Raw genomic sequence first — 115,343 nt, forward strand, 5'->3', positions numbered from 1 at the left:
TTGACCCAGACGTCTTCGCTGAAGTGATAGGCGACGAACAGGTTCAGCGCGCCCATGAAGGCGAAGAAGCCGCCCCAGGCCCAGGTGAGCTTGCGCCACACGGGATCGGGCATCTCGATCTGCTTGCCCATCATCAGGCGCAGGCCGTTCTTGCCGGCGAATTCGCTGATCAGCAGGCCGGCGCCCATCACCCAGTACAGCACGGTGGGCTTCCACATGATGAAGTGCTTGTCGTGCAGCAGAAGCGTGGCGCCGCCCAGGACCACGATCAGCCCGAGGCTGATCCATTGCATGGTGTCCACCTTGCGGTGCTTGAACCAGGTCCATGCCACCATCACCACCGTGGCGGCGATGGCCACGCCGGTGGCGAGGAACATGTCGCGCGTCAGCCAGTAGGCACCGAAGAACAGCAGGACGGGAAGGAGATCGGTAAAAAATTTCATGCGGGTGATTATGGGGGCTGGCGCGGCCAGATTCAAGCCGCGCCGGGCCTCTCAGAGGGATTAACGGTTAGTTTGTTTGACGACGCTGAGCGCGCTCGCCACCAGTCCGCCGACGTCGGCGACGTTGCTCGGCATGATGATGGTATTGTTTTCCTTGGCCAATTTGCTGAAGGCGTCGATGTATTGCTCGGCCACTTTCAGGTTGACGGCCTCGATGCCGCCCTCGGTGCGGACCGCGCCGGCGATGCGGTTGATCGCGTCGGCTGTTGCGTCGGCCACCAGCCGGATGGCTTCGGCCTCGCCCATCGCCTGGTTGATCGCCGCCTGCTTGTTGCCCTCGGAGTTGTTGATGGTGGCCTGCATCTCGCCCTGGGATTTCTGGATCGCCGCTTCGCGCGCGCCGGTGGCCAGGTTGATCTGCTCCACCTTCACGCCTTCGGACTGGGCGATGCGGGCGCGTTTTTCCCGCTCGGCGGTGATTTGCGCCTGCATCGCGTGCAGGATGTCTTGCGGCGGCACCAGGTCCTTGATCTCGTAGCGCAGCACCTTGACGCCCCAGTTGATCGCGGCTTCGTCCAGCGAGGCCACCACGGTGCGGTTGATGTCGTCGCGCTCTTCGAAAGTTTTGTCCAGCTCCAGCTTGCCGATCACCGAGCGCAGCGTGGTCTGCGACAGCTGGGTGATGGCGACAATGAAGTTGCTGGTGCCGTAAGAGGCCAGCTTGGCGTCGGTCACCTGGAAGTAGAGGATGCCGTCCACCTTCAGCTGGGTGTTGTCGCGGGTGATGCAGATCTGGCTGGGCACATCCAGCGGGATCTCCTTCAGGCTGTGCTTGTAGGCGATGCGGTCGATGAAGGGCGTGATGATGTTCAGGCCCGGAGTCAGGGTGGCGTGGTAGCGCCCCAGGCGCTCGACGATGTAGGCGTGCTGCTGTGGCACCACCGCCAGCGATTTGAAAATGAAGATGACAACGGCCACGAACAGGATCAGGACGATTTCCATGGATTTTCTCTTTATTGCGGTTGTTGTGACGAGATCTTGAACTGATTGCCTTCGCGGCCGGAGATGTAACCGGTGCCGCCGGCGCTAAGCCTGCTGTCCAGCAATACGGCGTCCCATTCGGCGCCGCGGTAGTGGATGCGGGCATGGCCCGGGGTGGTCAGCGCGCGGATTTCCACCTGCTGGCCCCAGTCGGGATCGTCCTGCGGCGGGGGAGGGGGCATCAGGCTGCGTCTGCGGCGATAGATCAGCAGCAGGCCGACGGCGCCGCTGACGCTGGCGATCAGCCATTGCCACGGCTCCGGCGCGCCCAGCCAGGCGGCAAGGCCGCCGCAGGCCAGGGCCAGCGCCACCATCAGCAGGTAGAAGGTGCCCGACACGAATTCGGCGATCAGCGCGACCAGCGCGCAGCCGAACCAGAAGGTGAGTTGCGACATGAAATCCTCAGGGGGCGATCATCACGGTTATTGTCCGGCCATTTCTTGCGAATGACAACGGGGTCGCCAGCGAGGCCGGCGGCGCGGACAAGGCTCAGACGTGGTCGCGGTCCGGCAGAAAATGGGACAGATGGATGGCGTCCTCGCTGTCCAGCCAGCATTTCCTGACATAAAGCCACAGGCCGGCGACGATCAGCGGTACAAGCAGGAGCAGGGCGGTCATGGCCGTTCCCTCCGGATGGGTTCCCGCTTTCAGTTTAGACCGCGAATGCGTTGCCGGCGGTGCCGGATTGCGACCTCCGGGTTTACAATGCCCGCCCGTTTCAGACAGCAGGATGCGTTGAATGTTCCAGTTGCAAGAAAAGGCCCAGGCCGAGGTGGAAATCCGCAAGAGCCGCTTCATCGGCATCGTGCTGCCGGTGGCCAGCCGCGACGAGGCGATGCGCGAGCTGGCGGTCATTCGCGCGCGCTGGCCGGACGCCCGCCATTACTGCGCGGTGCTGCTTTGCTCCGGCGATTCGATGCTGGACGACGACGGCGAGCCGTCGGGCACCGCGGCCAAGCCGATGTATAACGTATTGCGGCATAAGGACATCGCCAATGTGTTGGCGGTGGTGGTGCGTTACTTCGGCGGCATCAAACTGGGTGCGGGCGGCCTGGTCAGAGCCTACACTCAAGCTGTCAATGCCGCGCTGGCCGAGGCCGTCTTGACGCCGCTGAGCCGAACCTGCCTGCGGCGGCTGGGAGTGGACTTCTCCGGCGAGGCCCGTCTGCGGCACGCATGCCAGGAGGCGGGGCTGGCGGTGGTGGATCAGCACTACGCCGACAGGGTCTGGCTCACGGTGGAGCTGCCCGAGGCGGAGGTGGACGCGCGGCTGGCCGAGTTGGCCGACCGCATGGCCGGCGCGCTGGAGGTGGCGGCGCCGGACGGCTGAGAATGCAACGAACGGGAGGCGCAGATGACGCAGCAAAAACAGTACCGCCTGGTGACGCGCAGCGATTTCGACGGACTGGTGTGCGCGGTATTGCTCAACGAACTCAAGCTGATCCGCGAGGTGATGTTCGCCCACCCCAAGGACATGCAGGACGGCAAGGTGGAGATCACCGGCGACGACATCACCACCAACCTGCCATACGTCGCCAAGGCGCATCTGGTGTTCGACCACCATCTGTCGGAGACGCTGCGCAACGCCACCGACGTCGACAACTACGTGATCGATCCGCGCGCGCCGTCGGCGGCGCGGGTGGTGTACAACCATTACGGCGGCAAGAAGGCGTTTCCCGGCATCAGCGACGAGATGATGGCGGCGGTGGACAAGGCGGATTCCGCCCAGTTCACCATCGACGAAATACTCGACCCCAAGGATTGGGTGCTGCTCAACTACCTGATGGACGCCCGCACCGGCCTTGGCCGCTTCCGCGAGTTCAAGGTCAGCAATTTCCAGCTGATGATGGATCTGATCGGCTACTGCCGCAATCACGGCATCGATGAAATCCTGCAGCTGTCCGACGTGCAGGAACGGGTGGCGCTGTACCGCCAGTACGAGACGCTGGCCAAGGAGCAGATCCGCCGCTGTTCGCGCGTGCATGGCAATGTGGTGGTGCTGAACCTGCTGCACGAGGAAACCATCTACCCGACCAATCGCTTCATGATTTACGCGCTATTCCCCGACTGCAACATCTCCATCCACCAAATGTGGGGGCTGAACAAGCAGAACACCGTGTTCGCGGTAGGCAAGTCCATCGTCAATCGCACTTCGCGCACCAATATCGGCGCGCTGATGCTGCAGTATGGCGGCGGCGGCCATGAGGCCGCCGGCACCTGCCAGGTGGGGCACGATCAGTCCGAGGACGTGCTGGACGAATTGATCGCCCGCATCCGCGGCCACGGTTAGGACGACGAGCGGCTGGCGAAAGGCCGCCGGCCGCGATTACAAGGCGCGCAGCAGCGTCAGCGCCTGATGCAGGTCGCCGCAGACGGCCAGTGCCTGCGCGCGCTGCGTTTCCGACGGCGCGATCAGGTCTGGCACCAGGATCACCCTGGAGCCGGCGGTGACGCCGGCCTGCATGCCGTACGGCGAATCCTCCAGCACGATGCAGCGCTCAGGCGCTGCGCCCAGCAGCGCGGCGGCGGCCAGATAGATGTCCGGCTCCGGCTTGGTGCGCGCTACCTCGTCTCCGGCGATGGTGTGCCGGAAGTAGCGGGCCAGTCCGCTGCGCGCCAGCTTGACGTCGGCGACCGCGCGGCGGGTGGAGGTGGCCACCGCGCGCGGAATGCCTTGGCTTTCCGCCCAGTCCAGCAGCTCCACGATGCCGGGTTTGAGCGGAATCGCTTCGTGCTCCAGCATGCGGCGGTAGCCGGCGCGGCTGGTCTGCTGCAACTGCGCGGCCAACTCCTCGCTTGCCAGGTATTCCGCGATGTAGCGGGTGCAGCGGGCTTCGGACAAGCCCACCATCCCCATCAGCATCGCGTCGTCTATCTGTATGCCCAACTCGGCGCCCGCGCGGCGGGTGGCCGCGCAGGACAGCGTCTCGGTATCCAGCATCAGGCCGTCCATGTCGAACAGCAGGGCGTCGAAACTACGGTTCATTCCCTCTCCTTTCTACCCGAAACTATCGGTTTCCCCGGCTGCCGGCAAGGGCGATGACTCTGGTATAGTGGTCTCCGTCAAGCGCAAGGCGAAGGAGGAGAGGGTGAGGTCGGTACTGATAGCGAATCCCAAGGGCGGCAGCGGCAAGTCGACGCTGGCCACCAATCTGGCGGCCTATTACGCAGCCAGTGGCAAGAAGGTGATGTTGGGGGATGTCGACCGCCAGCAGACCTCCTTGCACTGGCTGGCCCGGCGCGATCATGCGCTGCCCGGCATCTCCGGCTGGGAAGTGGCCGCCAACGAACCCAAGCGCCCGCCGCGCGGCACCGAGGTGGTGGTGCTGGATAGTCCGGCCAGCTTGCACGGCAAGAAGCTGAGCTCGCTGCTTTCACAGGTGGGGCACGTGATCGTGCCGATCCAGCCGTCGCCATTCGACGCGTGGGCCAGCGAAGCCTTTTTTGAGCAGATGCTGGAGGAAAAATCCATTCGCAAGAACAAGGCCTATATGGCGGTGGTGGGCATGCGGGTGGATCCGCGCACCCGTTCCGCGCGCGAGCTGGAGCAATTCCTGGCGCGGCACGACGTGCCGGTGCTCAGCTGGCTGCGCGACACCCAGCTTTACGTGCAGGCGGCTTCGGCGGGGATGTCCTTGTTCGATTTGCCGGCCTCTCGGACTGAGAGGGACCGAGAAGCCTGGCTGCCGATACTGCGTTGGCTGGGGGATGATCCGGCAGCCTGGTGCGACAAATAACGAAAATTTTTATGTGTAGACTCTTGACGTCGAGATTCAATGCGCGTAGCTTTGTTTCGTAACTGCGTGCGAGCCGAAGACAGGCGTCGCAGGGGTAGCTGCAAATGGGAGCCTATACGGCTCCCGTCTTTGTTTGGGGCCCCTGTTTTTTTCATCCAAACCTGTTTTTGTGGGAGCACACGCATGATCAAGACCGAACTCAACTACGGCGACGTATACCTGGTGCCGAAGAAAACCGTGGTGGACAGCCGCAAGGAGTGCGACACCTCCGTGCAGTTCGGCCCGCGCCGTTTCGCGATGCCGGTCTATCCGTCCAATATGAAGTCGGTGGTTTCGGCCGAGACTTGCGAGCTGTTCGCCCGCGAAGGCTGGTTCTACACGCTGCACCGCTTCAACGTCGACGCGGTGGCCTTTACCCGCTACATGCAGGAGCAGGGTCTGTTCGCATCGATCAGCGTCGGCGTCAACGACGACACCTACGAGCAACTGGACGCGCTGAAGGCGGCCGGCCTCGAGCCGGAATACATGACGCTGGACGTCGCCAACGCCTGGTGCGTGAAGGCGGAGCGCATGATCAAGCACATCAAGCAGCACTTCCCGAATACCTTCCTGATCGGCGGCAACGTCGCCACCGCCGAGGCGGCGCGCGACCTCGAAGCCTGGGGCTGCGACGCGATCAAGGCCGGCATCGCCGGCGGCCGCGTCTGCATCACCAAGAACAAGACCGGCTTCCATCGTCCGATGATCTCCACCGTGCGCGATTGCGTGGCCGCTGTGAAGATCCCGGTGATCGCCGACGGCGGCATCGTCGAGCATGGCGACATCGCCAAGGCGCTGGTTTGCGGCGCGGCGATGGTGATGGCCGGCTCGCTGTTCGCCGGCTACGACGAATCGGCCGGCGACATCGTCGAGATCGCCGGCAAGCACTACAAGGAATACTTCGGCAGCGCCTCGCAGTTCAACAAGGGCGCCTACGTCAACGTCGAGGGCAAGAAGATCCTGGTCGAGTACAAGGGCAGCATGGGCAAGCTGCTGCGCGAACTGCAGGAAGACCTGCAGTCTTCGGTCAGCTACGCCGGCGGCGCGACGCTGTCGGCGCTGCGCGATGTGGAGATGATCCAGGTTTACCGCTGAGCGGACATGGCCTGAAACGATAAACGGCCGCGGGCTTGCGCTTCGCGGCCGTTTTCATGTCCGCGCCTATTTGGCGCCGGCAAGCTCCGGCGCGGCCGCCTCGGCCTTGCTGCGGCATTGCAGCCAGATCGCGCACTCCAGCTGCATCGCGGTCTCGCCGCGCTGGTTGCGGGTGGTCCAGCTCACTTTGACCACGCCGAAGCCGGGCTGGCTGCTGGAGCGGCGCTTGTCCAGCACTTCCACTTCCACTTGCAGCGTGTCGCCGGGGCGGCTCGGCTGCGGCCAGCGCATCTTGTCGATCTGCATGCCGATCAGGCCATTGGCGGCGCGGCCCAGTTCGGACTCCGCCACCAGCCGCATCGACAAGCTGCTGGTGTGCCAGCCGCTGGCGGCCAGGCCATTGAAAAAGGTCTGGCGGGCGGCTTCCGGATCGGTATGGAAGGGCTGCGGATCGAACTGGCGCGCGAAGGAGATGATTTCTTCTTCGCTCAGCGTATGGCTGTCGCTGAGAAAGCGCTGGCCGGTCTGAAGGTCTTCGAAGTAGAGCATGATTCAACTTACGTTAACGTAATATCAGACTTGCAGCATAGCGTCGGCGTCGAAATTGGTCAAAGCATCATTCTCAATCCAGCGCGGCGGCAATCGCCGCCGCCAGCCCCGCCGGGTTGTCCCATGCCATCGAGTGGCCGGCGTCCGCGACGACGCGGACCGCGATGCGGCGCCGCGGCAGCCATTCCGTATCCGGATCGGGAAGCGAGCGCGCGCCGAAGATCGCGCAGCGCGGCATAGGGAGCGCCAGCAACTGGTCGCGCCAGCTGACGGGTCGGCCTTTGACCAGCTCCGTCGCCGCCCGGTGCGCGGCCAGCGGCGAGGCGACAGCCATGCTGCCGGCCCAGGCGGGATTGTCGCCGCGGCAGGCGGCGATGATGTCGGCGTGCCCGCGTTCGACATAATCCCGCTCATCCCAGGCGGCCAGCGCGCGGCTGAAGCTGCCGCCGCCGCTGTCCAGATTGGGCTCGGCGACGACCAGTCGCCGCACGCGGTTTGGCAGCAGCGTGGCCAGCTCAATCGCGACGCTGCCGCCCATGCTGTGGCCAAATAGATCGAATCCAGCCAGGTCCAGCCGCGTTATCCACTCGCATAGCGCTTGAGCCTGGGCATGGGTGTCGTATGAGAAGTCGGCGGGCTTGTCGCTGAAACCGAAACCCGGCAGGTCGACCAGCAGCGCGCGCCGGCCGGCGAGGGCGGGTTCGGCCAGCAGGCGGGGATAGTCGAACGAAGACGCGCAGCCCAGGCCATGCAGCATGACCAATGGCGTTCCGTTGCCGGGCAGATCGTGGTAGCGCAGCACGGCGGCCGGCCGCGCGAGTGTGAGGCATTGCATGATGATTCCCGAATTTTGATGGCCGCGCCGTGGCGGCCGGGGCGGTCAGACCCGCAGCGCGGCGATCAGCGCCGCTTCCAGCGCCAGCGAGGTCTTGTCGTCCTTCAGCGCGGCGCCGGAGATCTGGAATGAGTCTTCGGCGCGGCCGCCCAGCGTCATGATTTTGGCGGACCGCACATTGAGCCGGTAATCGGCCAGCACCTTGGCGATGCGGGCGAGCAGGCCGGGGCGGTCGCCGGCGACGATGGACAGGATGAAGTCGTTGTCCCGGTCGTCCGGGCGGATCGATACCTGCGGCGTGATCGGGAAATGCTTCAAATGGCGGCTGATCCGGCCTTGCGGCGGCAACTGCAAGGGCTGGTCCGTTGCCAGCGCCGCCGCCAGTTCGAATTCGATGAAGTTGATCATGTCGCGGTAGTCGCCGTCGTGGTGTTCGGGGACGAAGACGTGGAAGGTGTCCAGCGCGTAGCCGTGGCGGGTGGTGTAGACCTTGGCGTCGGCGATGCTGTAGTTGGTGCGGCCGAAGAAGGCGCAGGCGCGGGCGAACAGCTCGGGCTTGTCGGGCGAGTAGATCAGCACCTGCAGGCCTTCGTGGTCGTCGGCCAGCCGCGCGCGCACCTGCGGCAGGTCGGGCGACAGCTGGCGGTTGAGCACGCGGGCGTGCCAGGCGATTTCCTTGGCCTCGTGGCGCAGGAAGTAGACGGTGTCGAGCTGCGCCCACAGGCCGGCCTCGGCGCCGTCCGGTATCGCGTGCAGCCGCAGCTGGGCGCGGGCCTGGTTTTTGCGCGCTTCCAGCTCCGAGGCAAGATCGATTTCGCCACCGCGCGACAGCACGCGCAGCGTCGCGTGGTATAGGTCTTCCAGCAGCTTGGCCTTCCAGGTGTTCCACACCTTGGGGCTGGTGCCGCGGATGTCGGCCACGGTCAGCAGGTAGAGCGCGGCCAGGCGGCGCGGCGTGCGCGCCAGGTCGGCGAAGCGCTGCACCGTTTCCGGGTCGTAGATGTCCTGCTTCTGCGCGATGCTGGACATGGTCAGGTGCTGGCCCACCAGCCAGGCGACCAGTTCGCAGTCTTCCGGCGGCAGGCCGTGGTCGCGGCAGAAGGCCTCGGCGTCGGCGATGCCCAGCTGGGAGTGGTCGCCGCCCCGGCCCTTGGCGATGTCGTGGAACAGGCCTGCCAGATACAGGACCTCTGGCCGCTCGAAATCGTTGATCAGCCGCGACAGGAACGGGTATTCGTGGTTGTAGGCGCTGATGGCGAAGCGGCGCAGATTGCGCACCACCATCAGGATGTGCTCGTCCACGGTGTAGACGTGGAATAGGTCGTGCTGCATCTGGCCGACGATCTGGCCGAAATTGGGCAGGTACTGGCCGAGGGTGCCGTACAGGTTCATCCGTCGCAACGTGCGGGTGAGGCCGGCCGGCTCGCGGAAGATCTGCATGAAGGTGGCGCGGTTGCGCGGATCCTGGCGGAAGCGGTCGTTGATCTGGCTGCGGCCGTGCCACAGCGCGCGCAGCATGCGCGGGGCGAAGCCGGACAGCTCGGGGTGGCGCTGCAGCGTCAGGAAGGCTTCGAGTATCGCATGCGGGTGTTTGTCGAAGACATTGACCTCGCGGATGCCCAGCATGCCGTTGACGGCGTGGAAGTATTCGCTGATGTGCTGAGTGACGCGGGGCACCTGGCTGTAGATGCGGCCGCGCAGATTGGGCAGCAGGATGCCGTTGAGCTGGTTCACTGTCTTGGCGGCGCGGAAGTAAAGCTGCATCAGTTGCTCGCTGGCGCGCTTGGCCGGGGTGTCGGATAGGCCCCACGCTTGCGCCACCTGTTGCTGCAGGTCGAAGATCAGCCGGTCTTCGCGGCGGCGGGCCAGCAGGTGCAGGTCGATGCGCAGTTTCTGCAGCTGCTCCTCGCTGTGCTTGATCAGCCGCGCCTCGGCCAGGGTCAGGATGCCGCGCCGGACCAGCGAATCCCAGTTGTCGCCCAGTCCCGCCGCCTTGCTGATCCACAAGATGGTGTGCAGATCGCGCAGGCCGCCCGGGCTTTCCTTCAGATTGGGCTCCAGATTGTTGCTGACGCCGAAATGGCGGGTGTGGCGCTGCTGCTGCTCCAGCGTCTTGCCTTCGAAGAAGGCCAGCGGGTCGCGCTGCGCTTCCAGCCGCGTCATCAGCTTGCGCCAAGGCTCGGCCGGACCGGCCACCAGCCGGTTTTCCAGCAGATTGGTCTCGATGGTGATGTCGCCGGCGGCTTCGCGCAGGCATTCGTCCGTCGTGCGTACGCTGTGGCCGATTTCCAGGCCGATATCCCACATCAGGCCGATGAAATGGCTGACCTTGTCGTTGGTTTCGGCGGATGGCTGGTCGGGAAGCAGGATCAGGATGTCGACGTCGGAGCCGGGGAACAGCTGGCCGCGGCCGTAGCCGCCCACCGCGGCCAGGGTGGCCAGTCCGTCCAGGCCCTGCTCGCGCCATAGCTCGGCCAGCGCCTGGTCCACCGCCTGGCTGTAATGGCGCAGGAAGGCCGGCGCGTCGCGGTCGGCGCGGTAGGCGTCCGCCAGTTGTTGTCGCTTGTCGGCCAGCGTCTGCCGCCAGCGCTGCAGGGGAGTGGCCGCAAGCGTCATGTCAGCGCCTTTCCTGTTTCGCGATGATGCCGATGCCGCCCAGGAAGAAGATCAGCGTGGGCAAGGTGGCGGACAGGATGGAGTTCCAGTCGTACAGCAAGCCCAAGTGGCCGAACAGGCGGTTCACGAAGTGGAAGGTCACGCCCAGGCAGATGCCAGCGAACAGCTTGATGCCCAACTGGCCGTGGCGGCGCTGTTGCGGCGTGAAGGCCAGCGCCACCAGCGCCATCGAAATGCAGGCCAGCGGGTAGAACAGTTTGCTCCACAGCGCGATCTCGTAGCGCTGGGTCTGCTGCTTGTTCTTCTTCAGGTGCTCGATATAGGTGAGCAGGTTGTGCGCCGACATTTGTTCCGGCACCACCAGCAGCACCGACAGGATTTCCGGCTCGATGATGGATTTCCATTTCAGCGCCGGGTAGGCGTTGCTGATGGTGTGATCGGCGGCCAGCACGGTTTCCTTGACGTTTTCCAGCTGCCAGCTGCGGTCCTGCTTGGAGAAGGTGCCGCGCTCGGCGATCCGGGTGCGCTCCAGCTTGAAGTCCTGATCGTAGGTGTAGATGCGGATGCCCAGCAGGGTGTTGTCCGGCAGCATTTCATGCACGTTGATGAAATTCTGGTTGTCTTTCACCCAGGTGCCGGAGCGGAACTCTTTGGCGACGATGGAGTGGGTGGCGGTCAGCTTGGTGCGCTCGGCCTCCTGCATCGCCCACGGCGAAACGAATTCGCCCAGCAAGATGGTGAGCACAGCGAAGCCCAGGCCGAATTTCAGCAGCGTGGCGGCGATCTGGCCCAGCGTGACGCCGGAGGTGCGGATCACCGTGTATTCGCTGGAGCTAGCCAGCTGGGTCATCGCCACCATGCCGCCGATCAGCACGGCCAGCGGCATCAGTTCGTAAGCGTGGCCGGGGACCAGCAGCGCCACATAGGTGGCCATCACGCTGGCGGTATAGGTGCCGGTGCCTAGGGCGGGCACTTCGCCCAGCAGATCGAAAAAGCCGTACAGGCCCAGCAGCGCCAGCAAGGTGAACAGCGTGGACTGGGTCAGGGTGCTGATGATGTAGCGGTGTATGAGTTTCATCGACGTGGTGGCTTAGCTTTTCTTGCTGAACATCAGGCGCAAAGAATGCGAGAACGGCGCCTGCGGACGGTCGCGGTGTTTTAGCAGCAGCAGCGCTGCCAGCAGCAGCAGCGCGTGCACCAGCGCCACCGCCCATACGCCCACCTTGTCCTGGCCCACCCAGTTTCGGGTCAGGGTCAGGCCGTTCTGGTAGACGAAGAAGGCCAGCAGCGCGAACAGCAGATTGTAGGTATGGCCGCTGCGCGGATTGTAATAGGACAAGGGAAGCGCCAGCAGCGCCAGTAGGACGCAGCTGATCGGCATGGAAAGGCGCCAGGCCAGCTCCGCGCGGTATTCGGGGTTGCCGCTGCCCGCGAGCAGGACGCTGGTGGGGATGGACTGGCGGTTGCTGGCCGGTCCAGTCGAGGCCTGGCTGTCGCCCAGGCTGGCCGTGTAACGCTTGAAATCGCCTATCTGGTAATCGGCCTGGCCAGGCTCGCCCACGTAGCGTTTGCCGTCCTCCAGCACCAGCACGCGCTCGCCGTCCGGTTTGATCGAGATATAGCCGCGCTTGGCGAAAATGGAGCTCACTTTGCCGTCGGTCATATCCTGCATGAAGATATTGGTGGCGGCGCTGTGCAAGCCGGAATAGTTTTCAATGAAATACACTTTGCTGGACGAGGCGGATTCTTTGAACACGCCCGGCGATATTGCGGAGATTTCTTCGCGGCGTTTGATGATTTCCGCGTAATCCTGGCTGCGCTGGTCCGCCCAGGGGCCGACGAACAGCGTCACGCCGGCGATCAGCACCGCCAACGGAATGGTGAAGCGCATGATGGGCCAGACCCAGTCGCGCAGCGACAGGCCGGAAGACAGCCAGACCACCATTTCGTGGTCGCGCCAGGTGCGGGTAAGCACGACCAGCACGCTGACGAACACGGTCAGGATCATCAGAACCGGGAAAAATCCCAATGTCCAGAAACCGATCAGCGCGGTGACCGCCTCGTTCGCGATCTGTCCCTCCGCCGCCCGCCCCAGCAGATTGATCGCTTGGGTGGAAACGATGATGGCGAGGAGCACGACGAATACGCCCAGCGCGGTTAAAGTCAATTCCCGTGTCAGGCTTTTTTGAAAAACCATTTATTCAGTGCCTTTTTGACTTTTTGTGAAAAGCATTGTGATAATTCGATGAGACAATTCTGAATCGCCAATTCCGGCAAATTTGGACTAATACAACAATCCTGCGTTCACCGGCGGCCGAGCCGTCCGTCTTCCCGAGCTTAGACGGCCGTCATGAGGTGGCGCAACGACACTCGTTCTACAGCGGAGTACCTATGGAATTTAACATAAAAAGCGGCAGCCCGGAGAAGCAGCGCGTCGCCTGCGTGATGGTCGGCGTTTATGAATCGCGCAAGCTCACCTTTGCCGCTGATCTGCTCGATCGCATCTCCAACGGCTTCATCAGCGACGTGATCCGCCACGGCGATATGGAGGGGAAACTTGGCAGCACGCTGGTGCTGCATTCGGTGCCGCACACGCTGTGCGACCGGGTGATGCTGGTCGGCCTGGGCAAGGAGCGGGAGTTCCGCGCCAAGGAGTATCGCGAGGCCGTCCGCGCCTCGGTCAAGGCGCTGACCCAGACCTCAGCCAGCGAGGCCGTCAGCTACCTGTCTGAATTGACCGTCAAGAAGCATGACGTGGAGTGGATGATCGAACAGGCCACCGTGGTGACCCTGGACGCGCTGTACCGCTTCGACCGCTTCAAGAGCAAGCAGGATGAATCCGCGCGCGAACCGCGCAAGCTGACGCTGGCTGTGCCGCGCCGCAGCGACCTGGCCGACGGCGAAAAGGGCCTGCAACGCGGCCTGGCCATCGGCAACGGCATGAGGCTGGCCAAAGACCTGGGCAATCTGCCGGGCAATGTCTGCACGCCGAGCTACCTGGCCGACGAGGGACGCAAAGTCGCCGATGCTTTCGGCGGCGAGGCCGAGATTCTGGGGCCGAAGGAAATCGCCGAGCTGGGCATGCATTCCTTCCTGTCCGTGGCCAAGGGCAGCAGCGAAGAAGCGCGCCTGATCGTGCTGAAGCACCAAGGCGCCAAGGACAAGAGCGACAAGCCCATCGTGCTGGTGGGCAAGGGCATCACCTTCGATTCCGGCGGCATTTCGCTGAAGCCGGGCGAGGGCATGGACGAGATGAAGTACGACATGTGCGGCGCAGCCACCGTGCTGGGCGCGTTCCGCGCCGCGGTGGAGATGAACCTGCCGTTGAACATCGTCGCCATCGTGCCCACCTGCGAGAACATGCCGGCAGGCAATGCGGTCAAGCCGGGCGACATCGTCACCTCGATGTCCGGCCAGACCATCGAAGTGCTGAACACCGATGCCGAAGGCCGGTTGATCCTGTGCGATGCGCTGACCTATGCCGAACGATTCAATCCGGCCACGGTGGTGGACGTCGCCACGTTGACCGGCGCTTGCGTGATCGCGCTGGGCCATATCGCCACCGCCTTGTACAGCAACCAGGATAGCCTGGCGCGCGAGCTGCTCGCCGCCGGCGAAGAAGTGGCCGACCGCGCCTGGCACATGCCGCTGTGGGACGAATACCAGGAGCAGCTGAAGAGCCCGTTCGCCGACATGGCCAATATCGGCGGCCGTCCGGGCGGCAGCATCACCGCGGCCTGCTTCCTGTCCCGTTTCGCCAAGGCTTACGACTGGGCGCATCTGGACATCGCCGGCACCGCCTGGAAGGGCGGCAAGGACAAGGGCGCCACCGCGCGTCCGGTGCCGCTGCTGGTGCAGTTCCTGCAAGACCGCGCCGACATCGCGCTGGGCAACGTGGTGCGCCGCGGCCGCCCGCGCCGCGAGGCGCCCGAAGTGGCAGACGATGAGCAAGATTGATTTCTACACCAATGTCGCCGATCCGCAGGCTTTCGCCTGCAGATTGGCGGATACCGTGCAGCGCAAGAAGGAACGGTTGCTGATCTGGCTGGACAGCGAACGCAGCGTCGAAGTGTTCAGCAACCGCTTGTGGAGTTTCGGCGATACCCGCTTCGTGCCGCATTGCCGGCTGGGCGAGCCGGGCGCGGCGGAGACGCCGGTCTGGCTCGCGGCCAGCCTGCCGGATGACTTGACCCACCCGGTATTGTTGAATCTGGGGCCGCAATTGCCCTATGAATTCGGCAGGTTTGAGCGCATTCTTGAAATAGTGGGGCGCGACCCGGAGTCGCTGGCCACTGCCCGCGAGCGTTTCCGTGTCTACCGTGAGCATGGTTGCGCGATCGAACATCACGACATGAGTCAAACGCCATGACCGAGTCGCCGAAAGCCGACGAGCCCGACTGGAGCGGCCTCAACCTGCCGGTCCTGACTGAAGTGGTGGATGAACAGACGGTGCCGACACTGGCCGAGGAGGCGTCCGCGGAGGCGCAGGCGGACGTGCCCGAGTTCGATTTCTCTTCCGAGCTAGATTTGCTGGCGGCCGAGTTGGACGAGGGCGAACCTCAGCTGGAAATTCCCGAACTGACGCTGGACGAATTGTTGGAGGCGCCCAAGCCGGAAGCCGAGTCGGCCGGCGGCCTGGATTTCAGCGGTTTGCCGTCGCTGGAGCTGGCGGACGCCGACATCGCGGCTGATGGCGAGGAGCTGGGCTTCGTGCTGGAGCCCAAGGCCGAGGCGCACGCCCCGGAGGCGGATGGACTGGCCGAGTTGATGGCCAGGGCTGATCCGCAGCCGTCCGGCGAGGAACCATCCGAACCGCATTCGGCGGCGCCGGCAGAAGATGCCGCGGAGGCGGTCGTTGCGGGCGAGATGGGTTGGGGCGATGTGGTGGCCGCGGCCGGCGAGCTTCCCGCCGACGCGCGCCAGGCCGCAGCCGAGAGCGCGCCGGCGATGCCAGAGCTGGAGCCTGAGGGCGCGATTGAGGCGCCGCCTGTCGCGGCGGAACTCCTTCCCGAACTGTCGGTTCCGAATGCGGCGGACAGCCACGAAGCGCTGTCCGCGCAGGAGGCCTCTCCAGCCAGCGCGATGGAGACGGCCCAGGCGGCGGATGAGCCGCCGCCATTCACTTCCATTTCCATCGACAGCCTGCCCAGCGGCGTGCTGGGTGGCGGCGCAGGCCGCGAGCCGCCGCCGTCCAGCGGGCTGGAGTGGCTGTCAGAGCTGCCGTCCCAGCAGCAGGCCGAGCCGCCCAAGCCGACGATCAAGGACATGATCGCCGAGGCGGAGCGCGTGCTGGCGGAGGAGCGGGCCAAACAACAGGCCGCCAATCGAGAAGTGGCCGAAGCGTTCGGCTTGCCGCAGCGGGAGGAGCCATCCACCGCCGCGGCGCAGCCCATCGAGGCCTTGGCGGTTGCGCCGGAAGCCCCGCATGCGGCGGAGGCGGACGACGCTTTGCCCGGAGCAGGCCTTGAGGCTGAGATGGTCCAGCCCACGGCTGACATCGAGCAGGCACAGGAAACCGCAGAGGCGGATGCCGTCGCTTACGAGGCAGAACCTGGCTTGGAGAGCGACGCGCCGGAATCATTTGTGGACGCGCCGGTTGAGCCGTTGGCCGCGATGCCGATGGAGCAGCACCAGGCGCTTGCGCAGAGCGTGACGGAGCCGGTTGCCGCCGCTGAGGAGGATGTGGCGCAGGCAATGCCGGAGACGCAAGCGCTCACTGTGCCGGATGAGTCGTCGGAAGCTGCGGAGGCCGAGCCGGCGCTTGATCCGGATATGCCGGTGGAGGCATTTGACGCGGTTGTCCCGCAGTTGGTGGAAGAGCCACAGCCTGTCGCCGGTGCGGAGCCGTCGGTCGATTCTGGGCTGGAGCCTGCGTCCGAGCCGATTGGGCTTGTTGCCGATGCGCTTGCAGAGGAGGCTGAGCTTGAGGCTTTGCCCGTGCTTGTCGAGCAGGAGGTTGAGCGGGAGCCTACGCCGTTCATTGAGGCCGAGCCGCCGGAGGCAGGCGCGTTTGAGCTGGTAGAGGGCGACGTTGCGCAGGCCGAGAGCCTGGAGCCATCGCCGGAGGTCGAACAGGCGTTCGTCGAGGGCGAGCCGACTGATGCCGAATTTTCGCCGGCAGAGGCGGAGCCGTTTGGCGAGACCGATCTGGCGTCGTCCCAGGATGGCGCGCAGCCGGATGTCGTGATCCCGTCGGAGCCGGCGGCATTGGCCGAGTCGACGGTTCTGGAGCCGGCGGCGGTTGTCGAGCCGGGATTTGCTGAAGAGGCTTCCACTGATGCGATGCTTCCGCACGCAGAGATGGAGGCGTCTGATGAGTCCGTTCCGCAGCCTTCCTCTTCGGATGGCGCGCAGTCGGATGAAACGGCCGCATCGGAGCCGGCAGCAATGACCGAGCCGGCAGAGCTCGCGGAGCTGGCTTCGGACGCTGATCCGGCACATGCCGAGGCGATGGATGGTTTCGCGGAGCCTGCCGAGGCGGCTCACTCCCAGGCCGAGCCGGCCCTGGACGCGGATCTTGCGGCGCTGGAGGCCATTCCGCTGGAAGCGGTCTTGCCAGAGCCCGTCCCGACGCCGCAGGCTGTGGATGCACACGCAGAAAATGTCCAGGCGGAGCCCGCGGCAGAGGAGCATGGCGACGCGGTATCCACCTTGTACGAGGCGGTGCCGCAGCCCGCGCCGTTGGAAGACGAGGACATGCCGGCCTTGTCCGGCCTGTTGGGCCGGAGCCTGGCCGCGCCTGCGCCGGAGGATGCACCTGCGCCGCCGCAGGAGATGGCGCTGGATGCGCCCGTTTCGGTGGTCAAGGTGGCCGCGATGTCGTCCGCCGCCGGGGCAGGGCGGCAAGGGCCGCCGGCGACGGTGCTGGACGAGCAGGCCTTGTTCAACTCCCTGTACGAACGCATGCTGCCGCGGATGAAAGTGGAGCTGTCGCTATGGTTGCAGGACGCGATCGAGGTGCAGGCCAAGCAAATGTTGTCCGGGATGATGCATCAATTGAAAGAGGATTATGAAATGCTGTTCGGCGATGCGCTGAAAGAAAGTTTGCGGCAGGCGCTGAGCGATGGCGACGGCGTGCGCAGAATAGGGGAGGACGGGCATGAGTGACCGTTTGTCCTCCATCGTCACCCGCACCGGCGACGACGGCTCCACCGGCCTGGGCGACGGCAGCCGCGTAGCTAAGGACAGCGCCCGCATCCAGGCGCTTGGGGATGTCGACGAGCTCAACTCAGTGATCGGCGTGTTGCTGGCGGAGTCTCCTCCGCAGCCGATGGCGGAGTGGCTGGCGGAAATCCAGCATGATCTATTCGATCTCGGTTCGGAACTCGCCGTTCCCGGTTATAGCGCCATATCCGACGGCCATGTGCAGGCGCTGGAGGCGTTGGTGTCTTTCATGAACGAGGAACTGGGGCCGCTGAAGGAGTTCATTCTTCCCGGCGGCTTGCGCAGCGCCGCGCTGGCGCACCAGGCGCGTTCCGTTTGCCGCAGGGCCGAGCGCGCCGTGGTGGCGCTGGCCCGCGAGGAAGAACTGTCCCAGGCCTTGCGCCGTTATCTGAACCGCTTGTCGGATTTTCTGTTCGTGCTTGCGCGCTACCTGAATCGGGAACAGGGCGTGCCTGACGTGCTGTGGCGGGCGGGAAGGACGCGCTAAGCGTCATGGCGGAAAGAAGGGCGGCGAAAGCCGCCCTTTTTCATTTCGCTGCGGGCTGTCTGTCTTGCGGATGGAGCAGGAGTTCTGATCACAGACGGAATTTGGCCACCGAGTCCTTGAGCTGGTGGGCCAGCGCGGACAGCGCCTCGACATTGCCGTTCACTTCGGATACCGAGGCTTGGGACGCGTCCACCATCTGGGAGATGGACGCCACGTTGGTGGCGACGCTATGCCCGGCCTCAGCCTGCTCCGTGGCCACCTTTGCCATTGTGCGGATCTGGTCCAGCGTGTGCTCGGCGCCCTGGTTGATCTCGCGCAGCGCTTGGGCAGCCTCTTTCGCGCGCTCCACGCCGCGGGCCACCAGCGGTCTCACCTCGCTCATGCTGTCCGCCACGGAGCCGGTATCCTCCTGGATCCGCTTCACCATGCCGGTGATTCTTTCCGTGGCCTGAGCACTGCGCTCGGCCAGTTTGCGCACTTCGTCCGCCACTACGGCGAAACCGCGCCCAGTCTCTCCGGCTCTTGCCGCCTCTATCGCCGCGTTCAAGGCCAGCAGATTGGTCTGGTCGGCGATCTCCTTGATCTCGCCGGCGATGCCGTCTATCTCGCGGGAGCGGTCGGTCAGGCCGCCGATCAGCGAAGACGCGCTGGCGATCTGCCCCGATACCAGCTGGATTTCGTCCGCAGCCAGCATCGCCAGCTTCTCGCCTTCGCCGGCCAGCCGGCAGGAACGCAGCGAATCGCTCTCCGTTTCTCCCGCGCAGGCACTCACTTGGTTGCTGCAGGCCGCCATGGATTCGATCTCGCGGGAGGTGCCTTGCGTGGCCAGCAGCGATCGGTGCGCCGCGTCGTTGATGCGCTCCACCTGGCCGCTCAGGCCGCCCACCGCGCGCTCCAGGTCCGTCGCGCCGCGCTGCAGGCTCTGTATCATGCCGCGCAGGCTGGCCTGCATGGTGGAAATGGCCTCCATCAGGCTGCCCCGGCCTTCGCTCTTCACGCTCAAGGTCAAATCGCCCGCCGCGATGTCCAGCGCCGTGCGCGAAGCGTCGTAGGGCTCCCCGCCTATCACGGCGTAGATCGAACGGGCCGCCAGCCAGGCCATCGCGATCACCGTCGCCAGCACCGCCGCGCCGATCAACAGCAGCCGCATCGCCAGCCGGCTGAACACCTCGTCGACATCATCCAGAAACACCCCGGTGCCTATGGTCCAGTTCCAGTCGTGGATACGCATCACCGCGTTGAGTTTGGGCAGCGGCACATCTCCATTGGGGCGGCGGGTGCGTATCTGCACGAAGCCGAAATCAGCGTCGCGCAGCGCGTCCTGATAAGCCTGGACCAGGGTGCGCCCATCAGGCAGCTTTTCCCCGGGATCGGCCTTGCCCAGTTTGCGCTTGTCCGGGTGAACCAGCACCAGACTGTTGCCGTCGCGGGCGAAAACATAAGTGCCCTTGTCGCGCAGGCTGCTCATCGCCTCAATCGCCCGCCGCTGCGCTTCCGGCCGGGACAGCTTGCCGGATTGCTCCAGTTTCTGGAAATGTGAGACCTGCTCGGCGGCCAAGGTCAGCAGGGTATGTATTTGCGAGCGGCGATCATCAAGCAGGGACTCATGCAGGCTGTGTAGGGCAACGCCGGCTAAGACAATGAGGCCTAAGCCAGCGTTCAACACCAGAATGCCCAGGCGGGTGGAAAGCTTCATGGCAATCACTCCTGATCCAGCACATCCTTTCGTTACGCGGGTTCGACAGCGCCCGGTTTCTGGCCGCCTTCCGCACTCATGCTAATATAGGCAAATACCGCCATGATTCCGATCAACGGTTTCCCTCCAACGAATCCGATAACAAAATGAACCTGATCAAGCTGATAAGCCCGTTCATCGCCATCGGCCTGGCCATCGCCAGCCCATTGAGCCACGCAGAGCCGGAAGACCAGCCGCTGCCTGGCGACTTCCAGCCCGCTCCCGCAGCCAAACCGCTGCATCAGCCCCGCGCCAAAGCCGCGCCAGCCCACACGTCCAAGCCTGCCGCTCATGCGCAGCGCAAAGCCAAGGCGCCGCATGCCAAATCCGGCAAGACTCATGTTAAAAAACATGCGGTCAAACCGAACCACGCAAAATCCAAGCATGCCGCCAAGAACAAGCGCGCCCACGCAGGCGGCAAGCATCTGAAAAAAGGGCCCGCCAAGCATCACGCTCAAAAGAAAGCCCACAAGCCCGCCAAAGCGCATAAGCATAAGGCCCATAAAAACAAGAAGGCAGTTGCCAAACCGCACCATAAGCACAAGAAAAAGCGCTAAGCCTCTTGCCAAGAAATAAACAGCCGGGCATAATGCGTCTCTCTTCGCCGGTGTAGCTCAGTTGGTAGAGCACCTGACTTGTAATCAGGGGGTCGCGAGTTCGATTCCTGCCGCCGGCACCATATTCCAAGGGCCTTGTAGCGATACAAGGCCCTTATCATTTGCTCCGCAAAAACCGGCGTGCTCCGCAATTGCTTGGTCGTTTTGGCCTTGTCTCCTTTTTATTCCGAATATACGTCTTGGTCATTGTGACGGAACTGTGCCGTAAGTGCCGCTATGCCTGTTTGGCATTGCCAGAATCGTCTGTCTTATCTGTGCCGGTTTGGACTCGTAGCTTGCGGAATTGGGGGCCCTTGATCGCCTCTGCAATATCAGGACTACTTTTCGCTGCGCTTCCCCCGCCCCTGAGTCGCCATCCTTTTTCGGCCTTGTGTTTTGCTATCCTGCTGAGACGTGCCGCCAATTTTCCAGCTACTGCGATCCGTAATTTCTTTGAGGTATTGGGCTGCCTGATCTCAACGGGTCTGTCTTGCTTCCGAGGATGGCCGTGCTGTCGAGCAAGTCTCTTTGTCTGCTGATTGTCGTCCTGAATTTGACGAGCTGCGCGAACACAATCCCGCTGTTGAGGCCGTAAATGCATCATTGCCAGTCAACCTGGCCAAGCAATGTCAGCGTTGGAGCCGGTAACGGTGAAGCTGGGATGCCATGGGAAAAGGATATATTACTTTGGTGTTTCAATGTGGGGAATGTGGCGTAGATAGAGAAAGCCCCGCATCAGCGGGGCTTTTATTGATTTTCGGCTAGCATTCGATGTAATTAAATTTTTTCCAGAGCGGCAGGTAAGGCTTCTTTTCCCATCTCTAAACTGTAATGGCCTTGAGGGTTTATCTAGAATCGAGAGTTTGAATCAAAACCTTTTCAAGCCGAAGCATGGTATTTGTTGATTGGCATGTTTCCCAATTTACGATTGCGGCCTGCCGCCGCAGCACGATCTCACTGGCCCAGCAACTGCCAAACACCATCGGTTTCATTGATGAAAGTGGTGGCAGTTTCCAGAGTGCGAGTCTGGTAGTTGGACGCGCTTGAAGCGATATGCACTTCTACGCGGCCGCTCGGGGTGTTGGCGGTCTTGATGAAGGCCAAGTCATTGTTGGTCAGCAGCTGCCAAGTGCCGTCGTTTTCATTGGCGAAGGTGGTGGCGGTTTCCAGCGTGCGGGTCTGATAGTTGGAGGCGCGCGAGGCGATGTGCACTTCTACGTTGCCGCTCGGCGTATTGGCGGTTTTGATGAACGCCAGGTCTCCATTCGCCAACAGCTGCCAGGTGCCGTCGTTTTCATTGGCGAAGGTGGTGGCGATTTCCAGCGTGCGGGTTTGATAGTTTGAGGCGCGCGAGGCGATGTGCACTTCTACGCGGCCGCTCGGGGTGTTGGCGGTTTTGATGAAGCCCAGATCGCCGTTCGCCAGCAGTTGCCAGGTGCCATCGGTTTCGTTGTAGAAGGTGGTGGCAGTTTCCAAAATGCGGGTCTGGTAGCCGGAGGCAAGCGAGGCGATATGCACTTCCACACGGTTGTTCGGGGTGTTGGCGGTTTTGATGAAGCCCAGATCGCCATTCGCCAGCAGTTGCCAGGTGCCATCGATTTCGTTGTAGAAGGTGGTGGCAGTTTCCAGAATGCGGGTCTGGTAATTGGAAGCGCCTGAGGCCAGATGAACTTCAACGTGCGCGCTCGGGGTATTCTCGGTTTTGATAAACGATAGGATGCTGGAGCTATCTAGGCGTTTCAACCCATGTTTGGTATCGGCTCCTGCGGATCCTGCGATAAGCAGCGCACAAATCAGCAGAAAAAAACGAGCATATTTCGCAACCATTTAATATCTCCTTAAGCAAAACATTCATGATTAATGCAATAGGTATCAACATTCATGCATTCGCTTGCACGTTCCTGCTTTGATTCGATTTTCTCAGGCGGAAATCAGGTTGATTATCATCTTTGCAAGAACATAATTACATTAGCATATTAAAGACAATAAACCATGAATTATTTATTCTTTCGATACTTTGATTGTCATGAGAACTCATTGCCAACACGGAAATATAAAACTTGCTTAATTGGCCATAGTTATATTGGCATGAATTTAATTCTGATATTAAATGGTTTAATTTTAATTATTGGTGCATGGGCTGTGTTTGATGGCGATAAGGCTTTCTATAAAATCTATCGACAGGTTGCGGGTAAGCCAGCTTGCGTAAAGCATAACGCGTATTTTGTCGAGATAGCCGGAATGCCATCACGTATACCAATCTGTGATCTGCCGGCAACGGTGAGCGTTCTGAGCAGTCCACTGCACGATTGGTGGCTGTTTTAATCTAAGGGGGAGCGGTTTTGACTTTTGTGCGTGCTTTTAAGTGTTTGATTTAATTTGAATTCGGCATACTTTAATAATGCCTTAGCTTTTACAAAACGATTTGCTTTATACAAAGCTTATTTGAAGGAGGCGTACCGCAGGGTCAGGGGTTTTGCTAGCGAGTTTAAGCAGTTACTTGAGCCGCGGGAGTAGGTACCCGCTGTAGTGAGGCACGCAAGATAAAACCGCACAGCGAGCTGTGCGGTTTGTTTTTGGCAAGACGCTGGGGGGCGGCGCTATTGTTTCTGTTTGGCGTTGCCGGCCGCGCGCGCGGCTTTCACCGCCAGGAAGCGCGAGAAGGCGTCGATGCGGGAGGCGTTGCTGCCATCCTGGATGCCGGCGTCGCTCATCATGGCGTAGTAGGCGCCGGGTTGGAACAGCGCGGTGAACAGGTAGCCGCTGCGCAGGTAGTTGGTGTCCTTGCTGTTGCCGGCGCCGGTGGTGCCGTTGAGGCGACCGGCGTAGTGGCGGTCGCCCAGGCGCATCACGTCGAGAACGGTGTTGGCGATGGGCGCCAGCTGCGCGGCTTGCAGGCCGTAGCGTCCGCTTAGATACAGTCGGTACAGGCCGGCGGTATCCAGGCTGCCATGGCTGTTGTCTTCGCCGGAGGTGTCGGGCATGGTGTAGCCCCAATCGTAGGCGGGGCGGCCGGCCTTGTCGGTGTAGCGGGTGAGGCCGGACTGGAGGAACCAGTCCAGATTGGCTTGCAGGATCTGGTCGTAGCGTTTGACGCGGGCCGGGTCGTCTTTCAGCAGTTCATGCGCCTGGGCCAGGTTGAGAAAACCGTAGCCGAACATCATCTGCTGGTTCCACGGCACGGGCAGACCGGCCTTGTATGGCGCGTTGGCGGCGAAGTACATGCGGTTGCCGTCGGTCAACTTGATCAGCGATTTCAGGATGTGCTGGTCAACCGTCTTGTCGGCTTGGCTCAGATAGGTCTTGGCGCGCAGCAGATAGGTGGCGCCGAAATGGAAGGGGTCGCCGCCGGCCACTTTCTGGTTGTATACCGCAGTGGTTTTCAGGATTTGGCGGGCACAGCTGGCCAAGTGGCCTACCGGGTCGCCTTGCTCGCCGCCGGTCTGAATCGGGCTGAGGTCCGGCTTGTTCGGCCATACCGGGTCGATGCGGCCGGTCCAGATCACTCGCTGGCCAGTAGGGGCCGGCAGGATATCGTTGCGTTCCGACAGCAGCGCGTCGCAGAAGGACACCATCTTGTCCAGCAGGGGCTGGCTCGGGGCGATGTCGTAAACCAGGGCCATGGCTTTCAGGTTTTCGCCGCTGCGGCCTTGCGCCCATTCGTTGTCGACATTGGACGCGCCGGGTTGCAAGCCCTGAGCAAAATCGACGAAGGACTGGATTTCATTGCGGGTGACCGGGCCGTCCAGGCTGTCCACGGTCATGGCGGCCGCCTGCGCGTTCGCGCAGGCAAGGGGCAAGGTCAATATCAAGGCAAGGCTCAGCGGGGTTTTCTGTTTCACGATTGACTCTTTTATCCGGGAGTAGACAAGGCGAGGAGCATTTTGCAATGCTTTTCTCGAGCAAATATTCTATTTGAATTTCTGGTGGGCCGGGAAGTGGGCTGCGCGTGGTTTTATTTGCATGAGTTGAAGGGGCGGGGGATGTTGACCTTTGCCGCCAAGCATCTATTTGTGGGCGAAGTAAGTGAATCATCCGCGCTGCCGAGGCGCGCGGATGACTCGCCGCCTGGTTCAGATCAATGCTTCTTGCCCTTGCTGGCGGCACTGCCGGCGCGCAGGGATTTGATCGTCAGGAAATTGGCGTAGACGCCCGGCGCGCCAGAGGAGCCGCCGTCCTGGATGCCGGCGTCGCTCATCATCGTGTAGTAGGCATCCGGGCGGGACAGGGCGGCGAGCATGAAGCCGGTGCGCAGGTAGTTGGTTTCGCCGCCGTGCTTGCTGGTGTTGTCGCTGCTGCCATCCACCCGGCCGGCGTAGTGGCGGTCGCCCAGACGCATCACGTCGGCGACCGTGTCGCCGAACGGCTCCATCTGCTTGGCGGCGAGGCCGTAACGGCCGCTCAGGAACAGGCGGTAGAAGCCGTACACGTCCATGCTGCCGTGATTGCAGTCCTCGCCGCCGGTGGCCGGCATGGCATAGGCCCAGTTGTAGGCCGCTTTGCCGGCCTTGTCTGTATAGCGGGTGAGGCCAGACTGGAAAAACCAGTCGAGATTGGTTTTGACGATGGCGTCGTAGCGTTGGACGCGGGCCGGGTCGTCTTTCAGCAGTTCATGGGCCTGGGCCAGGTTCATGAAGCCGTAGTCGAACATCATCTGCTGATTCCAAGGCACCGGCTTGCCGCCTTGGTACGGTGAGTTGTCGGCGAAATACATGCGGCCGTCCTTCAGCGTCAGCAGCGATTTCAGGATGTGCTGGTCCACGGTCTTGTCGGCTTCGGCGAGGTAGGTCTTGGCGCGTTGCAGATAGGTGGCGCCGAAGCGGTAGCGGTCGCCGCCCGCTACGTTTTGCTTGTACAGCGCCGGGGTCTTGAGGATCGCGCGGGCGCAGCTGGCCAGATGGCCCACAGGATCGCCTTGTTCGCCGCCGGTCTGTATCGGATATGTATCGGGCGTGTTGGGCCATACCGGGTCGATGCGGCCGGTCCAGATCTTCCGTTGTCCGGCGGGGGCGGGCAGCATGTCGTTGCGCTGCGACAGCAGGGTGTCGCAGTAGTCGGTCATCTTGTCCAGGATTTCTTTGCGGGGGGCGATATCGTAAACCTGGGACAGCGCCTTCATGGCTTTGCCATCGTCGCCCTGGCTCCATTCTTCGCCGGATCCGGAGATGATCGGCTGCATGCCTTGAGCGAAACCGACGAAAGACTGGATCTCGTTGCCGGTGACGGGGCCATCCAGGCTATCCACCGTCATGGGGGCGGCTTGCGCGCCGGCGCATGCGGCGCCGAGGCAAAGCGCCAAGGTCAGTTCACGAGTGTATTTTACTTTCATATGGCATTCCGTCTTGGCGAATAAGAGACCTCCCGCATGGATTTGAGCGGGAGGCAGTTAGCAAAACGGAACGATGGCCAGACGGGTTTACTGGATAAGGGAGTTAAATAAAATTTAATATTCCGCCAGAAAACCTACGTGGCATTGTTGCAAATCAGCTCGCGCCCATGGGCGATCAGATGATGGGCGATGGAGATCGGCGAGGGCAGCGTCGGTAGCGCGTCGATGTCAAACCAGCCGGCGTCCTCGATTTCCCCTTCCTGCGGGCGGATATCCCCGCCGTCGTATTCGGCGGTGAAGGCCAGCATCAGCGAGTGCGGGAAAGGCCAGGACTGGGAGAAGGCGTAGCGCAGGTTTTTCACCTTGATGCCCACTTCCTCCAAGGTTTCGCGGTGCACGCACTCTTCCAGCGTTTCGCCGGGTTCGACGAAGCCGGCCAGCGCGCTGTACATGCCGGGCGTGAAATGCGGGCTGCGGGCCAGCAGCAGTTCGCGGCCGCGGCGGACCAGCACCATCATGGCGGGGGAGATGCGGGGGTAGTACACCTGGCCGCAACTGGGGCAATGCCGGCCCAGTTGGTCGCTGTTTACCGCCAGCGGCGTGGCGCAATGGCCGCAGAAGCGGTGGCTGTGAAAGAACTGGCGCAGTTGGGCGGCGCGGGCGGCCGCCTGAACCTGGGCCGCGGGCATGGCCATCAGCGCCGGCCGCAGAGGCAGCCATTCTCCCGCTTGCGGCGGCGCTTCGCCGACCAGGTCCGCCATGAACAGATTGCTGCCTTCGTGGATGCCGAGAAAGCGCTGGCCAGTCAGCGCGCAGCCGGCAGGCGGATGCGCCGGCAGCTGCTGGTTCTGCAGCCAGAGCAGGCCGCCGTTGAATACGCACCAGCGCGCGGGCAGTTCCGGCGCCGGCTGTTGCGGGAGTTCGAAAGGCATAAAGGGCGATCCGATTGGAATCGCTCAGTTTACGCCGACTCCCGGCTCGGCGTACATCCAGTGCTCGCTCTGGCGCCGCACCACTTCGCTCAGCGAGCCGCTCTGCTCGAACACCTGGCGCAGCCAGCGGCTGTCGCTATGGCATTTCAGCGCCCGCTGGCGCAGTGCCGCCAATTGGTGCTGGCTGCCCAGCGCCTCTGCGTGCGGTTCCAGCGCGCGCAGCGTGTCCAGCAGGTCTTCCTGCAGTCCCAGCTGGTTCTTGGAGCGGGCATCCACCATCACGCCGTCGAAACCGAAGCGGCAGGCCTGGAAGCGGTTGTAGCTGTAGGTGAGGTAGGGCTCGGAGCAGATGTCGTTCCATTCCTCCTCGAAGCAGCGCCGCGCCAGCATCTGGGCGTAGGCGGCCAGCAGCACCGGAGTCTCGATGGAAAGCGGGGTGTCGCAGATGCGGATTTCCACGGTGCCGTATTCCGGCTTGGGCCGGATGTCCCAATAGAAGTCCTTCATGCTGGCGACGATGCCCAGCGCCTCCATCCGTTCGAAGTAGTCGTTGAACGCGCTCCAGCTATCCACCACCGGCATGCAGCCGGACAGCGGGAAGGCGTTGACGCTGGTCAGCCGCGACGTTTGGAACGAGGTGTCCACGCCCTGATAGAACGGCGACGACGCCGACAACGCGATGAAGTGCGGGATATAGCGGGCCAGGTAGTGGGTGAGCCGCACCGCGACGTCGCCGTCCGGACAGCCGATGTGGATGTGCTGGCCGTAGACGGTGAACTGCTTGGCCAGGTAGCCGTACAGCTCGGACACCAGGTGGTAGCGCTCCTTGGGGTAGATGCGCTGGTCTTCCCAGTGCTGGAACGGATGGGCGCCGCCGCCGGCCAGGCCCAGATTGAGCTTGTGGGCGCTGTCCACCAGCAGCTTGCGGATGGCGAGCAGCTCTTCCAGCATCGCGTTGACGTCGCTATGGACGGCGGTGCCGATTTCTATCATGCCCTGAGTGATCTCGGGCTTGATGTCGAAGCCGTGCGGCTTGCGGTTGATCTGCAGCAGCAGATCGTCGGAGCCGCGGGTGAGATTGTAGTCGCGGCGGTTCAGTATCATCAGCTCCAGCTCCACGCCCAGGGTGAGCGGCTGGCTTTGGTTGAATTCAAGCATGGCTGGCTCCTGTGGTTTCGCCGGCCAGGCGCAAGGCCAGCCGGGTGAGGACGGGGGCGACGATCTCGTTGATCAGCAGCGCGGCCATCAGCGCCGCGCTGAAGCTGGTGGCGGCTTCGCCCAGCGACACGATGCCCAGGCCCAGCAACAGCGCGGAGCCGCTGTTCATCGGGCTGAGCGCCAGCCCCAGCCAGGCGCCCTGTTTGCGGGAAAGGCCGTTGCCGCGCGCGGCCAGCCACCACACCAGCATGCCGATGCCGCTGCGCAGGATCAGGCACAGCAGCGCCAGCTGCCAGTGCGAGGCCAGCGCCTGAGGCGACAGGTGGGCGCCGGCGGAGACGAAGAAGGCGACGGTGAAGACATGGCTCAGCGACAGGATGCCGGGCTCGCTGACGGTGTAGCCGTGGCGCAGCGTGCGGGTGCTCATGCCGGCGACCAACAGCGCCAGCAAGGCCAGCAGCTGCAGCATGTCGGCGGCGCCGACCAGCAGCGCGATCAGGCCGAACAGCAGCACGCGCTGGGCCTCGCGCTGGTGGCCGCCCAGCCAGCGGTTGAGCTGGGTGGTGACCAGGCCGGCGACCAGGCCCAGCGCCACCGAGCCCAGGATCAGCCAGCCCGGCATCAGGATGCCGTCCTCCACGCTGTGGTCGGCGGAAAGATGGGTGTAGGACAGCGCCAGCGCGAAGCCGGCCATCGCCAGCAGGCTGGACAGCGCGGTGGCGGTCAGCAGCCGTTCGCTGACCTGGCCGTCGGCGCGCGATTCGCGCACGATCTCCAGCACCACGATGGGCGAGGTGGCCATGCCCAGCGCCGCCAGCATCAGGCTGGCCGGCGCGCCGAAGCCGTTGCCGTTCAGCAGCGCGAACAGCGCGCCGAACACCAGCAGGCAGTAGAGCAGCGTGGTGGCGAGCAGGGTTTTCTCCACCCGCAGCCAGCGCAGGTCCACGCGGCGGCCGGCTTCGAACAGCGCGATGCCCAACGCCAGTTGCACGAACAGCGAAGCTTCGTTCAGCAATTGCTGATTGAGCAGGTTGAGATTGTAGGGGCCGATGATGAGGCCGGTGACGATGTAGCCGGTGATGGCGGGCAGGCGCGCCACGCGCACCGCGATCTGGCCGCCTATCACGCCCAGCGCCAGCAGAATGCCGAACGCTGCCAGCGGGTTCAGCATCAGATTGTGCCAGAGAGGGAGGGTCATTATGGTTTCTCCTGTATTGCGGGGCGGGGCATTGAATTGCTCCTTCCCCGCCCTAAGGTATCAATGACTGACGCGATTCCGAGCCAAGAGTTCATGCTATTAGACTGGATGCGCCGCCTGGGCGGCAAACGGATACCGGCCGCCTTGCTGTCGCGGTTGCGGGACGAGGCGGGCGGCATGCCGCTGCTGGTCGGTTTGTCGACCGAAGAAACAGACCGTCTGGTCAGGCTGGCCGGCGAACTGCTGCTGGCCAAGACCATCACCGGCCTGGAAGACATGGAAGTGGACGATGCCATGCGCTGCCGGCTGGCCCTGCAACTGGCGTTGCCGGGCATGAACCTGGGCATGCGCGCCTATGAAAACTGGCGCGAGGCGATACTGTACCCGGCCCCGTTCGTGGCGCGCAACCGCTGGCAGGATGGGATAGGGCTCACCCACGAGGGCGAGCAGGTGCTGATCGGCCAGGCCCACTACCAGGGACCGCTGGTGTTTTCCTGGCCGGACGTCAACGAATCGCCGCTGCTGGACGGCTGGAATGTGGTGATCCACGAGACGGCGCACCAGTTCGACATGCTGGACGGCCCGGCCAACGGCGCGCCGCCCCTGCACAAGGGCATGGATCGCGCCGTCTGGAGCCGGGCCTGGAACCAGGCCTACCGGCAGTTCTGCCGCGAGGTGGACCACGGGGTGGAGGGTTGGCTGGACCCGTATGCCAGCGAAAATCCGGCGGAATTCTTCGCCGTGCTCAGCGAGGCCTTCTTCGAGATCCCGCATCTGGCGCGGCGGGATTATCCCGAGCTGTACCGGCTGCTGAGCCAGTTCTATCGCCAGGACCCGGCGGCCAGGCTGCCGCCGGTGGACGAGACCAGCGTGATGCCGGTTCAGCCTTCCTGAGCCAGCGCCGCCGAGCCGGTCTTCCTGCCGGCGAACAGCAGGTAGCAGCCCACCAGCAGGCCGATCAGGCATTGCAGCATCAGGTAGTAGGCCGGCGCCAGCGCGTCGTATTTCAGCCAGATGGACAGCAGGATGGGCGTCAGGCCGCCGGCGAAGGCGTAGGCGACGTTATACGAGAAGGACAGGCCGGAGAAGCGCACTTGCGGCGGGAAGGCGCGCACCATCACCAGCGGCACCGCGCCGACGATGCCCACGCTGAAGCCCAGCAGCGGATACAGCGTGTACAGCTGGCCGGCGTGCACCGCCATCGACGAGTAGAACGCGTAGCTGCTGGCCGCCAGCAGCAGGCTGCCGCCGATGAAGGTGGGGCCGCTGCCCAGGCGGTCGCTGGACACGCCGGCCACCAGGCAGCCCAGTGTCAGCGCGACGATGGCCAGGCTGTTGGCGCGCAGCGTGTCCACCGCCGGCAGGCCGAACTGCTTTTGCAGATAGGCCGGCGCCATCAGGATGGCGACGACGATGGAGATGGCCAGAAACCAGGTGACGAACATCGACAACGCGACGGCGGCCTTGTGCTTCTTCAGCACGGTTTTCAGCGGCAGCTCCTCGGACAGGGCCTTGCGCGCCTGCATCTCAGCGAACACCGGCGTCTCGTGCAGCCATTGGCGCAGCTGCATCGCCACCAGGCCGAACACGCCTCCCACCAGGAAGGGCACGCGCCACGCCCAGTCGGCGATCTGCTGCGGGCTGAAGGCCAGATTGATCGCGGTGGCGATCAGTGAGCCCAGCAGGATGCCTATGGTCAGGCCGGAGGTGATCACGCTGCAGGCGAAGCCGGTGTGGCGGGCCGGCGCATGCTCGGCGACGAACACCCAGGCGCCCGGCACCTCGCCGCCTATCGCCGCGCCCTGCAGGATGCGCATCGCCAGCAGCAGCAGCGGAGCAGCCATGCCGATTTCGTGATAGGTGGGCAGCATGCCCATGGCCAGCGTCGGCAGCGCCATCAGCACGATGCTCAGCGTGAACATGCGCTTGCGGCCCATCAGGTCGCCGAAATGCGCCATCACGATGCCGCCCAGCGGGCGCGCCAGATAGCCGGCGGCGAAGATGCCGAAGGTTTGCAGCTGGCTCAGCCAGTCCGGCATGGACGGCGGGAAGAACAGCTTGCCCAGCACCACCGCGAAAAACACGAAGATGATGAAGTCGTAGAACTCCAGCGCGCCGCCCAGCGCGGCCAGGAACAGCGTCTTGCAGTCCTGTCGGTTCAATGGGCGGTGCGATGCGAGGGAGCGGGTGTCCATGCGGCGATTTCCTTTGCCTTGGTATGGTTATGTATCGACCGTATGGTTGTGGAATGTAAGGTCGTGCCGAGCAGATTAAATGACGGCGGCGATGTCTGACAATAAGACTCGTTCGCGGCGCATGCCCGTTTCGATGGCGGCGCTGGGCATGAATCGTCGCGCATCGAAATCATGGCGGCAGTCGATGCTGCCAGGCATGGCGAATTATCCTGCGGCGATCACGCGGCGGTTTGCGGATTTAATCCGCATCGCCCTTGGCCAGCGGAAAGGTTTTTGAGCCGACGGCATCCTGTTTTGTGACTTCGGCATGGCGCATCAGCCTGGATGGCTGCAGGATGGGGCGGGCCGCCGCGTATAGCCGGTCCGGATCGGGGCCGTACAGGTACAAAAAGCCGTCATTGCCGTCCAGGTGCAGTTCGGTTTCGCCTAGTTCGCCGGCCTTGGCGCGTTTGATCGCGCTGGCCAGCTTATGCTCCAGCGCGCGGATTCTGGCGAGGTCTTGCGGGTAATAATCGAAACGAACCGTGATGGCCGGTTCCGGCAGATTCCGAGCCGGCGGAACGGCCGCGGCGCTGGTGGAAAGGGCGAGAAACAGGGAGGCGAGAAGCCCTCTGTTGCCGATATCGCTCACGCTCGGCTCCTGGGAGAAAGATGGAGCGCAATGATACGGGCTGGCTGAGCCAATGTCGCGGGACGGCGGCGAGGTTTTCTCATTTCACCGCTCCGTCCATCCCCCGCATGAAGTAACGCTGGCACAGCGCGAACACCGCCAGCACCGGCAGGATGGTCAGCACCGCGCCGGCGGCCACCATCCGGGTGGAGGTGGCGAACGCGCCCTTCAGATAGAGCACGCCGACCGACAGCGGGTACAGATCCGGCGTCTTCAGCACCACGCTGGGCCAGACGTAGACGTTCCACGACCACACCAGGGTGAAGATGCCCAAGGTGGCGAGGTAGGGCAGGGACAGCGGCAGACAGATGCGTCGGAATACCTGCCAGTCGCTGGCGCCGTCCATTCGCGCGGCGTCGACGATCTCGTCCGGAATCTCCTCGAACGCGTGCTTCATCAGGTAGATGCCGAAAGCGCCGGCGATGGACGGCAGCACCACGCCCAGCCGGCTGTCGTCCAGGCCCAGCCGGCTGATGGTGACGTAGTTGCTGATGAAGTTGATCTCGCTGGGCAAGAGCAGGGTGGCGATGATGGCGTAGAACACCGCCTGACGGCCGCGGAAGCGCAGCTTGGCCAGCGGAAACGCCGCCAGCGCCGACACCGCCAGCGTGCCCAGCGTGGTCAGGCCGGAAATCCATAGCGAATTCCAGAAAAAGCGCCCCAGCGGGATGGCGTCCCACACCGCGGCGAAGTGCCGCCAGCCGGCGTCTTTCGGCCACAGCGGCGGCGGGAAGTCGAACACCTGCTCGCCGTCGCCGACGGCGATGCCCAGCGTCCACAGAAAGGGATAGACGCAGGCGAAGGAGAGGGCGAGCAGCAGCAGGTAGTCGGGCAGGCGGCGCAGCAGCTTGCGCGGCGCGGCGCGGTTCAGGGCGATGGCGGTCATGTCGTCCTCAGCGGTGATCGGCGCGGATCAGCTTGAAATTCAGCCAGGCCAGCAGCAGGCAGACCAGGGTCAGCACCAGTCCGGCGGCGCTGCCGCGGCCGAAATCCAGCTGGTTGAAGCCTTGATGGAAGGCGTAGTAGAGCGCGGTGTAGGTGGAGTTCATCGGCGCGCCGCGGGTCATCACCAGCACCTCCTCGAAAGCCTTGATCGCGTCCAGCGTGGAGATCAGGCTGCAGAACAGGATGGTGGGCTTGAGCATGGGCAGGGTGATGCGCCAGAAGCGCTGCGAGGCATTGGCGCCGTCCAGCCGCGCGGCCTCCTGCATCTCAGCTGGAATCGCCTGCAGGCCGGCGAGATACAGCACCATGTAATAGCCGATGCCGCGCCAGAAGGTGACGAACATCACCGAATACAGCGCCAGGTCCTCATCGCTGAGAAAGCCTACATCGTGTTCCTGCTTTACCCATCCCAGCCAGTGCAGCGCGCCGTTGAGCACGCCGTAATCGGCGTACATCCAGTTCCACATGATGCCCACCACCGACACCGTGGTGATCACCGGCAGGTAGAAGGCGGCGCGGAACCATTTGATGCCGGGCAGCGCCCGGTTCACCAGCACCGCCAGCGCGATGCCGGCCAACTGGATGGCCGGCACCACCAGCAGGTAGCGTAGCGAGTTGCCCAGCGCCTGGATGAACACCGGGTCGTCCAGCAGGTAGCGGAAGTTGTCCAGGCCCACCCACTGCGGCGGCGAGACCAGGTCGTAGCGGGTGAAGGCGACATAGCTGCCGAACAGCAGCGGCCAGAAGGTGAACACGCCCATCAGCAACAGGGCGGGAGACAGGAACAGCCAGGCATTGCGGGTGGAGGTCGGCGTCATGCTCGCGGTCCGGCTTGGCCTTCGAAAGAAAAAGCGCCCCTGCCGGAAGACGCGGCGAGGGGCTGAGGAGGGAAGCGGTTTATTTCAGCTGGCGGTTCCAGAAGGCGGCGGCGTCGTCCAGCGCCTTCTGCGCGTCTTTCTTGCCGGTGACCGCGGCTTCCACGTTGTCGACCAGATTCTTTTTCAGATCGCCGACATTAGGCACGCCGGTCAGCACCAGGGTGCGGATGTTGAGCGCCACCTTGGCGCCCTCGATGCGAGAGCTTTCTACCGCGCCGCCGGCGGCCGAGGTCTTGATGAAATAACTGTCGGCCAGCGCCTGCCGGGTGGATGGGAAGGTGGCGCCGGTCACTTTGGCGAAGGCCAGCTGCTGGGCGTCGCCAGTCAGAAACCTGGCGAACTTGACCGCCTCCTGCTGGGTGCGCGCCGGCAGGCCCTTGGATACCGACCAGCTGAACAGATAGCCGCCTTGGGCGATCTTGGTCGGCCCCAGCGGCGCCGGCTGCACCACGGTGGCGGCGTAGATGTTGCGGGCGTCGCTCTGGGTGCGCTGGGCCGAGGTCGGCGCGGTTTCCATCATCGCCAGCCGGCCGCTGTTGTACAGCTTGATGCTGGCCTGGTAGTTGTCGTCGGCGAACAGACTATCCCTGGCCAGCGCGCCGGCCTTGTAGGCGTCGGCCAGCTTGCGGATCAGCGCGACGTGGGCGGGGCTGTTGAACACGGCTTTGCCGTTCTGGATCAGCGGCAGACCCTGGCCCAGCATGATGCCGTCTATCTGGCCCAGCTGGGGCAGCAGGCCGGGCACGCCGGTCTTGGCCTTGATGATCTTGGCCAGGCGCAGTTCGTCGTCCAGGCTGGCGATCGGCCGCTTCGGGTCCAGGCCGGCTTTCTTGAACAGCTCGCCGTTGATCACCAGCACATTGATGTTGTTGTACCACGGCAGGCCGTACAGCTTTCCTCCGAAGCTGAGATCGGCCAGCGCGTTGGGCAGATAGGCGGCCTTGTCCGTGCCCAGCGCCGCGTTCAGAGGAATCAGCGTGCCTTTTTGCGCGTATTTGAACAGGCGCGGCACGTCGTGGTTGACCAGCGCCGGCGGCCGGCCGGCGGCGATGGCGGCGTTGAGCTTGGTTTCGAAGTTGTCGTTGAACACGTCCACCCACTGCACTTCTACGTCGGGATGCTGCGCCTCGTAGGTTTTCTTGACGCTGGCGAAGTAGCCGTCGAAGGTGGGCTTCAGCGAGTCGGTCCAGAATTCCAGCCGGACTTTTTCGGCATGGGCGGACAGGCTGCAGGCCAGCAGCGCGAACGCGGCCAGGGCGGGGCGGAACGGTTTCATCGTCTTCTCCTTATTGTTGCGGGTTCGAGCGTTGCAGCAGCAGCAAGGCGCCTTGGGCGGAATCGCCGCGCGGCGCGACGAGGCGCTGGCGGAAACCCGGCGGCAACCAGTCGCGCAGCGCCTGGCCCAGTCCGCCGCATAGCGCCACCGGCAGTTCGTCCCGCGGGTCCAGCGCGCGGGCGATCGCCCAGGCATCCTCGCCGGCCTGGCGCAGCAGCGCGTCGGCTTCAGGGTCGACGCGGGCGGCGCTCAGCGCCAGCGGCGCCAGCCGGGCGAACTGGGATGGCGTGGCGCGGCCGTTCCAGTTCATCATCGCTTGCCAGTCGCCGCCGACGAATTCCAGCACCGCGCGCGTCAGCGGGCTGTGGCTGCGGCGGCCGTCCAGCGCCATCTGGGTGAGCTGGGCGGCGCGCTGGCCCAGCCAGGCTCCGCTGGCTTCGTCGCCGCTGGGATAGCCCCAGCCGCCCACCTCGCGGTGGCTGCCGTCGGAATACAGCGCTTCGCCTATGCTGCCGGTGCCCAGCGCGACGATGATGCCGGGCTGGCCGCCGTGCGCTCCCAGCAGGGTGGTGTAGCCGTCGGTGGCCAGGCGGAGCTCGGCGAAATCGGGCGCCAGGGACTTGAAATCGCTCGCCCACTGTTTGTTGTGAACGCCTGACAGGCCCAGGCCCAGCGCGCACTCATGGACGGGCGGCACGGGAAGGCCGGCCTGCTCGAAAGCGTCGTTCAGCGTGGCGCGCACGGCTTGCCAAGCCTTGCCGATGCCCAATGACAGCGCCGAAGCGCCGCCTTCCGACTGGGCCAGCGGGGAGCCGTCGGCCGCGTTCAGGCGGATGCGGGTGCCGGTGCCGCCGCCATCCACGCCTATCAGGTATCGGATGCTTGGATTCATCGCTTGCCGGGCTTGCGGCCCGCCTCGTTCGAATGATGACATTTGAATTTTCACCAGTAAAGCATTCGAATTTTATTTCGTCAACTTGATTTATTTAAGTGCCATTCAATGACAATGGCTTGTTTGGCCGGTGCGCCGCCGTCATACTTCCGTTTTATGAAGAAAACATCATCAGCCGCCGAGCCGCGCACGGTGTCGGGCACCAATCTCGAATACGCCCGCTCGCATAATCGACGCGCGGTGCTGGAAACCGTGCGTCTGAACGGCCAATTGACCCGGGCGGATCTGGCCCGGCTGACCGCGCTGACGCCGCAGACGGTGTCCAATATCGCCGCCGAGCTGCTGAACGCCGGCATGTTGCTGGCGGGCCAGCCTTTGCGCGAGGGCGCGCGCGGACAGCCCGCCATTCCTCTTACCCTCAATCCTGACGGCGCCTACGCGGTGGGGATGCAACTGGATCACCAGATGCTGGTGGCCTTGGCGCTGGATTTGTCGGGCCGGGTGCGGGCCAGGCTGGAGGCGCCGGTGAGTCGCCCGTCGCCGGATGAAGCGCTGCCGTTGATCTCGGATCTGCTGCAGCGGCTGAGACGGGAGTCCGGCCTGGACTGGGGGAGATTGCTGGGCTTGGGCCTGGTGATGCCGGGGCCGTTCGGCGTGGAGGGGATGACCTCGGTGGGGCCGACGACGCTGCCGGGATGGGAGGGCGTGGACGCGGCGGCGCTGGAGCGGGCATTGGGCCTGCCGGTGCTGCTGGAAAAGGACGCCACCGCGGCGGCGATAGGCGAGCGGCTGTACGGCATGGCCAGCGAGCTGCGCAATTTCGTTTACCTGTTCATCGGCGCCGGCCTGGGCGCCGGCCTGTTCCTGGATGGCCGTCTGTACACCGGCGGCCGGCGCAACGCCGGCGAAGTGGGGCACATGATGGTGGTGCCGGCCGGCCGGCCTTGCGATTGCGGCAACCTCGGCTGTCTGGAGCGCTACGTATCGCTGCAGGCGCTGTACGAGGAACTGGGCATCGCCGGCGGACCGCTCGCCACGCCGGAGCATCTGGCCGCGCGGGGGATAGACGCCGCCGGAGAGCGCTGGCTGGACGCCGCGGCCGGGCCGCTGCGGCAGGCGATCAATATCCTGGAATCCATGCTGGACATCGACGCGGTGGTACTGGGCGGATTGCTGCCGCCAGTCTGGCAGGAGGCCCTGATGGCGCGGCTGCATCCGTTACCGCTGTCGGTGCGCAGCAGCAGCGGAGAGCGCGTGCGGCAGGGCAGCGCCGGCCGCGACGTGGTGGCGCTGGGGGCGGCGGCCTTGCTGGTGTTCGACGAATTCAATCCGCAATACGAGGTTTTGCTGAAGGGCGGGCGGCGCTGAGCGCGCGGAATCAGACTGGAGGGCGACGATGGCGATGCGGTTTCTGTTCAATCATCTGGGTTTCGAGCGAAAGGCGGCCAAGCCGATATTGCTGCAGGCGGAGGCCGGCGCGGCGGTCGATGGCGCGGCGGTGCTGGATGCCGCCGGCAAGGTGGTGATGCGCGCGCCGTTGCGGGCGCAGGGAGGCGTGAGCAGCTGGGGCGACGATCACTATTGGCGCGCGGATCTCGACGAATTGACCAAGCCCGGGCGCTACCAGCTGTGGCTGGAAGGCAGCGCGCCGCCCTTGGTGTCGGCGCCGTTCGAGGTGGCGGACAGCCTGTACGGGCCGGCGCTGTTGTCGGATCTGGTGTTCTATTTCAAGTCGCAGCGCTGCAGCGGCCTGTACGATCAGGCCGACCGCGCGGTGCCGGAAGAGGGCGGTGACGCGCGGCGCGACGCGCATGGGGGGTGGTTCGACGCCTCCGGCGATTGCTCCAAGTACCTGAGCCACTTGTCCTACGCCAATTATCTGAACCCCCAGCAGACGCCGCTGCTGGTCTGGAGCCTGATCCAGGCGCGGCAAGCCTTGCCGCAGCAGGGCAAGTGGTTCGACGAGCGCCTGGTTGACGAGGCGCTGCATGGCGCCGATTTCCTGCTGCGGATGCAGCATGAATCGGGCTTCTTTTACCAGACCCTGTTCGATGGCTGGAGCAAGGACGAGGGCCGACGCAGCCTGTGCGCCTATTCCACGCAGCAGGGCGTGCGATCTTCGGCTTTCCAGGCGGGCTGGCGCCAGGGTGGCGGCATGGCGGTGGCGGCGCTGGCTGCGGCGTCGACGCTGCCGCGCGACGGCGAGAGCGATCGGGCCGAATATCTGGCGGCTGCGCGGCAGGGTTTCGCTCATCTGCGGGAGCATGGCCGCGATTATCTGCCGGACGGCGAGGAAAACCTGATCGACGACTACTGCGCGCTGCTGGCCGCCTGCGAACTGTACGCGGCCTGCGGCGACAGCGATTACGCCGACGCGGCGGCGGAGCGCGCGGCCCGTTTGCTGGCCCGGCAGCACGGCGACGGCTGGTTCTGGCTGGACGGCCGGCAAAGCCGCAGTTTCTGTCACGCGTCCGATGCAGGCCTGCCCTATATGGCGCTGGCGCGCTACCTGGAAATCTTGCCGGACGGCCCTTGCGCAGAAGCCGTGGAGCGGGGATGGAAGCTAGGGCTGCGAGGCGAGTTGGCCCGCAGCGCGGGGAGCAACCCTTTCGGTTATCCGCGGCAATGGGTGAGGCAGGCGGGCGAGATCGAAGGCGCGCGTTTTTTCATGCCGCAGCGCAACGCCAGCGGCTATTGGTGGCAGGGCGAGAACGCGCGGCTGGGCTCGCTGGCCGCAGCCGCCTGGCGCGGCGCGGCGCGTTGGCCGGAATTGGCTGATGGTCTCGGCGCTTACGCCCAGGCCGCAGTGGACTGGGTATTGGGCCGCAATCCATTCGACGTTTGCATGTGGCAGGGGCGTGGGCGAAACAATCCGCGCTACGAGCCGGGCTATTACAACGCGCCCGGCGGGGTTTGCAACGGCGTCACCGCCGAGCCGGGAAGGGGCGACGGCGTCGCCTTCCTGCTGCCGGAGCAGACTGACATCAGTCAGTCATGGCGCTGGAGCGAGCAATGGCTGCCGCATGGCGCTTGGTTGATGCTGGCATTGGCGCAGCGACAGGCATGGCTGCGATGATTGGGAAGTTGCTCAGGAATTGGGGAAACAGCTTTGTAATGACATTGATATTGTCAATATTGAAATAAATACCTTTGACATTTTATTTGTCATGATTGACCATGCTGTGCATTCCTGTTTCACAGGAATGCTTACAAAAATTTTGAAGGTAACAATGACAATGCTTAAAACCGTGATGAGAAAAGGCGCCGTGATCGCCGCCGCCATCAGCGCGCTTGGCGCGTTGAGCGCGTCCGCCCATGCCGAACAGCCGGGATTTTGTGATACCAACTATGCGATTGTGGGAGAGGGTTTCGATTTTCGCGGCACCAATGCCAACATTAACTACATCGCAGCTCAAACTCCCAATGTTCTGACGATCGCGGGGAATGTGAATGGCTACCGGGTAACCAAGACCATCAATCTGGTTGGATTTACCGCTAGTGGCTCCTGGGGGGATTTCAATGGCGCGCAGTGGTCCGGCAGGGGCGTGACCAGCATCGAATTCAAGGATAAGGCGCTGATCATCAGCGGCGAAGTTCAGCACGGTTACAACTACGCCACTCCCGCGTCCGGCCGCATTGTTTTCAGCGGCGACATTTCCTTCACGGCTGGAGGCCAGGGCGTGTCTCCGATGTCCAAGATCAATCAACTGATCCCGTTTCCAAGCAGCATGTGGGGCACCAGCGGCAAGGGCATCTTCATGGGGGCGACGCAATATAACAGCCAAGGCCTGCCCAACGGCGGCTGGGATCAGGCGCATACCATCCTGCAATGCGGCGTGTCCAACGCTTCCAAGCCGTAATGGCATGAGCTGGACGGCGCGGAAAATGAAAAACGGCGGGAATCCCCGCCGTTTTTTTATTTCAAAGCCCGGTTACTGCGCGTTGGTGCGCGGACCGCGGTTGCCTTGATAGCCGCCTTCGCGGCGCTGGCCTTGGTAACCGCCTTCGCGGCGATTGCCCTGATAGCCGCCGCGGCTGCCGCCGCCATTGCCGCGACGATCGCCGTAACCACCCGGCTTGCCGTTGCGACGCGGGCCGCCCTTGGACGGGCGACGGGTCGGCTCCATGCCTTCGATCACGCCTTCGGCGATGGAACGCTTCAGGTATTGCTCGATGCGGCGCACTTTGTGCGACTCTTTCGCTTCCGCCAGGGTGATGGCAGTGCCGTCGCGGCCGGCGCGGCCGGTACGGCCGATGCGGTGCACGTAGTCTTCAGCTTGCTTCGGCAGGTCGAAGTTCACCACGTGGGTGATGGTCGGCACGTCGATGCCGCGGGCGGCCACGTCGGTGGCAACCAACACCTTGATGCGACCGCGACGCAGGTCGTTCAGGGTGCGATTGCGCCAGCTTTGCGGCATGTCGCCGTGCAGGCAGGCGGCGGAGTAGCCCTGATCGGACAGCTTGTCGGCCAGCTCTTCGGTATACGCCTTGGTGGCGGAGAAGATAACGCACTGGTCGAAGCCGGATTCCTTCAGGATGTGATCCAGCAGGCGATGCTTGTGGTTCAGGTCATCCGCGTACAGCAGGTGCTCGTCGATGGTGCCGCCCGAGGTTTCGGTGCGGGCGATCTCGATGCGCTGCGGATCGCGGGTCATCTTTTCAGCCATGCGGCCGACGATGCCGTCCAGCGTGGCGGAGAACAGCACGGTCTGGCGCGATTCCGGCGTAGCCTTGACGATGGCTTCGATGTCGTCGATGAAACCCATGTCCAGCATGCGGTCGGCTTCGTCCAGCACCAGCATTTCCAGGCGGGAGAAGTCGATGCGGCCAGAGCGCATGTGGTCCATCAGACGGCCCGGAGTGGCCACGATCAGATCGATCGGGCGGGACAGGGCGCGAATCTGGAAGCCGAAGGAGGAGCCGCCCACCAGGCAGGCGGTCTTCATCCAGCGCAGGTCCTTGCCGTATTCCAGCGCGTTCTTCTCAACTTGCTGAGCCAGTTCGCGAGTCGGGGTCAATACCAGCACGCGCGGGCCCTGGCCCTTGCCGGTGGAGCGCTCGGACAGCTTGGTCAGCGCCGGCAGCAGGAAGGCTGCGGTCTTGCCGCTGCCGGTTTGAGCGGATACCAGCAGGTCGCGGCCAGCGATGGCGGCCGGAACGGCTTCAGCTTGAACCGAGGTCGGGGAGGTGTAGCCAGCAGCTTCCAGAGCGCGCAGGATGGTCGGGGCGATGCCCAGATCGGAAAAATTCATGTATGTCCTTTCAGGCCGGATGATGCCGGCGTCACTTATAGCCAGATTTCGTGGCGGTTATACGGCGCCTTTGGGCCGCAACTCATCGGCACTAACCTGGCAAGCGGCGAACAGCGGTCCAGTCGAAAGCGACATTATTGCTTGGACGAAGCCTGGTAAAGGGTCAGGGACGATGAAAACACACTCGGGCAGAGGCGTGGTGTGGGTTTGCCCGGTGAAATTACAAGAGGCCGGACTGTACATTAATTACAGCCGCAAGGCAACAGTTTTTTGAAAAATGGCCGGATAAGTATTTGATTGTTTGTGTCTTGATTTGGACTATCCGCAAAAATAGCCAGTGGTCGATCCGCGCGGGCGGCAGCTGGGCTGGCGAAGCCATCGCTGCTCGCTACACTGCACTATAAGACAGCAAGCTGGGGCGGGCGGATGCGGATGGGGCGGAAGTTGGCTGTGTGGCTGTCGCGGCGGGCGGCCGGGGCGGGCGCCGCGCCGGTGTATGCGCTGGCGGTGCTGGCGTGCGCGCTGCCGGCGCTGTTCCTGCCTTGGTGGCTAGGCCGGGCGGGCTTTGATCCGCCGGACTGGCGCGGATGGACGCTCGGCGCGGAAGTGGGGATTCTGGCCGTGCTGGCCGGGGCGATGTTTGCCGGCTGGCTGCTGCGCGGCGCGGGCGTGCGCAGCGCCAGCGACTGGGAAATACTGGAAGGCATACGCAATCGGGAATTCTTCGTCCATTACCAGCCTATCGTCACCGCCGCGGGCGGAGACTGCGTCGGCGCGGAAGTGCTGGCGCGATGGCGTCATCCGATGCAGGGCAATGTGCGGGCGGATCTGTTCATCCAGGAGGCGACGGAGGCGGGTTTGATCGTGCCGCTGACCCGCTACCTGCTTAAGCGGGCGGCTAGCGAGTTGCGCCAGGTGGCCTTGCCGCCGGGCTTCATCGTCGGCGTCAACATCGCCGGCGAGCATCTGGCTATGCCGGAGCTGGCCGACGATTGCCGGGAAATGCTGGAGATGCTGCGGGCCAAGCAGGCGGCGTTGGTGCTGGAAATTTCAGAGCAGACGCCATTGAGCGAGGCGTCCGGCGCGCAGGACGTGATCCGAAGGCTCAAGCGGGAGGGCGTGAAGCTGGCCCTGGACGACTTTGGCTCCGGTTATGCCGACAAGGACTATCTGCGGCGCTGGGATTTTGATTATCTGAAGGTGGAAAAAGGCTTCGCCTCCGCATTGGGGCAGGACACGCTGCGCGGCAATGTGCTGGACGGACTGTTGCCGTCGGCCCGCCAGTTGGGCGTGAGCGTGATCGTCAAGGGCGTGGAGACCGCGGGCCAGCAGAATTATCTGAATGCGAGTGGATTCGAGTTGTTGCAGGGGTTTTATTTCGGCAAGCCGATGGCGCTGAACCACTTCCGGCAGTGGCTGTACTCCGGAGTGATTCAGGACCGGTCGCCGATGCGGCGAAAGGGCGGCGGCCGTTAGAGGCCAGGAGCGGGTTTGGGGGATGGGTTGGGGCATGGGGCCGCGTTTGCTACAATGCGGCCCTTTTTATTTCGAAGGAAGCAGTGGCATGGAATACGCCGTGCAACGCTACGCCGCCACCCGGCCCTGGGCCAAGCGAGTGGGGCAGCTGTATGCCCAGACGGTCCAGGCCGCCGAGGCGCGGGCGCAGATGAAGGATGTGATCAAGCGCGAGTTGGAGCGCGCGGCGCAAGTGTTCGAGATTCCGCAGGCCACCATTGTCTGCGAATTGGCGTTGGCCGAGGCCTGGGGCCACTTCGCTCGCCACGGGCGCGTGGTGTCCCATCTGGATGGCGCGCTGGCGGCCGCCTTGGCCAGCACCCGGCAGCCGTCGAACCTGCCCGATACGCTGAATCTGCCCGCCGCAGCCTTCTTCCTGCATGTGCCGGGCGAGGGCGGGGCCTTCATCGCGCATCAGCCGGAACGCCGCGCCCTGCTGCTGACGATGGTGCGGATGGGTTTCGCGCCGGATGGAGTCAACTGGCTGCAGGCGGCGGACCAGGTGGAGTTGGCGCGGGTGGAGTACCCGGGCGAGCTGGCGCCGCAGCTGGAAGGTGTAGCCGCCGATTGGCAGGGGCTGCTGTCCGCCGTATTGAACGGCCTGGCGATGATGACCCAGCCCAAGCTGGAGCTGGCCAAGGGCTGGGAGGCTTCCGCGCCGGCGGAGTGGGTGGCGGAAGCCGCGCATCCCTCGTGCGTCAAGACCCGGCAGAAGGCGCGCAGCCAGCTGTTGAAGTCCGGCTTCGGCGAGGTGACTTTCTGCCGGGTGCCGGAACTGGCCGATGGCGCCGAATACACGAGCCAGGGTTACTGGCGCCGCCAGTCTTTCGGCGCGGACAAGGCGCATTCGCGCCTGGTATGGGTGGCGCCGCGCTGAGCTTGGCGAGCAGGCCTTGCCCGGCGGCGTGGAAGCGCTTGCCGAGGAGATGAAACGCCCGGTTGAGCCGGGCGTTTTTTTTTGGGGCGCCGATTACGCGGGTGTCAGTACTCGTTGAGCAAGGTGCGGATCAGCTCGCGCATCTTTTCCATGTCGAAAGGCTTCTGGCAGCAGGCGGCGATGCCGGCGTCTTCCAGATCGCTCTGGCCGATATTGTCGCTGTCGCTGGTGATCATCATCACCGGGGCGTCCGGCTGGAGGCCGCTGCTGCGGACGTGGCGGGCGAAGTCCAGCCCGTCCATGCCCGGCATGTGGTAATCGGTGATGATGAGCTTGAACGGCTCCTGTTCCAGATACGGTATGGCCGCCTCGCTGCTGGCCGCCTCGCAGAAATGCTCGAAGCCCAGCTTTTCCAGCACCTGCCGGATGTGATGGCGCGAAGTGCTGCTGTCGTCGACGATGAGCACGTTCATCAGCGCCATGTCGGAATCGATTTCGGCGCCCAGGCTGGGGCAGTTGAGAAAACTCATCACCGATTGCATCGCCAGGTCGAATTCCTCCGGCGTGAACGGCTTGGGCAGAATGGCCAGGCTGCCGGCCTGGCGTATCGTTTCCAGTCTTTCCGGGTTGGTTTCGCTGGAGATCAGGATGAAGGGCACATCGTACAGATCATCGCTTTCCCGCAGCTCCCTGACCAGCTCCGCGCCCGTGATGTCAGGCAGGTGGTAGGCGCTGATGATCAGGTTCGGCCGCCTTTGCCGGGCCTGCTCTATCAGCTCGCGGCCGGAAGGGTGGACTTCTATCTGGGCGGCGCCCATCGCTTCCAGCGCCTTGGTGATGATTTGCGCCTGCACCTGGGAGGGCTCGGCCAATGAGATCAGCAGTTGTTCCAAAGCCAGCATCGCTCTGCTCCGACATTCTACTTATTTACATTATTGTCGGTTTGGCACGATTTGGATGGGCCGGCAAGCAAAATCCTCAAATGGCTTGATGAGGATGGGCCTGGTTCGGGGCGGCAAGTTTTGCCGCCGCTCGCGCCGCGTCCGGCCGGCAAACTTGCCGCTTGCGGCCGAATCAGCGTGAAAACTTGGCTTTGCGCGGCTTTCAAGCGCTGGCACACTTCGTGCTTTAGCGTAGGCCAGCGAGGAGATTGCCCAATGCTAGACAAGATTGCCCACTATTTCGATTTTCAGCAGCGCGCGCTGAATTTGCAGTCCTATCGCGCAGAAGTGATAGGCAGCAACATCGCGAACGCTGAAACGCCGTATTACAAGGCGGTGGATTTCGATTTCAAGTCCGCGCTGCAAGCGCAGGTGGACAAGCAGGGGCAACTGAAGCTGGCCCAGACCGACGCGCGCCACATCGCCAACCAGACCGGCGACGGTTCCGGCACGCCGCTGCAGTATCGCAGCGCGGTGCAGCCCAGCCTGGACGGCAACACGGTGGACATGGACGTGGAGCGCGGCGCTTTCGCCGACAACGCCTTGCAGTATCAGACCACGCTGGCTTTCCTCAACAAGAAGATCAGCGGGCTGAGCTCGGCGATCCAGGGCAGCGGCACGGGAGGCTGATAAATGTCATTGTCCAATCTCTTCAATATTTCGGGTTCGGCGCTGTCGGCGCAGTCGATGCGGCTCAACGTGGTGGCCAGCAACCTGGCCAATGCGGAAAGCGCCACCAGTTCGACCGGCCAGCCTTACAAGGGGCGCCACGTGGTGTTCACCGCGATTCCGGTGGACAACGCCCAGCCGCAGGTGGCCGGCGTGCGCGTGACGTCGGTGGTGGAAGACCAATCGCCGCCGAGGCTGAAGTATGAACCGGGCAATCCGCTGGCCGACGAGCGCGGCTACGTGACCATGCCCAACGTCAACGTGGTGGAGGAGATGGCGGACATGATCGCCGCCTCTCGCGCCTACCAGAACAACGTTGAAATGATGAACACCGCCAAGACGCTGCTGCAGAAGACGCTGCAGCTCGGCCAGTAAACCAGGTAAAGGGTGACGCCATGACTACCGCAGCGACCAACAGCACCACCGGCAACGCGTTCAATTTCAATTCGCTGAACAGCCAGACCACGCCTGGCGCCAGCAGCGTCCAGACGGCCAATGGCTCGAGCGGCAGCGGCAGCGGCTCTTTGTCCGCCACCAGCGCGCAAAGCCTGCAGAACAATTTCCTGACCCTGCTGACCGCGCAGCTGAACGCGCAGGATCCGCTGAATCCGATGGACAACAGCCAGCTGACCAGCCAGATGGCCCAGATCAGCCAGGTAGCGGGTCTGCAGACCCTGAACCAGACCATGCAGCAGATGGTATCCGCGCAGAGCGCCACCCAGTCGCTGATGGCCTCCAGCATGATAGGCAAGAACGTGATGGTGGCCGGCAACACCCTGACCGCGCCGGCCGCCGGCCAGACAACTCAGGCGGGCGTGCTGCTGAACGGACCCGCCGCTTCGGTGCAGGTCAATGTGCTGGATCAGAACGGCAATCTGGTGGATACGGTGCCGCTGCAAAACCCGGGCACGGGGCTGACAACCTTCAGCTGGGATGGCAAAGACGCCAACAACAACCAGCTGCCGGCCGGCGGCACCTATACCTTCCAGGTCAAGGTGGCGCAGTCCAGCTCGTCCGGCAACACCACCGCCACGGCCTACAACACCCAGCAGGTCCAGGCGGTGTCCTGGGCCAACGGCACGCCGATGCTGGTGCTGCCGGGCAACAACCTGGTGCCGTTGTCCAATGTCGCGCAGATGTCCTGAAGCACGTTGCCGAATAAAGCTTGATGAGGAGTAGTTGAGATGGGCTTTCAACAAGGTCTGAGTGGTCTGAACGCGGCGTCCGTGCAGCTGGACACCATAGGCAACAACGTGGCCAACGCCAATACCGTCGGTTTCAAGAGCTCGCGCACCGAGTTTGCCGATCTCTACGGCAACAGCCTGTACGGCATCACCGCCACCACACCTGGCATCGGTACCCAGGTGCAGGCGGTGACGCAGAACATGGGCAACGGTAACCTGGACTCCACCGGCCGCAGCCTGGACCTGGCGATCAATAATGCCGGCTTCTTCATCATGGGCTTGCCCAACGGCACGCAGGCTTATACCCGCAACGGCCAGTTCCAGGTCAATAACCAAGGTTACTTGGTCAACTCGGCCGGCAATTTTGTCCAGGGTTGGACGGCGAATTCGAGCGGGAATGTTTCCCAAGGGCCGGTCGGCAATCTGCAACTGACGACCACGTCTATCGCGCCGCACGCCACGAGCAAGCTGAGCATGCCGGTGCAGTTGAACTCCAATCAAAAAACGCCCACCGGCTCGCCCTTGAACAATCCGGCGGACCCCACGTCGTATAACTGGCCGAATACCGTGCAGGTATTCGACAGCCTGGGCAATCCGCACCAGATGGTGTTCTATTACTCGCTGACATCGTCCGCCGCCACCGGCAACACCTGGACGGTCAATGCCTATGTAGACGGCAAGCCGACGACTACGACCGGCGGCGGCGCAAGCTTCTCCCTGAATTTCGACACCAGCGGCAACCTGACCCCTTCCCCCTTCACGCCGGTGCCGCTCACGTTCACCACCACCCCGGTGAATGGCTCGGCGATCCCGCAGACCGTGACCGTCGATTTCAGCAATTCCGTGCAGAACAACCAGCAGTTCGGCACCTTGTCGCCGCAAATCCAGGACGGCACCTCGCCGGGCACGTTGCAGAGCGTGAATATTTCCGCCAACGGGCTGATTCAGGCCAGCTTCTCCAATAGCCAGACCAAGACCATCGGCCAGGTGGCGCTGTCGACCTTCGTCAATCCGCAGGGCTTGCAGGATATCGGCGGCAATATGTGGGCCCAGACCGGCAATTCCGGTTCGCCGACGATCAATAATCCTGGCGCGGGTAACGCCGGCACGCTGTCGTCCGGCCAGGTGGAGGATTCCAACGTCAACCTGACCAACGAACTGGTGAACATGATCACCGCGCAGCGCTACTACCAGGCCAACGCGCAAACGATCAAGACGCAGGACACGCTGATCCAAACCTTGTTGAACATCTAAGCGGCGGATTGAAGCATGGATAGAGTGCTGTACCTCGCGATGACCGGCGCCAAGCACGAAGCTTGGCAGCAGGCGACCACCGCGAACAATCTGGCCAACGTCAACACCAACGCTTTCAAGGCAGATCTGGCGGCGTACCGGGCGCTTCCGGTGATCGGCGACGGCACGCCGACCCGGACGTATGTCGTCGACAACACCATCGGCTTCGACGCCAGCCAGGGCGCTTTGCAGCATACCGGGAACCCATCGGATTTCGCGCTCGGCTCGCCGGGCTTCTTCGCGGTGCAGGGCGCGGACGGGCAGGAATCGTACACCCGCGACGGCGGTTACGTGCTGGACGCCAATGGCCTGATGCATACCCGCACCGGGCTGGTCATCATGGGCGACGGCGGTCCGATCACGGTGCCTGCTGGCACCCAGGTCCAACTGGGCCAGGACGGTTCCGTGATGGCGGCGCCGCTGACCGGCGCCAACCGCGCGCCGCAGCTGGTGGGGCAGATCAAGATGGTCAATCCCGGCCCCAAGGATGTGTACAAGGGCGAGGACGGCCTGTTCCACGTCAATGGCGGCGGCACGCTGCCGGCCAGCGCCGACGTCAAGTTGGTGCCGGAGTCGCTGGAGTCGTCCAACGTCAATTCGGTGGAGGCGCTGGTGCAGATGATCTCACATGGCCGCCAGTACGAACTCAATATCAAAATGATGCAAACCTCGCAGCAGAACGACCAGCAGGCTGCGCAGTTGCTGTCCTCGAGCTGATGCCGGGGCGGAAGAAAGAACAAGGTAAAACGCCATGATGCGCGCACTGTATATCGCCAAGACCGGCATGGATGCCAGCCAGTTTCAGCTGGACGTGGTGTCCAACAACTTGGCCAACGTCAACACCATAGGCTTCAAGCGCAGTCGCGGCGTATTCGAGGAACTGTACTATCAGACCCTGCGCCAGCCGGGCGGACAACTCGCCAACGGCAGCACCTTGCCCTCGGGCCTGCAGATCGGCACCGGCGCCGCCGCCGTCGCCACCGCCCGCATCCACGCCCAGGGCATTCCGACGCAAACCACGCAGCCGCTGGACATGCAGATCGACGGCGATGGCTTCTTCCGCGTCCAGCTGCCCAACGGCACCACCGCGTATACCCGCGACGGCGAATTCCAGCGCAACGCCAATGGCGATGTGGTGACCGCTATGGGTTACCCGATGAACCCGAATATCAATATTCCGGCCAATGCGACGCAAATCACCGTGTCGACTGCCGGCGTGGTGCAGTACACGCTGCCCGGCGCCACCGCGCCGCAGACGGCGGGCACCATTCTGCTGACCACCTTCATCAATCCCCAGGGTCTGGAAAGCACGGGCGGCAACCTGTATCTGCAAACCGCGGCGTCCGGCGATCCGCAGGATGGCGACGCGCAGACCGACAACCGGGGTTCGATCCGGTCCGGTTTTCTGGAGATGTCCAACGTCAACGTGACCGAGGAACTGGTCAATATGATCACCGCCCAGCGCTCGTTCGAGATGAATTCGCGCGCGGTGACCACTGCCGACCAGATGCTGCAAAAACTGAGCAATATGTAACGATGGGCCGAGCGCGGCCGGCATGACGGGAGTAGGGCGATGAAAACCAATCTGGCGATTTTGCTGTCCGCGGCGGCGTTGCTGACGGGATGCGTGGTGCAGGAGCCGCCGCTGGTGCAGGGTCCGACTACGGCCAAGCCGCAGCCGCGGGCGATGGGCCTGCCGGCCAACGGCGCCATCTTCCAGGCGGCCAGCTATCGGCCGATGTTCCAGGATTCGATGCCGGTGCAGGTGGGCGATACGCTGCAGATCACGATCCAGGAGAATTCCTCCACGTCGCAATCCGAGCAGACCACCGACACCCGCACTTCCGGCTTGACCTCGAACATCACAGCGGGGGTGAAGATTCCCTTCCTGCCCAGCGGATTGGCCAGCGGCTTGGGCGGCACTAACTTCAACAGCTCGGGCACCGCCAACAATACCGGCAAGGGCAATAATCAGGTCGCCACCACCTTCGTCAGCTCCATCACCGTGACGGTGATCGACATGCTGGCCAATGGCAATCTGGTGGTCAGCGGCGAGAAGCAGGTGCGCATCAACAGCGATACCGAGTCCATCCGCCTGTCCGGCGTGGTCAACCCGCGCGATGTCGCCCCGGATCGCACTGTCTCGTCGCTGAAGGTGGCGGACGCGCGCATCGAGCAGCAAACCAAGGGCAACAACCGGCTGTACAACGAGCCGGGTTGGTTGTCCAAGATTTTCATGTCGCTGTTGCCGATTTGAGCGCGGCGAGGGATGGGATGATGAAGAAATGGATCGTGCTGGCCAGCCTGTTGCTGGCCTCGCTGCCGGCCTTGTCGGCGCAGCGCTTGAAGGATATCGCCAATATCGGCGGCGTGCGCCCCAACCAGCTGATCGGCTATGGCCTGGTGGTGGGCCTGGATGGCAGCGGCGACAAGGTGACCTCCTCGCCGTTCACCGGCCAGGCGATGACCAATATGCTGAACCAGCTGGGCGTTCAAGTCCCGCCGGGCACCAAGATCGACCCCAAGAACGTGGCCGCGGTGACGCTGACCGCCACCTTGCCGCCGTTCGCCAAGCGCGGCCAGGCGATCGACATCACGGCGTCGTCCATCGGCGACGCCAAGAGCTTGCGCGGCGGCACGCTGCTGCTGTCTCCGCTCAAGGGCGCGGATGGCCAGATCTACGCGATGGCCCAGGGCAATGTCGTGGTGGGCGGCGCCGGCGCGTCGGCCGGCGGCAGCTCCACGCAGATCAACCAGTTGAGCGTGGGCCGGATTCCAGGCGGCGCCACGGTGGAGCGGGAAGTGCAGACCGCGCTGGGAGACGGCGAATTCATCCATCTTGAGCTGCAGGAGGCGGACTTCACCACCGCCAACCGCGCGGTGCAGGCCATCAACAAAGTGTTCGGCTCCGATACCGCCCGCGCGGTGGATGGCCGGCTGATCGAGGTAAGGGCGCCGTTCGACAGCAATCAACGCGTGCAATTCCTGTCGCGGATGGAAAATATTGCCGTCGATCCGGCAGATCTTTCCCCGCTGGTCATCATCAATGCCCGCACCGGCTCCATCGTGATGAACCAGGCGGTGACGTTGAGCTCCTGCGCGGTGTCGCACGGCAATCTGTCCGTCACTGTCAACAACACGCCGCAGGTGAGTCAGCCCAACCCCTTGTCCGGCGGCAAGACCGTCGTCACCAACCAGGCTGAAATCACCATCAACAGCACCAGCGGCAAGGTGGTGGGCCTGAAGGGCGGCGCCAATCTGTCGCAGGTGGTGAATGCGCTCAATGCCTTGGGCGCTACGCCGCAGGATCTGATTTCCATCTTGCAGGCAATGAAATCGGCGGGTTCGCTGAAGGCCGATTTGCAGATCATCTAAGTTTCGCGCTGCCATGGCACGATTGTTGCTTTTTATGCGGCGAGGAGTGATCGATGACCGCTAAATTCCAGTCTGTCCTGCCGCAGGACGCGCTCAGCCACCAATTGGCGGCGGATCCGAGCCATCTGCGCAGCCTGCGCGCCAAGGCCGCTTCGGACCCCAAGGCCGCCGCGCGGGAGACTGCCGCTCAGTTTGAGTCGCTGCTGATGGGCAATATGTTGAAGGCCATGCGCGAAACCAAGTTCGACGATTCGGACGAGTCCAACAGCATGGACACCTTTCGCGGCTTGGCCGACCAGCAAATGATCCAGGCAATGAGCGCCAATGGCGGCCTGGGGCTGGGGGACATGATCTACCGCCAGATCGCCAAGCAGTCCGGTTTCAGCCCGGATGAGGACAAGACCGCGCTGGTGCATCGCCAGGCAGGCCCCGCGTTGATGGTCCAGCCAGCCGGGCAGCGCATGTTGCAGGCTTACCGGAGCGCGCAGTCCGAGGCAGACGGCGCGGTGGCCAGCTTGGCGCAGCAGCCTGCTCAGCAAGCAGGCGGCGGCAAGAGTTTCGTCAGCGGCTTGTTGCCGCATGCCCGCGGGGCGGCGCAGCAGTTGGGCGTGGCGCCCGAGTGCGTGGTGGCGCATGCGGCGCTGGAGAGCGGTTGGGGCAAGCGCACGATACGCAACGGCGATGGTTCGGACAGCCACAACCTGTTCGGCATCAAGGCCGGTTCCGACTGGCAGGGCAAGACCACCACCGTCATGACTACCGAGTACGTGGGCGGCGCGCCGCAGAAGCGGATGGAAACCTTCCGCTCCTACGGCTCTTATGCCGAGGCGTTTTCCGATTACGCCAGCGTGCTCAAGGGTTCTTCGCGTTACAAGAACGTGTTGAACCAAGGGCAAAACATGTATGGATTTGCCCAGGGGCTGCAGGCGGGCGGCTACGCCACCGATCCGCGCTATGCGCGCAAGTTGGTGGATGTGGCAGCCAGTCTGGCGCAACAAGTCGCCAAAACTTGATCAAGTTTTGGCGCAAACAGCCGATAAGGACGGCAGGATAGGGGATAATCATGGCAATCGTCGGAGCGGACATATTCAGTATCGGCCTGAGCGGCCTAAACGTCGCTCAGAACGCGTTGTCGGTGACGAGCAACAACATCGCCAATGCCGCCACGCCGGGCTACAACGTCGAGTATCTGACTCAGGCCAACCGCCAGCCTCAGAACGCGGGTTTCGGTTATCTGGGGCAGGGCGTCGACGCCACCAATGTGCTGCGCACCTATAGCCAGTACCTATCCACGCAGGCACAGAACGCGCAGTCCAACAGCAGCTTTTATTCCTCCCAGCTGCAGCAGCTGAACCAGATCAACAACACCATCGCCAATTCGACGCAGAGTCCGAATCCGGCCATACAGTCGTTCTTCGGCGCGCTGCAGACGCTGTCGCAGCAGCCGGCGTCGCTGCCGATTCGCCAGAACGTGTTGAGCATGGCGCAGGCGCTGGCTACATCGATAACTTCGATGAACACCCAGCTGGTGCAGATGCAGCAGGGCATCAACAGCCAGATCGACACCACGGTGCAGAACATTAACGCCCTGGGGCAGCAAATTGCCGATTTGAACCAGAAAATCGGCGCCGCCACCGGCGGCAATCCATCCGCCCCCCAGGCGCAACCGAATGCGCTGCTGGATGCGCGCGATCAGGCGGTGTTGCAGTTGAACAATATGGTGGGCGCCACAGTATCTGTCGCCAGCGACGGTTCCTACACGGTCAGCATCGGCAGCGGCCAAACCCTTGTGATCGGCGGAACGGTCAATCAGCTGACCACGCAGGCCGATCCCAACAACAATACCAATCGCCAGGTCGGCTTTGTCAATCCGTCCGGCGGCTCGCCCATCATCCTGCCCAATAGCGTTCTGGGCAGCGGCCAGTTGGGCGGCTTGCTCAATTTCCGCGATGGGACGCTTTTGCAGACCCAGAACCAGTTGGGCACGCTGGCGATTAATTTCTCGGCGGCGATGAATTATCAGAACTCGCTGGGTCTGGATTACAACGCGCAAAAAGGCGGGCCGATTTTCCAGGACTTGTCGTCCTATGCGGCCAATCCTCAGTATGCGGCGGGGCAGTTCCAGGTTGTGATGGGCGACCCAAAGGCACTGGCGACCACCTCCAATATGGTGCCGACGGGTACGACTGGCGGCACCAGCGGCGTGACGATGACTGGTGCGTGGTCCTCGCTGCCCGGCACCTATGCGGGCGCCATCAATGGCTCGCCCCCTACCTTGCCGTTTCCGACCAGCGCGACCCACCCGTCCAGCGGCATGACCAGCATGACGATCACGGCGTCAGCAACGTCGCCGGTGACCATGACCGCCAATATTGTCGGTACCAATGGCGGCGGTCCCTACAATGTGGTGGCCATCACCGGTCAACCCAACAGCTACAAACTGCAAACGACGGCGGTGCCGCCTGTCGATGTCGGCGTCGGCTTCCAGTTGTCCGGCACGCCGGATCTTGGCCAAAGCTTTACCGTGGGGCCGGCTACGGTGGGCGCGCCCAATTTGAAGGCATCCGGCGACAACAGCAATCTGCTGCAACTGACGGCTCAGCAGAACATCAATCTGGTGAACAATCAGTCCTATCAGGTTTATTACAGCTCCATGGTGGCCTCTGCCGGCAACCAGGGTTACGCGGTTGGGCAGATGAATGCCGCCGCGCAGAAAACCTTGGAACAGGCTACCACCAACAACTCGAACTACTCCGGCGTGACTTTGGATCAGGAAGCCGCTAATCTGATCAAATACCAGCAATCCTATCAGGCTTGCAGCAAGGTGATCCAGATTGCGCAAAGCACCTTTTCCAGCATTCTGAACATCATGTCCTGAAGCTATTATTTGAAGGAGAGCGGCGATGCGCATCAGCTCGGCAACGCTATATCAATCTGGCGTGAACAATATGTCGAACCTGCAGGCTCAGCTGGTTCAGGTGAACACGCAGATCGACTACCAGAAGCGCGTGGTCACCCCGTCGGACGACCCGGTCGCCGCCGCGCGCATCGAGCTGCTGAACACTTCCAGCGGCCAGAATACGCAATATAAAGCCAATACCCAGGCGGTGCAGAGCTGGTTGTCGTATTCCGATACCTCGCTGAAAAGCGCGATCGACCTGATGAATTCGCTGAAAGGCCAGGCGATCTATGCCGGCGACGGCGCCTTGTCCACCACGCAGCTGCAGGCGATTCAGAAGACGGTGAAGGAAGGCTTGTCTGAGCTGGTGGGCTACGGCAACGCGACCGACGGCAACGGCAGCTATCTATTCAGCGGCAATCAAATCAATACGCCGCCTTTTGCGCTGGATTTATCGAACAATCCGCCGACCATCGCCTACAACGGCGACGATGGCCAGCGCAGCGTGCAGGTCAGCGCCTCGCGGATCATGACGATTTCCGATCCGGGCAATACTGTATTCGGTTCATTGGCGAGCGGCGGCAGTCCCACCGCTGCTTTCGATTCGGTGATCAATCTGTACAATCTGCTGGGTCAGAATCCCAAGCCGGCCAATTTCTCGACGCAGATAAATAGCATCATCAATCAGATGAGCGATGCGACCCAGCAGATGAATATTGGCTTGGCGTCGGTGGGCGCGCGCGAGCAGGAAAACTCGAATCTGCAGAGCATGAGCGACAACCTGAACCTGCAGTACAACACCGGCATCAGCTCCTTGCAGGACCTGGATATGGCCCAGGCGATTTCCCAGTTCACCCAGACTCAGACTTCGCTGCAATACACGCAGAAGACCTATGCCCAGGTCGCGCAGTTGTCCTTGTTCAATTACATTTCCAGCTGATCCATCTCTTGAAAGAAAACGGGCCGCGTCGCGGCCCGTTTTCTTTTGCGCATTCCGGCGCGCTCAGCCCAAGCTGGCGGGCTCCACCACGATGCCGGCGCGCAGCCCAGGCTTCACCGAGGGGTTGGGGAACAGGATGCGCTCCTCGCCGCCGCTGGCCACGTAGCGGACATCGCCGTCCTCGGCGATCAGCATGCCGTCCGGCAGCACGGTGAAATTCTCGACGTCATCCGCAAGGTGCAGGCGAAAAGCCTCGCTGACTTTGATCAGATCGTATTTGGCGCGGAACAGGGGCAGTGCCGCCGCTTGCGCGTTGTTGTTGGCTGGTTCGGCGGACAACAGCGCGCGCAGCGCGCGGTCTATGCCGGAGAAGCGCGACAGATCGTTCTGGCCGAACGGACGCGCTTTGCCAAGTTCCAAGGTGAAGGCGTCGGCCTCGCAGCGGCGGCTGGTATGGTAGCTGAAGGTGTTGGCGGGCTGGCTGTGCAGCAGCACGGCCTCGATTCCGCATTGCCCCATCCAGGCCAGCTGCTCGCGATTGTGTGCGCGCTCGTGCAGGAAAGGGTAGATCGCGAACTTCTCGAACGCCGAGCCGCGGATGGCGGTATGGAGATCGTAATGCAGGCGGCGTCCGCGCGCCGGCGCGAAGAAGGCTTCGGCCAGCTTTTCCAGCTCCGCGGCGCGGCTCGCCTCAGGCAATCCGGCTTGCTTGGCATGGGCGCCGTTGAACAGGCGGTTCATGTCGTAGTTGCCGTAGCGGACGCCCTGCCGGATGGCGTCCAGGTTGGCGAACATCACCAGTAGGCGGCAGTTCAGCGCCAGCCGGCCTTCGGCGATGTCGCGCAGGATGCCGTCCACCACTTCGATGGGCGCGGTCTCGTTGCCGTGCACGCCGCAGGACAGCAATACCGAGTCGGCCTCGACGGCGCCGCCATTCAGCTCCACGCAGCCCGGCGCCAGCCAACGCGCGGCCAGGCCGTCGGCCAGCGGCCATTCGACGGGGGAGGTGGGGGCGGAAAGCGCGTGCTGCAGGAAGGATGGCGTGTGCGTCATGGCGTGGCGGTTCGCTTGGCGATGGATGATGTCTGATTGTAATCGCGGCTGCTTATCCGGTCATGTCGCGACGCGGCAGCAGGCGGCTGCGAGTGTTGCGGATCTGGTTAAAAAGCTTGTCGTTTGCGAAAAAACTGGCATGCTTGAGGAAGGGGCGGGAAGTGTCCGATGTCATGGCTGGGCCGGGCTCGCGCGCGCAATCCTTTGTTTTGCTTGCCTTGATTTTTCCGGCTGGCGGATGCTGTTTGGGAGCGGGGGCGGAGATCGATTCGGACGAATGCGAACGAGTACATTTTTTTACTTGTCAATCAGCGAGATGTTGTTACAATCCGCGCTCGTTTGCGCTATGCAACAACTGACAATTCATTCTGTTTCGCTCCGACATCCCAGGCCCACATAAAAGCTGTAGAGCCCGAAAGCCGTGCACTAAGGAGCGGGGTTATCCATCATAAGTTCTGAGAGGAAAACTCATGGCTTGGTCTGTGGCTGATAGCCGGAGCCTGTACGGCATCCGGCATTGGGGGGCTGGTTATTTCGATGTGGGCGACAACGGCAATATCGTCGTGCGTCCCAATGTGCGCCAGCGCAAGGAAATCGATCTGTATCGCCTGGTGAGCGATCTGGGCGGCAAAGGCCTGGATCTGCCCCTTCTGGTCCGTTTTCCGGACATTCTGCAGGATCGCGTGACCCGTCTGTGCGGCGCCTTCGACAAGGCCATCGCCGAGCAGGGCTACGGCAACCGTTATACCGCCATCTATCCGATCAAGGTCAACCAGCAGGAGGCGGTGGTCAAGAGCATCATCGCCACTCAGGATGTGTCCATCGGTCTGGAAGCCGGCTCCAAGCCGGAATTGATGGCGGTTCTGGCTTTGGCGCCCAAGGGTTGCACCATCGTCTGCAACGGCTACAAGGACCGCGAATTCATCCGCCTCGCGCTGATCGGCGAGCGTCTGGGCCACCAGGTGTTCATCGTGATCGAGAAGGAATCCGAAGTCGATCTGGTGATCGAGGAATCCCGCAAGCTGGAAGTGCGCCCGAATATCGGCCTGCGCGTGCGCTTGTCGTCGCTGGCGTCCAGCAAGTGGTCCGATACCGGCGGCGAGAAGGGCAAGTTCGGCCTGTCCGCCGGCCAGCTGATCTCGGCCACCGACAAGCTGATCGAGGCCGGCTTGGGCGACTGCGTGCGCCTGATGCACTTCCACATGGGCTCGCAGATCGCCAATATCGCCGATTACCGCCTGGGTTTCCGCGAAGCGATCCGCTATTTCGCCGAATTGCGCGCGCTGGGCCTGCCGGTCGACCACGTTGATGTCGGCGGCGGCCTGGGCGTCGATTACGACGGCACCCACTCGCGCAATGACAGTTCGATCAACTACGACATGGACGAATACGCCCATGTGATCGTGTCCATGCTGTCCGAATTCTGCGGCGAGAACGGCATTCCGCATCCGCGCATCCTGTCCGAATCCGGCCGCGCGATGACCGCCCACCACGCGGTGCTGCTGATGAACGTGACCGACGTCGAGCGTCTGCCCGATACGGTGGCGCCGATCGAGAACGCGGAAGAGCTGTCGCTGCCGCTGCGCAAGCTGGTGGAACTGGCCAACCTCAACGACGAGGAACTGGTCACCGAGATCTATTACCGCGCCAGCCACTGCGTGTCCGAAGTGAGCGAGATGTACGCCGAAGGCCGCCTGTCGCTGAAGGAGAAGGCGCTCGCCGAAGACCTGCACGCTACGCTGTGCCGCCGTCTGCACAACCAGCTGCAGGCCAGCCAGCGCTCGCAGCGCCAGGTGTACGATGAACTGACCGATCGCCTGGCCGACAAGTACTTCTGCAACTTCTCGGTATTCCAGAGCCTGCCGGATACCTGGGCCATCGACCAGGTGCTGCCCATCATGCCGGTGCATCGCCTGGCCGAGCAGCCGACCCGCCGCGCGGTGCTGCAGGATCTGACTTGCGACTCCGACGGCAAGCTGAAGCAGTACGTCGACCAGCAGAGCATCGAGTCCAGCATGTCGGTGCATGAGGTGAAGCAGGGCGACGAGTACTTGATCGCGGTGTTCCTGGTGGGTGCCTATCAGGAAATCCTGGGCGACATGCACAATCTGTTCGGCGATACCGACTCGGTCAACGTCTACGTCCGCGAAGGCGGCGAGCTGGAGGTTTCCGGCATCGAGGAGCATGACACCATCGAAGACATGCTGCGCTACGTGCACCTGTCGCCGGAGGACTTGATCAACCGCTACGAGGCCAAGACCCGCGAGTGCGATCTGAACCCGGAAGAGCGCAGCCTGTATTTCGCCGAGTTCTGCCGCGGCCTGAAGCAGTCGTCGTATCTGGCTGTCTGACTTTCGTCCTCGCCAGCATGAAAAAACCGGGCCTTGAGTCCGGTTTTTTCATATGGTTTTTATCGCGATAGTATGCTGTTCGCTTGGATGGCCCGGCGTGTTTGCCTATACCGGAACCACTTGCCTTGATGCCGAGTCCGGACGCTCCTGGGACGGCGGGGCAGGTAACCGATACAGGGAGTCGCCATGATGATTCGATTCAAGCAGCACGTTCTGCCGCTGGCGGTTTCGCTCGCGTTGGCCTTGGGCATCGCCTCTTGCGGGGGAGGCGGTTCTTCCTCCAGCTCTTCTTCATCCGGATCGCAGGCCTCGCTTGCCGGCACCGCCGCCAGCGGCGCGCCGTTCGCCGGCGCGACCATTACTGTGGTGGATGCCAACGGCAATACCGTCGGCACTGTCACAGCCGGCAGCGACGGCAGTTACACCATCAGCTACACGCCAGCCAATTTCACGCCGCCTTTCGTGATCACCGCCGTCGATCCCAGCGGGCAGATCAGCACCATGGTGTCGGTGCTGGCATCTCAGCCTGCCGCCGGCGGCAGCGCGGTAGCCAATGTGACGACGCTGACCACCGCTCAGGTGGCCTTGTTGACCAGCGATGGCAATCCTCTGGATGTAGTCAAGGGCAGCTCGACTTACCGCGCTGGAAATCTGAGCGCAATCACCGCCGGCAGTCTGCAAACAGCCGCGTCGCAATTGGCCCAGTCGCTGGGAAGCATCCTGCAAGGGGCCTCGGTTTCCAGCAGCGGCTTCGATCCTGTCGGCGGCAAGTTCGCCGCCAATGGCAGCGGCCTGGACGCAGTGCTGGATGCGGTGGTGTTGATATCCGGCGATGTCGGCGGCAATGGCGGCAGCAGCGCCGGCATGCAATTGGCTAGCAAATCCAACCCGGGCGTCGGCTTTCCTCTTAACAGCAATGCCGGTAGCGGCACGCCGCCCACGCTGTCCCCGCCGCCAGCCGGCATCTTCAGCGGCAGCGGCAGCCTGCCGGCTTTGCAGACATCGCTGCAGAATTGCATCAACAGCGGCAGCGCCGGCTCCAGCGCGTGCAGCGGCATGTTGGACGCCAGTTACCTGGATAGCGGCTATACCAGCCTGACCACAGAATTCCCGGATCTGGGCACGGCCTTGTCGCAAGGCAGCGCGGTGAAAGTGGCGCCTCCGCAGGTGCTGATGCTGTACAACCTGTCGTCCGGCAACAGCATCCAGGCTACGGTTAGCGGTTCGGGAAGCGGTATCAGCTATAGCAGCAATCTGCAATTCAGCGGCTCGCCCACGTATGCCCTGGTGAGGCTTCCCTTCCTGCTCAGCGACGGCACGCCCAGCGCGATATCGACGGTGGCGAAGAAGGGGAGCGGCGGCTGGGTGCTGTACGGCAACCAGAATCGCTACTCCGCTTTTGTCGAAACGCAGCTGAACCGCCGTTCCTTCGCGGATGCGACAGTGCCGGGAACCAGCACCGCCGAGGTGAATTTCTACGAAAGCGGCGTGGCTACCGTATTCAATCCAGCAGGGCCCAACGCTTCCAGCGTAAACAGCGTGCGGGTGCAAGGCCCAGGTTTGCCAAGCGCCGGCCTGTGGCTGGTGAAGTCCAGCGTCGCCGGGACGTCTAGCTTCCTGGCGATCGCCGGCACCCAGCCTGGCAGCGCGCCGACCAGCGCGGCCACTACAGGAAGCGATACGGCTCTGTTCCGCTGGTCCTGGATTCAGCAGAGCGGCTCCACTGCGCCCAATATACCAAGCAAGCCATACTATGCCGCCACGCCGTTCACTACGCCGTCCGCGCTGAATGCCGCCGTGCCGCCGTTCTCGGCGTATCTGTTCACTGTTTACGACGGAAGCGGCGCCATGCTGGGCTCATGCTCGGCAGTGAATCTGACGCCGGTGGTGCTGGCGGCGTCGGGGGGGAGGGTTCAGTGGAACAGTTTGGCGGCCAGCGTGATCAGCGGCTTCCTGACGCCTGGAGGGAGTTTGGCTGGGATGCAGAGCAGTGTGCCGGTCAGCTGGACCATCAATCCTCAGGCTTATCCGGTGGAGAATGTCGCGGCGCTAAGCGCCAACACCTCGGTGAATCCCAATGTCGGCGTGGATGGAACAGCTGTGGTGACGGGAGGTCCCAAGACCAGTGGCGTCACGGTGCCGGCACCGTCGGGATTCCAGTTTCAGGCCTTGACCGCCTCGGGCAGTAGCCGCCAAGTGCAGCTGAGAACCCACCAGCCGGATGGGCTGCGACTGTTCGATCAGACTATCTACCGCAATTGATCGACTCGGCCGGTGGTTTGCCGCCGGCGTGGTTGGATGTCGGGCGCTTCGGGGGAAGCGCCTTTTATTTTTCCTGCTCGCCGGCGGGCACGAAATAGAGGCTGGGGCCGTCGATGCCGGGCAAGTCCAGCGTGCGGTCGTAGACCAGGCCCAGTTTCTCCAATACCCGGATCGAGCCCTGATTATGCGGCGCGGTGATGCCCACCACGTAGTGGATATCCAGTCGTGCGCGTCCGTGCTCCAGGCAGGCGGCGCCCGCTTCGCTGGCGTAGCCGCGGCCCCAGTGGCGCGCCAGGAAGGCGTAGCCGATGTCGGGGTGGGGCAGGCTGTCGCGTTTGACCAGGCCGCAGATGCCAATCGGCTCGCCGCCGTCGCGCAGCGCCACCACCAGCAGGCCGTGGCCATGCTGGCGGTAGCTGGACTGCGGGCCTTTCTCGATGTAGTTGCGCGCGTCGGCCAGATCATGCACATCCTTGTCGCCGATATTGGCGAGAAAGGCAGGTTCGTTGACCAGCTCCAGGATGAAGGGGGCGTCGCTTTCCTGCAGCGGGCGCAGCAGCAGGCGCGGCGTTTCTATGTCTAGTGAGTGCACGGAATGAAGCTCTGGTGTGGGTGGGACAGGTTACAGTGTGCCAGCGGGCAGGGGCTTAGCCAATAAAAAAAGCCGCGGTTTTTGCCGCGGCTTTTCGGGTTGGAGCAGGGGTCAGCACTCGACGATGTTGACCGGCACTTCGATTACGTTGATCGCCAGGCCGCCGCGCGCGGTTTCCTTGTACTTGGTGCTCATGTCCATGCCGGTGTCGCGCATGGTCTTGATCACGCGGTCCAGCGACACGAAGTGCTGGCCGTCGCCGCGCAGCGCCATCCGCACCGCGTTGATGGCCTTCACCGAAGCCATCGCGTTGCGTTCGATGCAGGGCACCTGAACCAGGCCGCCCACCGGATCGCAGGTCAGGCCCAGATTGTGCTCCATGCCGATCTCGGCGGCGTTTTCAACTTGTTCCGGCGTGCCGCCCATCACTTCGCACAGCGCGCCGGCGGCCATCGAGCAAGCAGAACCCACTTCGCCCTGGCAGCCGACTTCGGCGCCGGAGATGGACGCGTTGAGCTTGAACAGGATGCCGATGGCGCCGGCGGTCAGCAGGAAGCGGACGATGCCGTCGTCGCTGGCGCCCGGCACGAAGCGGGAGTAGTAGTGCATTACCGCCGGGATGATGCCGGCCGCGCCATTGGTGGGGGCGGTGACCACGCGGCCGCCGGCGGCGTTTTCTTCGTTGACGGCCAGCGCGTACAGGTTGACCCAGTCCATCACTGTCAGCGGGTCGCGCATCGCGGCTTCCGGCGAGGCCAGCAGCTTGCGGTGCATGTCGGCGGCGCGGCGCTTTACCTTCATGCCGCCCGGTAGGATGCCTTCGCGCTCGCAGCCGCGCTTCACGCAGGCTTGCATCACGCTCCAGATGTTGAGCAGGCCGGCGCGCACTTCTTCCTCGCTGCGCCAGGACAGCTCGTTCTCCAGCATGATCTGGCTGATGCTCTTGCCGTGGCGCTGGCATAGCGCCAAGAGCTCGGCCGCGCTCTTGAACGGGTGCTTCAGCTCGGTGACGCCCGGCGGGACGAAGCCGGCGTCGATCGCCGCCTCATCCACCACGAAGCCGCCGCCCACCGAGTAGTAGGCGCGCTTGGACAGGCTTTCGCCGGCCGCGTCGAAGGCTTCGAAGATCATGCCGTTGGGGTGGTAGGGCAGGGTTTTCTTCTTGTGCAGGATCAGGTGCTCGCCTTCGACGAAATCGATCTCGCGCTTGCCCAGCAGCTTCAGTTTGCGCTGTTCGCGGATGGCGGCCAGCATGCCGTCCACGGCATCAGTGTCGATCAGGTCAGGCTGTTCGCCCTGCAGGCCCAGCAGCACGGCCACATCGGTGCCGTGGCCCTTGCCGGTGGCGCCCAGCGAGCCGAACATCTCGGCGCTGACGCGGACGGTGGCGTCCAGCTGGCCGTCCTTTTCCAGGCGGCTGATGAATTGGCGGGCGGCGCGCATCGGGCCCACGGTGTGGGAGCTGGATGGGCCGATGCCGATTTTGAACAGGTCGAAAACACTGATTGCCATGGTAATGCTTCTCTAAGGGAAATTCCCGGCTCGGGCCAGGTTGTTGTCGGGCGCCGCGAGGCGTCTCTTAGTTTGTATTGTAATGGTTGCCGGGCGAAGGTGCGCGGGCGGCGGATGATCGCGCCGCAGGCGAGCGGTCCGGCTGGCTCGTCGGCAGATTACCGCAGAGCGCAATCCCGCACCACCCTGTCGAGAATATGGTCTTATTTGGAATATGTCGTTGTTTTTTTAGGGAATGCGAGGGGGCTATGGGTGTGGCGCGAAGAGCGTCGTGGAACTGCAGTCAGAATGGTTGTCGTATTTTTGCCTATTGAATTTGAATGTCATTTTTGAAATTAAAATTCCACATTTTTTCATTTTTTGAAATTTATAATTTTTGAATTGCTAAATCTAGGGATTATCAATCCACTGCAGATTGATTACGTGTTTTTACGTAATTCGATTGTGTAAACAAATTGTTAACATTTAAGGTGAAATTTTAAACAAATTTAAACATTTACTCTAAATTATTCCCGCGATGAACTTTGCCTCCAAAGCCGCCCGCCTGGGCGGCTTGCTCTTTCCCGCATGGGTTTGCGCCGCCACCGTGCCGGACGCGGTGCTGCAACAGAACGACCAACAACTCCGCCACCAGCAGCAACAGCTGGAACAGCGCCGCCAGGAACTGCAGCAGCGCCCGGATGTGTTCTCCCCGTTGCCGGCTGCATCACCGCAGACGATTGTTCCCGCTCCTGATGCCCAACGCTGCTTTGCTCTGACGCGGGTGGCGCTGGAGGGCGCGCCGGCAGGCTGGCTGGCCTGGTTGCAGCCGCTGGCTGACGCGGGCTTGGCCGGCTGTGTCGATCTGGCGCGGATCAACAGCCTGGCGGCGGCGCTGACCAACGAAATGGTGGCGCGCGGCTTTGTCACCAGCCGGGTGTATCTGCCGGAACAGAACCTGCGCGGCGGCCAACTGCGGCTGGCGGTGGTGCCGGGCCGCATCCACGCGATCCGGCTGAAGGCGGGGGGCGGAGACATCGGCCTGCGCAGCGCTTTTCCGACCGGGCCGGGCGAACTCCTCAACGTGCGCGACCTGGAGCAGGGTCTGGAGCAGCTGGGCCGGGTGCCGGGCCAGCAGGCGACGATGGAACTGACGCCGGCCGACGCGCCGGGCGAGAGCGACGTGGTGGTGGATAGAAGCGGCGGCCGCTTGCTGTCCGGCCTGCTGTCGCTGGACGACTCCGGCCAGGATGCCACCGGCCGGCTGCAAAGCACCGGCAGTCTGACGCTGGGCGGCGCTACCGGCCTCAACGACGCGCTGTCGCTGTCCTGGAGCCAGGACGCCGAGCATCTGGCGCATCCGCTGAGCCAGTCGGCGTCGCTATCCTGGCTGCTGCCGCTGGGCAACTGGACCGGCTTCGTCAGCTACAGCGGTTTCGCCTACCACCAGACGGTGCAGGGGGTGAACCAGAGTTTCACCTCCAGTGGCCATAGCCGCAACACGCTGCTGTCGTTGTCGCGGCTATTGCGGCGCAATCAGAGCGGCAAGACCGAGTTGAAGTTGAGCCTGACGCGCAAGGCGTCGCGCAGCTTCGTCGAGGACGCCGAGGTGGCGCAGCAGCGGCGCGATCTGACCATCGCCGGGCTGGAGCTTAGCCATCGCCAGTACCTGGGCGAGGCGGTGCTGGACGCGTCCTTCGGCTATCAGCGCGGCATCGGCGCCTGGGGCGCGCAGCCGGATGCGCTGGCGGCGCAGGGCGGCCCGACGGCCCGCTACGAGCTGTACCAGGGCCGGCTGGCGCTGCAGCTGCCGCTGCGCATTGCGTCGCAGACGCTGCGCTGGAGCAGCGAGTTGCGCGGCCAGTACAGCCCGGACCTGCTTATGTCCAGCGAGCAGTTCGCCATCGGCGGCCGCGGCAGCGTGCGCGGCTTCAATACCAGCACGCTGGTGGGGCAGAGCGGCTATTACCTGCGCAACGAGCTGAGCTGGCCGCTGCCGCCGGCAGGTCCGCTGGTGCTGGAGCCCTATCTGGGGCTGGACGCCGGCCAGATCGCCCGCCCGGCCTATGACATCGGTCCGGACCGCAGCCTGTCTGGCTGGGCCGCCGGCCTGCGCATGAGCCTGAGCGGCCGTCTGTCCGCCGAACTCACCCACGAACGCGCGCTGCACCAGCCGCAGGGCTGGGATCGTCCCGCCATCACCCATTTCTCGATCACTGCGCAGTGGTGAACCCGCTGCCCCGACCCGTCTTGTTGAGCTGACATCATGAACAAACACCTTTATCGGATCATCTTCAACCAATCCCGCGGCCAACTGATGGTGGTGCAGGAAGACGCCAGCGGACAGGGCAAGGGCAACGGCGCGGAAGGCATCGCCGCCACGCTGGAGGCGGCGTGCCGGGCGTTTTCGCTGCGGCTGAGCGTGCTGCTGATCGGCCTGGGGTTGGGCAGCAGCGCCTTGGCGGCCGATATCGTCGCCGATCCGCATGCCGTGGCCGACAAGCAGCCGGGCGTGATCCAGTCGGCCAACGGCCTGCCGGTGGTGCAGATCGCCGCGCCCACCGCCGCTGGGGTGTCACATAACCAGTACCAGCAATTCAATGTCGGCCCGGGCGGCGCGCTGCTCAACAACAGCGCCACCATCGTCAACACGCAATTGGCCGGCTACATCAGCGGCAACGCCAATCTGAAGAATGGCAGCGCCCGCATCATTCTCAATGAAGTGACGCAACCGAACCCGTCGCAGCTGCGCGGCTACCTGGAAGTGGCCGGCCAGCGCGCGCAGGTGGTGATCGCCAACCCCTGGGGCATCAGCTGCAGCGGCTGCGGCTTCATCAATACCCCGCAAATCACGCTGACCACTGGCGTGCCGCAGTTGAACGCGCAGGGCGCGCTGACCGGCTACCAGGTGGCCGGCGGCCGCGTCAGCATCGACGGCGCCGGCCTCAACGCGGCCAACGTGGATAGCTTCGCCATCATCAGCCGGGCGGTGTCGATCAACGCCAACCTATACGCGCAGAAGCTGGATCTGGTGCTGGGCCGCAACCAGGTGGACGCCGCCACGCTGGCGGCCCAGCCGCTGGCCGGCAGCGCGGCGGACGCCCCGGCCTTCGCGCTGGATGTGGCGCAGCTGGGGGGCATGTACGCCAACGCCATCAAGCTGGTGGGCACCGAGAAGGGCGTCGGCGTCAACCAGCTGGGCACCATGGCGGCCCAGGCCGGAGATCTGCAGCTGACCAGCGCCGGCGACCTGATCCTGCGCGGCCAGACTCACAGCCAGCAGAACCTGATCCTGCGCGCCGACGGCCAATTGCGGCACGACGGCGTCACCCGCGCCGAAGGCAATCTCCAGGCCGATATCGCCGGCCAGACCACGCTGCATCAGACGCTCAGCGCCGGCGGCGACCTGACGTTGAACGCCGGCTCGATGCAGGGTGACGGCGCGCTGGCAGCCGGGGCCCAGGCCGACGGCAAGCTGACCGACCACGGCCGGCTGGCGGTGACCAGCGCCGGCATGCTGCAGCACAGCGGCCAGCTGCTGGCCGGCGGCGATGTCAGCCTGCAAGCCGGCGCTGCCGATCTGTCCGGCGCCGTCGTCAGCGCCAGCCACGGCGCGTTGGACATCCGCGCCACTGGCGACGTGAACGCGCAACAGGCCCGGCTGAGCGCCGCCGGCGCTGCCAAACTCACCATCGATGGTCAGTTCGACAACCGTAGCGGCCAGCTCGCAGCCGCCCAGGTGGACCTGCAGCTGGGCGCGCTGGACAACCGCCAGGGCAAGATCGTGCAGACCGGGCAAGCTGACTCGGCCTGGCGCATCAGCGGCCAGACCGACAACCGCCAGGGCCTGCTCGCCAGCGCCGGCCACGACCTGAAGCTGCAAAGCGGCAATCTAGACAACCGCGGCGGGCAGATCAGCCATGCCGGCGCCGGCGCGTTGCGCCTGAGCGCCGACGCGCTCGACAACCGCGAACAAGGCCGCATCGCCAGCGACGGCCGGTTGGATGCGCAGGCGGCGCAACTGGACAACCGCCAGGGGCGGCTGGCCGGCGTCCAGTCGGCATCCGTCGACGCGCGCCAGCAACTGAATAACGACGGCGGCGTGCTGGGCAGCGACGGCAAGCTAGATCTGAGCGCCGGCGCGCTCGACAACGGCGGCGGCTTGATCCAGTCCGGCAAAGATCTACAGTTGAGCGCATCGAGCCTGACCAACGCCTACAAGGGCCAGATTCTGGCGTTGGGCAAGGACGCGGCCAGTGCCGTCGATGTAGAGGGCGAGCTGCGCAACCAGGGCAAACTGGCCGGCAACGCCGACCTGACCGTCAACGCGGCGACGATAGACAACGCCAAGGGCACCTTGCAAGCCGCCAGCCATCTGGAACTGTCGAAACAATCCAGCTTGATCAATGATGGCGGCCATATCGCCGGCCAGAGCTTGACGCTGAAGGCCGACTCGCTTAGCAACCAGGCTGGCGAGATCTACGCCCAGCAGCAGCTGACGAGCCAATTGAAGACCCTCGACAATACCAAGGGCAGTGTCATTGGCGGCCAGGGCGTCGACCTCACTGTCAACACCCTATTGCACAACGACGGCGTACTGGGCAGCGACGGCCAGGTCAAACTCACGACTGGCAAATTGGAGAACGCCGCCGGCACCATCCAGTCTGGCAAGGATTTGCAATTGACTGCCGCGTCTCTGACCAACGCCGACAAGGGCCAGATCCTGGCGTTGGGCAAGAACATTACCAGCCAGGTCGACGTCAGCGGCGAGTTGAGCAACCAAGGCAAACTGGCCGGCAACGCCGACCTGACCGTCAACGCGGCGACGATAGACAACGCCAAGGGCACGCTGCAAGCCGCCAGTCATCTGGAGCTGAGCAAGCAAACCAGCCTGACCAATGACGGTGGCCATATCGCTGGCCAGAGCCTGAAACTGAATGCCGACTCGCTGAGCAACCAGGCCGGCGAGATCTATGCCCAGCAGCAGCTGATGAGCCAACTGAAGGCCCTCGACAATACCAAGGGCAGTGTCATTGGCGGCCAGGGCGTCGATCTCACCGCCAGCACCCTGTTGCATAACGACGGCGTGGTGGGCAGTGATGGCCAGGTCAAACTGACGGCTGGCAAGCTGGAGAACGCCGCCGGCACCATTCAGTCCGGCAAGGACTTGCAGCTTAGCGCGTCGAGTCTGACCAACGCCGATAAGGGCCAGATTCTGGCGTTGGGCAAGGATGTGGCGAGCACGGTGGATGTCAGCGGCGAACTGCACAACCAGGGCAAGGTAGCCGGCAACGCTGATCTGACCGTCAACGCGACGACGATAGACAACGCCAAGGGCACGCTGCAGGCGGCCAGCCATCTGGAACTGTCCAAACAAAGCAGTCTGACTAACGACGGCGGCCATATCGCTAGCCAGAGTTTGAAGCTGAACACCGACACCCTCAGCAACCAGGCCGGTGAGATCTACGCCCAGCAGCAACTCAGCAGCCAACTGAAGACGCTGAACAATAGCCAAGGCAGCCTGATCGGCGGCCAGGGCGTCGATCTCACCGTCAGTACCTTGCTGCACAACGACGGCGTGGTGGGTAGCGATAGCCAAGTGAAGCTGACTGCCGGCAAGCTGGAGAACGCCGCCGGCATCATCCAATCCGGCAAGGATTTGCAACTGATCGCATCGTCGCTGACCAATGCTGACAAAGGCCAGATTCTGGCGCTAGGCAAGGACGCTGCCAGCACCATCGATGTCAGCGGCGAACTGCATAACCAGGGCAAGCTGGCCGGCAATGCCGACCTGACCGTCAACGCGGCGACGATAGACAATGCCAAGGGCACGCTGCAAGCGGCCAGCCATCTCGACCTGTCGAAACAATCCAGCTTAATCAACGATGACGGCCATATCGCTGCCCAGAGCCTGAAACTGAATGCCGACTCGTTCAGCAATAAGGGTGGTGAACTATATGCCCAAGGCCAACTGAGCAGCCAACTGAAGACCCTAGACAACAGCCAGGGCAGCCTGATCGGTGGCCAGAGCGTCGATCTTACCGTCAGTAGCCTACTGCATAACGACGGCGTGATCGGCAGCGACGGCCAAGTGAAGCTGAGCGCCGGTACGCTGGAGAATGCGTCCGGCACCATCCAGTCCGGCAAGGACCTGCTACTGACTGCCGCCTCCCTGACCAACGCCGACAAAGGCCAGATCCTGGCGCTGGGCAAGGATGCGGCGAGCCGGGTGGATGTCAGCGGCGAGCTGCACAACCAGGGCAAGCTGGCCGGCAACGCTGATCTGACCGTCAACGCGGCGACGATAGACAACGCCAAGGGCACCTTGCAGGCGGCTAGCCATCTGGAGCTGAGCAAGCAAAGCAGCTTGACCAACGATGGCGGCCATATCGCTGGCCAGAGCTTGAAACTGAATGCCGATAGCCTGAGCAACCAGGCGGGTGAGATCTATGCCCAGCAACAGCTGACGAGCCAACTGAAGACCCTCGACAATACCAAGGGCAGCCTGATCGGTGGCCAAGGTGTAGACCTCACCGCCAGCACTCTGTTGCATAACGACGGCGTTGTCGGCAGCGATGGCCAGGTCAAGCTCAACGCCGGCGCGTTGGAGAACGCCGCCGGCACCATTCAGTCCGGCAAAGACTTGCAGCTCACGGCTAACAGCCTTACCAATGCCGACAAGGGTCAGATCCTGGCCCTAGGCAAAGACGCGGCGAGCAAGGTGGATGTCAGCGGCGAGCTGCACAATCAGGGCAAGCTGGCCGGCAACGCCGACCTGACTGTCAACGCAGCCAGCATCGATAACAGCAAGGGTACGCTGCAAGCGGCTGCAGGTTTGAGTCTGACGAAGCAAACCAGCCTGACCAACGATGGCGGCCATATCGTCGGCCAACGCTTGAAGCTGAACGCCGACTCGCTAAGCAACCAGGCCGGCGAAATCTACGCCCAGCAGCAACTCACCAGCCAACTGAAGACCCTCGACAACAGCAATGGCAGCTTGATTGGCGGCCAGGGCGTTGATCTTACCGCCAGCACTCTGTTGCACAACGACGGCGTGGTCGGCAGCGACGGCCAGGTCAAGCTCAACGCCGGCGCGTTGGAAAACGCCGCCGGCACCATCCAGTCCGGCAAGGACCTGCAGCTCACGGCTAACAGCCTGACCAACGCTGACAAGGGCCAGATCCTGGCGTTGGGCAAAGACGAGGCGAGCACTGTTGATGTCAGTGGCGAGTTGCATAACCAAGGCAAGCTGGCCGGCAACGCCGACCTGACTGTCAACGCAGCCAGCATTGACAACGCCAAGGGCACCTTGCAAGCGGCCAGCCACCTGGAGCTGAGCAAGCAAAGCACGCTCACCAACGATGGCGGCCACATCGCCGCCCAAGGTCTGAACTTGAAGACCGACACCCTCAGCAACCAGTCCGGGGACATCCGCCAGATTGGCGCCGGCGAGGCCAAGCTGAAGATCGGCCAGGCCTTCCACAACCAGCAGGGCCAGTTGTTGAGCAACGGTGGCTTGACGCTGGATGCCGGCCAGCTCGACAACCGCCAGGGCACGCTGGGCAGCCAGGGCGCGCAGGCACTGACCGTGCGGCAAGACCTGAACAATCAGGGCGGCACGCTGGCCAGCGGCCAGACGCTGGCGTTGACCTTGCAGGGCGCGTTGGACAACCAGAAGGGCACAGTGCAGGGCGACAGCCTGCAACTGAATGCCGCCAGCCTGGACAACCGCGGCGGCGGCATCAAGACGCTGGGCGTCGGCGACAGCCGGATCCAGCTGGATGGCAAGCTGGACAACTCTACCGCGGGCACGCTGGCCGCCAACGGCAATCTGACGCTGACCGCCAATCAGCTGGACAACAGCGGCAGCGTGCTGCAAAGCGCCGCCAAGCTGGATGTCCAACTGAAGCAGGACGCGCAAAACGGCGGCGGCACGTTGCAGGCGGGCCAGCTGAAACTCAGTGCCGCCAGCCTGGGAAACCAGCATGGCCAGATCGGCCAGGCTGGAGAGGGGCAGGCTACGCTGGCCATCAGCGGCCAGATCGACAACAGCAAGCAGGGCAAGATCACCTCCGGCGGCCAACTGCAAGTGACCGCAGGCGACCTCAACAACAACCAGGGCGTGCTGAGCAGCCAGGGCGACCTGACCCTGCGCGGCAGCTCGTTGAACAATCAGCAGGGCACGCTGGGCAGCAACGGCTCGCTGACGCTGAACGCCGGCAGCCTGGACAACAGCGGCGGCCTGCTGCAAGCCGGCCAGACGCTGCAATTGGACAGCGGCAGCCTGCGCAACGCCGGCGGCAAGGTGCTGGCGCTGGGCGTTGGCGACAGCCGGCTGACCGTGACCGGCCAACTGGCTAACGGCGGCCAGATCGCCGGCAACGGCAACTGGCAGCTGAAAGCGCAGGGTCTGGACAACGGCGGCGGCAGCATTTACGGCCAGCGCAACCTCGCCATCGACACCGTGTCGCTGGCCAACGCCGGCAGTCTGCTGGCCGGACAAGACCTGTCGCTGAAGCTGCAGGGCGACTTCGTCAACGCCGCCGGCACCCAGCTGCAAGCCAACCGCAACCTCAGCGTCAGCGCCAGCGGCAACCTGGTCAACAACGGCCAGCTGCAAAGCAGCGGCAACCTCAGCCTGACGGGCGTCAACTGGACCAACAACGGCAGCGTCAACATCGGCGGCACGCTGAGCACCCAGCTCAGCCAGAGCCTGGTCAATGCCGGCAGCCTGGGCGCGGGCGCGCTGGACATTCATGCCGCCAGCCTCAGCAATGCCGCCTCCATCACTGCTGGCGACATTTCCATCCAGGCAGGCAGCCTGGATAACAGCGGCGGCAAGGCGCTGCTGGCCTCGGCCGGGGGCATGGCGCTGAATATCGGCGGCACTTTGAATAACCATGATGGCGCCTGGTTATACAGCCAGGGCGATATGCGGATCGGCCAAGCTGGCGCGGCGGTGGGGCAGGTGGTGAATCACATCGCGACTTTGCAGTCGGATGGGAATATGTTTATTGAGGCGGGGAGGGTGAGTAATGAGTCGAATCAGGTAAGTGTTCAGCAAGTGGCAAGTCAAACTGTTGAGACTAAGCCATTGCAAAAATTCTTTGATTATTGGTGTGAGCATCCTGCAACTTATGGGTGTGGAGGGTTGTATCAAAATATATGGCGTACCGTTGGGACAACCTATATCACAAGCAAGACGGTTGCCGATATTGCTAGCACATCAGCTACATCAGCGAAAATGCTGGTGGGAGGTGATTTAAATGTAATTTCGAGTGATTTTTTAAATAAGTATAGTAATGTATCAGTTGGTCAGCGGCTAAATCTTAGTTCTGGGTTGGCGATTAATAATGTTGGACAGAATTTATATAGTTCAACTGTGGTTGAGACCAGAAATCATTATGATGACCCTAAGAATGGGTCTGATAATTACTCAGTTCAAAACCTGTCGCCTATTCAAATTGGAAGCTTGGATGCTACAGTTAGCGCAGGTAAAAGTTTAAGCCTGCAAGCCCCCGCCATCGTCAATGGCAAGGACGCGGTACGGGTGAATGTGTCCACGGTGGCCAGCAATGTCGTCAATAACCAGTCGGCGGTAAGTCAGACCCAAGGGCAGGCGGTCAACGGCGCCGGCCAGCAGTCCGCGGTGACGGGCCTGGCCTTGCAGGGCAGTGTCGGTCAGGCGCAAGGCGCGCAACTGAACGGCGCTCTATCCAGCGTGGCGGGACAAGCTTTGGGTGGGACGGCGACGCAGGGCGAGGTGGGCAAGACCTTGCAGGGCGCGGTGGGCCAGGCGGAGGGCGCGCAGTTGAGTGGCGCGCTGTCCGGCGCGGATGGCCAGCGCTTGAAGAACGGTACGGTCGATGCCGCCGCGGGCGGTCAGTTGGCCAAGGCCTATCCGCCGGCGCCGGCCAACCAGCAGGTGACCTTATCCGCCGGCGGCGCCAAGGCCGGCAACCCGGTGGAGAAGGGCTACGCCGTGCCGGATAACGGCCTGTTCCACGCCAAGCCGGCGCCGCAGCAGCCGTATCTGGTGGAAACCAATCCGCAGTTCACCCAGTACAACAACTTCGTCTCGTCCGATTATCTGCTCAAGCAGCTGAATTACGACCCGAGCAAGGTGGAGAAGCGTCTGGGCGACGGCTTCTACGAACAGCAGCTAGTCACCCGCGCCGTCACCGACATGACTGGCAAGCGCTTCCTGTCCGGCTACGGCAGCGCGATGCAGCAATACCAGCAGTTGATGAGCAACGGCGCGCAGTACGCCAAGCAGTTCCAGCTGACGCCGGGCATGGCGCTGACGGCCGACCAAATGGCCAAGCTGACGTCCGACATGGTGTGGCTGGTGAAGCAGAATGTGGGCGGCCAGGACGTGCTGGTGCCCATGGTCTATCTGGCCAATGCCGATCAAAAGTCTCTGCGCGGACAAGGCGCGGTATTGGCCGGCAACAGCATGAGCCTGTTGGCCAGCGGCGATCTGGTCAACACCGGCACGCTGAAGTCCGACACCACGCTGCTGGCGCAGGCCAACAATATCCGCATCGAAGGCGGCAAGGTGCAGGCCGGCGGCGACTTGGGCCTGCTCGCCGCGCAGAACCTGACCATTACCGACGACAGCCAGCACAGCCAGGCCGGCAGCAGCGTCAAGGCCGGCGGCGACTTGCAGCTGCAGGCGGGCAATGATCTGAAACTGCAGGCGGCGACCATCGACGCGGCCGGCAACGCCAGCCTGCAGGCAGGGCATGATCTGGACATCGCCAGCCGTGAAACCCGTTACGACCTGGGCGGCGGCAACCGCTACAGCAGCTATCAATACCAGCAGGCGGACCACGTCGGCAGCCAGCTCAATATCGGCGGCAGCCTGGCGCTTGCCGCCGGCAACGACCTGACCCTGTCCGGCAGCGCTGCCAAAGCAGGCGGCAGCGTGCTGGCCAGCGCCGGCGGTAGCCTGACCATGGCGTCCACGCTGGACAGCAAGCACGGCGCGGGCAGTTGGTGGGGTGGCGGCTACGATACGCTGAGCCAAACCCATAACGCCTCGTTGCTGCAAGGCGGCGGCGATGTATTGTTGAAAGCCGGCGGCGACCTGAGCCTGATCGGCTCCTCCGCGCAATCCACCGGCGGTGGCCTGACGGCCCTGGCCGGCAAGCAGCTGACCGTGCAGAGCGAGGTCAATACCCAGCACGACATCGGCTACAGTTGGGGCAACAGCCACAATTGGCAAACCGACAGCCTGACCGTGGCCGGCCTGGCCGGCAAGGGCGACTTGCAACTGCGCGCCGGCGGCGACGCGCTGCTGAACGGCGCCAGCCTGGCCAGCGGCGGCAAGTTGGTCCTATCCGCAGGCAATGATATCCGGCTGGGAGCGGTGGCGACGGAAAGCCGCAACGACAATACCTGGGGCGAGACCATCCGCAACAACTACGACCTCACCCAGCACGGCACCGCCGCGCATGGCGAAGGCGGATTGATCCTGCAGGCGGGGCGCGACATCTCCACCCAAGCCGCCAGCCTGACCAGCAACGGCCAAGAAGCGCTGGTGGCCGGGCGCGACGTCACGCTCGGCAGCGCCGAGGAGCGGCACAGCGACTACAGCAAGACCGTGCACCACTCCAGCGGCTGGTTCAGCAGCAGCACCACCACCGACATCGTCGCCCACGACAGCACGCACGAAGCCGGCAGCACGGTATCGGCCGACACGCTGATCCTCAAAGGCCAGCGCGATATCAATATCCACGCCAGTCAGGTGGCGGGCAGCGGCGACGTGACGCTGGACGCCGGCCGCAACCTCAATATCACTTCCGGCACCGATACCAGCCGCCTGTTCCAGTACCACAAAGAGGAGACCTCCGGCCTGTTCTCCGGCGGCGGCCTGGGTTTCACCATCGGCAGCAAGGAGTTGACGCAGCAGATGGACGGCGCGGGCACCACTCAGAGCCAGAACCGCAGCCTGGTGGGCAGCATAGGCGGCAACCTGAACATCAAGACCGGCGACACCCTCACCTTGCAGGGCAGCGATGTCACCGCCGGCGGCAATCTGCTGCTGGACGCCAAGAAGCAGAACCTGGACGTGGCGGTGGACACCTGGCACAGCGTGCAAAAGACCGTCAGCAAGTCCAGCGGCCTGACGCTGCAGCTCACCAGCCCGCTGATCAACGGCTTGCAGGCGATGGAGTCCGCCACCGAAACCGCGCTCAAGAGCAAGGACGACCGCGTCAAGGCGCTGTCCACCGCCACCGCCGCGCTGGCCGGCTACAACAGCTACACCGCCTACCAGCAAGCGATGAGCGACGCCGGCCAGAAGACCAAGGGCGGCATCAAACTGAGCCTGATGATTGGCGGGAGCCGCAGCGAAAGCACGACCGTTAGCGACAGCCATAACGAAAGCGGCAGCCTGCTCAAGGCCAGCGGCAATGTGATGGATCTGGCGCATGGCGCGGGCAAGGACAGCACCATCACCGCCAAGGGCGCGCAGTTTATCGCCGGCAAAGACCTCACCCTGCAGGCCGAAGGCGACATCACCCTGTTGGCGGCCAAGAGCGCCAGCAGCGAGCACACCACCAGCAGCGCCAGCAGTGGCGGGGTGGGTGTCATGATCGGCTTCGAGAAAGACAAGCCCAAAGGCGGCATCACCGCCAATGTCAGCCTCAGCCGCGGCCACGTGGATGGCAACAGCAGCCAGTACCAGCTGAGCGAACTGAATGCCGGCGGCAAGCTGAACCTGCAGTCCGGCGGCAACTTCACGTTGCAGGGTATCGCCAGCGGCCAGCAGGTGATGGGCGATATCGCCGGCGACCTCAAGATCGATAGCCTGCAGGACAGCAACACCTACCACAGCCTGAATCAATCGATCAGCGCCGAAGGCACTTATAACGGCAGCTTCAGCGGCTCGGTCAGCCTCAGCCAGCAAAAAATGGACGCTGACTATGCCAGCGTGCAGCGCCAGTCAGGCATCCAGGCCGGAGACGGCGGCTTTCAGTTGACGGTGAAGGGCACCACTGCCTTGAACGGAGCGGCAATCGCCAGCACCGACAAGGCGGCGCGGGACGGCAAGAACAGCCTGCAAACCGGCGCGTTGGTGCTGAAGGACATCGACAACCATGCCGATTTCACCGCCAGCAGCGTCAGCATCAGTGTCGGTACCGACGGCGTAGGGGGAGGCTTGCCGATGCAGGCCTCCGACCACGACAACAGCACCACCCGCGCCGGCATCAGCGCCGGCAGCCTGACCATCACCGACAATGCGCTACAACAGGCCCAAACCGGCCAAACGGCCACTCATGCCGCGTCCTCGGCCAACCGCGATGTCAGCACCGGTCGAGACGGCAGCGGCAAGCTGGCCAACAACTTCAACGCCAGCGAAGTGCAGGGCCTGTTCGACGCCGCCAACGCGCTGAACCAGCAGGTGGGGACATTCATCTCCAACAAGATGGAAGCAGCCAAGGCGGCGAAAGAGGAGTTGAAACAGGCAGAAGATCGCGGCATGTCGAAGGATAGCGACGAGTACCATAAGCTTCAGCAGGCTGCTATCGATACCGAGGCCGATGCCGCCAAGTGGGCTCCCGGTAGTAAAAATGGCCAAGTGACGACAGCTATTCTGGCCGGCATCACCGGCAATCTGGCCAATGGGTTATCCGGCATGGCGCAGAATGCGGGCTTGGCATACTTGCAGGGAATGGGCGCGCAGGAGGTAAAAGCTTATTTGCAGGGCCTCAGCAACCATGGCATGCCGGAAGGACAAACGGAAGCCTTGCGCACGGTGATGCAGGCGGCAGTAGGCTGCGCTGGGGCTGCGGCAAGCGGACAAAACTGCGGAGCGGGAGCTGCTGGCGGAGCGTCAGCTGTGGCTCTGAACAATGCCTTGAATGTGCTGCAGCATCTCAAGCCAGAAGACATGAATGCCGAGCAGAAGGCGGACCGAGAGAACTTGGTCAATGCGTTGGTGACCGGTGCGGCGGTGGGAACGGGAGGCGCTTCGACAGCCGCGGCGACGGTGAATGCTGCAAAGACTGAGATGGAACACAACTCTTTACTTCTGGGCTTGGGCGAGGGATTCCAAGTTTTGGAGGCCGGTTCTGCTCTCAATGCGAGGCTGCCGGGTAAAAACACCACTAAAATAGACACTGAATTGGATGGTAAGCCAAGCTCGGCAGAGAAGATTGATAAATGGCTTAAAGATACTTGGGATGGTGCGGTTGAGGCGAAAAATAAGCCTGGGGAGTTTGCTGATTGGGTTTTGGAAGGTTTTGGTATAACAAAGCCATTGGATCCAAATATTTACAAAGATCCTCCGGTACAAGGAGCTGAGCCTGGTGATAAGACTAAAGGGAGGTCAACTTTGTGGGAAAAGCCTGGTGGGATTGATGAGGCTAATAAAGATTTTGATCATTTACAACCAAGTAATGTGCGAGTCCTCCCAAATGGGATGAGGGTAGGTACATTGGGGGATGGTAGAACTGTGATTGTTCGAGAGAAGAGCTCTGACGGGCGACCTACGCTAGAGATTCAGCAAGGAAAAAGCAAAGAAAAGGTGAGGTATGGCCATGATTAAATGCTCGAGATTGATTGATGGGGTTTTTTCGTTGGATATGCTCGTTGATAGAGGGGGAGTTCTGCAGCTTCATCTTTGTAGGCGGGAGGAGCGAGTTTTAATCTCTTTCAACTCTTATCTAAGTTATAGAAAAAGTGATGAGGGAGATGTTTTGAAAACTTTAGAAGAGATTGATTCTGTAAGTAAGTTGGGTGGGATGCTGTATGAGGTTGAGAATTCAGATTATCTTCAATGGTTTTTAGATCAGTCATATGGGATTAGAAGTGATGCGAAGCAGTATCTGGTTTTAACATCCAATGATGTAGTTGAGGTAATCTGTTTGGAAAATCCAGATGTAGAGTTTATGAGTGAATTACCCTAGTCCTCCTAGTCGGTTTGGTCGCGTAACGATTAGACCGGAGAGTATGGTTTACGCCCGGTTGTAGCTCATAAGGCCACTGCGGATCAGGACATTTTCAGGGTCGTGGTGGAAGATGCGGCAGGTAAGCTGGAGGTGTTGAGGACGACGGCTGAGCACCCATTCTGGATCAAGGATTGGGGATGGAGGAAGGCGGCGTTGCTTCAGCCTGGTATGCCCTTGTTGGGCACGATGGATGGTTTGCTGACGGTAGTGAGTCAGCAACCAGAAGATGTACGAGAAACAGTCTTCAACATTCAGGTAGCAGAATTCCAGATCTATCATGTGGGCGAGTTTGGGGTTGGGGTGCATAATGAAAATTGCTGCCCAAAGAATGATGCCGCTAGTGTTGCGGGGGCCAATCCGTACTTGGATAGATCCCTTGATAGTCTTAATAAGTCAAAGCAGTCATATGAGAAGCTAATCAAAGAACATCAAGAAAAATTGGATGAATTTAAGAGGGATCCAATGAAGTTTGATGATGGCCGTCTGGCTAATGCAACGCATGAGGTAAGGCAAAAAATGATAGAGGGACGAATTGGTGCATTGGAAAAGCAAATGAAAAAACAAAGAATTGGGCTGGAGAAGGTTAATGAAGCTATTCAGAGAGTGAAAGGTGGTACTCCATGATCTTGAAAGAAAGTGATCTTGTTGCAGCCATGATGGCGATGGTAGGTTTTTTGCAGCAAGAAATTAAAGAAGAGGTGTCGATTGAGTTGGATCTTTATCGATTTATATCTGATGATGAATGGACGGATTTTGAATCTGACCCGAGTTATATGGTTGGTTCAATAAAGGATGACTGGGATAGTTTGTTGCGTAGTGTTGAATCGGGAAATATTACTTTCGTCGATTTGGAGAGACTATCTAATGTTCTGAAAGCGATTGGGGCTCTTGGGTTGAAATGAAATTAGGGCCGTAGGTTGGGCTAAGCTTGCGAAGCCCAACGTTTACCGAGAAAAGTACGATGATCTCCATGTGTGGAATCTGCTCGTCCTCGGTAAACGTTGGGCTTCATTTCATTCAGCCCAATCTATGGCTCTATTTCAATGAACAAGCCTGATAACAGGACTACAAGTTTGCCTTATCTAGTCTTTTCAGCGCTTCTCTAGCTTCCATGTTTGCAAAAAGTAAGAATCCTTATCATTTCTTGCTACGTCCTGCATCAATCTCCTGCCTGATTTTCCTGCATATGGGCTTTATTTCTGTTCTATATGTTTCTCTATGAAAAAGTAGAAAACGCTCGGCTGCCAAATAGTTTTCGTAATTGAAAATGGATCTCAATTGTACTCATTCGGTATGAGCTCGGGCCTCTGAAAACCAGGCTCTCACGCGCATGCGTTCCGGACTGCCGCGCCCATTTAGCAACAACTGAGACAGGAAGCGCCGCCCATGAAGAAAAATCTCCCCGTGGACAGCATTGAATTGTTTTTGCTGCCCCATCGTCCCATCGTCACCAAGACAGATCTGAAAGGCCAGATCACCTATGCCAACCGCGCCTTCATCGACATCAGCGGCTTCAGCGAAGAGGAGCTGATCGGCCAGTCGCACAATGTCGTGCGCCACCCGGATATGCCCGAGGAGGCGTTTGCCGATCTTTGGGACACCATCAAGTCTGGCCGCCCGTGGAAAGGGTTGGTCAAGAATCGCAGCAAGCAGGGGCATTTCTACTGGGTGGAGGCCTATGTCACCCCGATTTGCGAGAATGGTCGCTCTGTGGGCTATATGTCGGTGCGCAGCGCGCCATCCAAAGCGCAAACGGCGGAGGCCGAACAACTCTATGCCCGCATCAGGGAGCGGCGGCAGGCTTTCCCGCAAACGCGCCATGCCACCCCCGTGGCGCTGAGCTGGGCCATGCTGTACGCGCAGCTGCCAGCCGCGGCGCTGGCGCTGGCCGCCGCCCTGATGCCCGGCGGCGCCGGGCAGCTAACCTTGCTCATGCTGCTTGCCGTCTGGGCGCCGCTGGCCGGTTATCTGGTCGGCCGCTGGCAGGCGCATCCGATAGAAACCGCCCGCAAGGCCCTGATGCGACTGGCGGAAGGCAATTTCAGCAGCCCGATTTCTCCTCTGGGGCTGCGCGAGCCGCGCGCGGTGCTTGAGGAAATGGAAACCTTGCGCATCCATCTGCGCGCCATCCTGGCTGATGTGGTGGCGGGCGCGGAGGATATCAGCGAGGCGGCCAGCGCCACCCATACCGAAGCCGAGTCGCTGAATTCTCGCGGCGAGCATACCCAGGAAGGCATCGTCCGGGTGGCCGCCGCGCTGGAGCAGTTGTCGGTGGCGGTCAACGAAATCTCCCAGGCAACCCGCACCGGCGCTGAATTCGCGGGCCAGGCCACCGAACTGGCCACCCAGGGGGAAACGCAAATGAGCGGAACCCGGCAAGCCGCTCAAGCGGTAGTCAACGAAGTGTCCGGCACGCGCGATACCATCATCAAGCTGGAGCAGTCCGTCGAATCGATCAATACCGTTACCGGCGTGATCAAGGAAATCGCCAATCAGACCAATCTGCTGGCGCTCAACGCCGCCATTGAAGCTGCGCGGGCGGGGGAGCAAGGGCGGGGATTCGCGGTGGTGGCGGATGAGGTGCGCAAGCTGGCCGAGCGGACCGCCGGCAACACGCTGGAAATCGAGCAATCGATAGCCTTCCTGCGCGAGCGTTCGTCGGAGGCGCTGGCGGATGTCAAGGCGGCGGTGGACAAGGTGCATACGGCGGAAGCGACGATACAGGTGGCGGCGCAAGGACTGGAGGCGATACGCACCGCCAATGAGAAAGTGTCGGAGTCTTCCGCCAACGTGGCCAATATGCTGCGGCAGCAGTCGTCGGCCTCTACTGAGGTCGCGCAGAACATGGAAACCATGAGCCGCCTGACCGAGCAGAATGGCTTCAGCATTTCCAATACCTTGCAAGTCGCCCATAAATTGCACATGACCGCCAGCGACTTGCGCCGGCTGGTCAGCCAATTTGAAAAACACATGTGAAGCGCCGGGGGCTGGCCGCCATGCGTGGCGGCTTCGCCGCGCGGCTTATCGCGTCGTTGGCGGGATAGGGCCGCAGACGTCAAGCGGCTCTTGCGTAGTCGGTCCGGTAAGGTTGGCGTGCTTCCAGCCCTGTGGCAGCGAAGAAGGCCGGCCGTCCGCTACTGGAACGGGAAGCTCAGCCGCAGATTGAAGGAATCGCCGCCGACATCGCTGGTTGTGTGGAAGCCGTGGTTGTAGATCGCCATCAGCTTCACTTTGCCAAGCTGATAGCCAAGCAGCGGGCCGATGCCGTAGTTGCTGGCGCGGCAGCCGCCGGTCTGCGCGCAGGCCGCGGCGCCGCTGCCGGAGTCGTCGCTCAGCTGGTTTTCCTGGTAGCCGCCCATGCCTATCGTCCATTTGCCTATGGTTTTGGCGACGGTGTAGTCGATGGCCAGCTGTTGACCGGACTTGTACTGGGTGTCCGGGTTGCGGAAATTGTAGGCGTAGGTGGCGTCCATGCTCAGGTTCCAGCCATTGTGCAGCCAGCTCAGCGCCAAACCGGGCTGCAGCGTCCAGAAACCGTTGGCGGCGCCGAGATAGGTGCCGCTCGGCAGCCGGCGCGGCGATGAGCTGCCGGTGGGCAGGTAGACCGCCAGGCTGGCCTTGAGGTGAAGGTTGTTGGGCAAGGCCCAGGACAGCTGTCCTGGAACCAGGATGGTGTTGAAGGTGCCCCAGCGGCCATTGGGGGGCAGGCCATCGCCGCTAAGCGTGGTGTAGTCGATCGGCTGGGCGATGGCCACGGCGTAGTCGGCGCCAAACACCTTGAGTCCGGTCGACCACAGCACTTCCGGCAATTCGATCAGCGCTCTGACCCGCAGGCCGGTCTTGTCGCCGTTGTGGTCGTATTTGTCCACCCAGGTCCAGTAGTTGTTCAGCACGCCATAGACGCCTTTCGGCGGCAGCACGCCCGCGGCCAGGCCTTCATTGACGCCGCGCAGATGAGGATCCCACAGTTCTTGCCCATTGGCGCTGAAATGCGGCAATAGGCAGGCGATGGCGACAGATGCGGTCTGCACGATCATTTTTGATGGTTTCATCCTGAAAGTGTCCCTGTTCGGTTTCGCTTTGTGGTTGGCGGCATGCTGGGAAACTGTATGCAGGCCTGGCGTTAGGCAAACTGAGTATAGGCCGCGTATTCCAAAGAAGTGGCGCCTGCTCGACGATCATGATCATCGATTGATGGCGGAGGAGGCATGCATGGATCGGATGCTCCCCGATATGAGCTTGAGAGCGGATTTGCCGGCGTGGGCGGTTCGGAAAATGTCGGCAAAAGGAATATCATGTGCCGGAATGCGAATGCGCATGAAAAACGCTGTAGTAGGAAACCCGGCCCGCGCAGGGAGCGGTTGGATGAGTAAACCATTAATGAGGGAAGCAGGGATGGAGCAGCCGTTGAAGGCTTATCAGGTTGGCGGCAACGATATCGTCGCCGCCGGTTCTGTGGAAGAGGCTTTGGCCGTGCTGGAGGAACTGGCAGGCGAGACCGATCTGACTATCGGGGATGTCGCTCCGATTGCGGAGGATGAACTGGATATTCCGGTGGAGGACGAGGAGGGCACCGCCTGTCCCACCATCCGCCAGATGCTGGCCGAGTTGAGCGAGCCGGCCTATCTTTTCGGCTGGGATTGAGGACGAGTGTCGCTCTCATGCGCCGCCTGGCTCATGCCGGGCTGGGGGCGGATGAGGGCAGAAGTGCCAATAGGGAAGGCGCTTGCCGCCGGAGGCTCCGGCGTTCTTTCATTCTCGGCAAGCGCTGGATCTCATTTCATTCGGCCCAGTCCGCTATCCCGATAGGATTGGGCGGCAAGCCAAAACGCCGCCTCGCCTCAAAACCACTGTCCCAGATTCCGCCAGAAATCGTCCGGCACCCACAGCAGAGCGGCGGTGGTGAGGACGTAGCGCAGGAATTTGCCGATCGCCATGTAGCACACGCTGGGCCAGAACGGGATGCGCAGCCAGCCGGCCAGGGTGCACAGCGGGTCGCCGATGCCCGGCAGCCAGGACAGCAGCAGCATCGGCGCGCCGCGCCTGCGCATCCAGCGGAAGTAGCGCGGGTTCAGCGCCGGTTTGCCGCTGCGCGGCGGGCGCCCTGCCGATTCTGCATGCGGGTGCGCGTGCGCGCGGTGGCTGCGGCGCAGGCGGTAACGCAGCAGCGCCACCTTGGCGCCGTAACCCATCCACCAGTCGATCATGCCGCCCAGGGTATTGCCCAGCGTGGCGACGGCGATCACCTGCCAGAACATGTCCGGCCTGAGCTTGATGTAGGCGAACACGGCGGGTTCGGAGCCTAGCGGCAGCAGCGTGGCGGATATCAGGCTGATCATGAAAATGGCCGACAGGCCCACTTTGGGCAGGGCCAGGGTTCCGAGCAGCCAGTCAAGCAGTCCTTCCATGGGGGCGGGTTCGTTCTTGTGGGTGGCTGTCGATGATAGCATCGCCTGGTCGAGGTTTCGTCGCCCGTCGCTTGGCAACCGCGGCGGCGGCCCGGATGTCCGGCGCGCATCGGGCCTTTCGTCGTGAAAGTTAGGTCAGGAATTTAGGCCAGTTTGCAGCGCCGGATGGCGCGGGCATGCTGGCCTTTTCCATTTGCTATGGTTAAACGGCGTGCGATCAGGCGTCCGACACGCATAAAGATGCTTGGCATGGCGAATCGAGGACTGGACGCCTGGTCTTTTCGAAACCTGAAGGGGAGAGACGATGAAATCGTATGGCGCGGAGTTTCTGGGCACTTTCTGGCTGGTGCTGGGCGGCTGCGGCAGCGCGGTGCTGGCGGCGGGGTTTCCCAATCTGGGCATCGGCTTCGCCGGCGTGGCGCTGGCTTTCGGCCTGACAGTGGTGACGATGGCTTACGCGATCGGCCACATTTCCGGCTGCCACCTGAATCCGGCGGTATCCATCGGCTTGTGGGCCGGCGGGCGCTTTCCCGCCGGGCAGCTGGGCCCATACATCGTGGCGCAGGTGCTGGGAGCCATCGCCGCGGGCGCGGTGCTGTACGTGATCGCCAGCGGCGGAGCCGGCTTCGACGTGGCCAAGGGCTTTGCTTCCAATGGCTACGCCGAGCATTCGCCGGGCGGCTATTCGCTGTTGGCGGCCCTGGTGTGCGAGGTGGTGATGACCATGTTCTTCCTGTTGGTGATCATGGGCGCCACCGACAAGCGCGCGCCTGCCGGTTTCGCGCCGTTGGCGATAGGCCTGGCGCTGACCCTGATCCACCTGATCAGCATCCCGGTCACCAATACCTCGGTCAATCCGGCGCGCAGCACCGGCGTGGCCTTGTTCGTCGGCGGCTGGGCGGTGCAGCAGCTGTGGCTGTTCTGGCTGGCGCCCATCATCGGCGCGGTGCTGGGCGCGAAGGTGTACCGCTTGATCGCCGGCGAGCCCGAGTAAGCTCCGCTTCTGTTGGCGCATGGAAAAAAAAGCCGCGGCGTTTGCCGCGGCTTTTTCTTGTCCGCCCATGCGTCAATCGGCAAGGGTCGCCTGGCGCGTTTTCAGCTGTGGCAGGATATCGGCCACGATCTCGCAGCTGCGCAGCCGGTCGGAAAAGTCGTGGCAGTCGACCGACAGCATGATCTCGTCGACGCCGGTCTCATCCAACAGCTTTTGCAGCCCGGTCCTCACCGTTTCCGGCCCGCCGAACACCGCCGCGCCCAGCCATTCGCTGCGAACGGAGAATTCCTCGCGCGGGCTCCACAGGCCGTCCATGCTGTCTACCGGCGGCGGCAGCGGGCGGCGGTCGCCGCGGATCAGATTGAGGAATTTCTGGTACGGCGTGGTGGCCAGCCGCTGGGCTTTTTCGTCGCTGTCCGCGGCCAGCACCGGGATGCAGGCCATCGCGTACGGTTGGCTCAGCGTGGCGGAAGGCTGGAACAGATGGCGGTACAACTGCAGCGCCTCATGCAGTTGGGCCGGGGCGAAGTGGGCGGCGAAAGCGAAAGGCAGGCCCAGTTGCGCGGCCAACTGGGCGCCGTACAGGCTGGAGCCCAGCAGCCATACCGGCACGTTGGTGCCCGTTCCGGGAATGGCGCGCACGGCTTGGCCCGGCTGTTCCGGCCCCAGGTAGCCGCGCAGCTCCGCCACTTGCTGCGGGAAGTCGTCGCCGGCGCCCAGCCGGTCGCGGCGCAGCGCGCGGGCGGTGAGCGGGTCGGTGCCGGGCGCGCGGCCCAGGCCCAGGTCGATGCGGCCGGGAAACAGCGTGGCCAGCGTGCCGAACTGCTCGGCCACCACCAGCGGCGCGTGATTGGGCAGCATGATGCCGCCGGAGCCGACCCGCATGCGCTGGGTGTGGGCGGCGATGTGGCCTATCATCACCGCGGTGGCGGAACTGGCCACGCCGGCCATATTGTGGTGTTCGGCCACCCAGAAGCGGGTATAGCCCAGTTGCTCTACATGGCGGGCCAAGGCCGCGCTATTACGCAGGGCCTGGGCGGCGTCGCCGCCGGCGACGATGGGCGCCAGCTCCAGCATGGAGAGGCGGGGAGAAGCGGAGGATGTCATTCAATTCAGCCTGTGTTGGCGCGCGCGGACAGCGCCGGCGCGGGATGAAGCCAGTATACGGAGCGGCGCCGTTCGTCAGAAGTAGGCACTTTCAGGTGGGATAGTTGCCTTCCGGTGCGTATGGTATGAAAGAGCTGTCTTGAATTATCCGGGCCCGGCCATATTTGAGAACCATTCCTGTTTGAGAGAGCAAGCACCATGACGAATCGCAGCAATCTGGACATTGTCCGCGCCACTTACGAAGGCAAATCCGAAGACAATGGCCGCAACCTGCTGGCGGCGCTGGCGCCGGACGCGGAATGGACCGAGGCGGCGGGCTTTCCGTACGCCGGCACCTATGTCGGCCCGCAGGCCATCGTGGAAAACGTGTTCCAGCGGTTGGGCGGCGAGTGGGACGGCTACCGCGCGGCGGTGGACCATTACTATGTGGACGGCGACAACGTGGTCGCCCAGGGCTTTTACCACGGCACCTATCGCGCCACCGGCAAGAGCTTCACCGCGTCCTTCGCCCATGTCTACACGCTGAAGGGCGGCAAGATCGTCAAGTTCGAGCAGATTGTCGACAGCGCCAAGGTGTGGGAGGCGATGCGTCCCTGATCGCTTCAAGCGATGAAAAACGGCCAGCTCCGAAGGGAGGCTGGCCGTTTTGTTTTGTCCAGTCGGGTCAGGCCGGCTGCAACTGCTCGCCGACGCCGGCGCGCAGCAGGCGTTTGACTATCATCTTCAACACCACGCCGTACATGGGCAGGAAGAACAGCATGCAGATCAGCACCTTGAAGCTGTAGTCCACCAGGGCGATCTCCACCCAGTTGGCGGCCATGAACGGGTCGCTGCTCTTGTAGAAGGCGATGAAGAAGAACGACAGGGTATCGCTGATATTGCCGAAGAACATCGCGGCGGCCGGGGCCACCCACCAGGCTTTGAGCTGGCGCAGCCGGTTGAACACCTGCACGTCCAGGATCTGGCCCAGCGCGTAGGCGGCGAAGCTGGCCGCGGCAATGCGGGCGACGAACAGGTTGAAATGCTCCAGCGCCTGGAAGCCTTGCCACGCGCCTTGATAGAACAGCGTGGACACCAGATAGGAGATCGCCAGCGCCGGCACCATCGACGCCAGAATGATGCGCCGGGCCAGCGGCGCGCCGAAAATGCGCACGGTCAAATCGGTGGCCAGGAAGATGAACGGGAAGGTGAACGCGCCCCAGGTGGTGTGGAAGCCAAAGATGGTGATCGGCAGCTGCACCAGATAGTTGCTGGAGGCGATGATGGCGATATGGAACAGCGACAGCTGAACCAGCGCGGACAGGCGTTGCCGGTCGGTGAAGGCAAACATTGATGCATCCTTTTTGCTGAATGGGGTGAGGGAACCCAGTGAATACCCGCCGGTGGCCCATGGCCCGGCGACAGAGGGGCGTGATGATACCGCTTTTTGTCTATACATGAAAATATTTCTGCAAAATCAAAGCCATTGTTAGCTTATATCTGAATGGCGGCATGCAGAATGACTTGTTGTTTGTTGGACAAAGAAAGCTATAAATATTCTAAGTAAATTCTCGTATTCGAACTCGCGCGCCGGGCCTGCAAGGAGTTGGACATGACCATTACCAAAAGACTGCTGTTGACCACCATACTGGCGCTGCTGGCGATGCTGGCTCTGGGCGTGCAGGGCTTGTGGAAACAGCAGCAGGCCAATGAGCGCTTCGACTACATGGAAGGCAACACTTTTCCCAGCATCCATACCCTGGACGACGCCAAGGAGGCGCTGGCGGACGTGAGGCTGACGCTGGCGCGCAGCGTGGCGCTGTCCGACCCCGCGGCCAAGAAGGCCGAGTTCGCCGCGTTGGCGGAGTTGGACAAGCGCTTCGACGCGGCGCTGGATAAATACGAGAAAGAGCTGATCTCCAACGATGCCGATCGCAAGCTGCTGCAGGTAGACCGCGACGACATGAAGCTCTACCGCCAGCAGCGCGACAGGTATTTGCAGCTGGTCCAGGACAATAACGTGGCGGCGGCGGACAAGCTGATGACCGGCGACATGTCCAACGAGGCCAAGGCGCTGAACCAGGCGCTGATCGATCATATCGAGTTCAATTACAAGCTGGCCGAGCAGCTGAGCAAGGACAACGCCGCGGCCTATCTGGCCGCCTGGTGGCAGTCGACGATTCTGGTGGCGCTGGCGGTGCTGGTGTGCGGCTGGCTCAGCGGCCACCTGTTTCTCAATATCCGCAGCAGCCTGGAGCAGATGCTGGACACCATGCAATCGGTGCGCACCTCGCTGGATTTCCGCCTGCGCGCGCCGGTGAAGCGGATGGACGAGATCGGCAAGATAGGCAATTCGTTCAACGAGCTGATGGGCCGCCTGCAGCAAAGCTTCCTGGAAATCCGCCGCAGCGTGGAGGACATGGAAGGCTCCATCATCCATATGGTGAATTCGTCCGGCGATATCGCGTCCAGCTCAGTGCAGCAGAGCGAATCGGCCTCGGCGATGGCCGCCGCGGTGGAACAGGTGACGGTCAGCATCAACCATGTGGCCGACCGCGCCCGGGAGGCCAATCATCAGGCGAGGGAGGCGGGCGAGATCGCCGATCACGGCAGCCGGGTGATGCTGGGCACGGTGGACGGCATCAGCGCGGTGGCGGAGTCGGTGGGCGAGGCGTCGGGTCGCATCGGCAAGCTGCGCGAGGACAGCGTCACCATCGCCACTGTGTTGGGCGTGATCAAGGACATCGCAGACCAGACCAATCTGCTGGCGCTGAACGCCGCGATCGAAGCGGCGCGGGCCGGCGAAATGGGGCGCGGTTTCGCCGTGGTGGCGGACGAGGTGCGCAAGCTGGCCGAGCGCACCGCCAGTTCCACCACTGAAATCTCCGCGGTGATAGACAAGATGCAGCAAGGCACCCAGGCCGCGGTGACGGGCATGCAGCAAGTGGTGGAGCGGGTGAATGAAGAGGCGGAGAAGGCGCGCGGCGCCGGGGATACCATCCAGCAGATCAAGACCAACTCCTCGCACAGCATGCTGCTGATCGGCGAGATTTCCGACAGCATCGTCGAGCAAGGCAGCGCCAGCAACACCATCGCCCAGAAGGTGGAGCAGATCGCGCAGATGGCGGAAGCCAATTCCAAGGCGTCGTCGGATTCGGCCGATTCCGCGCGCGAACTGCGCGAGCAGGCCGGCAATATCCAGCGCACGGTGGCGCAGTACAAAGTGTGAACCGAACAATGACAGGGATCGGGGAAGATCCGACAGGGCCGCAAGGCCCTGTTTTTTTGGGGCGGACGTTTTTGCAGGAAAAGCGATAAGCAAGCCAGGATTAATTGCTTAGCCGGTCGCGGCGCGCTTGTTAGATTGGAACGGTATTTCCAACTCGTACCAAATGGACAAGCCATGGCGAAACCGCGCGCATTTCTCAAACTGATCCTTTCCGCCACATTGGCCGTTTCGGGCGTCGCCGCGGCGGCGGACGCCGTCACCGTCGGCTACCAGACCGGCATCGACCCCACCAAGGTGCCGCAGGCCGACGGCGCTTACGAGAAGGCCACCGGCAGCCGGATCAACTGGCGCAAGTTCGACAGCGGCGCCGACCTGATCGCGGCGGTGGCGTCCGGAGACGTGGCCATCGGCAATATCGGCTCCAGCCCGTTGGCGGCCGCCGCCAGCCGCGGCCTGCCGATCGAAACTTTCCTGGTGGCCGACGAGATCGGCTCGGCCGAGGCGCTGGTGGCGCGCAAGGGCAGCGGCATCGCCAAGCCGCAGGACCTGATCGGCAAGAAAGTGGCGGTGCCTTTCGTCTCCACCACCCATTACAGCCTGCTGGCCGCGTTGCGCCATTGGGGCGTGGACCCGGCCAAGGTGAAGATTCTCAATCTGCGTCCCGGCGAGATCGCCGCCGCCTGGCAGCGCGGCGACATCGACGCCGCCTATGTCTGGGACCCGGCGCTAGGCAAGATCAAGCCGGGTGGCGCGGTGCTGACCAGCTCGGCGGAGGTGGCCAAATGGGGCGCGCCCACCTACGACATCTGGGTGGTGCGCAAGGACTTCGCCGCCGCCCATCCCGAGTTCGTCTCGCGCTTCGCCAAGGTGTCGCTGGACGCCATCGGCGCTTATCTGGCCGATCCGCAGGCCTTCATCGCCAACACATCCAATATCGCCAAGATCAGCCGGCTGACCGGCGCCGCCGCGCCGGACGTGGTGGCCGGGTTGAAGGGCAACCGTTTCCTCGGCCGCGACGATCAGGTGGCGCTGCTGCAGTCGCCGTTCGTGGCCGCGGTGGGCAAGACCGCCGCTTTCCTGAAGGCGCAGGGCAAGGTGGAGTCGCTGCAGCCGGACTACGGCCCCTATGTGACCAACCGCTTCGTCAAGACGGCGAGGTGAGCATGGCGGCGCTGATCGCAGACAGGGTGTCGGTTCGCTATCCCGGCCAGGCGCAGCCGGCGCTGGACGGAGTGTCGCTGAGCGTGGGGCCGGGCGAGCTGGCGGTGGCGCTGGGGCCGTCGGGCTGCGGCAAGACCACCTTGCTCAATCTGTTCGCCGGCTTCCAGTTTCCCGATTCAGGCAGCGTGCGCTTCGGCGGCGCGCCGGTGGCGGGGCCTGGCGCGGATCGGGCGGTGGTGTTCCAGCAGCACGCGCTGCTGCCGTGGCTGAGCGCGCTGGACAACGTCGCCTTCGGTCTGCGCCTGCGCGGCGCGCTGCGCGCCGAGCGCCGCGAATTGGCCCAGAAGGCGCTGGAGCAGGTGGACCTGGCCGAAGCCGGCGCCCGCTATCCCTGGCAGTTGTCCGGTGGGCAGAAGCAACGTGTCGGCATCGCCCGCGCCTTGGCCGGCCGCGCCGGGGCTTTGCTGATGGACGAACCCTTCGGCGCGCTGGACGCCTTCACCCGCGAGCAGATGCAGGAGCTGCTGCTCAAGGTATGGGCGGAGTCCGGCAGCAGCGTGTTTCTGATCACCCACGACATCGAAGAGGCGCTGTTCCTCGCCACCGAGCTGGTGTTGATGTCGCCGGGGCCGGGCCGCATCGTCAAGACGTTGCGCCCGCCGTTCAGCCGCCGCTGGCGCGCCGGCGACAGCGCGCGGGCGATCAAGTCCGATCCGGAATTCATCGCCTTGAGAGAACAACTGCTGGCCGACGTATTCGCCCAGCGCCGACAGGAGGCATGGGCATGAGCGGCATCGAAACTACCGCGGAACAGGAGTTGTTGTCGGTTTCCTCCCGCATCGAGGGCGGCCGGAGGCCGGGACGCGAGCCGTCCCGGCTGTGGCTAGGCGCGGCCAGCCTGGCGCTGCTGCTCGGCGGCTGGTGGCTGCTGGCGCATAGCGGCTGGGTGCCGGCGTTGTTCCTGCCCGCGCCGGAAGCGGTATTGAACAAGTTGTTTGTCGTCGCCGGCCAGGGTTTCATGGACGCCACGCTGTGGCAGCACCTTGAAGCCAGCCTGCAGCGCATCGCGCTGGCCTTGGCCGCCGCGGTGGCGGTGGGCGTGCCGCTGGGCGCGTTGATGGGGCGCAGCTCGCTGGCACAGGGCTTGCTTGATCCTATGTTGGAGGCATATCGTCCAGTGCCGCCGCTCGCTTACCTGCCATTGATCGTGATCTGGTTCGGCATAGGCGAGCTGTCCAAGGTGCTGCTGATTTTCCTGGCCATCCTGGCGCCGGTGGTCATCGCCACCCGCCACGGCGTGGCCCAGGTCAGCCGCAACCGGTTGCGCGCGGCGCAGAGCCTGGGCGCCAGCCGCTCGCAGCTATTGTGGCTGGTGGTGTTGCCCGAGGCGCTGCCGCAGATACTGACCGGCATCCGCATCGGTTTGGGCGCCGGCTGGTCCACGCTGGTGGCGGCGGAGCTGGTGGCGGCCACGCGCGGGCTGGGCTTCATGGTGCAGTCTGCGGCGCAGTTTCTGGTCACCGACGTGGTGGTGCTCGGCATCCTGGTGATCGCCGCGGTGGCCTTCGCGCTGGAGCTGGGTCTGCGCGCGCTGCAGCGCCGGTTGGCGCCTTGGCACGGACAAGACGACTGATAGACAACGATAATAAGGAGAAGACTCTGATGAGTTTGCAATTGACCCGCCTGAGCCCGGCGCTGGGCGCGGTGGTAGAGGGGATAGACCTGGCGCGGCCGTTGGACGACGAGCAGCGCCGGGCATTGAACGAGGCGCTGCTGCGCCACCAGGTGCTGTTCTTCCGCGGCCAGGACATCACGCCGCTGCAGCAGCGCAATTTCGCGGTGCGCTTCGGCGATCTGCACACCCACCCGATTTACCCGCAACACCCGGACGCGCGCGAGATCGTGGTGCTGGACACCGATGTGGTGGACCTGCAGGACAATGCGATCTGGCATACCGACGTCACCTTCATCGAAACCCCGCCGCTGGGCGCGGTGCTGGCGGCGCGGCAGCTGCCGGAGCTGGGCGGCGACACGCTATGGGCCAGCGGCATCGCCGCCTACGAGGCGTTGTCGGCCAGCCTGAAGGCCAGGCTGGAAGGCTTGAGCGCGGTGCATGATTTCGCCAAATCCTTCCCGCTCACGCGCTATGGCCTGACCGACGACGACCGCCGCCGTTGGGACGAGACGCGGCGCAAGCATCCGCCCATCAGCCATCCGCTGGTGCGCATCCACCCGGAAAGCGGCCGTCGGGCGCTGTTCGTCAGCGAGGGCTTCACCGTCGCCGTCAACGACCTGCCGGAAGCCGAAGGGCAGGCCTTGCTGCAGTTCCTGTTCGCCCACCAGTCGCGACCGGAGTTTTCGATACGCTGGCGTTGGCAGCCGGGCGACGTGGCGTTCTGGGACAACCGCTGCACCATCCATTACGCGGTGGACGACTACCGGCCGGCGCGGCGAGTGATGCACCGGGCGACGATACTGGGAGACCGGCCGTACTAGTTCGGCGGCGCTGAGTCTTGCAGGCAGCAAAAAGGCCATCCTCCGGGATGGCCTTTTCATTTGAATGACGGCGGAGCGGATCAGCCGATCAAGCGCATTTTGAACTGCTTGCCCTTGATCTTGCATTGCGACAGCTTGGCCAGCGCGTCTTCGGCGATGGCGCGGTCCAGCGCGACGAAGCTGGCGAATTCGAAGATATTGATCTTGCCGATCTGGCTGCCCTGGAAGCCGGCGTCGCCGGTCAGCGCGCCCAAGAGGTCGCCCGGGCGCAGTTTTTCGCGTTTGCCGCCGGCGATTTCCAGCGTCACCATCGGCGGCAGCAGCGGGCCGCCGGGGGCCGGGGTCAGTTCTTCCACGTCGGCCCAGGTCAGGTCGGCCTGCTGGTAGTTTTCGATCTGCACCAGGCGCTTGGCCTCGCTGTCGGTTGCCAGGGTCAGCGCCAGGCCGTGCTGCTCGCCGCGGCCGGTGCGGCCGATGCGGTGGATGTGCACTTCCGGATCATGGGTGACGTCGACGTTGATCACCACGTCCAGTTCCTTGATGTCCAGGCCGCGAGCCGCCACGTCGGTGGCCACCAGCACGGTGGCGCTCTTGTTGGCGAAGCGCAGCAGGATCTGGTCGCGCTCGCGCTGTTCCAGGTCGCCGTGCAGGGTCAATGCGTTGAAGCCCTGTTCCTGCAGCTCGCGCACCAGTTCCTTGCAGCGCTCGCGGGTGTTGCAGAAGGCCAGCGCCGAAGTGGGGCGCAGATGGCGCAGGATGCGGCTGACCGTCTCCAGCCGGGTTTCCGGCTTCACCTTGTAGAACCATTGTTCGATGTGGTCGGCGTTGTGCAGCGACTCCACCTTCACTTCCACCGGATTTTTCAGGAACTGCGAGCTGGCCTTGCGGATGTCTTCCGGATAGGTGGCGGAGAACAGCAGGGTTTGGCGGGTCTTCGGGCAGGCGCGGACGATGCCGACGATCTCCTCGATGAAGCCCATGTCTATCATGCGGTCCGCCTCGTCCAGCACCAGCGTTTTCACGCCGGCCAGGTTCAGCGTTTCGCGGAACAGGTGATCCTGCAGCCGGCCCGGCGTGCCCACCACGATGTGGGCGCCGTGCTCCAGCGAGCCGATTTGCGGACCCATCGGCGTGCCGCCGGTCAGCGTCACCACCTTGATGTTGTCGATGGCGCGCGCCAGGCGGCGGATTTCCTGCGCCACCTGGTCGGCCAGTTCGCGCGTCGGGCACATCACCAGCGCCTGCACGCCGAACCAGCGCGGGTTGAGGCTGGCCAACAGGCCCAGTCCGAACGCAGCCGTCTTGCCGCTGCCGGTCTTGGCCTGGGCGATCAGGTCGCGGCCTTCCAGAATGGCGGGCAGGCTGGCGGCCTGGATGGCGGTCATCTGGTGGTAGCCCAGGCTGTCCAGGTTGGACAGCAGCGGGGCGGGCAGGGGCAGGGTGGAAAAAGCGGCTGGTTTCACAATGACTTGGCGCGGTTGGCTAAAGGCTGGGCAGTGTAACAGCAGTGAGGCTCGCGGCCAAATGCCCGGCGCATTTTCGGTTGGGAAAACGCCCGGTCGAGCCGGGCGCGGGGAGCTATCTATCTTGTTTTATCAGATGCAGCCGGTTTTGCCGGGTTAAGCGCTCACACCCGGAACCGCGACACCGAGTCGGTCAGCCGCTTGGCCAACGCCTCCAGCTCTTCGGCGGCGCCCACGGTCTGGCGGATGTCGGCGTCGTTGGTGCGCGCCATGTCGGCGATGGCGTCGATGTTCTCATTCACCGTCTGGCTGGTGCGGCGTTGCTGCTCGGTCACTTCCACGATTTGCCTGAGGCCGCTGCGCACCTCGGCCACCGACTGGTTGGCCGCGTCCAGCACGCCGGCCACGCTGTCGGTGGCGTGGCGGCTGGCTTCCAATGACTGCAGGCCGGCGCTGACCGCCTGGCGCACCGCGTCGGTCTTGTCGTTGAGCGAGCCGGTGACGGCGTCGATCTCGCTGGCGGATTTGGCCGACTTTTCCGCCAGCTTACGCACCTCGTCGGCCACCACGGCGAAGCCGCGGCCTTGCTCGCCGGCGCGGGCGGCTTCGATCGCCGCGTTTAGCGCCAAGAGATTGGTCTGTTCGGCGATTTCGCGCACTTGCTTGGTCATGTGGGTGATCACGGCGGTGGAGTTGACCAGCTCGCTCTCCGCCTGCGCCATCAGCTGTACCGCGCTTTCCGCCTGGCCTACCTCGCGCTGCAGTCGGTGCAGGCTTTGCCGGCCTTGTTCCGAGCGCTGCAGGCTTTCCTCGGCGCCGCTGCTGACGTGCTCGGCCTTGCCGGCGATCTCGCCGATGTGGGCGGCCAGCTGGTCCACCGCCTCGGCGGCGGCCTGCGACTGGCTGTTCTGGCGATGGGAGCTGGCGGCCAGCTGGCCGGCGCCGTCGGACAGGCTGCGCGCAGACAGCGCCACCGCGTCGGCGCTGTCGCTGACCTGGCGCACCAGGCCGGCTACGGTGCCCAGCATCTGGTTGAACAGGCGGGCGGTGACGCCGATCTCGTCCTGGCTGCGTTCCGGCAGCCGGCGGGTGAGGTCGCCTTCGCCCTTGGCCAGCTCGGCCAGGCCCTCGGACATCTCCCGCAGCGGGCGGGTGACGAAGCGGCGGATGAACAGATAGACCACCGCCAGCATCGGCAGCGAGGCGAACAGCGCGAACAAGATGCTCTGGGTGCGGAAGGCATCGACGGACGCGTATGGCTTTTCCAGCGAGATGCGCATGCTGACCACGCCCAGCGGCGTCTTGTCTGCCACCTGATGGCAGGCCAGGCAGTTCTTGCCCAGATAGTTGGCGGAAGCCAGCGCCGGGTAGACCACGCGCAGGTGCTCGCCCAGCTGCGGGGTGGACTCTATCTGGATGTGCGGCTTGCCGTCGCGCAGCGCGGCGCGCTCGGTTTCGTCGCCCGGCCGGGCCTTGTCGCCGGCGCTGCCGGGGCCGAACTGCTTACTGACAGCGTCGCCGCGTATCACGCGCAGGTCGCGCACCGCCGACAGCTCGCGGATCTGATCCAGGAACACGTCGCGCTGGCCGACGGTGCCGGTGATCATCATGCCGGTCAGGCCGGCCAGGGTCATTTCGTTCATGCTGTGGGCCAGGTCCTTGGCCTGCTCCACGGCGATCTCGCGGCTGGCCTGGGTTTCCCAGGCGATCAGCCCGCCCCAGGCCAGCACCAGACAGGTCCAGATCGCGCCGGTCAGGCGCAGCCAGATCGGCCAATCGGAAAATTTTCTCATCGCGTTTCGGGGTGGTGGGCCCCGTCTCCTGTGTGTGGCGTCGTTATTGTCGGCCGGATTGCGGACAGTCCCGGCTATGCCGTATGGATTCTGCTGGAGAACGGGAGCCGGACTTCTGGTCTGGATCAAACATTGCCGGGAAAACGCTTGCGCTTGGGTTGGCGGCCGATTTCTGCAACAATCGCGCCCTTGCCGCCACGGCTATGGTGAAAACGGGACAGGAATACAAGGAATGGGCATGAATGACAGCACAAGGCGCGGCGTCGCCATCATAGGCGGCGGCCCGGCGGGCCTGATGGCGGCGGAGGTGCTGACAGCGCGCGGCTATGCGGTGGACGTGTACGACGCGATGCCGTCGGTGGGCCGCAAATTCCTGCTGGCCGGCATCGGCGGCCTCAACATCACCCATTCCGAAGCCTATCCGGCCTTTGTCGGCCGTTACGGCGACCGCGCGGAGCAGATCGCGCCGCTGCTGAAGGATTTTGACGCCGACGCGCTGCGCGCCTGGGTGCATGGCCTGGGAGTGGAAACCTTCGTCGGCAGCTCCGGCCGGGTATTTCCCAAGGAAATGAAGGCCGCGCCGCTGCTGCGCGCCTGGCTCAGCCGGCTGCGCGAGGCCGGCGCGCGCATCCATGTGCGCCACCGCTGGCTGGGCTGGAACGCTGATGGCAGCCTGAAGTTCGACACGCCGGACGGCGAACTGGCTGTGCGCGCAGACGCGACGCTGCTGGCGCTGGGCGGCGGCAGCTGGAAGAAGCTGGGTTCGGATGGCCGCTGGCTGCCGTGGCTGGCGGAAAAGGGCGTGGCCACCGCGCCGCTGTCGCCGTCCAATTGCGGCTTCGACGCCGAGTGGAGCGATTTCTTCGCCGACAAGTTCGCCGGCGAGCCGCTGAAGTCCATCGGTCTGGCTTTCCAGGGCGGCGACGGCCGCGACTTCAAGCGTGTCGGCGAATGCGTGATCACCAAGAGCGGCATAGAAGGCAGCCTGATCTACGCCTGCTCGGCGCTGCTGCGCGACGAGATCGCCCGCGCCGGCGCCGCCACCGCTTATCTGGACCTGATCCCGGCTTGGGACGAGGCCCGGGTGCTGGCCGAGGTTTCGCATCCGCGAGGCTCGCGCTCATTGTCCAGCCATCTGCAGAGCCGGCTGAACCTGAAGGGCGCGCGCGCCGGCATCCTGCGCGAATGCCTGGACAAGGAAAGCTTCCAGAACCCGGCGCTGCTGGCCGCCGCGATCAAGCGTTTGCCCGTGACCGTGACCGCGGCGCGGCCCATCGACGAGGCGATCAGCACCGCCGGCGGCGTCAGCTTCTCCGCGCTGGACGAGAGGCAGATGCTGGCCGCGCTGCCCGGCGTGTTCTGCGCCGGCGAGATGCTGGATTGGGAAGCGCCTACCGGCGGCTACCTGCTGACCGCCTGCTTCGCCAGCGGCCGCGCGGCCGGGCAGGGCATCGCCGGCTGGCTGGAGCAGGGCGGCGCCGCTTAGTTCTGCAGCCTGAGCCGGTCCTCAGGCAGGCTGAGATCAAAAAAGGCTTTCAGCCTGGCCGCGGCGGCCGCCACGCACGGTTCGCGGTCGTACAGGTCGAAGTGCGAGGCCCAGGCGATCAGGCACAGTTCTTTCGGCTCCGCGGCGGCGGCGATGGCTTGCTCGCTGAAGTAGCGGGTGTCGGCGTCGGCGCCGGCTATCATCAGCAGCGGCCGCGGGGCGAGCATGTCGATGCGGGCGAAGGCGTCGAAGCCGGCCAGCGCATCCAGGCCGGACACCACGAAGCGGCTTTCCGCGTTGGGATGATGGCCGCGTGGCGTGCGGTAGTAGTCGTAGGCCTCGCGCAGCAGGCGCTGCGGCTGCTCGGCCGCCGCCTGCGCCGTTTCCGCCAGCGCGCTGCGGGTGGCGGCCGCTTCGCCGCGGTCCTGGGCGGTGCGGTCTTCCGCCGCGGCGGCGAGCAGGCTTTGCAACTGTTCGGGCGAGCGGCTGCCGTTCAGCCCGTCGCGCAGCAGGCTGCCTTGGCAGACGGCGTTGACGGTGGCCACGGCCTGGATGCGCGGGTCGGTGCGGGCGGTGAACGCCACGTAGCCGCCGCCGGCGGCGATGCCCAGCGCGCCGATGCGCTCGGGATCGACATCGGGCAGGTTGGACAGATAGCTGACCGCCGATTTGATCCCTTCCGCGCGCGAATGGGGCGTTTCCAGATGGCGGGGCAGGCCTTCGCTCTCGCCCTGGTAGGCGGTGTCGAACGCCAGCGCGAGATAGCCGTCCTGCGCCAGCCGCTCGGCGTAGCGCCCCGCCACCTGCTCCTTGACGCCGGTGAACGGGTGGCTGACCACGATGGCCGGGTAGCGTTTCTCCGGCTGGTAATCGGCGGGGCGGTACAGATGGCCGACCAGCTCCAGGTCTTCGCTGAGAAAAATCACTTCCTGTTTCATATTGTCGTTCTGTTCGATTGCGAGGTTCAACGCGGCCTCTGTTCCCAGCCGCCGCCCAGCGCCAGGAACAGGTTGACCTGATCCAGCGCCAGTTGCGCGTCCGATGCGGCCAGCGCCGATTCGTTACCGGCCAGCGCGCGGTCGGCGTCCAGGCTGGTCAGATAGGGCGTGCGCCCCGCCGCGTACAGGCGGCGGTTGTCCTGCGCGGCGGCGCGGACGTTGTCGCGCGCCGAGCGCAGGTCGGCGTTGCGCTCCAGATCCTTGGCGTAGAAGGTCAGCGCGGTTTCCGTCTCGCGCAGCGCGTTCAGCACCACGCCGTCGAAATGGGCGAGCGCCGCGTCGGTATCGGCCTCGGCCGCCTTCACCCGGGCGCGGGCGCCGCTGTCCGGAATGGTCCAGCTGATCAGCGGCCCTAGGCTCCAGCGCCGGGTGCGGTCTTCGCCCACGTGCTCCAGCAGGCCGGTGACGCCGGCCGACGCGCCCAGGCTGACGCTGGGGTAGAGCTGGGCGGTGGCCACGCCGATGCGGGCGGTGGCGGCGGCGAGCTTGCGCTCCGCCTCGCGCACGTCCGGGCGGCGCTTGAGCAGGGCCGCGCCGTCGCCGACCGGCAGCGGCTGCTTTAACTGAGGCAGGGCCGAGCAGGCGGCGGCGGGCAGCTCGGCCGGGGCCTTGCCCAGCAGCGCGGCCAGGCGGAAGCGGGCGGCGTCCTGCTCCGCCTGCAGGCGCGGCAGCGCGGCGCGCTGGATGTCGGCCTGGGCCTGGGCGCGCTCCACGTCGGTGGCGCGGCCGCGTCCGGCGGACTGCATCCGCTTGGCCACCGCCACGCCGCGGTTCTGCAGGTCAAGCTCGTGCCTGGCCACCGCCAGCTGGTGTCCGGCCGCGCAGCCCTGGACATAGGCGCGTACGGTTTCCGCCGCCACCGTGGTCCGCGCCAGGTCCATCGCCGCCTCGGTGGCCTGGGTGCCGGCGCGGGCGGCTTCCTCGGCGCGGGCCAGCTTGCCGAACAGGTCGATCTCGTAGCCAATCTTCAAGCCGCCGTCGCCGACATTGGCCACCGGCAGCTTTTTCTCGATCAAATAGGCTTCGCCAGAATCCTGGCTGCGCTGGACGGTGGCGGACACGCTGGCGTGGGGATCGCGCTCGGCGTTGACAGAGGCTTCCACCGCCATCGCCTTGCGCAGATTGGCCGCGGCGGCGCGCAGGTCGGCGTTGGCGGCCAGCGCTTCCTCCACCAGGCCGTCCAGCCTGGCGTCGTCGTACAGCCGCCACCAGCCGGCGGGGACCGGCTGCTGGGCGAAGGCCGGATTGTTGGCCGACTGGAAGGCGGCGTTGGCGGCGGGCTTGCCCAGCGCGGCTTGCGAAGGCAGGTGGTAATCCGGGCCGACGGCGGCGCAGCCGGCCAGCGCGCCGGCCAGGCTCAGCGCGGTCAGCTTCAGCGCGGCTTTCATGAACGGCCTCCCTGGCGCACCGACACGGTGGCGGTGCGGCCGGCGATCAGCCGGAAATTGACCGGCACTTCGTCCAGCGCGATGCGCACCGGGATGCGTTGCGCCAGCCGCACCCAGTTGAAGGTGGGGTTGACGTTGGGCAGCAGCGAAGCGCCGTTGCTGCGGTCGCGGTTTTCGATGCCGGCGGCGATGCTCTGCACGTGGCCGCGCAGCTTGCGCGATTCGCCCATGATCTGGATGTCCACCGGCTGGTTCAATTCCACGGCGCCCAGCTTGGTTTCCTCGAAATAGCCGTCGACGTGGAAGGAGCGGGCGTCGACGACGGACAGCACCGCGCGGCCGCTGGCGGCGTAATCGCCGGCGCGCGGCGTGCGGTCGTTCAGATAGCCGTCCACCGGGCTTTTCACCACGGTGCGCTCCAGATTCAGCCGGGCCAGGCCGGCGGCGGCCTCGGCGGCGGCCAGCGTGGCTTCGCCCAGCTGCACCTTGGCGTCGCCTTCCTCGCGGGCCTCGGCGGCCACCAGGTCGGTCAGCGAGTGGTTGCGCGAGGCCTCGCGGCGGGCCTGGGCCAGCGTGGCGCGCTGCGCGGCGAGGGCGGCTTCGGCCTGGCGCAGCGCCAGCTCGTAATGCGCGCGATCCACCACGAACAGCACCTGGCCTTTCTTGACCAGCTGGTTGTCCGAGACTTTCACTTCGGTGATCAATCCGGACACGTCCGGGGCCACCTGCACCACGTCGGCGGCGATATGGCCGTCGCGCGTCCACGGCGCGTCGGTGTAGTAGATCCAGATATGCCGCACCACCACGATGGCGACGGCGACGGTGGCCAGGGTCAGCAGCACGGACCCGGCTTTGAGAATGCGGTTGTTCATGATGTCACCTGTGAAACAGCGCGATCGTGCCGCCCAGCACGATCACGTAAAGCGCGAAATTGAAGAGAGAGCGGTGCCACACCACGCGGTACAGGCCCAGTCGGGCCAGCGCGCGGCGCAGCAGGCTGCTGGCGGCGAAGGCGATCACCATCATCACCAGCAGGCTGGGGAAGTACACCCCGTAGAAATTGACTTCGCCTATCATGGCTGGGCTCCTGGAACGGTCGATGCCGGCTGGCAGCCTTCGGCATCGGGGAACAGCGACACGCGCATCTCCACCAGCGCGTTGCGCGCCTCGCGCGCGGCCGGCGCGGGGTCGGCCAGGGTGAGGGCGATGGCCGCGTCCAGCCGGCCCAGCAGCGCATCCGGCGCGTCGAGATAATGGTCGGCGTCGGCGCAGGCGCGGAAGTGCTCGCTGACGTCCTGCAGCGCCGCGTCCACCGCTTGATGGGCGGCGCCGGCCAGACGGTGCTCGTCGCGCTGCAGGTCCAGCGCGCTGAAGCCCACCCGCAACTCGCGGAAGCCGGCGGACGGATCGGCGCCGTCGGCGGCCAGGCGGGGCGCCAGCAGCGACAGCCGGTCCAGCATCAGCGCGGTCAGCCGCGCGTAGTCGCCGCCGTGGCGGCCGGCGGCGTTATGCGCCAGGTCGCGCCAGTTGGAGCGGATCAGGCGGCGCAATGTCAGCTCGGCGCCGAAGGGACGGGTAGTCAGCGTCCAGACCAGCGCGAACAGGATGCCGGCCGCGCCGGCCAGATTGCTGTTGAGGAAGGACTGGAAGTCGGCGTTATAGCTTTGCTGCAGCCCGATCAAATTGGCGGTGAACACCACCAGCAGCATCGCCACCGGGCCGAAGCGCGCCTGGTTCATCAGCGCGCCGCCCAACAGGAAGGGCGGGGCCAGGCACAGCGCCAGCATCTCGAATTCGTGCACCGCCGGCAGCACGGCGAACAGCAGCAGGCCGGCCAGCATGGTGCAGATGGTGTTGACGATGAACAGCGTGCGCAGCATCGGCGCGGGCTCGTCCATCGAGCCGAACAGGCAGCAGGCCACCGTGCCCAGGATCACCGCGTTGGCGCCGTCCTGCCAGCCCAGCGCGATCCAGACCAGGCAGCCCAGGAAGATGCCGAGCGCGGCGGTGCCGGCGGCGAAGCCGAGCAGGCCGTAATCGTAGTGGCGGGCCTTCACGCCCACTTCCCAGCGGCGGTAGGCGGGTTTCCAGTCCCACAGCGGCAGCCCGCGCGAGATCAGCGCGCGCAGCGTCAGGCAGTCCTGCCACAGGTTGACCAGCGATTTCAGCCGCATCCGCACCGTGCCTTCCAGCAAAGACGGCCAGCCTCCGTCCGGCGGCGGCGCGTCGAACTGGCGGCGCAGCGCGCGCGCCTGGCTCAGGAACCAAGGATTGTCGGCCGGGTAGCTTAGCCAATTGGAGGTGTCTTCCATCAACTGGAGCAAGTCCGCGGACACGCCGCCGGGCGTCTTGCGCAGCACCGCCAGCAACTCGGAAAGCGACGACAGCAGCGGCGGCAGCATGCTCATCCGCGCGCGCAGCTCGCTCGCGGTGCGCTCGGCGTCGCGGCTGGTGGCGTCGTAGGAGAGGTGGGTAAGCAGTTGGTCGAAGGCCAGCAGGTCGGCAGCCAGCCGGTTGCGGCCCGCCGACGGCGGCTGGGGATCGCTGCCCAGCGTATCCGTTGCCCAGGCGGCGGCGTCCTTGAGCCAGCCGTCCACGCGGGGGCTCAGCACCGCTGACACGCGGGTGGGCAGCACCAGCGCCGCCGCCACGCTGGCGCAGACGATGCCGAGGACGATTTCCTCGCTGCGGGCGACGGCGATGTCGAACACGTTCTCCGGCGCGTACACCGCCGACAGCGCGATCAGCGGCATGGTGTAGGCCGGCAGCCGCAGCAGGTAATGGCGCGGCGTGTGGTCCAGCATGGACAGGTAGAGCAGGGAGCCGGACCACAGCGCCACCACCAGGCTCAGCAGCACCGGCTGGTTGGCCAGCGGCGGCACCACGCATACCGCGGCGGCCGCGCCGAGCAAGGTGCCGAACACGCGGTACACCGCCTTGGAGCGGGTGGCGCCGATCAGCGGGTGGGACACGATGTAGACGGTGCCCATCGCCCAGCTTGGCCGAGGCAGGCCCAGCGCCAGCGCGATGTACAGCGCCAGCATCGCGGCGGCGAAGGTGCGGGCGGAGAACAGCCAGTCGCGTTTAGCGGGCAGCGCGATCATGGCGTTTGTCCAGCATGGGGTCGTCGGGAGGCCGGGTTTGCGCTGCCTGCTCCAGCACGTGGAACACCCGCAGCGCGGCTTCCAGGTCAGTCTGGCTGAGCGGCGCCAGCACGCGCGAGCGCAGCGCCACCAGCTCGGTCTCTATCTTGCGGGTGACTTCGCGGCCGGCGTCGGTGAACCACAGCGTTTTCACCCGGCGGTCATGCAGGCCCTGTTCCCGCCGCAGCAGGCCGGCCTGGCTCAACTGGTCTACGATGCGAACAAGGGAGGCGGGCTCCATGCCCAGCTCCTCGGCCAGCGCGCTGTGGCTGACGCCTTCGCCCAGCCGCCCGATGAACAGCAGCGCGGAGCCGCCGGATACCGAGATGCCGTGAACCGTCAGCGCTTCCTGCGCGATATGCCGCCACAGCACGCCCATCGGGCGCAGGCTGCTGGTCAGCCTCAGACGTAACAGATCGATGTCTTCCATAGGGGTTTGCCGGCCGGCAGGCCGGATGGGGATAGTCGTGATGTAAATGGATTGTAGCGGCTATTTTATTAATTAGCAAACTAACTAATTTGACGGGGCAGGCGGTTGGCTCCAGCCCTGCCGGGAAAAGGTTGCTGAGCCGGCGGCGGCGCTTGCTCGGGTGGCCGGTTCTGCAGATGCCGCGCACGCCTCCATTTAGAGCCGCCGGCAAAAGCCCCGATGCTGTGTTGCGTCGGTTTGACGTACTGCTTGTACGGTCTGCGCCGACCGGTCTTGCCCTGGACGTTCTACGAGGTTTTGCTAGCGGCTCTCAGGGACCGAATGGCAAACGCGGCATGCCTCATTCATGCAAACACAACTTGTTAATGGCAAGCCGCCGTGCCATATTTGTGCGGTGCAACATCATTGGAGCGGCTATGTTCCGGCGTATGGAAGGCAAGCCGTCGCTGAGCCTGGCGCTTCAGGGCGGCGGCGCGCATGGGGCGTTCACCTGGGGCGTGCTGGACGCGCTGCTGGAGGCGGGGCGCTATCGTTTCGACGGTTTGAGCGGCACCAGCGCCGGCGCGATGAACGCGGTTGCCGTCGCGCATGGCCTGTGCCTTGGCGGGCCGGATGCCGCCCGGGAGGCGCTGGGGGCGTTCTGGCGCAGGGTGGGTGAGAGCTTGCCGGGAGAAATGGCCCGACCCCTGCCGTTCAGCATGGATTCCACCGCGTCCCCCAGCCTGAAAATGGTGTTGCAGCTGTCGCAATGGTTCTCCCCGTATCAGCTCAATCCGCTGGATTACAACCCGTTGCGTGACATCATCGTTTCGCTATTCGATTTCGAGCGCATCCGGCAGGCTTCGCCGGTGCAGCTGTTCGTGGCGGCCACGCACGCCAACAGCGGACGGTTGAAGTTGTTCCGCAATGCCGACCTGTCCGCGGACGCCTTGCTGGCCTCGGCCTGTCTGCCATCGTTGCAGCAGGCGGTGATGATAGACGGCGAGCCGTACTGGGATGGCGGCTTTGCCGCCAATCCGGCTATCTTTCCGCTATTCAAGTTTTGCCGCAGCGACGACATCCTGCTGGTGTTGCTGTCGCCGATGATGCATGGCGATACCCCGCGCACCGCCGACGAGATCCAGCGCCGGGCGATGTTGCTGGGTTTCAACAGCGCTTTCCTGCGCGAAATGCGCCTGTTCGCCTTGCTGCGGGAAATGGCGGATGCGCCTGCTTATCTGCGCGGCCGTCTGGAGCGTCATCTGCTGGCCACGCGTTTCCATCTGGTGGAAGCCCATGACTTGCTGGCCGAACTCGACTCGTCCAGCCGGGCGCTGACTTATGGCCCGTTCCTGGCCTGGCTGCGGGACGAAGGACGCCAGGCGGCGCAAGCCTGGATGGCGGAGCATGGCGGCAAAGTGGGCCGCAGCGCCAGCGTGGACATCAACAGCCTGTTTCTCCAGTCCTGACTCTGGCCAGACTGCGTGTGTCCGGGGGCGGATGTCGCCCGTCTGCGCAGCCGCCTGGCCCATGGGGTCATGGCGTTTTCTTGAGCGGAGGAAGCGATGCAGAAAGCGGTTTCAAGCGAGGCCCTGCCGGCATCCCGACGGATCGATGAAAGAATCGCGGAGCTCGGCGGCTGGCGTGGAGAGGTTTTAAGCCGGATGCGCCAGCTTATCCGGGAGGCGGACCCGGATGTCGTCGAGGAATGGAAGTGGATGGGCACGCCGGTTTGGGCGCATGCCGGGATCATCTGCACCGGCGAATCCTACCAGTCGGCGGTCAAGCTGACCTTTCTCAAAGGCGCTTCGCTGGACGATCCATCCAGGCTTTTCAACGCCAGCCTGGACGGCAACGCCAGGCGCGCCATCGATATCCGCGAAGGGGAGGCGATAGACGCGGACGCGTTCAAGGCGCTGATCCTCGCCGCGGTCGCGCTCAATCTTTCCGCGGCGAAATCCAAATCCGGAAAGAGCGGGCGGAATTCGGGCTGACGGCACGCGGGTTCATCCATCTATCCGCCAGACCCGATCATGGTAAGCGTCCACCTCGGGCCGGTGGGAGACGCTGATCACCGCGCAATCCGGCAGTTCGCTGCGCAACTGCTGGTAGCAATGCCTTTGGTTATGCGGGTCCAATGCCGAAGTCGCCTCATCCAGCAGCAGCCAGCTCGGCTTGTGCAGCAGGGCCCTGGCCAGAGCCAGTCGTTGCTGCTCGCCCGGCGAGAGCCTGGCCGACCAATTGCCGTAATCATCCAGCTGCGGCGTCAGATGCGCCAGCCGGCACCGAACAAGCACAAACTCCTGTTCCGCCAGGGAGAACGCGTCGGCAGCCGCGGGGTAGCTGATGGCCTCTCGCAAGGTGCCCAGCGGCAGATACGGCCGTTGCGGCAAGAACATCATTTTTTTCGCCGGCAGCGCGGCATGGCCTTCTCCCCATGGCCAGATGCCGGCCAGCACTTGCAGCAAGGTGCTTTTCCCGCTGCCGGACGGGCCCTTGAGCACGATCCGCTCCCCTCCGGAGGCGTGCAGGTCCAGGTTCTCCAGCAGCGGCTGTCCATCAGGCAGCGATACGGCGAGCTTGCATAGCCGGATATCGTCGCCCTCCGACTCCGAGCGCGCGATCCGGCTGTGCGCCAGCTCATGCCGCGCCCGCGCTGTCGCGGCCTGAAATGAAGCCAGCCGTTCGATATTGGCCTTCCATGAGGCCAGGCCCTCGTAGGCGTTCACCATCCAGCTCAAGGCTTCCTGCACGTGGCCGAATGCCGAAATGACCTGCATCAGGCCGCCCAGCGCGAGCTTGCCGGCAAAATAACGCGGCGCGCATGCCAGCATGGGAAAGATCACGGCGAGCTGGGAATAGGCGGAGCGGGCGCCCGTCAGCCGCCATTCCGCGGCTATCATTTGCCGCCAGTTGGCGCAGATGTCCTGGAAGAGGCGGCTGAGGGCGCGGCGCTCGAAATCCTCCCCGCTGCTCAGCGCCACCGCCTGCGCATGTTCCCTCAGCCTGACCGCGGCATAGCGGAAGTCCGCTTCGCGCCGCTCGCCTTCCATATTGATGCGGGACAGCTTGCGTCCCAGGACATGCATCAGCCCGCTGCCCAGCAGCGCGTATCCCAGCGCGGCCCAGACCAGATAGCCGGAAACGCTCGCCTGCCAGCCGAACAAGGACAAAGCCAGCGACCCCGACAAATGCCAGAGGATGCCGATGAAGCAGGCCAGAGTCGTCAGGTTTCGGATCAGATCGAAGCCCAGATTCAGCGAGGTGGCGGCGAAGGCTTTCAGATCCTCGGCGATGCGCTGGTCCGGGTTGTCGGTGCCATAGGATTTGAGCTCCAGCAGGCAGTAGGCGCGGCCATCCAGCCATTGCCCAAGGTAAAAATCGGTCAGCCAGCGCCGCCAGCGCAGATTGAGCGCCGAGGTCAGGTAAGACATCAGCACCGCGCAGGCGATGAAGCTGAAGGCCAGCGCGGCGAACTCGCCGATCAAACTCTGGAAACTGTTCCAGTCGCGCTGTTGCAGAGCATTGAAGAAGTCGCCGTTCCACTGGTTGAGCCATACATTGCAATACACCATGGCGACGTTCAAGACGACGATGGCTAGCAGCAGCGTCCAGGCCATCCACTTTTCCTCTGAGCGCCAGTACGGACCCGCCAGCGCCAGAAACTTGGCGATCAAGCTGTTGTCCGATCCGCCCCGTTGTTGTTGCTCATTCATGCCAAACCTCATTCTTGCCATCCGGGGGCATGGCTCCCCGCATCATTCTCGGACCGCGAGATGGCATTGCCATTCGCACGAATGAATGACTGTAATGCGAAAATTAATCATCGTAAAACGATAATTATTGATCGTAATGAATGAACTTAATGATCGCTTGAAGGCAAATCAGCCGGCAAGAGCAGGCAGGGCCTGCGTCTTGGCGTTTCGCGCCGGGGCAAGAGCGTGAGGTGAAGTGTGACAGCGGCGCCACAGGCATTGTTATTAAGCTTGCACGAGAATAAATTATCGTTTAACAATAAAAAATGATTCCGCTACTTGAGTGTGTGTGACTGATCCCATGAGATGGCGCCGCATGCGCGCCGCTTCGAGACAAGCAAAGGACACCGATGAATTCTCCGCGACTAAGCCGTTATTGCGCCGTCATGGCCTGCGTCACCTTTCTGGGCATCTGCGCGATGCTGCTGTTCCATCTCTTGCTCTGGTTGTTTCCCAAAGCGATTCTGGACGCCGGCTTGACCATTTCTTTCGACGATCACAGTGGCTTTTATGGCCTGCGCCACTTCGATATGACGGTCTTGCCGCTTTGGCAACGGCTGGGCGGTGCAGTAATATCCTGCCTCCCGCTGCTGGTCTTGGCCCAGGGCCTGAACGCGTTGCGCCGTTTGTTCCGGCTTTATGCCCAGGCCGAGTATTTTTCCGAGCATGCCGCGTCCTTGCTGGCGAAGGTGGGCTCCCGCATCGCATTCTGGGTGCTGGCCGATATTCTCGTTCAGCCTTTGATGGGCGTGTGGCTGACCATGATGCAGCCGGCGGGGCACCGCCAGCTCACTTTCGGCCTGGACACCGGCAATCTGGAAAGCCTGTTCATCGCGGCGGTGGTGATGGTGATTGCGCGCATTCAGCAAGAGGGCGTAGCCCTGGCGCGCGAGAACAAGCAATTCCTCTGACAGAAAGCGCCCCGTGCCGATAAAAATCAACCTGGACGTGCTTCTCGTTCAGCGCAAAGTGAAATCCAAGGATCTGGCCCACGCCATAGGCATCACCGAGCAAAATCTGTCGCTGCTGAAGCAGGGCAAGATCAAGGGTTTTCGTTTCTCGACGCTGGAGGCGATTTGCCGGCATCTGAATTGCCAGCCCGGCGACTTGCTGGAGTACATTCCGCCTGCTCCGGGCGAGGAGGCGGGGCCCGACGACGGGGCCGCGTTTTAGCCTGGCGGAAGCCGCGGCGCGGCCGCTCTCGCTCCATTTGCGGAGCGGCCGCCCTGGCTTGCCTTAGTCGCCGCCGGCCTGTTGCCGGGCGGCGGCTTCGCGCAGCTTGTCTTTCTTGCTCTTGCGTTTGCCCTTGATGCCGCCGTTGCCGTCGGGGTCCGTCAGCGAGGCGGCCGGGGCGGCGGCCTCGGTCGGCTCGAAGCCTTCTATCCGTTCGCGCGCCAGCCGCAACTGCTGGCGTTTTTCGATCAGCTTGAAATGGGCGGCGCAGTCGGCGCTGACGAAGCTGATGGCTTCGCCACGGGCGCCGGCCCGGCCGGTGCGGCCGATGCGGTGGGTGTAGTCCACCGGCGAGCGCGGCAGATCGTAGTTCACCACCAGCGGCAGCCGGGCGATGTCGATGCCGCGCGCCGCCACATCGGTGGCCACCAACACGCGCAAGCGGCCCGACTTGAGGTCGGCCAGCACTTGGCCGCGCTGGCTCTGGCTGCAATCGCCGTGCAGGGCGGCGGCGGGCACGCCGTTGCGATGCAGTTTGTCCGTCACCCGGTCGGCAGCCTGCCGGCTGGCGACGAATACCAAGACCCGGTCCCAATGGTTTGCCGCCAGCAGATGGCGCAGCAGCAGGGTGCGCTTGTCGGCGTCCACCTCGATGGCGCGCTGGAGGATGTCCGGCGCGGTGGCGGCGGTTTGTTCGATGTCTACCCGCTGCGGCTGGTTCAGCAGCTTTTCCGCCAGCGCGCGCACGGCGGGCGGGAAGGTGGCGGAAAACAGCAGGTTCTGCCGCGTCGGCGGCAGCCGGTCCAGCACGCTGCCCAATTCGTCGGCGAAGCCCAGGTCCAGCAGCCGGTCGGCCTCGTCCAGCACCAGCGTCTTGACGGCGGAAAGCCGCAGCGCGTTGTGGTCGAGCAAATCCAGCAGACGTCCCGGCGTGGCCACCACGATGTCGGCGCCGCCGCGCAGCGCCATCATTTGCGGATTGATGGACACGCCGCCGTAGACCACGGCCACTTTCAGCTTGCGCGGCAGGGCCTGCGCCAGGTCGCGCAGAATCTCGCCGACCTGGGCCGCCAGTTCGCGGGTGGGCAGCAGGATCAGCGCCTGGGGCTGGCGCAGTATGCCGCGCGGTCTGGCCAGCCATTGCTGCAGCAGCGGCAGGCAGAAGGCCGCGGTCTTGCCGGAGCCGGTTTGAGCGGTGGCCAGCACATCGCCGCCTTGCAGGATGGCGGGAATGGCGGCGTTCTGGATGGCGGTGGGTTGGGTATAGCCTTGCTCGAGAGCGGACTGGACCAGATCGGGCTGCAGGCCCAGGAAAGCGAATGGCATGAATGATTACGGCTGTTGAATAAAGGGGCGGGGCCCGAAGCGGCACGAGTATCGGCCGCGCCGGCTCTCCGGTCAAGAAAGAAGCGCGACTTGCCAGCGGAAAAGGCCGTTTGCGAGTACTATCTGGGCTCTTCATCCAAAATAAAGCCATCCGTAGATGCAAACAGAAGTCAAAGAGAAGCCCCGCTACGCCATTGTGGCCTCGGTGCAGTTGCCTGAAGTCAGCGATGTCGAGTTCGAGGCCTCGCTCACCGAACTGAGCGAGCTGGCCAAGACCCTGGGGTTCCAGGTGGTGCAGACCTTTGTGCAAAAGCGCAACAGCTTCGACCGCACCGCCTATATGGGCGTCGGCAAGCTGGAAGAAATCAGCATGTACGTCAAGCGCGGCATCCGCGGCGACGAACTGGAAGACGAACCGCAGGAGCTGGACGCCAGCGTGGTCGAAATCGACGCCGTGCTGGTAGACCATGAGATCTCGCCGTCGCAGATGCGCAATCTGGAGCTGGCCGTAGGCTGCGAGGTGATGGACCGCACCATGGTCATCCTGGAGATCTTCCATCGCAACGCCCGCTCGCGCGCGGCGCGCGCCCAGGTGGAAATCGCCCGTCTCGGCTATATGGCGCCGCGCCTGCGCGAAGCGGCCAAGCTGGCCGGCCCGCAAGGCCGGCAGCGCAGCGGCATGGGCGGCCGCGGTTCCGGTGAATCGCACACCGAGCTGGACCGCCGCAAGGTGCGCGATCGCATCGCCGAGCTGCAGCGCGAAATCGTCGCGATGGAGCTGGAGCGCAAGACGCAGCGCGCGCGCCGCCTGGAGCGGCAGGGCATGGGCCTGGGCGGGGTATCGCTGGTGGGCTACACCAACGCCGGCAAATCCACGCTGATGCGAGCGCTGACCGGCAGCGAGGTGCTGGTGGCCAACAAACTGTTCGCCACGCTGGATACCACGGTGCGGGTGCTGTACCCGGAAAGCGTGCCGCGCGTGCTGGTCAGCGACACCGTCGGCTTCATCAAGAACCTGCCCCACGGCCTGGTGGCGTCCTTCAAGTCCACGCTGGAAGAAGCGCTGGACGCCTCGTTGCTGCTGCATGCCATCGATGCCAGCGATCCGGGTTTCCTGCGCCAGCTGGAAGTGACCGACGAAGTGCTGAAGGAAATCGGCGCCGACGAGCTGCCGCGCATCCGCGTGTTCAACAAGATCGACCATGTCGGCGACGAAGCCGCGCAGGCCGCCTGGACGGCGGAATTGCAACAGCGCTACCCGGGCTGCGTGGTGATGAGCGCGCTTCGTCCGGATGACGTGTCCAGCCTGCGCGCGGCCATCGTCTCCTTCTTCCAGCAGGATCTGGTGGAAGACGAGCTGCTGCTGCCGTGGTCCGCCCAGCAGCTGCGCGGCGAGATCTACAGCCACTGCCAGGTGCTGGAAGAGCATGCCGACGAAGAAGGCAGCCGCTTCCGCGTGCGCGGCGAGCCGGAAAAGCTGCGCAGCTTGCGCGAGCAGCTCAACCCCGGTTCGCAGGGCAGGGAGAAGGAGTACTGGGAAGTTTGATCGGGCTTGTTCGCGGGCGGTCTATGCCTGCGGCTGAGTGCCGGCGTCGAGTGAAAAAGCCTTCCTGAACGGGAAGGCTTTTTTCATTTCGCGGCGGGCTGTTCCGGAAGCTTGCCGCCTAGCGCCTCGACCAGGTAATCGATGAAGGACGCGATCCGCGACGACACCGCGGTGTTGCGGTAATAGACGGCCTGGATCGGTTGGCGCATGTCCAGGGTGTCGGAGGCGAGGATTTGCGTCAGGCGGCCGGATTCGCGGTCCTGCTCGGTCATGAAGTCCGACAGGCAGACGATGCCGGCGCCGTCCAGGGCCAGTTGCCGGAGCGTTTCGCCGCTTGAGCTCCGCACCGCCGGCTCGATCCGGCAGGCTTCGCCGTCCGCGCCCGGCAGCGGCCAGGTGTTCAGCGTCTCGGGCTGGTTGAAGCCCAGCAGCGCGTGCCTGCCCAGCTCTTCGACATTGCGCGGCTGGCCGTGCGTTTCCAGATAGGCCGGGCTGGCCAGGACGCGCAGCCGGCTGTGGCCGATCAGGCGGCTGTGCAGCGTGGAGTCTTTCAGCTGGCCGATCCGTATCGCTACGTCGGTGCGCCGCTCCAGCAGGTCGATGATGCCTTCGTTGCTGTTCAACTCCAGTTCCACCTGCGGATAGCGTTCGCGATAGCCGCGCACCAGCGGCACGATCACATGCAGCATGAACGGCGACGCGGCGTCGATCCGCAGCCGTCCGGATGGCTGGTCGCGCCGCGCGAGCATCTGTTCCTCGGCGCGGTCCACCGAATCGATGATGGTCCGCGCGTTCTGCAGAAAAGCGCGTCCCTCTTCGGTCAGTTCCAGGCGGCGCGTGGTCCGGCGCAGCAGCGTGGTTTTCAGCTTCTCTTCCAGCCGGGACAGCGAGCGGCTGGTCGCCGAGACGGTGAGATCCAGTTGCTGCGCCGCGGCGGTGATGGAACCGGTGTCCACGACGGTGGCGAAGGCCTGGAGCTCGTCGAGTGTGACTTTCATTGTTGAATTTAATTCAAGATAATTTCGTTTATAAGCCGGTTTTTGCGCAAAAGTAAAGCGGGCACACTGCATCCATTCCTTCCGGCCCCATGGATGTTCAACATGCCACTCGCTCTACTCGCGCTGACTATCGGCGCTTTCGCCATCGGGACGACCGAGTTCGTCATCGTCGGCCTGATTCCGACCATCGCGGCCGATCTCCAGGTGGGTCTGCCTTCTGCAGGCCTGTTGGTCAGCTTGTACGCGCTCGGCGTCGCCGTCGGCGCGCCGCTGCTGACCGCGCTGACCGGCCGCGTGCCGCGCAAGACGCTGCTCGCCGCGCTGATGGCGCTGTTCACCGTCGGCAATCTGGTCGCCTGGCTTTCGCCCGGCTACGAGTCGCTGATCATCGCGCGCATTCTCACCGGTCTCGCCCACGGCGTGTTCTTCTCGGTGGGCTCCATCATCGCCACCACGCTAGTGCCGAAAGAGAAAGCCGCCAGCGCGATCGCGACCATGTTCAGCGGGATGACCGTCGCCTTCGTCGCCGGCATTCCGCTCGGCACCTTCATCGGCCAGCACTTCGGCTGGCGCGCCACCTTCCTGATTGTTGCCTTGTTCGGCCTGCTGGCTTTGGCCGGCGTGATGGCCTTCATGCCGCGCCGGCTTGCGCAGACCGCCTCCGCGCCGCTGGCCCGGCAGCTCCGCGCGCTGATGCAGCCGCGCCTGTTGCTGGTGTATGCGATGACGGCGGTGGGCTACGGCGGCTCCTTGATCGCTTTCACCTATATGGCGCCGTTGTTGGAACAGATCGCCGGCCTCACGCCGACGCAAGTCAGCCTGGCCCTGGTCGGCTACGGCGCATCGGTCGCCTTCGGCAATGTCTGGGGCGGCAGGCTGGCGGATCGCGCCGGCCCGGTCAAGGCGCTGAAGCGGATCTTTCTGCTGCTGACGCTGGTGTTGCTGGCGTTGACCTTCACCGTCCATATCGCCTGGCTGGCGGTGCTGACAATGCTGGCCTGGGGCGCGGTGGCCTTCGGCAATGTGCCGGGCCTGCAGGTCTATGTGGTCAAGCAGGCGCGGCGTTTCGCGCCGGAGGCCGCGGATGTCGCGTCGGGCTTCAACATCGCCGCCTTCAATCTCGGCGTCGCCGGCGGCTCTTCGCTGGGCGGTTTGATCGTCGAGCGCATCGGGCTGGGCCATACGCCGTGGATAGCGGCGGCGGTGACGCTGGGCGCGTTCGCCTTGACTGTGCTGAGCGGCGCGCTGGACAGTCGCGACAGCCTGCGCGGGCATGGCCAACTGGCGGACGCTCCTGCCGCCTAGACGCGGTTTTCAAACGCAATGCTGATTTTCGCCACCCTTCGCGATGGGAAACGCGCAAGCGCCCATCGGCTTTTCCGACCCATCACTTCCAGGGAAAACACACTATGAGCACCATCCCCGCTTTCGGCCTCGGCACTTTCCGCCTGCAAGGCCAGGCTGCCGTCGATTCTGTCCGCAATGGACTGGAACTTGGCTACCGCGCGGTCGACACCGCTCAGATTTACGGCAATGAAGCGGACGTCGGCGCCGTGATCGCCGCTTCCGGCGTGAGCCGCGGCGAGCTGTTTCTGACGACCAAGATCTGGGTGGACAACTACGCCAAGGACAAGCTGCTGCCCAGCCTGGAGGAAAGCCTCGCCAAGCTGCGCACCGATTATGTCGATCTGACGCTGATTCACTGGCCGGCGCCGGGCAATGGCGTATCGGTCGATGAGTTCATGACCGCGCTGGCCGACGCCCAGGCCAAGGGCCTGACGCGCCGGATCGGCATCTCCAACTTCAATATCGAGCTGACCCGTCAGGCGATCGCCGCGGTGGGCAAGGATGCGATCGCGACCAACCAGATCGAGTTGAGCCCGTATCTGCAAAACCGCAAGCTGGCCGACTTCCTGCAAAGCGAAGGCATCCACGTCACTTCCTACATGACCCTGGCCTACGGCAAGGTGCTGGGCGATCCGGTGATCGTCGCCATCGCGCAACGATGCCAGGCCACGCCGGCTCAGGTGGCGCTGGCATGGGCGTTGCAGCTGGGTTATTCGGTGATTCCGTCGTCCACCAAACGCGAGAATCTCGCCGGCAATCTGCTGGCGCAAAACCTGCGCCTGAGCGAGGAGGAGATGGCGCAGATCTCCGCGCTGGAGTGCAACGGCCGCGAAGTGAGCCCCGACGGCCTGGCGCCGCAATGGGATTGAGTGCCCCGCGCCCATCTGAATCCACCCGTCCGAGGCCGAAGGGCCGCGGCATCGACAGGACAAGCAATATGATGCAGGACCCTTTGTTTCAACCGCTGAGGCTGGGCGCGCTGACGCTGCCCAACCGCATCGTGATGCCGCCGATGACGCGCTCGCGCGCCAGCCAGCCCGGCGACGAAGCCAATGCGTTGATGGCTGAGTACTACGCGCAACGCGCCGGCGCCGGCCTGATCGTCAGCGAAGGCACGTATGTCGCGCCGCTAGGCAAGGGCTATGCGTGGACGCCGGGCATCCACACGCCGGCGCAAGTGGCTGGGTGGCGCAAGACGGCCGATGCCGTGCATGCCGCCGGCGGCCGCATCTTCGCCCAGCTGTGGCATGTCGGCCGGCTGAGCCACGCCAGTTTGCTGGATGGCGAGCAGCCGGTGTCGTCGTCGGCCATCCAGGCCGTCGGCGTCAATGTGTTCATCGCAGGCGAAGACGGCAGCACGCCGGGCTTCATCGAGGCTTCCACGCCGCGCGCCTTGAGCATCGCCGAGATCGGCGAGGTGGTGGAGCAGTACCGCGCGGCGGCCCGCAACGCGATGGCCGCGGGTTTCGACGGCGTGGAGCTGCACGGCGCGAACGGCTATCTGGTGAACCAGTTCATCGATTCGAACGCCAATGCCCGCACCGACGAGTACGGCGGCACGCTGGAAAAGCGGCTGCGCTTCCTCGGCGAAGTGGCGCAGGCCTTGATAGACGGCTGCGGCGACGCGTCGCGCGTGGGCATCCGGCTGGCGCCGTTGACCACGCTGAACGGTTGCGTCGACGACGACCCGGAAACCACCTATCTCGCCGCGGCCAAGCTGCTTGGCGGACTCGGCGTCGGCTATCTGCATATTGCCGAGGCGGACTGGGACGACGCGCCGCTGATGCCGGCGGCCTTCAAGCAAAAGCTGCGCGCGGCCTTTCCCGGGGTGTTGATCTACGCCGGCAAATACACCGCGGCGCGGGCGCGGGAGGCGATCGCCGCCGGCTGGGCCGATTTGATCGCTTTCGGCCGGCCTTTTGTCGCCAACCCGGACTTGCCGGAGCGACTGCGCAGCGGCGCGCCATTGGCGGAGCACGACCGCGCCACCTTGTTCGGCGGCGGCGCGCGCGGCTTGACTGACTATCCCGCGCTGGCCGAATTCCTGGCCTGAACGAAAAGAGCCATCCGAGGATGGCTCTTTTGCGCTGAGCTGCTGGACGGAGACGGCGCGGTTCGGCCGCGTCAGCCGAAGATCAGCCGGCCGGCCATCAGCACGAACACGCCGCCGAGCAGGCCTTTCTGCAGCTTCGCCACCGGGCCGCGGCCCTTCAGACGGCGGGCGATGCCGCAAGCCGCGAAGGCGTAGGCGGTGTCGAAACACAGCCCCACCGCAACGAGGATGACCGCGAGCAGCGCGAACTGCGGCAGCACCGCGCCGTGCGCCGGCGATACGAACTGGGGCAGGAACAGGGCGCAGAACATCAGCGCCTTGGGGTTGAGCAGATTGGTCAGGAAGCCGCGGGCGATCGCCGCGCGGCCGGACTCGCTCACTTGGGGCGCATCTTCCTGCGCCGGCTTGGCGCACACCACTTTCCACGCCAGCCATAACAAATAAGCGGCGCCTATCCAGCGCACCGCGTCGAACAGCAGCGGGTGGGTGGCCATCAGGGCCGCGAGGCCCAGGCCGGACATCATCACATGCAGAAAGCGCGAAGCGGCGATGCCGAGCGCGGTCAGCAAGCCGGCGCCGACGCCGCGGCTGGCCGAGGTGGCCATCACCAGCGCCATGTCCGGGCCCGGC

At 63.8% G+C, this 115,343-nt stretch carries 95 protein-coding genes, 1 tRNA gene and 1 pseudogene (2 of these 97 only partly in view); 52 read left to right on the forward strand and 45 right to left on the reverse strand.

Features of this window, described 5'->3' with window-relative positions:
• The 4 genes from ACX17K_RS10530 to ACX17K_RS10545 form a co-directional block, all read right to left on the reverse strand.
• A protein-coding gene (locus tag ACX17K_RS10530; protein ID WP_347371650.1) for a septation protein A crosses the window boundary here: on the reverse strand, positions 1-443 show its 5' portion. Its footprint begins 91 nt before the window's first position; only the first 443 of its 534 coding nucleotides appear in the window; it begins with the start codon at positions 441-443; its stop codon lies off the left edge, out of view.
• 60 nt (positions 444-503) lie between these two features.
• Positions 504-1,445, reverse strand: coding sequence for an SPFH domain-containing protein (locus tag ACX17K_RS10535; RefSeq protein ID WP_493774747.1), 942 nt, complete (start codon positions 1,443-1,445; stop codon positions 504-506).
• Positions 1,446-1,456: 11 nt separating this feature from the next.
• On the reverse strand, positions 1,457-1,879 hold the full coding sequence (locus ACX17K_RS10540; protein ID WP_046156587.1) for an NfeD family protein: 423 nt from the start codon (positions 1,877-1,879) through the stop codon (positions 1,457-1,459).
• A 94-nt stretch (positions 1,880-1,973) separates the two neighbouring features.
• Positions 1,974-2,102 (reverse strand): hypothetical protein, encoded by a 129-nt coding sequence (locus ACX17K_RS10545; RefSeq protein WP_021477585.1) that lies wholly within the window; start codon positions 2,100-2,102, stop codon positions 1,974-1,976.
• A gap of 121 nt (positions 2,103-2,223) precedes the next feature.
• Between ACX17K_RS10545 and ACX17K_RS10550 the strand changes: the two genes are divergently transcribed.
• Positions 2,224-2,814, forward strand: a complete 591-nt coding sequence (locus tag ACX17K_RS10550; RefSeq protein WP_493774748.1) for an IMPACT family protein — start codon at positions 2,224-2,226, stop codon at positions 2,812-2,814.
• A 24-nt stretch (positions 2,815-2,838) separates the two neighbouring features.
• A complete protein-coding gene (locus tag ACX17K_RS10555) occupies positions 2,839-3,774 on the forward strand; it encodes an exopolyphosphatase (protein WP_231161708.1) in 936 nt (311 codons plus the stop codon).
• 36 nt (positions 3,775-3,810) lie between these two features.
• Here ACX17K_RS10555 and ACX17K_RS10560 read toward each other — a convergent pair whose 3' ends face one another.
• Positions 3,811-4,470: an HAD family hydrolase gene (locus tag ACX17K_RS10560; protein ID WP_493774749.1), complete on the reverse strand. Its 660-nt coding sequence runs from the start codon at positions 4,468-4,470 to the stop codon at positions 3,811-3,813.
• 103 nt (positions 4,471-4,573) lie between these two features.
• On the opposite strand from ACX17K_RS10560, the gene ACX17K_RS10565 reads away from it, so the two are divergent.
• Both ACX17K_RS10565 and ACX17K_RS10570 read left to right on the forward strand, forming a co-directional pair.
• Positions 4,574-5,221: a nucleotide-binding protein gene (locus ACX17K_RS10565; protein WP_493774750.1), complete on the forward strand. Its 648-nt coding sequence runs from the start codon at positions 4,574-4,576 to the stop codon at positions 5,219-5,221.
• Positions 5,222-5,404: 183 nt separating this feature from the next.
• Positions 5,405-6,355, forward strand: a complete 951-nt coding sequence (locus tag ACX17K_RS10570) for a GMP reductase (RefSeq protein ID WP_231161711.1) — start codon at positions 5,405-5,407, stop codon at positions 6,353-6,355.
• Positions 6,356-6,421: 66 nt separating this feature from the next.
• On the opposite strand, the gene ACX17K_RS10575 is transcribed toward ACX17K_RS10570, so the two are convergent.
• The 5 genes from ACX17K_RS10575 to lptF form a co-directional block, all read right to left on the reverse strand.
• Positions 6,422-6,904: a MaoC family dehydratase gene (locus ACX17K_RS10575; protein ID WP_231153535.1), complete on the reverse strand. Its 483-nt coding sequence runs from the start codon at positions 6,902-6,904 to the stop codon at positions 6,422-6,424.
• Between the two features lie 73 nt (positions 6,905-6,977).
• Entirely contained in the window at positions 6,978-7,739 is a 762-nt protein-coding gene (locus ACX17K_RS10580; protein ID WP_493774751.1) for an alpha/beta fold hydrolase, read from the reverse strand.
• A 45-nt stretch (positions 7,740-7,784) separates the two neighbouring features.
• A complete protein-coding gene (locus ACX17K_RS10585) occupies positions 7,785-10,355 on the reverse strand; it encodes a [protein-PII] uridylyltransferase (RefSeq protein ID WP_493774752.1) in 2,571 nt (856 codons plus the stop codon).
• A gap of 1 nt (position 10,356) precedes the next feature.
• The gene (gene lptG, locus ACX17K_RS10590; protein WP_021477576.1) at positions 10,357-11,433 is read right to left on the reverse strand and encodes an LPS export ABC transporter permease LptG; all 1,077 of its coding nucleotides are present in this window, start codon (positions 11,431-11,433) and stop codon (positions 10,357-10,359) included.
• 12 nt (positions 11,434-11,445) lie between these two features.
• Positions 11,446-12,552 (reverse strand): LPS export ABC transporter permease LptF, encoded by a 1,107-nt coding sequence (gene lptF / locus ACX17K_RS10595; RefSeq protein ID WP_493774753.1) that lies wholly within the window; start codon positions 12,550-12,552, stop codon positions 11,446-11,448.
• 194 nt (positions 12,553-12,746) lie between these two features.
• Here lptF and ACX17K_RS10600 point away from each other — a divergent pair, with 194 nt between their 5' ends.
• The 4 genes from ACX17K_RS10600 to ACX17K_RS10615 are packed head-to-tail and all read left to right on the forward strand — an operon-like array spanning position 12,747 to position 18,006.
• Positions 12,747-14,312 (forward strand): leucyl aminopeptidase, encoded by a 1,566-nt coding sequence (locus ACX17K_RS10600; protein WP_046167493.1) that lies wholly within the window; start codon positions 12,747-12,749, stop codon positions 14,310-14,312.
• Complete coding sequence (locus ACX17K_RS10605) at positions 14,299-14,724, forward strand: DNA polymerase III subunit chi (protein ID WP_493774754.1); 426 nt, start codon at positions 14,299-14,301, stop codon at positions 14,722-14,724. The genes ACX17K_RS10600 and ACX17K_RS10605 overlap by 14 nt, the downstream gene beginning before the upstream one ends.
• Positions 14,721-17,462 carry a hypothetical protein gene (locus ACX17K_RS10610; protein WP_493774755.1) on the forward strand — a complete coding sequence of 914 codons (2,742 nt, stop codon included), beginning with the start codon at positions 14,721-14,723 and terminating at the stop codon, positions 17,460-17,462. The genes ACX17K_RS10605 and ACX17K_RS10610 overlap by 4 nt, the downstream gene beginning before the upstream one ends.
• On the forward strand, positions 17,455-18,006 hold the full coding sequence (locus ACX17K_RS10615) for a cob(I)yrinic acid a,c-diamide adenosyltransferase (protein ID WP_021477571.1): 552 nt from the start codon (positions 17,455-17,457) through the stop codon (positions 18,004-18,006). The genes ACX17K_RS10610 and ACX17K_RS10615 overlap by 8 nt, the downstream gene beginning before the upstream one ends.
• A gap of 88 nt (positions 18,007-18,094) precedes the next feature.
• On the opposite strand, the gene ACX17K_RS10620 is transcribed toward ACX17K_RS10615, so the two are convergent.
• Positions 18,095-19,702 (reverse strand): methyl-accepting chemotaxis protein, encoded by a 1,608-nt coding sequence (locus ACX17K_RS10620; protein ID WP_493774756.1) that lies wholly within the window; start codon positions 19,700-19,702, stop codon positions 18,095-18,097.
• 146 nt (positions 19,703-19,848) lie between these two features.
• On the opposite strand from ACX17K_RS10620, the gene ACX17K_RS10625 reads away from it, so the two are divergent.
• The gene (locus tag ACX17K_RS10625; protein ID WP_493774757.1) at positions 19,849-20,298 is read left to right on the forward strand and encodes a hypothetical protein; all 450 of its coding nucleotides are present in this window, start codon (positions 19,849-19,851) and stop codon (positions 20,296-20,298) included.
• A 46-nt stretch (positions 20,299-20,344) separates the two neighbouring features.
• A tRNA-Thr gene (locus tag ACX17K_RS10630) sits at positions 20,345-20,420 on the forward strand.
• A gap of 871 nt (positions 20,421-21,291) precedes the next feature.
• On the opposite strand, the gene ACX17K_RS10635 is transcribed toward ACX17K_RS10630, so the two are convergent.
• From ACX17K_RS10635 to ACX17K_RS10660, 6 genes are all read right to left on the reverse strand, one after another.
• Complete coding sequence (locus ACX17K_RS10635) at positions 21,292-22,164, reverse strand: hypothetical protein (protein WP_493774758.1); 873 nt, start codon at positions 22,162-22,164, stop codon at positions 21,292-21,294.
• A 773-nt stretch (positions 22,165-22,937) separates the two neighbouring features.
• Positions 22,938-24,179 (reverse strand): hypothetical protein, encoded by a 1,242-nt coding sequence (locus tag ACX17K_RS10640; protein WP_493774759.1) that lies wholly within the window; start codon positions 24,177-24,179, stop codon positions 22,938-22,940.
• 236 nt (positions 24,180-24,415) lie between these two features.
• Positions 24,416-25,666 carry a hypothetical protein gene (locus tag ACX17K_RS10645; RefSeq protein ID WP_493774760.1) on the reverse strand — a complete coding sequence of 417 codons (1,251 nt, stop codon included), beginning with the start codon at positions 25,664-25,666 and terminating at the stop codon, positions 24,416-24,418.
• A gap of 134 nt (positions 25,667-25,800) precedes the next feature.
• On the reverse strand, positions 25,801-26,598 hold the full coding sequence (nudC, locus tag ACX17K_RS10650) for an NAD(+) diphosphatase (RefSeq protein ID WP_493774761.1): 798 nt from the start codon (positions 26,596-26,598) through the stop codon (positions 25,801-25,803).
• 24 nt (positions 26,599-26,622) lie between these two features.
• Complete coding sequence (locus tag ACX17K_RS10655) at positions 26,623-27,756, reverse strand: YbdK family carboxylate-amine ligase (RefSeq protein ID WP_231153504.1); 1,134 nt, start codon at positions 27,754-27,756, stop codon at positions 26,623-26,625.
• On the reverse strand, positions 27,749-28,954 hold the full coding sequence (locus ACX17K_RS10660) for a cation:proton antiporter (protein WP_493774762.1): 1,206 nt from the start codon (positions 28,952-28,954) through the stop codon (positions 27,749-27,751). The genes ACX17K_RS10655 and ACX17K_RS10660 overlap by 8 nt, the downstream gene beginning before the upstream one ends.
• 93 nt (positions 28,955-29,047) lie before the next feature.
• Between ACX17K_RS10660 and ACX17K_RS10665 the strand changes: the two genes are divergently transcribed.
• A complete protein-coding gene (locus ACX17K_RS10665; protein ID WP_231162835.1) occupies positions 29,048-29,848 on the forward strand; it encodes a M90 family metallopeptidase in 801 nt (266 codons plus the stop codon).
• Here ACX17K_RS10665 and ACX17K_RS10670 read toward each other — a convergent pair.
• The 7 genes from ACX17K_RS10670 to ACX17K_RS10700 all read right to left on the reverse strand — a co-directional run bounded on the left by ACX17K_RS10670 (position 29,836) and on the right by ACX17K_RS10700 (position 35,810).
• Positions 29,836-31,149, reverse strand: coding sequence for an MFS transporter (locus tag ACX17K_RS10670; RefSeq protein ID WP_493774763.1), 1,314 nt, complete (start codon positions 31,147-31,149; stop codon positions 29,836-29,838). The genes ACX17K_RS10665 and ACX17K_RS10670 overlap by 13 nt on opposite strands.
• Before the next feature lie 75 nt (positions 31,150-31,224).
• Positions 31,225-31,347 carry a hypothetical protein gene (locus tag ACX17K_RS10675; protein WP_493774764.1) on the reverse strand — a complete coding sequence of 41 codons (123 nt, stop codon included), beginning with the start codon at positions 31,345-31,347 and terminating at the stop codon, positions 31,225-31,227.
• Positions 31,348-31,387: 40 nt separating this feature from the next.
• Positions 31,388-31,780, reverse strand: a complete 393-nt coding sequence (locus tag ACX17K_RS10680) for a hypothetical protein (protein WP_493774765.1) — start codon at positions 31,778-31,780, stop codon at positions 31,388-31,390.
• A 79-nt stretch (positions 31,781-31,859) separates the two neighbouring features.
• Complete coding sequence (locus tag ACX17K_RS10685) at positions 31,860-32,705, reverse strand: carbohydrate ABC transporter permease (RefSeq protein ID WP_104947456.1); 846 nt, start codon at positions 32,703-32,705, stop codon at positions 31,860-31,862.
• Positions 32,706-32,712: 7 nt separating this feature from the next.
• Positions 32,713-33,582 carry a carbohydrate ABC transporter permease gene (locus ACX17K_RS10690; protein WP_493774766.1) on the reverse strand — a complete coding sequence of 290 codons (870 nt, stop codon included), beginning with the start codon at positions 33,580-33,582 and terminating at the stop codon, positions 32,713-32,715.
• A 79-nt stretch (positions 33,583-33,661) separates the two neighbouring features.
• Positions 33,662-34,918, reverse strand: a complete 1,257-nt coding sequence (locus ACX17K_RS10695; RefSeq protein ID WP_493774767.1) for an ABC transporter substrate-binding protein — start codon at positions 34,916-34,918, stop codon at positions 33,662-33,664.
• A 10-nt stretch (positions 34,919-34,928) separates the two neighbouring features.
• Positions 34,929-35,810, reverse strand: coding sequence for a glucosamine kinase nucleotide-binding domain-containing protein (locus tag ACX17K_RS10700; RefSeq protein ID WP_493774768.1), 882 nt, complete (start codon positions 35,808-35,810; stop codon positions 34,929-34,931).
• Between the two features lie 156 nt (positions 35,811-35,966).
• Between ACX17K_RS10700 and ACX17K_RS10705 the strand changes: the two genes are divergently transcribed.
• The 3 genes from ACX17K_RS10705 to ACX17K_RS10715 are packed head-to-tail and all read left to right on the forward strand — an operon-like array spanning position 35,967 to position 39,670.
• Positions 35,967-37,178 carry an ROK family transcriptional regulator gene (locus tag ACX17K_RS10705; RefSeq protein ID WP_493774769.1) on the forward strand — a complete coding sequence of 404 codons (1,212 nt, stop codon included), beginning with the start codon at positions 35,967-35,969 and terminating at the stop codon, positions 37,176-37,178.
• A 28-nt stretch (positions 37,179-37,206) separates the two neighbouring features.
• A complete protein-coding gene (locus ACX17K_RS10710) occupies positions 37,207-38,886 on the forward strand; it encodes a glycoside hydrolase family 9 protein (RefSeq protein WP_493774770.1) in 1,680 nt (559 codons plus the stop codon).
• Between the two features lie 19 nt (positions 38,887-38,905).
• A complete protein-coding gene (locus ACX17K_RS10715) occupies positions 38,906-39,670 on the forward strand; it encodes a hypothetical protein (protein ID WP_493774771.1) in 765 nt (254 codons plus the stop codon).
• Positions 39,671-39,742: 72 nt separating this feature from the next.
• Here ACX17K_RS10715 and ACX17K_RS10720 read toward each other — a convergent pair whose 3' ends face one another.
• Positions 39,743-41,062: a DEAD/DEAH box helicase gene (locus ACX17K_RS10720; RefSeq protein WP_493774772.1), complete on the reverse strand. Its 1,320-nt coding sequence runs from the start codon at positions 41,060-41,062 to the stop codon at positions 39,743-39,745.
• A gap of 432 nt (positions 41,063-41,494) precedes the next feature.
• Between ACX17K_RS10720 and ACX17K_RS10725 the strand changes: the two genes are divergently transcribed.
• Complete coding sequence (locus ACX17K_RS10725) at positions 41,495-42,538, forward strand: EAL domain-containing protein (protein WP_493774773.1); 1,044 nt, start codon at positions 41,495-41,497, stop codon at positions 42,536-42,538.
• A gap of 88 nt (positions 42,539-42,626) precedes the next feature.
• The gene (locus ACX17K_RS10730) at positions 42,627-43,454 is read left to right on the forward strand and encodes a hypothetical protein (protein ID WP_493774774.1); all 828 of its coding nucleotides are present in this window, start codon (positions 42,627-42,629) and stop codon (positions 43,452-43,454) included.
• Positions 43,455-43,558: 104 nt separating this feature from the next.
• Here the strand turns inward: ACX17K_RS10730 and ACX17K_RS10735 are convergent, their stop codons facing one another.
• Positions 43,559-44,356, reverse strand: a complete 798-nt coding sequence (locus tag ACX17K_RS10735; protein WP_493774775.1) for a response regulator — start codon at positions 44,354-44,356, stop codon at positions 43,559-43,561.
• A 255-nt stretch (positions 44,357-44,611) separates the two neighbouring features.
• Here ACX17K_RS10735 and flgB point away from each other — a divergent pair, with 255 nt between their 5' ends.
• The 11 genes from flgB to flgL are packed head-to-tail and all read left to right on the forward strand — an operon-like array spanning position 44,612 to position 54,755.
• Positions 44,612-45,025, forward strand: a complete 414-nt coding sequence (flgB, locus tag ACX17K_RS10740) for a flagellar basal body rod protein FlgB (protein ID WP_493774776.1) — start codon at positions 44,612-44,614, stop codon at positions 45,023-45,025.
• A 3-nt stretch (positions 45,026-45,028) separates the two neighbouring features.
• On the forward strand, positions 45,029-45,439 hold the full coding sequence (flgC, locus tag ACX17K_RS10745) for a flagellar basal body rod protein FlgC (protein ID WP_021477269.1): 411 nt from the start codon (positions 45,029-45,031) through the stop codon (positions 45,437-45,439).
• A 20-nt stretch (positions 45,440-45,459) separates the two neighbouring features.
• Positions 45,460-46,209 (forward strand): flagellar hook assembly protein FlgD, encoded by a 750-nt coding sequence (locus tag ACX17K_RS10750; RefSeq protein WP_493774777.1) that lies wholly within the window; start codon positions 45,460-45,462, stop codon positions 46,207-46,209.
• Positions 46,210-46,248: 39 nt separating this feature from the next.
• The gene (gene flgE, locus ACX17K_RS10755; protein ID WP_493774778.1) at positions 46,249-47,502 is read left to right on the forward strand and encodes a flagellar hook protein FlgE; all 1,254 of its coding nucleotides are present in this window, start codon (positions 46,249-46,251) and stop codon (positions 47,500-47,502) included.
• 15 nt (positions 47,503-47,517) lie between these two features.
• Positions 47,518-48,258 (forward strand): flagellar basal body rod protein FlgF, encoded by a 741-nt coding sequence (locus tag ACX17K_RS10760; RefSeq protein WP_493774779.1) that lies wholly within the window; start codon positions 47,518-47,520, stop codon positions 48,256-48,258.
• Between the two features lie 34 nt (positions 48,259-48,292).
• Positions 48,293-49,075, forward strand: a complete 783-nt coding sequence (gene flgG / locus ACX17K_RS10765; protein WP_493774780.1) for a flagellar basal-body rod protein FlgG — start codon at positions 48,293-48,295, stop codon at positions 49,073-49,075.
• A gap of 39 nt (positions 49,076-49,114) precedes the next feature.
• On the forward strand, positions 49,115-49,798 hold the full coding sequence (locus ACX17K_RS10770) for a flagellar basal body L-ring protein FlgH (protein ID WP_493774781.1): 684 nt from the start codon (positions 49,115-49,117) through the stop codon (positions 49,796-49,798).
• Between the two features lie 20 nt (positions 49,799-49,818).
• Positions 49,819-50,916, forward strand: coding sequence for a flagellar basal body P-ring protein FlgI (locus ACX17K_RS10775; RefSeq protein WP_031296417.1), 1,098 nt, complete (start codon positions 49,819-49,821; stop codon positions 50,914-50,916).
• 53 nt (positions 50,917-50,969) lie between these two features.
• Complete coding sequence (flgJ, locus tag ACX17K_RS10780; RefSeq protein WP_493774782.1) at positions 50,970-51,929, forward strand: flagellar assembly peptidoglycan hydrolase FlgJ; 960 nt, start codon at positions 50,970-50,972, stop codon at positions 51,927-51,929.
• 50 nt (positions 51,930-51,979) lie between these two features.
• Positions 51,980-53,794, forward strand: coding sequence for a flagellar hook-associated protein FlgK (flgK, locus tag ACX17K_RS10785; RefSeq protein WP_493774783.1), 1,815 nt, complete (start codon positions 51,980-51,982; stop codon positions 53,792-53,794).
• A 25-nt stretch (positions 53,795-53,819) separates the two neighbouring features.
• The gene (gene flgL, locus ACX17K_RS10790) at positions 53,820-54,755 is read left to right on the forward strand and encodes a flagellar hook-associated protein FlgL (RefSeq protein WP_493774784.1); all 936 of its coding nucleotides are present in this window, start codon (positions 53,820-53,822) and stop codon (positions 54,753-54,755) included.
• Positions 54,756-54,818: 63 nt separating this feature from the next.
• On the opposite strand, the gene astE is transcribed toward flgL, so the two are convergent.
• Positions 54,819-55,808, reverse strand: a complete 990-nt coding sequence (astE, locus tag ACX17K_RS10795; protein WP_493774785.1) for a succinylglutamate desuccinylase — start codon at positions 55,806-55,808, stop codon at positions 54,819-54,821.
• A gap of 470 nt (positions 55,809-56,278) precedes the next feature.
• Between astE and speA the strand changes: the two genes are divergently transcribed.
• Positions 56,279-58,159 carry an arginine decarboxylase gene (gene speA, locus ACX17K_RS10800; protein ID WP_493774786.1) on the forward strand — a complete coding sequence of 627 codons (1,881 nt, stop codon included), beginning with the start codon at positions 56,279-56,281 and terminating at the stop codon, positions 58,157-58,159.
• A gap of 186 nt (positions 58,160-58,345) precedes the next feature.
• Positions 58,346-60,421 (forward strand): Ig-like domain-containing protein, encoded by a 2,076-nt coding sequence (locus ACX17K_RS10805; protein WP_493774787.1) that lies wholly within the window; start codon positions 58,346-58,348, stop codon positions 60,419-60,421.
• 64 nt (positions 60,422-60,485) lie between these two features.
• Here the strand turns inward: ACX17K_RS10805 and ACX17K_RS10810 are convergent, their stop codons facing one another.
• Entirely contained in the window at positions 60,486-61,013 is a 528-nt protein-coding gene (locus tag ACX17K_RS10810) for a GNAT family N-acetyltransferase (RefSeq protein ID WP_493774788.1), read from the reverse strand.
• Between the two features lie 111 nt (positions 61,014-61,124).
• Positions 61,125-62,525 carry an L-serine ammonia-lyase gene (locus ACX17K_RS10815; protein WP_493774789.1) on the reverse strand — a complete coding sequence of 467 codons (1,401 nt, stop codon included), beginning with the start codon at positions 62,523-62,525 and terminating at the stop codon, positions 61,125-61,127.
• 517 nt (positions 62,526-63,042) lie between these two features.
• Between ACX17K_RS10815 and ACX17K_RS10820 the strand changes: the two genes are divergently transcribed.
• The 6 genes and pseudogenes from ACX17K_RS10820 (at position 63,043) to ACX17K_RS10845 (ending at position 80,437) form a co-directional block, all read left to right on the forward strand.
• A complete protein-coding gene (locus ACX17K_RS10820; RefSeq protein WP_493774790.1) occupies positions 63,043-64,734 on the forward strand; it encodes a ShlB/FhaC/HecB family hemolysin secretion/activation protein in 1,692 nt (563 codons plus the stop codon).
• 36 nt (positions 64,735-64,770) lie between these two features.
• Complete coding sequence (locus tag ACX17K_RS10825; protein ID WP_493774791.1) at positions 64,771-77,058, forward strand: two-partner secretion domain-containing protein; 12,288 nt, start codon at positions 64,771-64,773, stop codon at positions 77,056-77,058.
• The gene (locus tag ACX17K_RS10830; RefSeq protein ID WP_493774792.1) at positions 77,045-77,419 is read left to right on the forward strand and encodes a hypothetical protein; all 375 of its coding nucleotides are present in this window, start codon (positions 77,045-77,047) and stop codon (positions 77,417-77,419) included. Before ACX17K_RS10825 ends, ACX17K_RS10830 begins: the two co-directional genes overlap by 14 nt.
• Before the next feature lie 45 nt (positions 77,420-77,464).
• Positions 77,465-78,085, forward strand: a pseudogene (locus ACX17K_RS10835) (polymorphic toxin-type HINT domain-containing protein); the annotation flags it as partial.
• Positions 78,082-78,363, forward strand: coding sequence for a hypothetical protein (locus ACX17K_RS10840; RefSeq protein ID WP_493774793.1), 282 nt, complete (start codon positions 78,082-78,084; stop codon positions 78,361-78,363). The pseudogene ACX17K_RS10835 and the gene ACX17K_RS10840, both read left to right, overlap by 4 nt.
• A gap of 484 nt (positions 78,364-78,847) precedes the next feature.
• Positions 78,848-80,437 carry a methyl-accepting chemotaxis protein gene (locus ACX17K_RS10845; protein WP_493774794.1) on the forward strand — a complete coding sequence of 530 codons (1,590 nt, stop codon included), beginning with the start codon at positions 78,848-78,850 and terminating at the stop codon, positions 80,435-80,437.
• A 158-nt stretch (positions 80,438-80,595) separates the two neighbouring features.
• On the opposite strand, the gene ACX17K_RS10850 is transcribed toward ACX17K_RS10845, so the two are convergent.
• Positions 80,596-81,513, reverse strand: coding sequence for a SphA family protein (locus tag ACX17K_RS10850; protein ID WP_493774795.1), 918 nt, complete (start codon positions 81,511-81,513; stop codon positions 80,596-80,598).
• 343 nt (positions 81,514-81,856) lie between these two features.
• On the opposite strand from ACX17K_RS10850, the gene ACX17K_RS10855 reads away from it, so the two are divergent.
• Complete coding sequence (locus ACX17K_RS10855) at positions 81,857-82,105, forward strand: hypothetical protein (RefSeq protein ID WP_046157744.1); 249 nt, start codon at positions 81,857-81,859, stop codon at positions 82,103-82,105.
• A 197-nt stretch (positions 82,106-82,302) separates the two neighbouring features.
• On the opposite strand, the gene ACX17K_RS10860 is transcribed toward ACX17K_RS10855, so the two are convergent.
• Positions 82,303-82,869, reverse strand: coding sequence for a YqaA family protein (locus ACX17K_RS10860; RefSeq protein WP_231162816.1), 567 nt, complete (start codon positions 82,867-82,869; stop codon positions 82,303-82,305).
• Between the two features lie 304 nt (positions 82,870-83,173).
• On the opposite strand from ACX17K_RS10860, the gene aqpZ reads away from it, so the two are divergent.
• Positions 83,174-83,863, forward strand: a complete 690-nt coding sequence (gene aqpZ, locus ACX17K_RS10865; protein WP_231162815.1) for an aquaporin Z — start codon at positions 83,174-83,176, stop codon at positions 83,861-83,863.
• Between the two features lie 72 nt (positions 83,864-83,935).
• Here aqpZ and ACX17K_RS10870 read toward each other — a convergent pair whose 3' ends face one another.
• Positions 83,936-84,970, reverse strand: a complete 1,035-nt coding sequence (locus ACX17K_RS10870; protein ID WP_493774796.1) for an LLM class flavin-dependent oxidoreductase — start codon at positions 84,968-84,970, stop codon at positions 83,936-83,938.
• Positions 84,971-85,168: 198 nt separating this feature from the next.
• Here ACX17K_RS10870 and ACX17K_RS10875 point away from each other — a divergent pair, with 198 nt between their 5' ends.
• Positions 85,169-85,567 (forward strand): nuclear transport factor 2 family protein, encoded by a 399-nt coding sequence (locus ACX17K_RS10875; protein ID WP_493774797.1) that lies wholly within the window; start codon positions 85,169-85,171, stop codon positions 85,565-85,567.
• A 67-nt stretch (positions 85,568-85,634) separates the two neighbouring features.
• Here the strand turns inward: ACX17K_RS10875 and ACX17K_RS10880 are convergent, their stop codons facing one another.
• Positions 85,635-86,300 carry a 7-cyano-7-deazaguanine/7-aminomethyl-7-deazaguanine transporter gene (locus ACX17K_RS10880; RefSeq protein WP_493774798.1) on the reverse strand — a complete coding sequence of 222 codons (666 nt, stop codon included), beginning with the start codon at positions 86,298-86,300 and terminating at the stop codon, positions 85,635-85,637.
• A 261-nt stretch (positions 86,301-86,561) separates the two neighbouring features.
• Here ACX17K_RS10880 and ACX17K_RS10885 point away from each other — a divergent pair, with 261 nt between their 5' ends.
• From ACX17K_RS10885 to tauD, 5 genes are all read left to right on the forward strand, one after another.
• The gene (locus tag ACX17K_RS10885; RefSeq protein ID WP_493774799.1) at positions 86,562-88,178 is read left to right on the forward strand and encodes a methyl-accepting chemotaxis protein; all 1,617 of its coding nucleotides are present in this window, start codon (positions 86,562-86,564) and stop codon (positions 88,176-88,178) included.
• 174 nt (positions 88,179-88,352) lie between these two features.
• Entirely contained in the window at positions 88,353-89,339 is a 987-nt protein-coding gene (gene tauA, locus ACX17K_RS10890; protein WP_493774800.1) for a taurine ABC transporter substrate-binding protein, read from the forward strand.
• 2 nt (positions 89,340-89,341) lie between these two features.
• Positions 89,342-90,127, forward strand: a complete 786-nt coding sequence (gene tauB / locus ACX17K_RS10895; protein ID WP_493774801.1) for a taurine ABC transporter ATP-binding subunit — start codon at positions 89,342-89,344, stop codon at positions 90,125-90,127.
• The gene (gene tauC, locus ACX17K_RS10900; protein ID WP_493774802.1) at positions 90,124-90,972 is read left to right on the forward strand and encodes a taurine ABC transporter permease TauC; all 849 of its coding nucleotides are present in this window, start codon (positions 90,124-90,126) and stop codon (positions 90,970-90,972) included. Before tauB ends, tauC begins: the two co-directional genes overlap by 4 nt.
• A gap of 29 nt (positions 90,973-91,001) precedes the next feature.
• Positions 91,002-91,835, forward strand: coding sequence for a taurine dioxygenase (gene tauD, locus ACX17K_RS10905; protein ID WP_493774803.1), 834 nt, complete (start codon positions 91,002-91,004; stop codon positions 91,833-91,835).
• Between the two features lie 80 nt (positions 91,836-91,915).
• Here the strand turns inward: tauD and dbpA are convergent, their stop codons facing one another.
• Together dbpA and ACX17K_RS10915 are read right to left on the reverse strand one after the other, a co-directional pair.
• Positions 91,916-93,298, reverse strand: a complete 1,383-nt coding sequence (gene dbpA / locus ACX17K_RS10910; protein WP_493774804.1) for an ATP-dependent RNA helicase DbpA — start codon at positions 93,296-93,298, stop codon at positions 91,916-91,918.
• 164 nt (positions 93,299-93,462) lie between these two features.
• Positions 93,463-95,091, reverse strand: a complete 1,629-nt coding sequence (locus tag ACX17K_RS10915; RefSeq protein WP_493774805.1) for a methyl-accepting chemotaxis protein — start codon at positions 95,089-95,091, stop codon at positions 93,463-93,465.
• 238 nt (positions 95,092-95,329) lie between these two features.
• Between ACX17K_RS10915 and ACX17K_RS10920 the strand changes: the two genes are divergently transcribed.
• Positions 95,330-96,577, forward strand: coding sequence for a TIGR03862 family flavoprotein (locus ACX17K_RS10920; RefSeq protein ID WP_493774806.1), 1,248 nt, complete (start codon positions 95,330-95,332; stop codon positions 96,575-96,577).
• Here the strand turns inward: ACX17K_RS10920 and ACX17K_RS10925 are convergent.
• Genes ACX17K_RS10925 through ACX17K_RS10950 form a run of 6 tightly spaced genes read right to left on the reverse strand, consistent with a single transcriptional unit; the run spans position 96,574 to position 102,536 of the window.
• Positions 96,574-97,545 carry an alpha/beta hydrolase gene (locus tag ACX17K_RS10925; RefSeq protein ID WP_493774807.1) on the reverse strand — a complete coding sequence of 324 codons (972 nt, stop codon included), beginning with the start codon at positions 97,543-97,545 and terminating at the stop codon, positions 96,574-96,576. The genes ACX17K_RS10920 and ACX17K_RS10925 overlap by 4 nt on opposite strands.
• A complete protein-coding gene (locus tag ACX17K_RS10930) occupies positions 97,542-98,963 on the reverse strand; it encodes an efflux transporter outer membrane subunit (protein ID WP_493774808.1) in 1,422 nt (473 codons plus the stop codon). Before ACX17K_RS10930 ends, ACX17K_RS10925 begins: the two co-directional genes overlap by 4 nt.
• A complete protein-coding gene (locus tag ACX17K_RS10935; RefSeq protein ID WP_493774809.1) occupies positions 98,960-99,835 on the reverse strand; it encodes an efflux RND transporter periplasmic adaptor subunit in 876 nt (291 codons plus the stop codon). The genes ACX17K_RS10930 and ACX17K_RS10935 overlap by 4 nt, the downstream gene beginning before the upstream one ends.
• Positions 99,836-99,839: 4 nt before the next feature.
• Entirely contained in the window at positions 99,840-100,040 is a 201-nt protein-coding gene (locus tag ACX17K_RS10940) for a DUF1656 domain-containing protein (RefSeq protein WP_104947428.1), read from the reverse strand.
• Complete coding sequence (locus tag ACX17K_RS10945; RefSeq protein WP_493774810.1) at positions 100,037-102,067, reverse strand: FUSC family protein; 2,031 nt, start codon at positions 102,065-102,067, stop codon at positions 100,037-100,039. The genes ACX17K_RS10940 and ACX17K_RS10945 overlap by 4 nt, the downstream gene beginning before the upstream one ends.
• Positions 102,048-102,536, reverse strand: a complete 489-nt coding sequence (locus tag ACX17K_RS10950) for a MarR family winged helix-turn-helix transcriptional regulator (RefSeq protein WP_021475935.1) — start codon at positions 102,534-102,536, stop codon at positions 102,048-102,050. The genes ACX17K_RS10945 and ACX17K_RS10950 overlap by 20 nt, the downstream gene beginning before the upstream one ends.
• Positions 102,537-102,952: 416 nt before the next feature.
• Between ACX17K_RS10950 and ACX17K_RS10955 the strand changes: the two genes are divergently transcribed.
• Together ACX17K_RS10955 and ACX17K_RS10960 are read left to right on the forward strand one after the other, a co-directional pair.
• Entirely contained in the window at positions 102,953-103,984 is a 1,032-nt protein-coding gene (locus tag ACX17K_RS10955) for a patatin-like phospholipase family protein (protein WP_493774811.1), read from the forward strand.
• A gap of 96 nt (positions 103,985-104,080) precedes the next feature.
• On the forward strand, positions 104,081-104,509 hold the full coding sequence (locus ACX17K_RS10960; RefSeq protein ID WP_493774812.1) for a DUF1801 domain-containing protein: 429 nt from the start codon (positions 104,081-104,083) through the stop codon (positions 104,507-104,509).
• A 12-nt stretch (positions 104,510-104,521) separates the two neighbouring features.
• Here the strand turns inward: ACX17K_RS10960 and ACX17K_RS10965 are convergent, their stop codons facing one another.
• Positions 104,522-106,231, reverse strand: a complete 1,710-nt coding sequence (locus tag ACX17K_RS10965; RefSeq protein WP_493774813.1) for an ABC transporter ATP-binding protein/permease — start codon at positions 106,229-106,231, stop codon at positions 104,522-104,524.
• A gap of 458 nt (positions 106,232-106,689) precedes the next feature.
• Here ACX17K_RS10965 and ACX17K_RS10970 point away from each other — a divergent pair, with 458 nt between their 5' ends.
• A complete protein-coding gene (locus ACX17K_RS10970) occupies positions 106,690-107,181 on the forward strand; it encodes a DUF2975 domain-containing protein (protein WP_493774814.1) in 492 nt (163 codons plus the stop codon).
• A 13-nt stretch (positions 107,182-107,194) separates the two neighbouring features.
• A complete protein-coding gene (locus ACX17K_RS10975) occupies positions 107,195-107,443 on the forward strand; it encodes a helix-turn-helix domain-containing protein (protein ID WP_231153350.1) in 249 nt (82 codons plus the stop codon).
• Positions 107,444-107,506: 63 nt separating this feature from the next.
• On the opposite strand, the gene ACX17K_RS10980 is transcribed toward ACX17K_RS10975, so the two are convergent.
• Positions 107,507-108,769, reverse strand: a complete 1,263-nt coding sequence (locus tag ACX17K_RS10980; protein ID WP_493774815.1) for a DEAD/DEAH box helicase — start codon at positions 108,767-108,769, stop codon at positions 107,507-107,509.
• Positions 108,770-108,926: 157 nt separating this feature from the next.
• Between ACX17K_RS10980 and hflX the strand changes: the two genes are divergently transcribed.
• On the forward strand, positions 108,927-110,315 hold the full coding sequence (gene hflX / locus ACX17K_RS10985; RefSeq protein ID WP_493774816.1) for a GTPase HflX: 1,389 nt from the start codon (positions 108,927-108,929) through the stop codon (positions 110,313-110,315).
• Positions 110,316-110,398: 83 nt separating this feature from the next.
• On the opposite strand, the gene ACX17K_RS10990 is transcribed toward hflX, so the two are convergent.
• Positions 110,399-111,313, reverse strand: a complete 915-nt coding sequence (locus ACX17K_RS10990) for a LysR substrate-binding domain-containing protein (RefSeq protein WP_493774817.1) — start codon at positions 111,311-111,313, stop codon at positions 110,399-110,401.
• Between the two features lie 102 nt (positions 111,314-111,415).
• Between ACX17K_RS10990 and ACX17K_RS10995 the strand changes: the two genes are divergently transcribed.
• The 3 genes from ACX17K_RS10995 (at position 111,416) to ACX17K_RS11005 (ending at position 114,713) form a co-directional block, all read left to right on the forward strand.
• Complete coding sequence (locus ACX17K_RS10995; RefSeq protein WP_493774818.1) at positions 111,416-112,618, forward strand: MFS transporter; 1,203 nt, start codon at positions 111,416-111,418, stop codon at positions 112,616-112,618.
• 104 nt (positions 112,619-112,722) lie between these two features.
• Positions 112,723-113,529: a 2,5-didehydrogluconate reductase DkgB gene (gene dkgB / locus ACX17K_RS11000; protein WP_493774819.1), complete on the forward strand. Its 807-nt coding sequence runs from the start codon at positions 112,723-112,725 to the stop codon at positions 113,527-113,529.
• 68 nt (positions 113,530-113,597) lie between these two features.
• Positions 113,598-114,713: an alkene reductase gene (locus ACX17K_RS11005; RefSeq protein WP_493774820.1), complete on the forward strand. Its 1,116-nt coding sequence runs from the start codon at positions 113,598-113,600 to the stop codon at positions 114,711-114,713.
• A gap of 71 nt (positions 114,714-114,784) precedes the next feature.
• Here ACX17K_RS11005 and ACX17K_RS11010 read toward each other — a convergent pair whose 3' ends face one another.
• On the reverse strand, positions 114,785-115,343 hold the 3' portion of the coding sequence (locus ACX17K_RS11010; RefSeq protein WP_493774821.1) for a LysE family translocator. It continues 59 nt past the right edge of the window; only the last 559 of its 618 coding nucleotides appear in the window; its start codon lies beyond the right edge, outside the window; its stop codon occupies positions 114,785-114,787.

Source organism: Chromobacterium sp. INPA-IVC (genome assembly GCF_059047085.1).

Coding starts and splice junctions, on each gene's coding strand:
- ACX17K_RS10535 (WP_493774747.1), bottom strand. CDS start 1,445: ATGGAAATCGTCCTGATCCTGTTCGTGGCCGTTGTCATCTTCATTTTC.
- ACX17K_RS10540 (WP_046156587.1), bottom strand. CDS start 1,879: ATGTCGCAACTCACCTTCTGGTTCGGCTGCGCGCTGGTCGCGCTGATC.
- ACX17K_RS10545 (WP_021477585.1), bottom strand. CDS start 2,102: ATGACCGCCCTGCTCCTGCTTGTACCGCTGATCGTCGCCGGCCTGTGG.
- ACX17K_RS10550 (WP_493774748.1), top strand. CDS start 2,224: ATGTTCCAGTTGCAAGAAAAGGCCCAGGCCGAGGTGGAAATCCGCAAG.
- ACX17K_RS10555 (WP_231161708.1), top strand. CDS start 2,839: ATGACGCAGCAAAAACAGTACCGCCTGGTGACGCGCAGCGATTTCGAC.
- ACX17K_RS10560 (WP_493774749.1), bottom strand. CDS start 4,470: ATGAACCGTAGTTTCGACGCCCTGCTGTTCGACATGGACGGCCTGATG.
- ACX17K_RS10570 (WP_231161711.1), top strand. CDS start 5,405: ATGATCAAGACCGAACTCAACTACGGCGACGTATACCTGGTGCCGAAG.
- ACX17K_RS10575 (WP_231153535.1), bottom strand. CDS start 6,904: ATGCTCTACTTCGAAGACCTTCAGACCGGCCAGCGCTTTCTCAGCGAC.
- ACX17K_RS10580 (WP_493774751.1), bottom strand. CDS start 7,739: ATGCAATGCCTCACACTCGCGCGGCCGGCCGCCGTGCTGCGCTACCAC.
- ACX17K_RS10585 (WP_493774752.1), bottom strand. CDS start 10,355: ATGACGCTTGCGGCCACTCCCCTGCAGCGCTGGCGGCAGACGCTGGCC.
- lptG (WP_021477576.1), bottom strand. CDS start 11,433: ATGAAACTCATACACCGCTACATCATCAGCACCCTGACCCAGTCCACG.
- lptF (WP_493774753.1), bottom strand. CDS start 12,552: ATGGTTTTTCAAAAAAGCCTGACACGGGAATTGACTTTAACCGCGCTG.
- ACX17K_RS10600 (WP_046167493.1), top strand. CDS start 12,747: ATGGAATTTAACATAAAAAGCGGCAGCCCGGAGAAGCAGCGCGTCGCC.
- ACX17K_RS10605 (WP_493774754.1), top strand. CDS start 14,299: ATGAGCAAGATTGATTTCTACACCAATGTCGCCGATCCGCAGGCTTTC.
- ACX17K_RS10610 (WP_493774755.1), top strand. CDS start 14,721: ATGACCGAGTCGCCGAAAGCCGACGAGCCCGACTGGAGCGGCCTCAAC.
- ACX17K_RS10615 (WP_021477571.1), top strand. CDS start 17,455: ATGAGTGACCGTTTGTCCTCCATCGTCACCCGCACCGGCGACGACGGC.
- ACX17K_RS10620 (WP_493774756.1), bottom strand. CDS start 19,702: ATGAAGCTTTCCACCCGCCTGGGCATTCTGGTGTTGAACGCTGGCTTA.
- ACX17K_RS10625 (WP_493774757.1), top strand. CDS start 19,849: ATGAACCTGATCAAGCTGATAAGCCCGTTCATCGCCATCGGCCTGGCC.
- ACX17K_RS10635 (WP_493774758.1), bottom strand. CDS start 22,164: ATGGTTGCGAAATATGCTCGTTTTTTTCTGCTGATTTGTGCGCTGCTT.
- ACX17K_RS10645 (WP_493774760.1), bottom strand. CDS start 25,666: ATGAAAGTAAAATACACTCGTGAACTGACCTTGGCGCTTTGCCTCGGC.
- nudC (WP_493774761.1), bottom strand. CDS start 26,598: ATGCCTTTCGAACTCCCGCAACAGCCGGCGCCGGAACTGCCCGCGCGC.
- ACX17K_RS10655 (WP_231153504.1), bottom strand. CDS start 27,756: ATGCTTGAATTCAACCAAAGCCAGCCGCTCACCCTGGGCGTGGAGCTG.
- ACX17K_RS10660 (WP_493774762.1), bottom strand. CDS start 28,954: ATGACCCTCCCTCTCTGGCACAATCTGATGCTGAACCCGCTGGCAGCG.
- ACX17K_RS10665 (WP_231162835.1), top strand. CDS start 29,048: ATGCTATTAGACTGGATGCGCCGCCTGGGCGGCAAACGGATACCGGCC.
- ACX17K_RS10670 (WP_493774763.1), bottom strand. CDS start 31,149: ATGGACACCCGCTCCCTCGCATCGCACCGCCCATTGAACCGACAGGAC.
- ACX17K_RS10675 (WP_493774764.1), bottom strand. CDS start 31,347: ATGCCTGGCAGCATCGACTGCCGCCATGATTTCGATGCGCGACGATTC.
- ACX17K_RS10685 (WP_104947456.1), bottom strand. CDS start 32,705: ATGACCGCCATCGCCCTGAACCGCGCCGCGCCGCGCAAGCTGCTGCGC.
- ACX17K_RS10690 (WP_493774766.1), bottom strand. CDS start 33,582: ATGACGCCGACCTCCACCCGCAATGCCTGGCTGTTCCTGTCTCCCGCC.
- ACX17K_RS10695 (WP_493774767.1), bottom strand. CDS start 34,918: ATGAAACCGTTCCGCCCCGCCCTGGCCGCGTTCGCGCTGCTGGCCTGC.
- ACX17K_RS10700 (WP_493774768.1), bottom strand. CDS start 35,810: ATGAATCCAAGCATCCGATACCTGATAGGCGTGGATGGCGGCGGCACC.
- ACX17K_RS10705 (WP_493774769.1), top strand. CDS start 35,967: ATGAAGAAAACATCATCAGCCGCCGAGCCGCGCACGGTGTCGGGCACC.
- ACX17K_RS10710 (WP_493774770.1), top strand. CDS start 37,207: ATGGCGATGCGGTTTCTGTTCAATCATCTGGGTTTCGAGCGAAAGGCG.
- ACX17K_RS10720 (WP_493774772.1), bottom strand. CDS start 41,062: ATGAATTTTTCCGATCTGGGCATCGCCCCGACCATCCTGCGCGCTCTG.
- ACX17K_RS10725 (WP_493774773.1), top strand. CDS start 41,495: ATGGGGCGGAAGTTGGCTGTGTGGCTGTCGCGGCGGGCGGCCGGGGCG.
- ACX17K_RS10730 (WP_493774774.1), top strand. CDS start 42,627: ATGGAATACGCCGTGCAACGCTACGCCGCCACCCGGCCCTGGGCCAAG.
- ACX17K_RS10735 (WP_493774775.1), bottom strand. CDS start 44,356: ATGCTGGCTTTGGAACAACTGCTGATCTCATTGGCCGAGCCCTCCCAG.
- flgB (WP_493774776.1), top strand. CDS start 44,612: ATGCTAGACAAGATTGCCCACTATTTCGATTTTCAGCAGCGCGCGCTG.
- flgC (WP_021477269.1), top strand. CDS start 45,029: ATGTCATTGTCCAATCTCTTCAATATTTCGGGTTCGGCGCTGTCGGCG.
- ACX17K_RS10750 (WP_493774777.1), top strand. CDS start 45,460: ATGACTACCGCAGCGACCAACAGCACCACCGGCAACGCGTTCAATTTC.
- flgE (WP_493774778.1), top strand. CDS start 46,249: ATGGGCTTTCAACAAGGTCTGAGTGGTCTGAACGCGGCGTCCGTGCAG.
- ACX17K_RS10760 (WP_493774779.1), top strand. CDS start 47,518: ATGGATAGAGTGCTGTACCTCGCGATGACCGGCGCCAAGCACGAAGCT.
- flgG (WP_493774780.1), top strand. CDS start 48,293: ATGATGCGCGCACTGTATATCGCCAAGACCGGCATGGATGCCAGCCAG.
- ACX17K_RS10770 (WP_493774781.1), top strand. CDS start 49,115: ATGAAAACCAATCTGGCGATTTTGCTGTCCGCGGCGGCGTTGCTGACG.
- ACX17K_RS10775 (WP_031296417.1), top strand. CDS start 49,819: ATGAAGAAATGGATCGTGCTGGCCAGCCTGTTGCTGGCCTCGCTGCCG.
- flgJ (WP_493774782.1), top strand. CDS start 50,970: ATGACCGCTAAATTCCAGTCTGTCCTGCCGCAGGACGCGCTCAGCCAC.
- flgK (WP_493774783.1), top strand. CDS start 51,980: ATGGCAATCGTCGGAGCGGACATATTCAGTATCGGCCTGAGCGGCCTA.
- flgL (WP_493774784.1), top strand. CDS start 53,820: ATGCGCATCAGCTCGGCAACGCTATATCAATCTGGCGTGAACAATATG.
- astE (WP_493774785.1), bottom strand. CDS start 55,808: ATGACGCACACGCCATCCTTCCTGCAGCACGCGCTTTCCGCCCCCACC.
- speA (WP_493774786.1), top strand. CDS start 56,279: ATGGCTTGGTCTGTGGCTGATAGCCGGAGCCTGTACGGCATCCGGCAT.
- ACX17K_RS10805 (WP_493774787.1), top strand. CDS start 58,346: ATGATGATTCGATTCAAGCAGCACGTTCTGCCGCTGGCGGTTTCGCTC.
- ACX17K_RS10815 (WP_493774789.1), bottom strand. CDS start 62,525: ATGGCAATCAGTGTTTTCGACCTGTTCAAAATCGGCATCGGCCCATCC.
- ACX17K_RS10820 (WP_493774790.1), top strand. CDS start 63,043: ATGAACTTTGCCTCCAAAGCCGCCCGCCTGGGCGGCTTGCTCTTTCCC.
- ACX17K_RS10825 (WP_493774791.1), top strand. CDS start 64,771: ATGAACAAACACCTTTATCGGATCATCTTCAACCAATCCCGCGGCCAA.
- ACX17K_RS10830 (WP_493774792.1), top strand. CDS start 77,045: ATGGCCATGATTAAATGCTCGAGATTGATTGATGGGGTTTTTTCGTTG.
- ACX17K_RS10840 (WP_493774793.1), top strand. CDS start 78,082: ATGATCTTGAAAGAAAGTGATCTTGTTGCAGCCATGATGGCGATGGTA.
- ACX17K_RS10845 (WP_493774794.1), top strand. CDS start 78,848: ATGAAGAAAAATCTCCCCGTGGACAGCATTGAATTGTTTTTGCTGCCC.
- ACX17K_RS10850 (WP_493774795.1), bottom strand. CDS start 81,513: ATGAAACCATCAAAAATGATCGTGCAGACCGCATCTGTCGCCATCGCC.
- ACX17K_RS10855 (WP_046157744.1), top strand. CDS start 81,857: ATGGAGCAGCCGTTGAAGGCTTATCAGGTTGGCGGCAACGATATCGTC.
- ACX17K_RS10860 (WP_231162816.1), bottom strand. CDS start 82,869: ATGGAAGGACTGCTTGACTGGCTGCTCGGAACCCTGGCCCTGCCCAAA.
- aqpZ (WP_231162815.1), top strand. CDS start 83,174: ATGAAATCGTATGGCGCGGAGTTTCTGGGCACTTTCTGGCTGGTGCTG.
- ACX17K_RS10870 (WP_493774796.1), bottom strand. CDS start 84,970: ATGACATCCTCCGCTTCTCCCCGCCTCTCCATGCTGGAGCTGGCGCCC.
- ACX17K_RS10875 (WP_493774797.1), top strand. CDS start 85,169: ATGACGAATCGCAGCAATCTGGACATTGTCCGCGCCACTTACGAAGGC.
- ACX17K_RS10880 (WP_493774798.1), bottom strand. CDS start 86,300: ATGTTTGCCTTCACCGACCGGCAACGCCTGTCCGCGCTGGTTCAGCTG.
- ACX17K_RS10885 (WP_493774799.1), top strand. CDS start 86,562: ATGACCATTACCAAAAGACTGCTGTTGACCACCATACTGGCGCTGCTG.
- tauA (WP_493774800.1), top strand. CDS start 88,353: ATGGCGAAACCGCGCGCATTTCTCAAACTGATCCTTTCCGCCACATTG.
- tauB (WP_493774801.1), top strand. CDS start 89,342: ATGGCGGCGCTGATCGCAGACAGGGTGTCGGTTCGCTATCCCGGCCAG.
- tauC (WP_493774802.1), top strand. CDS start 90,124: ATGAGCGGCATCGAAACTACCGCGGAACAGGAGTTGTTGTCGGTTTCC.
- tauD (WP_493774803.1), top strand. CDS start 91,002: ATGAGTTTGCAATTGACCCGCCTGAGCCCGGCGCTGGGCGCGGTGGTA.
- ACX17K_RS10915 (WP_493774805.1), bottom strand. CDS start 95,091: ATGAGAAAATTTTCCGATTGGCCGATCTGGCTGCGCCTGACCGGCGCG.
- ACX17K_RS10920 (WP_493774806.1), top strand. CDS start 95,330: ATGAATGACAGCACAAGGCGCGGCGTCGCCATCATAGGCGGCGGCCCG.
- ACX17K_RS10930 (WP_493774808.1), bottom strand. CDS start 98,963: ATGAAAGCCGCGCTGAAGCTGACCGCGCTGAGCCTGGCCGGCGCGCTG.
- ACX17K_RS10935 (WP_493774809.1), bottom strand. CDS start 99,835: ATGAACAACCGCATTCTCAAAGCCGGGTCCGTGCTGCTGACCCTGGCC.
- ACX17K_RS10940 (WP_104947428.1), bottom strand. CDS start 100,040: ATGATAGGCGAAGTCAATTTCTACGGGGTGTACTTCCCCAGCCTGCTG.
- ACX17K_RS10945 (WP_493774810.1), bottom strand. CDS start 102,067: ATGATCGCGCTGCCCGCTAAACGCGACTGGCTGTTCTCCGCCCGCACC.
- ACX17K_RS10950 (WP_021475935.1), bottom strand. CDS start 102,536: ATGGAAGACATCGATCTGTTACGTCTGAGGCTGACCAGCAGCCTGCGC.
- ACX17K_RS10955 (WP_493774811.1), top strand. CDS start 102,953: ATGTTCCGGCGTATGGAAGGCAAGCCGTCGCTGAGCCTGGCGCTTCAG.
- ACX17K_RS10960 (WP_493774812.1), top strand. CDS start 104,081: ATGCAGAAAGCGGTTTCAAGCGAGGCCCTGCCGGCATCCCGACGGATC.
- ACX17K_RS10965 (WP_493774813.1), bottom strand. CDS start 106,231: ATGAATGAGCAACAACAACGGGGCGGATCGGACAACAGCTTGATCGCC.
- ACX17K_RS10970 (WP_493774814.1), top strand. CDS start 106,690: ATGCTGCTGTTCCATCTCTTGCTCTGGTTGTTTCCCAAAGCGATTCTG.
- ACX17K_RS10980 (WP_493774815.1), bottom strand. CDS start 108,769: ATGCCATTCGCTTTCCTGGGCCTGCAGCCCGATCTGGTCCAGTCCGCT.
- hflX (WP_493774816.1), top strand. CDS start 108,927: ATGCAAACAGAAGTCAAAGAGAAGCCCCGCTACGCCATTGTGGCCTCG.
- ACX17K_RS10990 (WP_493774817.1), bottom strand. CDS start 111,313: ATGAAAGTCACACTCGACGAGCTCCAGGCCTTCGCCACCGTCGTGGAC.
- ACX17K_RS10995 (WP_493774818.1), top strand. CDS start 111,416: ATGCCACTCGCTCTACTCGCGCTGACTATCGGCGCTTTCGCCATCGGG.
- dkgB (WP_493774819.1), top strand. CDS start 112,723: ATGAGCACCATCCCCGCTTTCGGCCTCGGCACTTTCCGCCTGCAAGGC.
- ACX17K_RS11005 (WP_493774820.1), top strand. CDS start 113,598: ATGATGCAGGACCCTTTGTTTCAACCGCTGAGGCTGGGCGCGCTGACG.